We start from the raw sequence: 114,709 nt of genomic DNA, 5'->3' as shown, positions 1-114,709 counted from the left end.
TTTTTTAAAGCCCTTTCTTACAAAATAGGTATAAGTACTGAAACAGAGTGCAACGCATAAGGAATGCCTAACTTCGAGTGAATACAATTAGCAGAGACTTACCTGTTTAAAGCCATATTTTCAGAAAACAGCCCTGAAAAAAGTGATCCTGCAGAAGCTCATTCCGCATCCAAATCTTTCTTAGTTAAGTTTTAGTAAAAGCACGTATAAAACAGAAGTTGAAACCAGACAGAATGCTTCACTCTGCGTTATACTCCATGGAAAGCTTCTGATAAATAGAAATGCATTCAACTTTCTGCGTATGAACAGTTTCTCTCTCAACCGAGTCAATTCTATTCTTCTTTTTGGGATACTGTCTGTGGTGGCCCTGTATTACGGGAAAGTCTTTCTGATTCCCCTCGCCTTTGCCATAGTGTTTGCCATGCTGATGACCCCGGTGAGCCGATGGTTTGAAAACAGAGGAATAAGCCGGATTCCTGCTACCCTTTTATGTATCTTCATCATTCTGCTGTTCGTGGGCCTGATCTTTCTGGTGATTTCCCTGCAGGCGGCTAGCTTCTCAAAGGATTTACCCCAAATCCAGAGCAAACTACAGGAAACGGTGACTGTGGCGCAGCAGTGGATACAGCAACGGTTTGGCGTGGCTCCGCAGGAGCAGATTTCGTTTGTGCAGGAGCAGATCTCCAAGTTATCGCAGTCGGCTAACAAGTTCCTGACCGGTTTGGTGGGAGGCGCGGTGGGCATCATCACCTCGTTTGCGCTTATCATTCTGTACCTGTTCTTCCTGATGTGGAAGCGGGAAAAATATGAAGCATTTTTCCTGAAGATTTTCTCGGGTGACGAGAAACCAGTGACCGTAGAAACCTTACAGGAGATCACCAAAGTTTCGGCTCAGTACCTGGTGGGGCGGCTTATTTCTATGCTCTTTCTGGCCATCTGTTACGGCATTGGGTTCTCCATCATCGGGATGAAGAATGCGATTCTCATCAGTTTGGTGGCGGTGCTGCCAACCATTATTCCGTATGTGGGGTCCATCATTGGAGGGGCCTTCCCTATCCTGATGGCATTTGTCAGCGGTTCTACCGGCATGGTGGTTCCGGTGGTGATTGTCCTGGTGGTGGCCCAGGTCATCGATAACAACCTCATTGAACCGCTGGTCATGGGCTCCAAGTTGAACATCAGCCCCATCATGACCATTTTTGCCATTGTCTTAGGAGAACTGATCTGGGGAATACCGGGCATGATTCTGTTTGAGCCGCTTTTCGCCATCATCCGGATCATCTGCGACCACATCCCTAAACTGCATCCGTACGGGTATTTGCTGGAAGACGACGTTGCCGAGCCCAACTGGTTTGGGAAAATCAGGCACGTCTTCTCCAAAGAGTAATATTTCGGAAAACAGGGCCGAAAACAGGTTTTCCTTGCCGAATTAACTGTTCAGTGCTATTCTTTGAATCTGCTTAGGCTAACCCAATCTGGGCATCCAGGTACACGTCCTGCACCAGATGGAGCAACTCAACCCCTTCTTTCATGGGGCGCTGAAAGGCTCTCCGACCCAAAATTAGACCCGTGCCGCCCGCTCTTTTGTTGATCACCGCCGTACGCACCGATTGCTGCAGATCATTGGCTCCCTGCGACTCGCCTCCTGAGTTGATGAGGCCGGCCCTGCCCATATAGCAGTTCATCACCTGGTATCGGCAAAGGTCAATTGGGTGGTCAGAAGATAGCTTGTTGTACATATCAGGGTGCCACTTGGAGAAGTTGATGGTCTTGAACCCGCCGTTGTTTTCGGGCAGTTTCTGTTTGATGATGTCTGCCTGAATGGTAACCCCCAGGTGGTTGGCCTGCCCCGTAATATCGGCGGAGACATGGTAGTCGGTTTCCTTTGTTTTGAAGGCCGAGTTTCGGGTATAGCACCACAGGATGGTAGCCATGCCCAGTTGGTGCGCTCTTTCAAACGCCTCTGCCACTTCAATGATTTGCCGGTTAGATTCCTCAGACCCGAAATATATGGTGGCACCCACCGCCACCGCTCCCAGATTCCAGGCTTCCTCCACGGAGCCGAACATGATCTGGTCATACTTAGTGGGATAGGTAAGCAGTTCATTGTGGTTTATCTTAACAATGAACGGGATCTTATGGGCGTATTTACGGGCCACCATGCCCAGGTTCCCGAACGTAGTAGCCACGGCATTGCAGCCACCTTCAAGCGCCAATTGGATAATGTTCTCGGGATCAAAGTAAATGGGATTAGGCGCGAAAGAGAACCCTGCGGTATGCTCAATACCCTGATCTATGGGTAAAATGGAGAGATAACCGGTACCCGCCAACCGACCATGGTTAAAGAGCGTGGCCAAACTCCTAAGTACCGGAATAGAGCGGTTGGTCTGCAGGAAAACCCGGTCTATAAAGTCAGGACCCGGAACATGGAGCTGCTCTTTTGAGATGGTGGATGACGAGTAGTTCAACAAGTCATCGGCGGTATCGCCAAGTACATCTAAGATTCTTTGTCCTGCCATAGCCAAGAAGAAAAAGTGTAAAGCTTTCTTTCTTACGGATAATAGATAAATCAGGAGGCTAAGCTTGGCGTTTATCTTTCCTGCGTTTGCAATTGTAATCAATTAGATACTAGTAAGCAGGAGAAGAGTAAAGCCCAAATTGCGGCAGATTGCAAGTTATTAATCGTTAAATATTTATCCCCCACACCTTTATTGGTTTGATGATTAACTACTCTAAAACGACCGCGTAATAAGAATTAGCATTCAAGCACTGGAAGAAGACACCTAACCAAAAGCCTTTACCTATGAGAAAGAATAGAATGAATAGAGCAGTTCTGCTATGCGGAATTTCGCTGTTTTTCTGGTTTTGTAACCAAAACGGGGCAAAAACAGAAACCGGTAACACCGCAAAAACAGAAGAACATTCTGGCAGCGGGATGGCTGCTGAGGGTAACAACAGCAACAAGATGATGGAGCTGATGCACGAGAACATGACCACCATCCAGGAAGCTGATATCAACGGAGACCCCGACCACGATTTCGCCTTACTCATGGCCAAGCACCACGAAGGCGCCATTAAAATGGCAGAGGAAGAAGCTGCAAACGGTACCGATAGCACGCTGGTGAACCTGGCAAAGCAAACCATCACCAAACAAAAAGAGGAACAACAGGTCCTGCAGGCATTTGCTGACAACCAGAGAGAGGCTCCCAAGGACACCGCAAATACCCAGGTTCTGTTACAACCCATGAAAAACATGATGGCCAAGATGGGTCAGAACACCAACGCGAGCACAGACCATCACTTCGCCTCCTTAATGAGCATGCACCACCAAAGCGGTATTGAGATGGCCAGAGCCTATATACCGGTGGCAAAGGTCCCTGAAATAAGATCCAGGGCCCAGAAAATCATCAATGACCAACAGCAAGAGAAAGCAATGCTGGATAAATGGCTGCAAAATAATAAGCAATAACTACCAATGCAGTTCTTTAATTAGATGAAAAAGGATACTCTTAGTGCAAAGAGCATCCTTTTTTTATCTGCTTACCTGACTGCTCCATTATTTAATAATAGCTTATAGCGATGATTCTGGGGTGATTTCTCTAAAACAAGCAGGAACTATAAGAATCAAACTGCAAGCTGTTAGCCGCGTTTAGTGGATATCTGGAGAAAAGAGGCTGAAAACAAAAAAGCACTTACCAGAAAACCAGTAAGTGCTTTTTTAAGGGAGCCCCCTGCCGGAATCGAACCAGCGACCTACTGATTACAAGTCAGTTGCTCTACCAGCTGAGCTAAGGAGGCTTTTGCTTTCAGAAGAAAGCAGTTGTTAAGTTAAATGGAGCAGTACTATTTACTGTTCTGAAGAGCCCCCTGCCGGAATCGAACCAGCGACCTACTGATTACAAGTCAGTTGCTCTACCAGCTGAGCTAAGGAGGCTTTTGCTTTCAGAACCGTGGTGGTTTCTGAAAGCGATACAAAAGTAGAGGTCTAAATTTATTTTGCAAACTCAATAAGCAACTTATTTGCTGCCCTCTGAACAACCTCTTGAAAGTCAATCAGAAAATTTTAGGAGCGCAAGGCTTTTAACTGCCGTTTTAAGTGCTGAATGCGTTTTTGCGCCTCGTCAATTTTAGACTGGTATTCTTCCCGCAGTTTCTCAGCGTTCTTAGAGCGGGCAAAGAACTCAATATTGGTTCTTAAAGTAGAGATATCGTTCTCCAACGAAGTGATATCCCTTCTCAGATGCTGCTCTTTCTGGTAAATCTTCTGATCCCCGTCTGGGCTGGACTTTATATGCTCCAGTTGCAGTCTGAACAAGGTTTGCTCCCGCTCATCTGAACTTAAGGTAGGCACCTTGTCCAGGTACTTAGCCAACAACTGCTGGAATCTATCCTCTAGCTTAGGATTGCGTTTTCCTTCAGGTGATAGGGTATCCCATTCCTGGTGAATCTGGTTGAATTCCTCCACCGTGCCCACAAAGGTAGGATCAGCAATTTTAGTGGCCAGCTGCTCACAGTACGCCTGCTTTTTGGCGGCCAACTGGTTTTGCTGCGCCTCTTTGTTGTGCGCCTCCTGGTGCAACCTGTCAAAGAAGGCGTTACAGGCCATTCTGAACCGGTTCCAGATCTTGTCTGAGTATTTATCTGGCACGCGGCCAATGGTCTTCCACTTCTTCTGCAGTTGAATGAGCTTTTCCTTGGTGCTATCCCATTCCTCGCTGTTCTGCAGGCTCTCGGCTTCTTCGCAAAGGGATACCTTCTGGCGGTAGTTCTGCATTTTCTCCTCGTCCAGAGCCTTGAAGAAGGTGTTTTTGTGGTGGAAGAAAGCCTTGTAGCTGCTCCAGAAGGCTTTGTTTACCTCCTCGGCGTTTTCCTTGGGTACCAGGCCAGCCGCATCCCACTGCTCTTTCAACTGCTGAATCTGGTCGGTTTTATCACGCCAGTCGTTAATGCGGTCAGAGTTGAAATGCTGGAACTGCTCTATCTGGGCCAGCAAAGCCCGTTTCTTCTCCAGGTTAGCCAGCTCTTCTGACCTACGGGACTCAAAGAAGGCCTTTTTCTTGTCATGCACCCGCTCTGAAGCCTGGATGAACCGGTTCCAGATCTGGTCTCTGGCATCATTAGGAACCGGACCGATGTGCTTCCATTCATCATGCAAATGCCGCAATTCCTGCAAGGCCTTGTTGATGTTTTCTTCCTGCACTAACGCCTCTGCACGCTCACAAAGGGCAACCTTGGCATCCAAGTTCCGTTTCCGGTCCAGTTCTTTCAGTTCATAGAAAATGCTGCGGTTGTTGTAGTACATGTCCAGCAAGGCATGGTAGGAGTTCCATAGCTGCTGGGCTTCGGAGGTAGGAACAGGCCCAATCGCCTTCCACTCGGCCTGAAGTTCTTTGATAGTATTGCCGCTGGCCTGGTTTTCAGAAGACTCAATGAACACCCGGATGCGCTCCAGCAATTCCCGCTTTCTCTGCAGGTTCTGCTGTTTCTGTTCTTCTTCCTGGCGTTGCTCTCTGAACCTTGCCTCTCTGAAACGCTGCATGGCTTGCTCCACCTCACGGTGCGCTTGGGGAGCGTTGTATTCAAAATCATCCGGTGAACCGCCCTCAGAAATGAACCGGTTCAGGGCTTCCTGCTTTTCTACCTGGAAATGCTGGTCATACACCCGGTACAGATTGCTTAAGGTTCTGCCCACTTTGCGCACGTTTCCTTCCTTAGACAGAGATAAGATTCTGGTTCTTATTTCCTCCACTGATAAATGGGAGAAATCTTCTTCCTGGTGTAACTCCTCTTCCTCGGCGTGCGGCTCGTCTGGCATGGCAGGTTGGCTGGTCGGCTCAGCAATACCTTCGGGTGAAGGAACGTCTGAAGCCTCCACCAGGGGCTGACCCACGGGAGCAGAACCTGCGTCTGTTACCTGAGCGGAAGGGGTTTCATCAACTGGAGCGGAAGTGGTGCCCGGGGTTGCCTCTGGGGTGATGGCAGGGCTGGGGTTTTCTGTGGCCAGCACAGATGATTGGGTTCTATCTGGCTCCACTTGCGGAGCAGCCACTTCTGTTGCATCTTGTGCAACCGGGCTTTCAGTGACGTTGGCTTGTTCCTCCACGGCAGGAGTTTCTTCCAGGGGGGCCGCTGCACTGCCCTCCGCCTGTGAACGAGCATTGATTTCGGCTAAACGCTCTTCCAATATTCTGCGCTGATCCTGCGCCTGATCTTGGTTTGATTGTTCATCCGTATTACCGATGTGCTGATTTTCCAGATTTTGGTTCATTATTCACGTGGGGCTTAGCGCCGTTGGATTAGTTTAAGCTTGGGTCTGCGGGATAGTTGGCGTACATCTTGTACTTACCCCCCATCTCTTTTAAAATATCGCGCCACAAGGAATCTATATTCAAAGTAAGCAATTTATTTGCAGCATTGTTATTAACAAACCAAACATTTTTCTCAATTTCTTCCTCTAACTGCCCGGGGCTCCACCCGGAATAACCCACAAAAAACCTGATTTTATCCTGTGAAACCAGTCCCTGGTTGATCCATTGAGTCAATTCTTCAAAATCTCCGCCCCAATAAAGATTAGAAGAAATGGCCTGAGCATCAGTTAAATCCGGTAATTGATGGATATAGTGCAATGTATTGGGCTGCATTGGCCCCCCTACTGCCAAGGGTATGTCAAAAATTTCTTCGTTAATGTCAACCACATCAGACAAATGCAGTGTGGAGATTCTATTCAATACTAATCCTACGGTACCGTCTTTGTCATGCTGACAAATCACCACCACGCTTCTTTCAAAGTTCGGGTCCCCTAGGAAAGGTTCTGAAATCAATATGCTACCGTTCTGGATCTCTTTCGCCATCTTTCTTGTCATCTGTTCCGCGAATTTTGCTCTCTAATACGTACTGTATGCAGACCTAATTGGTTTGCAAGAGCTTACATTTTGCTTATTATAAACGATTAAAAAAACCTTGTCGTATTTAAAAATGGCAAGTAGAAAAGGCTTTTTTTGCCTAATCTACCGCTTTTGAGCAGAAAGCTCTACTTTTGGTTCCTTTAACCTGCACTTGATTTGCCATGGAAACACCTTTGTCTCTCGCAGATATCCGGATAAACTACTCATTAAAAGAACTTTCCATTGACGCGGTGGCTTCAGACCCCTTCCGCCAGTTTGAGACCTGGATGCAGGAGGCGCTCTCGGCCAAAGTGGACGAACCCACGGCTATGACGCTGAGCACAGCCGATGCCCACGGAAAACCTACTGCGCGCATAGTGTTGCTGAAGGCTTTGGAAAAGAACGGGTTTGTTTTCTACACCAACTACGAGAGCCGCAAAGGGCAGCAACTCCTGGCCAATCCGTATGCCGCTCTCACTTTTTTCTGGCCGGCGCTGGAAAGGCAGGTGCGCGTGGAAGGCAGCGTGGAGCGGGTGCCCGCCGAGGCATCAGACAACTACTTCCATAGCCGGCCCCGGGGCAGCCAGATTGGCGCTTGGTCTTCTCCGCAGAGCCAACCCATCCAGGGCCGGGAAATTCTGGAGAACCTGGTACAGGAGTACAGCAGCAAGTTCAACAACCTGGAAGTGATTCCCAGGCCTGAGCATTGGGGCGGATACGTGGTAAAACCCGAACGGATAGAGTTCTGGCAAGGGCGGCAAAACCGTTTGCATGACCGCCTTTTGTATGAACTGGAAAGCAGTGGAAACTGGCACATCCAACGGTTAGCCCCCTGACCGTTTACCGCCTTTTTTTCTAAAAACTGCTTTAAAACACGTAAATGGTCCAAATACTCCCCATCAAAGGTTTTCGCTACAACCCTAAGCTGCCTTTCTCCATAGATGCGCTCACGTCTCCCCTTTTTGACGTGGTTTCTTTAAAACAGCGGCAAGCCTTGTACCGCAATTCCTATAACAGCATCCATGTCTCAGTGCCGCCGGGTCCCGATCCGGCCGATAGCGCCCGCCGCACAGTAGAACATTGGAAAAGGGCCGGAATCCTGCTGCAGGACCCTTTGCCCGGCATCTATGTCTATTACCAGTATTTCAAGCTGCCGGGGTCCAGCAGAGAGTACTGCCGCAAAGGGTTCATGTGCCATATCAAAGCCTACCACTGGGAGGAACAGGTGATCCTGAGACACGAGAACACCATCCCGGCATCGGTGAATGACCGGGTAGAATTGCTGGAGCAAACCAAAATGCACACCAGCGCCACCCACGGACTTTTCACCGATTCCTCTTTTACCCTGGAGCGATACATGGATGAAAGCATCACCTCTCCTATTTATGAATCTGAGGATTACCAGGGCGTGCGCGATGTGCTTTCGGTGATCCATGATGCCGAGGTGATCCAGAAATTTGTGGATTTGCTCAAAGATCAGCAGGTGATTCTGGCCGATGGGCACCACCGCTACGAAGGTTCGCTCCTGTACCGGAAGAAAATGCAGCAACTGCACCCCGATGCCGCAGAAGATGCCTCGTTCAACTACCACCTCATGTATTTGACCAATGCCGCCTCAGATGACCTCCGGATTCTTCCCACCCACCGGCTTTTGGAAACCCTGCCCATCGCTCCGGAGGTTTTCTTGGAGAAAATGCAGGAGTATTTTACCTTAAAGCCCATTGAAGAAGCCTATGAACTGAACGATGTCATAGTGGGTAAGCAGTGGGCTTTTGGCGTGTACCTGAATGGAGAAGCGTATAAAGCCCGGTTAAAGCCAGAGGTGCACATGCGGTTAGCTTGGGATATTCCGCAGGAAGTGAAAGACCTGGATTTAACGGTCATGCATTACTTCATTTTGGAAAAGGTGCTGGGCATATCACAGGAAGACCAGCGTAAATACCCGGGGTTGTCTTACGTGCGCTCCTTCACTGAATGTGTCGCCAAAGTGGACGCCGGTAAAGCGCAGTTGGCCCTCATAACCAATGAAGTGAAAATGGAAGAAGTGCAGCGGGTGTGCCGGTCTGGGGCGGTGATGCCGCAGAAGTCTACCTTCTTCTACCCTAAAGTGATTTGTGGTTACTTATTCAGCTCAATAGACGAAAATGAATTTTACTAACAGAAAATACATTCTGGCCTCCAACTCTCCCCGCCGGAAAGAACTCCTGACCAACCTTGGGTTACCGTTTGAAAGCCGCGTAAAGGAGATTGACGAAACGTATCCGCCTGAACTGGAAAGAGCCGACGTAGCCGAATACCTGGCGGCCCACAAAGCAAGCGCCTACCAATCTGACCTGCAGCCAGACGAAGTAATTATCACCGCAGACACCATTGTGTGCCTGGATGAAAAGGTCTTGAACAAACCCATTGACCATGCCCAGGCCACCCGCATGTTGTCCATGCTCTCGGGCCGCAGCCATGAAGTGTACACCGGGGTTTGTCTCTTGAGCCAGGAGAAAAGCATCGTTTTCCATGATGTGACCACTGTGCATTTCCGCGATCTAACCCGTGACGAGATAGACTTCTACATCAACAACTACAAACCCTTTGACAAAGCCGGAAGCTACGGGGCGCAGGACTGGTTAGGCTTGGTGGGCATTGAACGGATTGAAGGTTCTTACTTCAACGTGATGGGATTGCCAGTGCACAGACTCTACGAGGAGCTGCTGGTGTTTTAAGCTTCTTTCTCATAAATTACCCTAAAAACAGAAAACCCGCTCTATAACCAGGAGCGGGTTTTCTGTTTTTGCTTTGGTTTCTGGAATCCAGGCAAAAATCCTACTTGAACTTATTCTTCAGGATTTCAATCTCCACGCCCGGCGAAATACGCTCATACAGGATGTTGTAGACCGCGTTGGTGATAGGCATGTCTACCTTCAGGCGTCTGTTCAGTTGGTGAATGCTTTTCACAGCGTAATACCCTTCAGCCACCATGTTCATCTCAAATTGGGCAGATTTCACCGTGTAGCCGCGGCCGATCATGTTCCCGAACGTACGGTTGCGGCTGAACTGGGAATAGGCCGTTACCAATAGATCTCCCAGGTAAGCGCTTCCTTTCAGATCACGGTGCAAGGGCATGATAGCATCCAGAAACCGCTCAATTTCTTCCATGGAGTTGGAGACCATCACCGCCTGGAAATTATCGCCGTAGTTCAACCCGTGGGCAATACCGCAGGCTAAGGCAATAATGTTCTTGATCACGGCGCAATACTCCACCCCATCAATGTCATCCAGCGGATTGGCTTTTACATAGCGGTTGCGCAAAAGAGCACAGAAACGCTCTGCCCGGGCAATGTCATGCGACCCGATGGTGAGGTAAGACTGCTTTTCAAGGGCAACTTCCTCGGCGTGGCAGGGACCCGCAATCACGCATTGGCGGTCGGCGGGTACGCCGTAGTGCTGCTCCAGGAAATCGGTGATGAGCAGGTTTTCAGAAGGAATCATGCCTTTCACCGCAGAAACCACGGTTTTCTCTTTCAGGGCATCGGGCGAAAGCGGAGAAAGGGCTTGCTGCACAAAGGCTGCCGGTACGGCCAGAATCACCCACTCGGCATTGGCGACAGTCTCTACAATGTCATTGGAGGGATGTACATACTCCAGGTCAAAACGCACCCCGCTGAGGTACCTGGGATTGTGGGCGTATTGCTGTAGGTGCTGAACATCTTCCTTGTTCCTTAGCCACCAGCTTACATCTGTTTTGTTTTCTGAAAGGATCTTGACCAGCGCGGTTGCCCAGCTGCCTCCTCCTAAAACGGCAATTCTTTCTCTTTCCTGCAAAGCTTATTCCTCTTCTTCTTCTTCTGACGTATCTTCTTTCTTACTTAGTGATTTCTCGTCTATTATTTTCACCAAATCACCATCCTTCAACTGCTTGGAAACAGCTCTGAACGGACCGGAAACCACTTCCTGTCCCGGCTTTAAGCCAGACAGGATCTCAATGTTATCAAAATCGCTGATGCCGGTTTTCACCTTCACCATTTTAACCTTACCGCCTTCGTGCACAAACACCACCTCATCAGGTCTGTCTTCGGCTCTCACCGGTTTCTGGTCTTCCTGGAAACTATCGGTACCAGCCGGCTTGCTGCCCGCCTTTTCCTTGGCCCGGGTAGTTACCGCCGCCAAAGGTACAGACATTACGTTATTTTTCTGCTCTGTGATAACATCTACCGATGCCGTCATGCCCGGTCTGAACGGCGTGCGGCCTTTATCCAGCAGGTCTTTGTATGACTCGTTCAGCAACCTGATTCTTACCTCAAACTCGGTTACCGCCTCCAGCGAAGCCGCATCCTTTGCCGTGTTGGCGATGGAAGTTACAATGCCTCTGAATTTACGGTTAGTATTGGTGTAGGAATCCACTTCAATGATAGCAGAGTCATTCAGGCGCACGCGCACGATGTCATTCTCGTTCACGTCTACCCTTACCTCCATGTTGTTGAGGTTAGCGATCCGCATGATTTCTGTACCCGCCATTTGAGAGGTACCCACCACGCGCTCGCCTTTTTCTACGTTCAATTTAGAAACCGTTCCGCTTACCGGGGCATAGATGGTAGTTTTATCCAGGTTCCGTCTGGATTCCTCCAAAGAGGCGCTGGCACTGCGCACCGTGGACTCAGCGGCTCTCACCGCCTGACGGGCGGCGTCTACCTCGGCTTTGTTTGCCTCAAACTGGGAGCGGGCAGCATCAAACTCAGATTGGGAGATCACCTTCTGCTCAAACAGCTTTCTGTTGCGTTCATATGACTGCTGAACGTTTTTGCTGTTGGCCAAAGCCTGGTTCAAGCGGGCCCTGGCCTGGGAAAGGTTGGCACGCTGGGTATTCACCGATGCCGATTGCATCTCTACCATCGCCTGGTAATTGTCAGGGCGAATGCGCAGCAGTAATTGACCGGCTACCACGGAGTCGCCCTCCTTCACGTACAGTTCCGTGATCTCCCCGGAAACGTCAGGGCTGATTTTTACTTCAATTTCGGGTTGCACCTTTCCGGAGGCGCTTACCTTTTCTACTATATTGGCTGGCTTCACTTTAGCCACTGCCACTTCAACCCCTTCTTCCTTCCCAATTAATCCACTCTTCTTTGCTACCAGAAGCCCTGCGATGAGTAAAATGAGCAGGCCTCCCAGGATGTAGATCAGTTTGTTTGATTTGCGTTTTGCCATGAGCTGTTAAAGAGTGATTGTTTTACCCTGGTAGAACTCCAGGAACTTGAGACGGAAAATGTAATCGTACTTGGCTTGGATAATGTCTGACTGGGCTTTTACAAAGTTGTTGCGGGCCACGTTGTAATCCACGCTGTTGATGAGGCCATTGTTGAGGCGAATCTCCGCATTTTTAAAGGCTTGTTCAAAAGCCTCCAGCTGTTTTTTTGCAGCTGTAAATCTTTTTTGGGCATTAACCGCATCTGTATAAGCCTGGGCAATGGTTTGCTTCAATTCGTTACGGGCGATATCTGAATTGATTTCTGCGTTTTTCAGGCCGATCTTAGACAACTGCACATTATTCCTAATTCTGAAAGAATTCAAAATTGGAACGCTTAAGTTAATCCCTATAAACTGGCCTATATTGTCTTGTAGTTGGTTGAGATATGGGTACTTTCTTTCGCTTTGTTCAGGACTATAAAGAATTAATGGCTGGCTTAAGCTTGGATCCAGGAACCCCACTTGTTGTGAAACCGAGGTTTCTCCGAAAGAAATCAAAGAACTCCCGCTTGAGTAACGGGTACTGATACTTCCCACTAAACTCAAGGAAGGGTGATATCCTCCCTTGGCGATGGCAATGCTTTTTTCAGCACTTTGGATGCGAAGTCTGGCTCTTAATATCTCAGGCATTCGGTTAGAAGCCGTGGTATATACCTCTTCGGCGTTGAAAGCAATAACCGTCTGGTCTGGGTCAGGAATCTGTGGAACAACAATGGAGAAATTTGCCGGATTAGCTTCAGTAAGGTTCAGCATCTGAATCAACTGCAACTCAAACAGATCAATATTATTCTGAGCAGTTATGATATTTAACTCATCACTAGCAATTTGTGCATTCAGATCTAATACATTACTTTCAGGTACACTTCCTGCTCTGAACAGCTTTTGGGTACGCTCCAGCTGGCTACTGGTTAAATTTAACCGTTCCTGGTTTGTTTTAAGAATCTCCTGGTTCAGCAGTACGTTCATATAGGCAGTTACCACATTAAGGGTAATGTCATTCTGTACTTTCTGCTGGTCTAACTGGCTGGCTTGATAATCCAGTTTGTTGCGTTTAATGGTATTCTGGACCTGTAGGCCGCTGTATAGATTAACAGAGCCATTCACGCCCACGTTGCCCGACCAGATTTGCGTGTTCTGAATTTGGTTTCTCACCGGATCCAGGAAGAAACCATTGTTAAATCCATGTGAGCCACTTCCGTTGATGGACGGCAGCTGATCTGCCCGGGCTTGTTTTACATCAATTGCCGCCTGTTCTACAGAGAGGCCAGACTGCCTGATCAGTAGGTTGTTTTTGATGGCATGGTCCACGCATTGCTGCAAAGACCAGACAGTTTCTGTAGGAGCCGCAGTTTGTGCCAGGGCCATGGTGGCACTGCCAACGGCCAGCCCCAGCGTAGACAGGAATTTTGAAGTAAAACGTCGCATTTATAAGTCAATATTAGGGATATAGATCACATTCTTAACCCAACTCAGGTGCCGGAGGTATTCCAGCGAGATAGGTCGCAGCCCAGAGTCCATTTCAATGAACTGCCGGGCTAAGTCATGGCGGCCTTTGCGGGACACGTTCATGGTGGCAATGTTGCAGTCATCATGCGCAATAATGTCACTGATGAAGGCGATGCTGCCTTTCACGTCATCAGCGTCAATGATGAGCGTGTGCAGGTTGGCCGAAAAGTTGGAAGGGAAGCCGTCTACTTCCACTATGCTGATCACGCCTCCGCCCCGACTCTGGCCTATCACTTCGGTTTCCCGCCCATCGGCCGCTTTCAGGTGGAGCTTAATGGTGTTGGGGTGCATGGTAGAGGCATTCCCTATGGACTTGAAGGTATATTTCAGCCCACTCTCTTTTGCGTGCTCAAACGATTCTTTGATGCGGGTATCATCGGTACTAAAATCCAGTAAACCTGCTAATATAGCTCTGTCGCTGCCGTGGCCTTCATAAGTGCGGGCGAAAGAGTTATAAAAAGTTATGGTTGCTTCTACCGGCACCGCCCCCAAAATTCTGATAGCGGCCCGGGCTATCCGCACCACGCCTGCCGTATGAGAACTGGACGGACCAATCATCACTGGCCCTATCATGTCAAAAATGCTGCTCTTCTCTGCCATTCGTTTGTTTCTATCTTTCAGAACCAAAGATAAAGAAATTGCGCACCTGGAGGCAGCAGCGTTGTGCTTTCAGTTTCCAGCCCTTTCTGCCGATTGGATGCTAAAATAGCTTTGAAGGTTGCCTGAGAGGGCATTTCTTACGTATAGCAAGTCTCCGATCCAAATACTTTTACTTTCTTTGTCGCAAGTAAGGAAAGATAATTACAACATTCAGAAAATAATATATGCCAGACCCAACCTTCTCCCCGCAGGTGCTGGAATTGCTGGAACGCCTCCAACAGAAATACAGCCCACTGGGCCAGGACCTAGCTTCTTACCTGGAAGGGTTACTTTACTCAGACTTCCTTAACTACTGGGATTACATCCACTTAGACACGCTCCTGAGCTTACAGACGCCGCGCACCCGCATCCCGGATGAGGAGATTTTCATCATGTACCACCAGATCACGGAGCTTTACTTCAAGCTGAGCCTGCACGAGTACAAACAGATTGCCGAAGACCCTTCTCCTACCGCCCAAATGCTGATAACCCGGGTGGGCCGCGTGAACCGATACTTTGAAAACCTGATTGACTCCTTTGAGGTAATGGTCTCAGGTATGGACCAGAAGGAGTTCCTGAAGTTCAGGATGGCATTGATGCCGGCCAGTGGGTTCCAATCGGTGCAGTACCGTAAGATTGAAATCTGCTCCACTGATCTGCATAACCTCACTGATAAAGCCAAGCGGCAGGCTTTGGGCCAGCAGAGCACCCATGAAGAGATGTTTGGCTGTATTTACTGGAAAGAAGGAGCCACTGAGGCGGCCACCGGAGCCAAAACCTTAACGCTTTTACAGTTTGAGGAAAAATACTCAGCCGAGTTGCTCCTGCACGCTAAAGAATACCAAAACAAAAACGTGTGGGCTGTTTTTAAACGACTTTCGGCAGAAGAGCAGCAAAACCAAAAGTTACTCAATCACCTCAAAGAACTGGACAGCAATGTCAATGTAAACTGGCCCCTGATGCATTATAAATCTGCTGTGCGGTACCTGCAGCGGGACCCGGAGGTGATTGCGGCCACCGGAGGCACCAACTGGCAGAAGTATCTTCCGCCCAGGTTCCAGAAGCGTATTTTCTACCCTGAAATCTGGACTCAGGAAGAAAAGGACAACTGGGGAAAAGGCTGGGTGAACGATATCATTGGAGAGGTTGATTAAGTTCAACCTTTTCTTTTACTCCTCTTCTTTATTCTGTTTGATAACAGCTACCGGAGCTTACTTAAAGCTTGATCAGTTTCTTCACTACCTGGGCTTTCTCCACTTTGATATGCAGGTAGTAATGACCTTCAGGTAACGAACTGATATCTAACCGAACAGAACCATCCTCATCCGAGATAAAGAGTCTTTCTGAGGCAACTACGTACCCAATGGCATTCTTCACCTGAATGGAAGCCTCGGTGTTTTTGGTGAAACCCTTGATGTAGACCTCACTCCCGTAGTTAGGATTAGGGTAAAGCTTCAGCAGTTTGCTTACAACCAACTCCGGGGTACCCGAGGCCGGAGCCATGAACATGCCTGGTTCAACTGGCTCAGGTTTAGCCATGCCTAAAGCGAAACTAGTTTGGGAGGCAACAAGCAAGATTGATACTAGTACCGCGGAGAACAAGCTTTTTATGGGGGTAGAAAATGTCATAGGGAGGTTGATTTATAAGGTTACTAAGTGATTTACTTCTGTCTGGCTTAGTTCTCATCAAAACCGTACCACTCTTCTTTGGCCTGTTCTCCCCGCGGGTTTGAAGTAACTATTCTAAAGATATAGCGGACACTTGCTGACCGAAAGTCTTAGTTGATGAAACCGGTTAATAAATGGGGTGAAGCAGGATATCATTCCGACGAAGTGATCAAGAGGTATAGCGAAAACACTATGTTTAAAAAAGAAGCATTGAGCAAAGATTAAGCCCTTACTATCAACCGTTTGGCTCCCAGTTTCTTGTTGTTGCTTTAAGCTTTCCTATATGCTATGACACGAATCGAACTTCAACCTTGGTCTACAGCTTAAGTGGAAGTGCATCGGTTTTTAAGCTCGTTTTCCTGAAAAGAAGCTTAAAACGAGTACGCCCCTTCTAAACCAAAGACCTGCTTACTTGATGGTCATTGGGAAATAAAAAAAGGCTGCTCTCAACAGAGCAGCCTTTTTATTACGTTGAAGTCCAAGATTATGGGTTCTGAGGACCGAAGTTAGGGTTGTTGATGGTTTCCAGTTGCGGGAACATGTAGATAAACAGGTCGCTGTTTGCCGGGGTTACCCCCAACACCGCAGTATGGTTACCTTCCCGTACCAGAGGTTTCTGCAGACGTTTGATGTCCATCAGTCCGAAACCTTCACCGTACAGCTCTTTTCTTCTTTCTACCCAGATTTCGTCGATCAGGTCAGCACCGGTTGTGGTTGGTTTCACCGCAGCGGCCGGATTGGTGAATCGCTTCTGACGCAACTCATATACCAGTTGCTGGGCCGCATCGTCCTGACCTAAACGGGCTTTCGCCTCGGCTTCAATCAGGTACATTTCTGCAGCACGCATCAGCACGAAGTCTCCGCTCAGGTCTGACAAGTCCTTGAACTTGGTTACGGTGTACCGGTCTGAGTTGGTCTCTCCGGCCTCTTCCTGGAATTCCCGACGGGCATCAGCGGGGTCAAACAGCTCCACAAACTTGTCGTTTGCCCGGATGTTGTTATACCCTCTGCGCACGTAGGTTCTGTTACCCGCCTCATCTACGGTGTAACGGCCATCCATGGTAGAGAAGAACGACGCGAAGGCAACTTGCTGATCAGCAGACTGGGCTAAGCCCCAGATCCATTCGCCGTTGGCATAGTTGTTAAAGCCTTCTTTCCACTCAATTGGTGACATTAAAGGATGGCCTTGTCTGGCTTTCACCGCGAAATCAGCGGCTTGTTCCCATTGTCCCATCTCCAGGTACACGCGGGCCAGTAAGCCCTGGGCTACGTTTTTGTTCACGCGGCTTTTGGCAACTCTGGACACCGGCAGATCGCGCTCTGCAATGTTCAGGTCCTCCAGAATCTGGGTGTACACCTCCTGCAAAGTAGCTCTTGGCTTGCCTTCTGTATCAATGGTGGTTTGTTCCAGCACCAAAGGAACCGCTAACGCATTTGGATCCTTCAGATAGGTATGCTGGTACGTTCTGGCCAGATTGAAATACCCGAAAGCCCGCAGAGCCCTTGCTTCTGCTTCAAATTGCGCGCGCTGGGTTTCTGTGATACCCGGCACTTTGGCGGCATTGGCAATTACGTTGTTGGCGTTGGTAATGATGTTGTAGTTAGATGCCCACAACATATACGTACCACGGTAAGTTGGCAATTTGTTGTCCAACTCATATTGGTACACAAACCAACCTGTGTTTGCCATAAGGTCCTGCCCCATCACATCCCACGTCTCGTTGAAGTGAGGGATTCCGTAGCTGTCATGGCCTGGAGTGGAGCCAGAGTTCACCGGAGCGTCACGCATCAACCGGTAAATACCGGTCAAGGCCGCTTCTACGGCAGCTGGTGAGCTGAAGGCCTGCTCATAGGAAGCTGCGTTGGAAGGAACTGTTTCTAGGAAGTCTTCCTGGCAAGAACCTAACGCAAGAGTTGCTCCCAGCAGAACAGTGTATATTTTAGCTTTATTGATTTTCATTTACTAAAGTAGTTTGTCTGTTATTAGAATGAAGCGCGTACCCCAACGGAGTAGGTTTTCATGGTTGGGAAGCTGTTCGTAGTGATACCGTCAAGTGACTGCTCAGGATCCATGCCTTCCACGCCTTTAGACCATGTCCACAGGTTGTCGCCTTGTACAAACACGCGCAGGCCTTTCATCTTCAGACGCTCCTGGATAGCAGAAGGCAAGGTGTAACCCAGCGTAATGTTCCGCATGCGTACATAAGAAGCATCAGTCAGGAAGCGGGAAGAACGAGCGTTGGCATTCAGAGACTGGCCAGTTCCTAAGCGAGGCACATCGGTCACGTCGCCTGGGTTCTGCCATCTGTCCAGAATGTCGGTGCTCCAGTTGTAACCGGCAGAAGAACCTCCGCCCATCAGACCGCTGTAGTCAGTGTTCAGGATTTTACCGCCAAAGCTGTAGTTGAACAACAGATTCAGGTCAAATCCTTTGTAGCGCAGGCTGTTGGAGAACCCACCGGTAACGTCTGGTAGAGCGTTCCCTACATAGTAACGGGTAGCCAAAGCGTAGTTGGTGGTAGTTTGTCTTTCTACTACCCCTTCGGCGTTCTTCACATCACGGTACCACATGCTTAAGCCTGTCTGCGGATCTACCCCGGCGAAATCTTCAATGAAGAAATCATAGATAGACTGACCCACTTTGTACTGCTTGGATCCTGCCAGAATGGTAGGTTGCGGCAACTGCGTGAATTCATTGGTGTTGTGCGAAGCATTCAGGTTAGCAGTCCAACCGAAGTTCTCAGTATCAATGATTCTGGCAGTAATGTTTGCTTCAACCCCTCTGTTGCGCATGGCACCCAGGTTAGCAGAAACTCCCACGAAACCGGTAGATGGAGCCATTGGCTTGTTCAACAGCAGGTCTTTTGACTCTCTGTCATAGTAGTCCAAAGAAACATCCAGTCGGTTGAACAGGGTTGCGTCTAAACCAACGTTGAAGATGGCTTGCTTCTCCCAGGTCAGGTATGGGTTCTCCAGGGTGGTTACAATCATGCCTGGCTCAGACAGATCTGGATACACGGTATTATATAGACCTCTGTAGGCATAGTAAGAACCTAGGTTCTCATTACCAGAAGTACCGTAGCTGGCTCTCAGTTTGGCATTGTTCACCCACAGCAGATCTTTCATGAAGTTCTCTTCAGACAATCTCCAGGATGCACCCACTGAATAGAAGTTACCCCAACGTTTGTCTTCTCTGAATCTGGTAGACCCATCTCGGCGGAATGAAGCTGACAGGTAATATTTATCTGCCAGGCCATAGTTCACCTGACCCAGGAAGCTTTGCAGCGCACGTCTGTCTCTTTGTGAGTTTGAGCTCACAATAGTGGCAGCGTTGTCTAATTCGGTCATACCCTCAATCGGAATGAAACCGGTTTTCTGGGTAGAAACAGAGTTAGAAGATAAATTGAATACCTCAAAACCACCTAGCGCGTCAAACGTGTGCTTACCAAAGGTTTTGTTCCAGCTCAGGATGTGGTTGAAAGTGTATTCTGTGAACGAAGTTCTGGTCTGCGTACCACGTCCGCCAATAGAACCGGATGCATCACCGTATTCTGGGTTGTAGAACGTCTCGCCACGGTAGTTGTCACCGTTCAAAGCCAGAGTAGTTCTGTACTTGAAGTCTTTCAGGAAGCTGATTTCAGCAAATCCGTTCCAACCCCAGGTCAGGTTATTACCCCGGATGATGTCCAGCACGGTAGTACCTACCGGGTTGCTGTTTCCGCCGTACGGACGAGAGGTATTGAAGTCAAACTCCTGCGGACCGGTGAATGGAGTACCATCTGCGTTCTTTCTGCGGTAGATTGGATAGATGCTGGAGATATATCTTCCCCAAGACACCACGTTCCGGAACGAAGTACCGCTGGAAGTTGGCGCATTCTGGTCTGTGTAAGAAAGGTTGGCGCTCAAACCAACTTTAATGTTGTCACGCACTTGTGAGTTCAGGCGCAGACGGGTTGAGTAACGTTTGAACCCAGAAGTGATAAAGGCACCTTGCTGATCTAAGTAATTACCAGAGAAATAGTAATTGCTCTTGTCATTTCCACCTTGTACACTTAGGTCATATTCCTGACGAACTGCTTTTCTGTATAAAGCATCTCTCCAGTTTTCATCCCAGGCTGGGGTTAAACCAGGCTTGATTTTGCCATCCAAGCCAACTGGCTCAGGGTCAGTTACACCATTAGCATTGTTGAAGGGGTTGTACTGCTGCCCGTTACCGGCACCTGCCAAACGACCTACTACCAGTTTAGAAGCATACTCCTCCGGAGAGGCGTATTTTCCTTCCCACAGTTTAGCATTAGCTCTTGCATCGTTGCGCAGGGCTTCCCAGGTAAGCTCATACATCTGGTTTGCGTTAACGGTTTTGTAATCATCTACCGCGAAGTCAGAAACCCCAACGGTAGCCCCGAAGGTGATGGTTGCGTCTTTGGGAGCAGAACCGCCTTTGGTGGTGATTACAATAACTCCGTTAGCCGCGCGAGAACCGTAAAGAGAGGCCGCAGTTGCGTCTTTCAATACGGTCATGGACTCAATGTCATGCGGGTTGATGGCATTGATATCGCCGGAATAAGGCGCACCGTCCACTACGTACAAAGGAGCACTGGAAGCGTTTACGGAGCCTACCCCCCGGATACGAACGTTGCTGGTGGTACCCGGCTGTCCGCTGGAAGAAGTCACCTGCACGCCTGGCGCTAAACCTGAAAGGGCTTTGGTTACATCGTTGGCCTGCATTTTTTCAATGGCTTCAGATTTCACGGCAGTCACAGAACCAGTGTAGGATTTCTCCTCGGCGGTACCGTACGCCACTACCAGAACTTCGTCCAGTTGGGTTTGATCAGCAGCCAGAGCTACGTTTATGGTAGTCTGTTCGCCAATGGCTACTTCTTTGTTTGTATAGCCAATGAAGGTAAAAACCAGCGTTCCGTCAGCGGTTGGAACGGAGATCTCATACCCTCCATTTACATCAGTAGGAGCCGCATTGCTGGTTCCTTTTAATTGAACGGTAACCCCGGGCATTCCTTCGCCCGTTTGTGCATCGGTTACGCGTCCTTTGATAGTCCGATTTTGCGCCCACGCATGGCTAACCAGCATCAGCAGCAAAACGAAGCTGAACAAAAAAACTTTCTTCATTAAGGTTTTGGATTGTAATAGGGTGAGAGTACGCACTACCATGTCCTGTTCTTTAGGACCATGAGGATAATAGTACAATTTTCAACTCCCTTTTGTAAGTAAACTTCTTCTATTGGATCAACGCTTTTGTAAGAGACAGTATTTGTTCCTTGTGTTTATTCTCTTGGTTAAATGAGCGTTGTTTCTGTTTAGGCAATATTATTCTTCTTCTTTCGCTAACACCAACCTCCTCTCTTCCTTCAAATTATACCATACCAGATTATTCCGGTTTACATAATCAACGCGCTACTTCTTGCTATATTTTATAATTTTTCCTGTTTTCGCATTTTATTCAAAACGTTATAGAACACCTTAGCTCTGTTTCATTTTTCATACAATAAACCATTGGTATTCAGTAACTTTCACTTTTCTAATACAAAGTTAAAACGCTGAAGATTAGTTATTTACAAGACTTAGCGTGGGCTTAATGTTTTACCGGTCAAAAAAGTTTACTGGGAGAACAATTTTTTTGCTGGTTCTGGAAAATCAGGGTTAAAACGAATTTTCCTGAGCAGGTTTTCGTTTCTAAAGAGTACCTATCTTTGCAGCTATAATAAAAGACAGGTGTCACAAACCTAAACTTTAAGGCTAACTACCTTACACCAGTACATGAAAAAAGAACTTGATTTGGTCTTGGCACCCGAGATTGCCTATGACCCTGCCCTTCTGGAGCGTGAGCTCCTGCAACAAGCTGGCCTTCTAAACCCTGCAGATGCCGCTTTTATCCATAAGATTAAGAGATCCATTGACGCCCGCGGCCGCCAGGTGAAAGTAAAGGTGCGTGCCGATGTGTACACCCAGGCCCCAGATCTTTCATCTATTGCTCCTTCTTATGTATATCCAGAAGTGAAGCCTGAGGCAGAGAAGGTGCTGATTGTAGGAGCCGGACCCGCCGGATTGTTTGCTGCCCTCCGCTGCCTGGAACTAGGCCTGAAGCCCGTGGTGCTGGAACGCGGGAAAGACGTGCGGAGCCGCCGCAGAGACCTGGCCGCCATTAACAAAGAGCATGTGGTGAACCCAGACTCCAACTACTGCTTCGGGGAAGGCGGGGCCGGCACCTATTCAGACGGGAAACTGTACACCCGCTCCAAAAAGCGCGGCGATGTGCAACGCATTCTCCAGATTATGGTGCAGCACGGGGCAACGCCGGACATCCTGTTCGATGCCCACCCGCATATCGGGACCAATAAACTGCCGGTGCTCATTGCCGAGATCAGAGAAACTATTCTGGCCCGTGGCGGAGAGATTCACTTCAATACCCGGGTAACGGATTTCATCCTGGAGAACCAGGAAGTGAAAGGCGTAGTGACCGCTTCCGGAGAGACCTTTGAAGGCGATGCGTTGATTCTGGCCACTGGTCACTCGGCCCGTGATATTTATGAATTGTTGCACGCCAAAAACATCCTTATTGAAGCCAAGCCCTTTGCCATGGGCGTGCGCGTAGAGCACCAGCAAAAACTGATAGATGGCATCCAGTACCACTGCGAGAACGGTGACCGGGGCCAGCACTTGCCCGCCGCCAGCTATGCCCTGGTGCAACAGGTGAAATATAAAGGCCAGGAAAGAGGCGTGTTCTCGTTCTGTATGTGCCCCGGCGGGTTCATTGTACCGGCCGCAACGGCTCCCGGCGAGGTGGTGGTAAACGGTATGTCGCCCAGCCGCCGAGATTCCAAGTATGCCAACTCCGGCATTGTGGTGGCCATCTACCTGGAAGACATGGACCTGAAACGCCACGGGGCCCTGGCTGGGCTGCGCATGCAGCAGGAACTGGAACGCAACGCCTGCCTAGCCGCGGGCGGAACCCAGGTGGCTCCAGCCCAGCGCTTGCACGATTTTGTGAAAGGGAAAGTTTCTACGTCTTTGTTGGAGACTTCTTACCAACCTGGCTTGGCCAGCGTAGACATGCGCAAGGTGCTGCCTCCTATTATAGGGGAAAGGCTTCGGGGCGGATTTCAGGAATTCGGCTATAAAATGCGCGGGTATCTGACCAATGAGGCTCAGATTGTTGGCGTGGAAAGCCGCACTTCTTCCCCGGTTCGTATCCCTCGGGATAAAGAGACGTTGCAGCACCCGCAAATCAAGAACCTCTTCCCGTGTGCCGAAGGAGCCGGATACGCCGGTGGAATCGTGTCGGCGGCTATGGATGGGGAGCGTTGCGCCGAGCAGGTAGCCTTGCTGATTAAGCGTTAACCCGCACCCCTGTTTATGAGTATAATTACGTAGGCGTTTTTTGCCTGTTTTTCTAAAAATACCTGCAAAGCCATGAAAAAGACGATAGTGATTGGCGCCTCAGACAACCCTGGACGCTATAGTTATAAAGCGGTGCATCAATTGAAACGCTCGGGCCACGAGGTAGTGCCCGTTGGTATCCGGAAGGGCCAGGTGGCCGGTCTGCCTATTGAAACTGAAAAGCCCCAGGTAGATGGCGTAGATACCGTGACCCTGTATGTTGGCCCGCAAAACCAACCCAGCTGGTACGACTATATTTTGTCTCTCCACCCCAAACGGATCATCTTCAACCCCGGCACTGAGAACTACGAGTTTGAGAAGAAAGCCCAGGAACAGAACATCCAGACCTTGCATGCCTGTACCTTGGTGATGCTTTCCATCGGGAATTATTGATTTGTAAGAACATTGTTAAGATTACCTGAAAAGCGTTTTGGAGCTATTTATCAGCAAGCAGCTCCAAAACGCTTTTGCTTTGTGGCCTAAGCCATTACAAGCAATCCGGCTCCTTTAACCCCTCTCCTTCTTTCTGCAAACCCTATTGATTCTTCTGGTTTTCACTCCCTGCTTTTCTGCCTGTAACTGGTAATCTGCAAAGTTTGTAACCATTGGCGTTTTGTTCGGTTATGCATCAAGTACTATTTTTGAACTGAACGATACCAGATTACATGGAGAAGAAGATTCTTGTGGTGGAAGACGAAGCCCGCCTGGCCGAAATGTTACAGCGTGGTTTGAAGGAGGAAGGCTACTCCGTTAGCGTGGCCATGAGCGGTACCATGGGCTTGAAAATGGCCATGGATTTTCCCTTTCACCTCATCATCCTGGATCTGATGCTCCCTGAGATCAGCGGGTTGGAAGTCTGCAAAAAGCTGCGGGAAAACCAGGTAGAAACGCCCATTCTCATGCTTACCGCCCTGGACTCGCCTGAAAACATTGTTACCGGGCTGGATAGCGGGGCCGATGATTACCTGGTAAAGCCGTTCAACTTTTCTGAGCTGAACGCGCGCATCAGAACCCTTACCCGCCGGTCGCAGAACGGAATAGTGCCGCAGAACAAAATCAGGATCGCGGATCTGGAAGTTGACCTGATAGAAAAACAGGTGACCCGTAGCGGCAACAAGATTCCCCTTACCGCCACTGAGTTCCGCCTGTTGGAGTTCCTGACGCAGAACCAGAAGCGGGTTTTATCCCGGATTGAGATTCTGGAGAACGTCTGGAACATAGATTTCAACCTGGGCACCAACGTGGTGGATGTCTACATCAACTACCTCCGGAAAAAGGTAGACAAAGACTATGAGCCAAAACTCATTCATACTATTATCGGGATGGGTTATGTTCTCAAGGAGGATGAAGTATGAACATCCAAACCCGGGCTACCCTTCTATTCTCCATTTTAACTTCCCTGGTGATTCTGCTATTCAGCGTTTTCATCTATTTCTTCACTAACCATTACGCCTTTGAGGATTTCTACAAACGCCTGGAAACGCGCGTAAACCTGGCTTCGGCCATTCACCTGAACATCAATGCCACCGCTGAGCCCCATGAAATAAAGATGCTGCGGCAAGCGTACCTGGAGAAACTCCCCGAAGAAAGAGAGTACCTGCTGGAGGTCCCAGAGGTGAACCCACTGGCCAAGCTGCGGAAAGCAGGAATTCCGGTGGCTTTTCTGGCCGAGGTGATCCAGGACAAAACGGGCAGGTACCGCACCCAGCATACTTTCTTTGCCGGAAGTTTGCAGGAAAGTAAGGGCAAGAGGTACCTGGTGATTGTATCGGCGAAGAACCCGTATGGCCTGGAAGAAGTGGCGCACCTCTCCCGCATACTTCTCCTGGGCTTTTTGTTTTCGGTGGTGTTGGTGTTCTTTTTAGGGAAGCGGTTCACCCGGCATACATTCAAGCCCGTGCGCGACATCATCAAGAATGTGCAGGGCATTACCGCCGAGAACCTGAACCAGCGCCTGGAAGTGGGCACGAACAAAGACGAACTCGCGGAACTGACCCAGACCTTCAACGACATGCTCACCCGGCTGGAAACAGCCTTTGAGACCCAGAACAACTTTGTGAGCAATGCCTCGCATGAGCTGCGCACGCCGCTCACTATTATCAAAGGGGAAGCTGAGCTGGCTTTGTCTAAACCAGGGTTGTTGCCGGAGCACCAGAAAGCCGTGGAGAAAATTCTGGATGAGTCTGATAAGCTCAAGGACATCCTGACCAGCCTGTTGGGAATTGCCCAAAGCGGGTTTGACGGCAAAAAGCAGAACTGGGAGCTGGTGCGCATTGATGAACTGCTCTGGCTGGTGAAAGAAACCGCCGACCAACTGTATCCTGAGAACAACATCCAGATAGACTTCAGCCAGCTGCCCCAGGACGAGAGCCACCTGCAGGTAAGCGGGAACGTGAACCTGCTAAAATTAGCCGTCAGCAATATTGTGCTGAATGCCTGCAAGTATTCCCATAACCAGGCGGTGCGGGTGCAGATTGCCACCGAGAACGGCCAACTAACCATCTCGGTGCAGGACAAAGGCATTGGCATCCCCGAGGAGGAACTGCCCTACATCTTCGTGCCTTTCTTCAGGGCCTCCAACACCACCGATTTTGAAGGCCACGGCGTTGGGCTGCCGCTTTCCCTTAACATCATTCGCCTGCACAAAGGCAGCATTGGGATTCTCACCCAGGAAGGCTCCGGCACCGAAATCAGGGTACACCTGCCCCTGGCCGATACCTTCTAGGCCCATCCTGTTTTAAATACGTTTTAGTAAAATCAGCCTTAAAACAAGAGGGAACCTCTACGGTATTCCCTTTTATTTTGACTTAATCAAAATAAATATCGCTGATTTTCAAAGACTTATCTTTCTAATCTCAATTCTAATAACATTCTAATCCCGCTCTAAAAGAGGCTTAATACCACTCGCGTAGGTTTGTTTAAAGTTTTAGTCACCAAACCTGACGAGCTATGACTACTGTATTGATGCCCTCAAATTTCAAGAAAGACTCCTTAGCGTGTATTCCTGAACTGTTGGAAACTTTTCCGGGAATGCCGCTGAAGGTGTTGCTTTTCCATCCGTTCGGGTTATCCAGTTCTATCACTGATTTGCTGATGCTGGCCCGCAGAAGCCGCGAGGAAGAAACGCTTATTTCCCTGGACTTCTACGGCGAATGCGTGGAGTTGCAGCAGGAGTATCCGGAACTGGAAGGAGTGAACTGGACCTGCTTCTACGGTACTACCCTGGTGGCTTTTAAGAACTTTCTGAAGGCCAACTCCATAGACTTTATAGCCTCCCCTACTACTTACAAGTTCCAGGCTTTGAGCAAACAAAGCCTGAACCCTAACCTCTTCCTGGAGAAATGCGGTTTGCCTGTCATTTCTATCACTCCGCAAGAATGCACCTTTGCCCACAGAACCGAACAGGCTTCTTAAGGCATCCTATCTTTTCTATCCATTTAACTTTTGACTTATGTTGTTGAAGAATAATATTCCCAGCAGGTATGTATTTGGGAAAATCAAAAAAGAAGTCTTGATCGTGACGGCCTATGCGGTCTTCGTGGCGGTCATATACATCAATTTCCACTTTACCCGTATTTCCATTCCTATTGCGGTGCCTACCATGCTGGGTACCATCTTGTCTTTGCTGCTGGCATTTAGGTCTAACCAGGCCTATGACCGGTGGTGGGAAGCCCGTACGCTGTGGGGAGCTATTGTGAATGATTCTCGCACGCTTACCCGCCAGGTTCTAAACTTCGTGGACACGCCTTACAACTCCGTGGAGGCTTTGTATTTCAAGGAAAGGTTTGTGAAACGGCAGATTGCCTGGTGCTACAGCCTGGGCCAGTCCCTCAGAAGACTGGAGCCCCTGGAGGGAGCCGATAAACTGATGTCGAAGGAGCAGCTGGCTTACCTACGGGACTACACCAACAAACCCGTGGGATTGCTGCAGCTGCACGGGGAGGATTTGCGCCGGGCTTACAAAGAAGGCTGGATCAATAAGTACCAGCAGATTGAAATTGACGGCACACTGACCCGCCTTTGTAACTCCATGGGTGGTTGTGAGCGCATCAAGAATACCGTATTCCCGGCTACGTACAGCCTGTACACGCACCTGGCCTTGATCCTCTTTATCCTGATGCTGCCGTTCGGAGTGATAGACGTGTTCGGGATCATGATGGTGCCGCTGGTAGTGGCAATTGCCTCCTCCTTCCTACTGATCGAGAAAATGGCCATTCATCTGCAAGACCCCTTTGAGAATAAACCCACCGATACCCCAATGAGCACCATCGCGCAGACCATTGACCGCGACTTGAAACAGATGCTCCGCGAATACAAAGAACCCGAAGAAGCTCCTAAAAAAGAGCAGAAAGTAGCTTTCTATATCTTATAATAGGATAAGCTACTAACCAAAAGTGCCTTTGCCAGGTCTTCTGTTTAACCCAGAATTCTTAGGCAAAGGCACTTTTTTTTAATGGTTGAAAGTCAGAGATTTTCACATCAGTTTTAGGGCTGTTTTCTCTAAATCAATCTAAAAACGAGGAAAACCTAATTTTACTGGTTAGCCTTTTTACTGGCCGTTGCTTTTTTAACGGGTAAGCCTGCGGCCTGCAGGTCTTTATAGCCTCCTATATTATAGACGTGCTCAAAACCTGCCTCCTTCATGAGCTGCAGCGCTTTTCCGCTTCTGTTCCCCGAGGCGCAGTACAGGTAATAGGTTTTAGATTTATCCAGCGTTTCCAGTTCCTTCGCGAAAGCTCCTCCCCTGTAGTCTGAGTTTCTGGCTTTCTTCAGGTGCCCCTGTGCAAATTCCTCGGGGGTACGCACATCAATTAAAACTCCCTTTTCCTGCTTTACTACTTCCTTGTATTGGTCCGGAGTAAGGGTGCTGGCGGGTTTGTCTTGCGCAAAAACAACTTGGGTGCAGCTTAACGCCAAGGCTATCAGAAACGATTTCATAGGTCTATTTAAAATTTTTTGGATCGATCTATACAGTAATCTATTCAAAGGTAAGCGAATAACTTCTTGATGTACAATAATTTGGCACAAACAGGCTGAAAACCTGCCTTAACTTCAAGCCAAAATCTTATTTTTACTTAAAATTTTTTCAAGATCCCAGGCAACCGAAATTTAAGGTGGTGCATCTATCATTACAAACAGGCAAAAAGTATAGCTTAAACTTCTACAACCCGTGAACGAGACAGATCTGGTAAAAGCACTGCAGGAAGGCGATGCCAAAGCCCAGCGATTCTTGTACGACCGTTACGCCGGCCCCATGATGGGGGTTTGCCTACGGTACCTCAAGAACGAGATGGATGCCGAGGAAGTCCTGATCAACGGGTTCATGAAGGTGTTCCAGCATGTGAACCGGTTTGAGCAAAAAGGAAGCTTTGAAGGCTGGGTTCGCAGGATCATGGTAAATGAAGCCCTGCAACAGTTACGCAAACAGGAACCCATGCACCTGGCCATAGACAAAGAGCACATCCATCTGGCCTCTGAGGACGCCTCCGCTGACAGCGACATGAGCGCCGAGGAGATGATGGATATGCTGAAAGAGCTTCCGGCCGGCTACCGGGCAGTCTTCAACTTGTACGCCATTGAAGGCTACTCACACAAGGAAATTGCGGAGATGCTCAACATCACTGAGGGCACTTCCAAATCACAGTTAAGCAAAGCCAGAGCCATGCTGCAGCGCATGCTGGCCCAACAAGGAGTAATGATCGCCATCTAACGGACAAAGACATGAGCGCAGAAGACTTAGATAAATTATTCAGAGACAAGCTTCAGAACCGACCGGTTACCCCAGGCAATGATGTGTGGGAACGCATGCAGGCCCGTATGCAAGCCAACGGTCAGCAACAGGTGCCTAATCCTTTCCTGGCTCCCACTCCGGTAGAGGAGAAAGAGGAACGCAAGCCCATCAGGATGTGGTATTACTCGGCGGCTGCCGCGGTAACCATGCTGCTGAGCGTAGGTCTTTGGGTAAACAGAGAAAACATAGATCCGTTGCAGCCCTCTGGCAGCGTGGCTACCGTAGAGCAACAGAGAACAGTAACTCCTGCTGCCCAGGCACCCGCTACAGAAGTAACACCTGCTCCTGCGCAAACAGTTGAGCCAAGCTTCAATAGCGCTACTCCTGCCGCTCCTGCTGAGGCAGCCCAGGCGCAGGCTCTGGCTTCTGCCTCTACAAAAGAACGCCAGCAGGTAACCTCGGTGACCAGAAAGGCTACGGGTACAACTTCAGCTCAAACCCGCACCACTGAGCCTACAACCGTGAAAATGGTGTCTGAGCCTGTTCTGATGGCCGCCACTACTCCGGTGAAAAAGCAGGAAGAAACAAAAACCAGCTCAGAACCAGCGTCTTTAGAAATAATTGTAAAACTTGACAATGCACAGGCAACCACCACCCTCGCCTCTGCATCTACTAAAGTAGATCACACACCGCAAGAGGAGGAAACCCCAACAGGTTCTGGACGCGTCCTGAAAGGAATCCTGAAACAAGTGAAAAACCTCAAAGAAGGTGAAAAGGTTGATCTGCAAGAATTAGGTATCACCAAACACACGTACGCTCTTGAAACCCACATTGGGAACAAGAAAATCACAAAGACCATAGAACTTTAAAATCCTACTTCCATGAAACGTATGTACGCCTTGCTAACGGCCACCATGGTGGCTGCAGCTATCGCCTTGCCTTCTCGCGCCAGTTCACTTGCCCCAAAATTGGCTGCCCCTCAAGATACCCTCATTTTAAAGCTTAAAAGTGATGCCCGTCTCCTGGTGGTGGTGAAAGATGTGAAAGATTTGAAAAATCTAAAAAACGAGAAGATTGACTCTCTCATGCTGCTGCTGGATAAATACGCCAACCAGATAGAAGCGGCCGGCAAAAACGGCGAAGAAGTAACCGTCACCATAGACAAGGCATCGGCCAATACTTCTGAAGACGTGAACATCACCATTACCCAGAACGGTCCCGGCGGCACTGAGGTAACCATCAAAGAAAAGAACCGCATCCGGATCACCGACAAAGTGGGCGTTGACATAGAAAAAGACGAAGACGGCAACAGCACTAAAGTAAAAGTGAATGTTGGCTCCTCAGACTCCACTGAAACCGCTGAGAAAGACGAGAAACGTTACAAAAACCGCAACCCCAGAAAAGAGTTTGATTTCCAGATAGACCTGGGTGTTTCTCACTGGATGAACAAAGAGGCCCTGGCCGGCAGCGAAGTAACAGACATAGAGCTAAGACCGCTTGCCTCGCGCTACATCAGCCTGAACAGCAAATGGATCTACCGCATAGGCGGTGAAGCCAGCCCGCTGCGCCTGATGACCGGGTTCAACTTTGACTTCCACAACTACATGTTTGACAACAACATTATGATAGTGAACAACGAAGGCAGAACCGATTTTGTGAACGCCGCTCCCCTTGACCTGGAGAAAAGCAAACTGGCTACCTCTTCAGTGAACATTCCGCTGGAAGTTGGCTTTGACTTCAAAAACAGAAAAGGCAAAACCGCTTTCAAAATTGGCGGCGGGGGCTTTGTAGGCTACATGCTCAGCAGCCACTCCAAAGTTAAGTACTCACAGGACGGAGACAACTTCAAAAACAAAACCAAAGATGATTTCTACCTGAACGATTTCCTTTACGGGGTATCTGGTTTCGTGGGAATCAGAAGCCTGGAGTTCTTCGGGAAGTATAACCTGAATGACATGTTTGAAGACAACAAAGGACCTCAGGCCAATGCCTTAGCCGTAGGGTTGAGAATCAAAATCTAAGTCAGAAAGCATTCAAAATGAAAAAGAGGAGCCGCAAGCTCCTCTTTTTTTATTCAGGTTCTAGACTAATTCTGTTTTGGGCAGTTTTTCAGGAAATAAGGCTTAAAACATGTAAAGCCGCAGAACTCCTGAATAAATCTACTTAGATGTTTCTGAAGAAATTATCTAACAAGATGGCTGTGGCTGTTCCCACGTTGAGCGACTCAGCACCGCCTCTGCCGGGAATGTGCAGCGGCTGGGTTACCTTCTCCATGATCTCGGGCCTGATGCCGTGCGATTCATTCCCCATGATGAGCACCCCCTGTGGTTGCAGCGATAGTCTGTGCACGTTTTTGCCTTCCAGCGCCGCTCCGTACACAGGTATGTTTTGGGGCCGGTTTTCCAGAAACACGCCTAAATCAACGTAGTGCGGCGTGATGCGGGTGAAAGAGCCCATGGTAGCGGCAATCACTTTCTGGTTGTAGAAATCGGCGCTGTTTTCTGAGAGTACAATGGAGGTGAGCCCGTACCAGTCAGCAATCCGGATGATGGTGCCCAGGTTGCCGGGGTCGCGTACCTCGTCCAGGGCCAGTACAAACGGGTTCTGTTGCCAGGAAAAATCGGTACCCGGCTTCATTTTTGCTATAGCTAAGGCAGCGTTGTTGGTTTCCATTGAACCGGCTTTGCCTAACTCTTCCTCACTTACCGGCACTACCTCAAAACCTTTCCTGAGAAGACCGGTATGCTTCTGTAAAAATTTTTGGGTGGCATAGACCGTTTGCAGTTCAAAGTCTGATTGCAGCAGTTCTGCCACGCTCTTTTCACCTTCCACCGTGAAAGCTTGGTGAAGCAATCTATATTTCTTTATTTGCAGTGACCTAATGTACTTCAAAGCCCCTTTTGAGATCATACCTTTCCTACGTTTGAAGCTACGATGTTACGTATTCGGCGCGGTATTCACAATGCTGTGCCTGTTCATGAGTTGTACCCCTACCCGCCACTTGGCCGAAAACGAGCGGCTGCTCTGGCGCATAAAGCTGGAAGGAGTCAAACAAAATAACAAGTCTGAAATTTCGGCTTTGTACCAGCAGAAACCTAACCGCCGGGTGCTGGGCGCTCCTATTTACCTGAACCTCTACTATTTAGGCAAAAGCTTTTACAACCCAGAGCGCATTCAGGCTAACATTGAAGAAGAAACCGCAGACTATAACCGACGCATCCAGCGAGCCGGCAGTGACTCGGTGAAGGTTGACAAGCTCATTGAAAGCAAAGAAAACAAATTAGCCAAGCTCCAGAACAAAAAAGAAAACGGCAACTGGCTTATGCGTACGGTTGGGGAGCCACCGGCCATCTTTGATTCCACCAAACTGGCGCAAACCGAGGAACAGGTTCGTATTTACCTTAACTCCAAAGGCTATTTCCGGAACCACGTTGCCTCCACGGTTCAAACCCGCAAAAAGAAGGTGTTTGTGTCGCTGCAGGTGCAGGAAGACAAGCCCTACGTGCTTACCCAGCATACTTACCAGGTACCAGACACCGCTATCCTGCGCCTGTTACACCAGAACCAAACAGCTAGCCACATCCGGTTGCAGCAGCCCTATGATGAAAACATTCTCTCCCAGGAACGAATCCGGATAGAGCAGCTCCTGAAAAACAACGGGTACTATGACCTGCGGCAGCAATTCATCACCTTTGAAGCTGATACCAGCTTTGAGGACTACACCGTGCGGCTCAGTACCCTGGTGGCCAATCCTTCAGACTCCACGCTGCACCGAGTCTATAGAATCAACCACGTCTATTTTACTTCCGATGCCGGCCTGAACCGCTTTGCCCGCTCCCGCGATACGGTAGAGCTGAATACCGTTCACTTTCTGGCTTACCAGCACCGCATTAAACCGAAGATTCTGGCCAGGAAAGTCATTATCAGACCCGGGCAGACCTACTCCGCCACCAGAACCTTAAACAACCAGCGCATCATCAGCAACCTGGATGTATTCAAGTACACTACCATCAACTACACCAAGGTGGAAGATTCTCTGGGAACTTTAGCCCCGAACCAGGGTTTACTGGATGCCCAGATTAATACCTCTCTTCTGCCGCGATTCCAGGAAACCTCTGAAGTAGGTGGTACTTTCACCGAGCAGGTGCCGGGCCCGTACGCCAGTTTCCGGTTCAGGATCAGGAACATCTTTGGCGGGGCCGAGATCTTTGACATTGGGATACGGGCCGGGGTGGAAGGACAATTACAACGGAACGTGGCCACCGTGGGCCGCAGAACCGAGGTGGGTGCCGACATGGGGGTTACTTTCCCGCAGATTCTGGTGCCTTTCCGGACCAATGACCTGTTGATCAAATTCAACCCGCGCACCAGGTTCAGTACCGGTTACACCTATGTAGACCGCAATGAGTACACCAGAACCAACGTAGACTTCTCCTTTGACTACATCTGGCAGCGCTTGAACATCCACCAGTTCAGTTTCTCGCCGCTAGACATCAACGTGATCAGCACGCCTCGCATAGACTCCACCTTCAATGCCTACCTGCAGACGCTGGAACAATCGGGGAACCCGCTGAATGAAAGCTTTAAGAACGCGTTTGTTTCTTCCATTAACTTCACCAGCCTCTACAATACCGCTAACTTTAACCAGTCAAACGATGCCAAGCTGGTCAGAATTTTTGTGGAGAGCGGCGGCTTGCTTTGGAATTATGTGGCCGAGCGGTTTAAGGACATGAACACCTACCGGTTTGCCAAAGTGAACGTGGACTATCGCCGTTACCATACCTTGGGCAACAACATGATGTTTGTGTATCGTGCCAACGGAGGTATTGCCAAGCCTTTGGGTGAATCAAGAGCCTTGCCCTATGACAAATACTTCTTTGCGGGAGGTTCTTCCAGCGTAAGGGCCTGGCTGCCCCGCCGGTTAGGGCCGGGTTCCAGCGCGCTCATCAACAAAACCACCGGCGAGGTAGATTACCTGTTTGAACAAACCGGCGAGATTTTACTGGAACTGAACTCGGAGTTCCGCTTTCGGATGTTCCGGTTTGGGAATGCGAACGTGAACGGAGCCCTCTTCCTGGATGCCGGAAATATCTGGTTGTTCAATGAGCGAAACACCAACCCTAATCCAGAGCAATACCTGACCCAACCAGGGGCTAAGTTTGAATTCAACCGGTTCTACAAAGAGCTGGCGGTGGGCACCGGTTTTGGGGTTCGCCTGGATTTCACTTTCGCCATTCTGCGTTTCGATATTGCCACCAAGGTCTACGATCCAGCCATGCCGCAGGGAAGCCGGTTTGTCATCAACCAATTCAGAAGCGACCGCATTTTTGGTAACAACACGCAAGCCACCTTCAACCTGGGTATCGGGTATCCCTTCTAAGTACCGAGAAGTTTAATAATAGATAGTAAACTTTCTTGCCAAACCAAAGCCCCCGCTTTTAAGCTGTTTTTCTGAAAACAGCTTAAAAGCGGGGGCTTCGTTATTACGCTAAAAACGAATTTAGCGGCTAGCATCTAGTAAGCCAGCAACTCTTTAATAGCTTCCAATACCTTCTCCGCATTAGGCAGCATCATGCGCTCCAAATCTACATTCAGAGGAACGGCCGGAAGGTTCTCAGCGCCTAGGGTAAACACGGGTGCATCCAGGTAGGGGAAGCAGGTTCTACTGATTCTTCCAGCCAGCGACTCGGCGAAGGAATTCATTAAAGGTTCCTCGGTCAAAACCAGGGCTTTGCCGTGCCGCTTCACGGAGGCTTGCACCGTATCAAAGTCCAGCGGATTCAAGGTACGCAGATCTACAATCTCCACCTCGCCGGCTAACTGTTTACTGGCTGTTTTGGCCCAATACACGCCCATCCCGTAGGTGATGACCGTAAGGCTGTTGCCCATTTTCACCTGCTCCTCTGAAGCCGTTTGCACCACATTCGCTTTGCCCAAAGGCAGGATGTAGTCAGCATCTGGCTCTATGGTTTTGGCGTCTTCGGTGCCGGGTACTTTAGACCAATACAGGCCTTTGTGCTCCAGCATCACTACCGGATTTGGGTCCAGGAAAGCGGCTTTCATCAAGCCCTTCATGTCTGCGGCATTGGAGGGGTAGACCACTTTTATTCCCCTGATGTTCAGCAGCGTGGATTCAATGCTGCCGGAGTGGTAAGGTCCGCCCCCGCCATATGCTCCAATGGGCACTCTAATCAAAGACTGGATCGGGAATTTGCCCATGCTCAGGTAACAGCTCTTGGAAAGTTCCTCCACCAGTTGGTTAATGCCGGGCCAGATGTAATCGGCGAACTGGATCTCCACGATAGGCTTCGCTCCCACCGCCGACATACCCGCAGTTGACCCCACAATGTATGCTTCCTGGATTGGCGTATTGAACACCCGGTTATCGCCGTATTTTTTGGCCAACAAGGCCGCTTCGCGAAACACACCACCCAGTTCCCCGCCTACGTCTTGTCCGTAGAACAAAGCCTCCGGGTACTGGCGCAGGATGTCGTCTACAGCATGCAGAGCGGCGTCTACCATGGTCACTTTCTCGGCATTGGCGGGTTGGCGCCTGCCGGTTTCCTCTTTCACATGCAGTTCAGAAAACTCATGCAGGTTGAACTTGGCAGGATGAGGATCTGGTGCAGCCAGGGCTTTCTCATAATGAGCCTGCACCTCGGCTTTGACTTCGTCGGCTATTGAGGTAAGTTCGGCCTCGCTCAAGCCTTGCTCCAGTAGGTAATTGCCCAACTTAGGAATTGGGTCCAGTACCGTGTGTTGCGCCAGATTATCGCCCCGGTACCATTCCCGCCGAACGCCGGAAGTATGATGCCCCAGCAACGGGCACTTGGCATGGACCAGCACTGGTCTCCGCTCCTGGCGGGCTATCCTGAAGGCCTCCTTCATTCCGGTATAGGAATTCAGGAAATCGGACCCGTCTACGCGCAGCCGCTCCATTCCTTTGAAACCGGCTGCGTAATCATAGGCATCCATGGCCCGCATCTCAGAACCCTTCGCGGAGATGCCCCAATCGTTGTCCTGCACTAGGTAAATGATGGGTAATTTCTTCAAGACCGCCATCTGGAATGCCTCGGCCACTTCGCCTTCGGTTACAGAACCATCGCCCAGAGAGCAAAGCACCACTCGGCCATCCTGCGAGTCCATCAGGTTCTGGGACTCCAAATAAGACAAGGCGTGCGCCATACCAGTAGCCGGAATGGCCTGCATGCCGGTGGCCGAGCTTTGGTGCGGTATGACCGGGAACCCTTCCCTTCTGAGTGAGGGATGCCCATAATAGGTTCTGCCCCCGCTGAAGGGATCATCGCGCTTGGCCATCAACTGCAGCATGAGTTCATACGGCGTCAGGCCCAGGCCCAGCAGGATGGATTCATCGCGGTAGTACACCGATAAAAAATCTTTCTCTGTGAGCTGAAAAGCGGTAGCCAACTGAATGGCTTCGTGCCCACGCGAGGTGCTGTGGACGTATTTACTGCAAACCGATTTATTTTCTTCGTACGTGTCGGCCATGGCCTTGGCGGTGAGCATCAGGCGATAAGCTTTCAGCAGCAGATCAAAGTCTACCTGCGGAGGGGCCTCAACAGAAGTCTGATTCATAAACTAACAATTGTTTGTTTTGAAAATAACGGTTATTCCTGAAGAAAGCAAAACCGGTAAATTGCGGGGCTCTCCTATTTATCGCCTATTTTTGTCAGAACGGCTCTAAAACGGCCCGATACTTTTACATGAGAGATACGATACAAAGCTGGTTTAAGTCATTTCAGGAGCGTCTTTGTGCTGATTTAGAAGCCTGCGATGGTACGGCCAAATTCCAGGAAGACCAATGGGAGCGTCCGGGTGGCGGCGGCGGGGCAGCCCGCGTGATCCAGAACGGCGCTGTTTTTGAAAAAGGAGGCGTAAATTTCTCAGCCGTGGAAGGAATTCTGCCCGAGAAAGCGGCCAACGCCCTGCTTTTACCAGATCCGCATTTCTTTGCAACGGGCGTATCGGTGGTGATTCACCCCAGGAACCCCCACGTGCCAATCACCCACATGAACGTGCGCTACTTTGAGGCAGGCAACGGCGATGCCTGGTTTGGCGGAGGCATAGACCTTACGCCTATTTACGTGAACAAAGAGCAGGTAAGGTTCTTCCACCAGCAACTCAAAAATACCTGTGACCGTTTTCGGCCCGAATATTACACAGAGTTCAAAAAGTGGGCCGATGAATACTTCTACATTCCGCACCGCGAAGAAACCCGCGGCGTAGGCGGCATCTTCTTCGATCGGCTCACCCCTACTGAAGAAGTCTCTATTGAAGACAGGTTCGCGTTTGTGCAGGCCGTGGCAGATACCTTCTCGCCTACGTATACTTCCATCGTAAACCAGAACAAGGAACTGCCCTTTACGGAGGAGGAAAAGAGCTGGCAGTTGATCAGAAGGGGCCGTTACGTGGAGTTTAATCTGGTAAACGATCGAGGAACCAAATTCGGGCTGGAAACGAACGGCCGCACTGAGTCGATCCTGATGAGTTTGCCTCCCTTGGCCAGCTGGCACTACAGCCATTCGCCGGAGGAAGGCTCACCCGAGGCGGAGGCCTTGGCTTGTTTTAAACCGGGTATTGACTGGGTAAACCTGTAACCGCATGGACGAACTCATTGCCTTAGACCAATCTTTGTTTCTGGAGCTGAACAGCCACCATTCGCCGTTTTGGGATGGCGTGATGGTCTTTATCTCCAACAAATACGTGTGGTTCCCTTTCTACGCGATCTTGGCAGGCTTATTCTTTTACTTTTACAAACGAAGAGGTGTGCTTATGGTGCTGTGCCTGGGTGCCAGCGTGGGCATAGCCGATTTTGTGTCATCGGGTATATTCAAACCTTTTTTTGCCCGATTGCGCCCTTGTCATGATCCAGTTTTAGGTGCCGTGAACGCCATAGATGGCTGCGGAGGTAAATATGGCTTCGTTTCTTCCCATGCCGCCAATGCCTTTGCAGTGGCCATATTTGTGATTCTGCTGTTGCCTAAAAACCAGTGGGCTTTTAAAGTGCTGTTGTTGATTTGGGCAGCGGCCATTTCTTACAGCCGCGTTTACCTAGGAGTTCATTACCCCGGAGACATCACCGGCGGAGCGCTCATTGGCATTGCCGCTGCCTGGCTGGGAATGTACTTCTTCCGCAAGGCGTCCCAGAAATTCCCTTATTGGCAACAATAGCAACCAACTAAACAAAGAAGTGTGTCTGTTTCAAACTTGGTTTCTGATAATCCGGCTTAAAACAGACACACTTGTTCTTATTTATTGAGTAAACGGGCCACGTACTTCCCGATAATGTCAAACTCAAGGTTTACCTGATCGCCGGGTTTTACCGCATGCAGGTTGGTGAACTCATAGGTATACGGAATGATGGCCACCGAGAAGAAATCCTCGCCAGACTCCACCACCGTAAGACTGATCCCATTCACGCAGATGGACCCTTTCTCCACGGTGACATTTCCCGCCGCCTGGGGCTGATACCGGAACCGGAACAACCAACTTCCTTGCTGGTCTTTCACCTCTTCGCAGATACCAACCTGGTCTACGTGCCCTTGTACAATATGCCCATCGTAGCGGCTATTTGCCAGCAGGCAGCGCTCCAGGTTTACTTTGTCGCCTTGTTGTAATTGCCCCAGGTTGGTTCTGGAAAGCGTCTCGGCAATGGCCGTCACGGTGTAGGTATTCTCTTCAATAGCCACCACCGTGAGGCAAACCCCATTGTGCGCCACACTCTGGTCTATTTTAAGCTCCTGCGTAAACGGGCAGGTAAGGGTAAAATGCCGGTTAGACTGTTCGTCTCTGATTGCTACTACCTCGGCCTGCGCTTCTATGATTCCTGTGAACATGGTTGAATTTGCTAATTGTTTAATGTGCTGATGTGCTAATGGTTCAGGAATGTACTAAGGATTCTTTCATCACCTTAGCACATTCCTTCAGTAGCACATTACTTCCCTCTGCCCTGCACAATGATTTTGACGGTATACAACATCACCCTGAAATCCATAGCAAGGGACATGTTTTCAATGTAAAGAATGTCGTATTTCAGGCGCCGCACCATTTCCTGAACGTTCTGGGCGTACCCAAATTTCACCTGGCCCAACGAAGTAATACCGGGCCGTACCCGTTGCAGGTGCTTGTAATGGGGGGCCTGTGCGGTGATCAAATCAATGAAGTATTGTCTTTCGGGCCGGGGCCCTACCAGACTCATCTCTCCTATCAATACATTATAAAACTGCGGAAGTTCATCTAACCTTACTTTCCGCATAAATCTGCCAAACTTTGTCACCCGGGGGTCATCGTCGGAAGAGAGCGCGGGCCCCATCTTCTCCGCGTCTAAGTACATGCTTCGGAATTTGAAGATGTTGAAGGGTTTTCCCTGAAGACCAATCCGCTCCTGTTTGAAGAAGATAGGGCCTGGGGAAGAAGCTTTTACCAAAATGGCTACCAGGGCGTAAAGCGGCGATAAACCTATCAGGATCACCACTGCCGCAACCAGATCTATCACCCTTTTCAGAATCTGTTGCCAGAAAGGCATCAGGTCGCGCTTTACCTCAATCAAGGGTGTGCCAAAGAGGTGGGCTACTTTCACCGACCCCAGCAGAATCTGGTACACATCGGGGAGAATACTGATCCTGACAGATTCGCCTTCCAGCGAGCTTAGAATTTGCTCTATAAGCTTGTGCTCGGAAGGCTCAATAGCAATGATTACTTCCTGGATTTCCAGCTCCCGGATCACCGATGGAAGTTTATGGAAAGACCCCAGCAAGGGAATTTGCTCCTGGAAAGAATGCGGCAACGTGAGTTCACTCTGCACAAACCCCACAATCCTGAACCCCAGATGCTTGTTGTTGCTCTCCAGCTCGTCATACACTTCGCGGGCGTTGCTGCTGGAGCCTACCACAACCGTGTTAAAGTAAATGTCTCCGTTCAGCACCAACTTCTTCAAGTGGTTCAAAACCGACACCTTAACGATCACCGAGAAAATGAAATGCAGAAGAAAGTAATACCCAATGGGCTCATAGTACACCTGAAACCCTTGCGCATTGGGGTCTTCAAACAGCAACGCCAAAAAGATGGCCACCGCCCCGCCAAGCGACATTCCTGCCAGCAGCACCACCTCCTTGAACCTGGATACCCGGTAAATGTCCCGGTAACGCCCCAACAAAGCGTACAGCACTACCCAGGAAGAGGCCACCATGAAGGATCTGCCCAGAAAAGCAAGATCCAACGCATCGGTTAGTTCTACAAAAAGATAATTAGTAGAGAGATAAAATACGATCCAGGCCAGAAAGGCTGAAAAGAAATCCCCGAGAACAACTTTATAGATATGTAGATTGCGGCTTACTGGCATGGATTATTCAAATGCGACACTGCAGACTTCAACTCCGCCTAACCACAAAACTACACTCTAATTCCAAATCATAGTCAAAATTTATTCCGGCAGGTTTTAAAACCCTATTTGCTATTTTAGCGCCGCAATTACTTCCTGTAAGGTTTAAAAACGTATAAAGTTTAATATCTGGCTCATTTATGCTCACAGACAGTTACCGTCATAAAGGTATGCGCAAAAGCTTGGTGCGTATTGTTCAGGAAAAAGGAATCAAAGACAAGCGGGTACTGGAGGCAATGGAACAGGTGCCCAGACACTTCTTCTTTGAGAAAGCCTTTCTGGAGCAAGCCTACCAGGACAAAGCATTCCCTATTGGCGAAGGGCAGACCATTTCACAGCCTTATACTGTGGCTTACCAGACCGAACTCCTGGAAGTACAACCCACCGATAAGATCCTGGAAATTGGGACTGGCTCTGGCTACCAGTGCAGCATCTTACTGAAACTTACGCCTAAGGTATATACCATTGAGTATAACGAGGTTTTGTACCACAAGGCAAACCGTCAGTTTCAGTTGATGGGGCTTACGCCGCATACTTTTCTAGGCGACGGCTCTGAAGGTCTTCCGCAGCATGCTCCCTTCAATAAAATCATAGTTACGGCCGGAGCTCCCATCATTCCTAAAACCTTACTGCGCCAGTTAACCATCGGCGGCAAATTGGTAATTCCGGTGGGTGATACCGCTACGCAGAAAATGCTGCGCATCACCCGCCTTGGCGAAGATGAGTTCGCTAAAGAAGAATTTGACAACTTTAAGTTTGTGCCACTTTTAGGAAAACAAGGCTGGAAATAATTGCCTATCTTCTTTCTTAAAAGGTCTATATCAGGATTGAAGAGAAATTTCACCTAACAACCATTAGCCTAAAGGAGACAGCTTTGCGGTTTACCGTGTATCTTTACAGGCTCATACTATCCTTTTATTTATGCGTAAGCAAAGATCTGTCAAAGATTCCTATGTGCGGATGACCGAGCTTGTTCTGCCCAATGACACCAACACCCTGAACAACCTGATGGGTGGTAAAATGATGCACTGGATGGACATTGTTTCTGCAATTGCGGCCCAAAAACACTCTAACCGCATTGTGGTTACCGCCTCGGTAGATAATGTGTCTTTTAAAGAAAGCATCAAGTTAGGTAACGTGATCACGCTGGAGGCCCAAGTAACGCGTGCGTTTAGTTCCTCCATGGAGGTGCACATCAATGTGTGGTCAGAGGACATTCCATCGGGCACCAAGGTGAAATCAAACGAAGCCTTCTTTACGTTTGTAGCGGTTGATCAGTCTGGCAACCCCATTGATGTGCCAGAGGCCATTCCAGAGTCTGAGGAAGAAATAAAGTTATACGAAGGTGCACTCCGCAGACGCCAGTTGCGTTTGATTTTGGCGGGCCGGATGAAACCGCATGACGCTAATGAGCTTAAATCTATCTTTGACTTAGATAATTGATTTAGGCCTATTTTCTAAAATACAGATTAAAAATTGCCATGTCAGCCTTTCAACCTGATCTCTCTTTTTTACAACAGCTTTTTGGGCAGGATACGCTCTATGTGATTCCTGAGCAGGAAAGTCATGGCGTGGTACCCGCCCAGGCAAAGGTGGTTTCTGTTCCCGCTCCGGAACAACCCAAGGCTGAGCCAATGGTAGCTCCCATAGCTGAAACAAAAACGCCACGTTTGCCAGAAATGCCACAGAAAGCACCTGCTCCGATTGTTCCGGAACCTGCTCCAGAGATAGAATGGTTGGGCGAAGCCGTGAAAGGAACCTATCTTCTGTTCCAGGTGAACGGGGCTGTATTCCAGCAACTCCCGCAGCACGCTTTCCTGCAAAAGGTGTTAGCCGCCGTGGGCCTGGCCACCAATCAGGTGAAGTTTGGGAATCTGGCCCCGTCTTTGACGCATGACGTGAAACAAATTGCCGCTAAATACCAGGCAAAGGCCATTTTGCTTTTCGGGCAAGGACTACCCGTGGCCAATCTCTCAAAAATGGAGTTTTACCGGATGTACAGGTCTGAGAACTCCAGGTTTGTGCTGGTAGATTCCCTGGAAGACATTGAGAAAAGCGTTGAACTGAAAAAGAAGCTGTGGGAGGTGCTTCAGAAGATCTTCCTTCAGCAGAATTAATCTAAAAGAAAAAAGGGCTGCCATTCTAATGTGGCAGCCCTTTTTCATCTGAACTAGGGGAAATAGTTATGGCAGCAAAGAAGCAAGCTTAGCCTCCAGCGCAGCACCGCGCAGGTTTTTGGCGATGATTTTTCCTTCTTTGTCTAAAAGCACCGTTTGCGGAATGGCCGTTACCCCGTACAGGGAAGCAGCACTGCTTTCCCAGCCTTTCAGGTCAGATACGTGCGGCCAGGTGAGTTTATCTTTTTCAATGGCATTCAACCACTTGGTTCTGTCCTGGTCCAGGCTTACCCCAAAGATCTCAAATCCTTTGTCTTTGTACTTGTTGTACATGCGTACCACGTTCGGGTTTTCCTGACGGCACGGACCGCACCAGCTGGCCCAGAAATCAATCAGGACGTACTTGCCCCGCAAAGAAGCCAACGAAATCTCTGGTCCTTGTGGCGAAGGAAGGGTGATGTTTGGGGCTGCGCTTCCCAGCGCGGTGCTCCGTATTCTGGTAAGGCGCTCATCCAGGGCTTTGGTGTATTTGGAGTTAGGCAGCGACTGCTTGAACGCAGTGGACATACTGTCTACAAAGGTGAAGTGCTCATCCAGGTTCAGGATATTGCCAGCCGTATACACCGATACCACAGAAGCCGGGTTCGCTTTCACAAACGCCTTCAGTTTGGTCTGGTTGTCCTGCTGGGCAGCCATGAACTGCTCCTGCAGCCGTTTCATCTCCTCCTGGTTTCCCTGGGTGGCAGCCTGCTGGAATTGCTGGTTTAAGGCAGTAACGTTCTGCTGCATGCCCTGCATGATTCCGTTCAGTTCCTTGATCAGCTCAGAGTCTTTGGAGCCTTTCACGGTGTAACTTTGGGCCACTTTTCCAGAATCGGCGGTGATTTCAATGGGTTGGTTGTCCACCACAAGCATGATGCCTTCCTGGTTATCAAACGCCAGTTTGTAGATGGCAGGCTCGTTCACGGTGCCTTCCATCACAAAGGTACCGTCTTTGTTGATGGTAGCAGTATCTACGGGCACGAAGGCCTGCTCGCCCAATTCGTCCAGGTACACGTTGCCACGAGTCATGTTGGTGATCTTGCCCGTGATGCGGTAGCTTTTATCGGTGTCAGCGGTGGCTACTCCCTTTTTCTGACAGGCTCCCAGCACTGCCAGGGCGGCGGCTGCCAGTATGATTTGTTTTTTCATCTTCTTCTGTAAGTAGTCCTACTTTTCTAAGCTCTCTTTCAGCAACTTATTGGCCAGTTTTGGATCGGCTTTCCCTTTGGTTTGTTTCATGAGATCGCCCATGAACATGCCCAACAGAGAAGCTTTCCCGGCTTTGTATTCGGCCACTTTTTGCGGATTCGCCGCTAAAACGCCATCGATGATGGACTGCAGTGCCCCTTCGTCTGATTCCTGCACCAGGTTATGCTCAGTGGCCACTTGCTCAGCGGTTTTTCCGGGGTTTTCCAGTAAATACGGGAAGATCTGCTTGGAAGCTACGCTGTGGCTTACTTTGTTGCTGTCTACCAACGCAATGAGACCTGAAATCTGCTCCGGAGTAAGCGGGAACTGGCTCATGTGCAGCGTCAGCTCGTTCAGGTATGATTTCACCGGACCGCTCATCCAGTTGGCCGCGGCTTTGTAGTTTTTGGTGTGCTGGCAAAGCGCGTCAAAGTACAGGGCGATGTCTTTGTCATCGGTCAACACGCCGGCATCGTAATCAGACAGGCCATATTCCTTCGTAAAACGGTCATAAAGCTCCTGCGGCAGGGCTGGCATGCTTTCTTTTACAGATTGCAACCATTCATCTGAAATGATCACGGCCGGAAGGTCCGGCTCCGGGAAGTACCGGTAGTCGTTCATGGTTTCCTTGGAGCGCATGCCCGTGGTGGTGCCGGTGTTGGCATCAAAGTTCCGGGTCTCAGCATCCACGGTTCCGCCCGCTTCCAGCACCTCAATCTGACGATCAATCTCGTGTTCAATGGCGCGCTGCACGTTCCGGAAGGAGTTCATATTCTTCACCTCCACCTTGGTACCCCACTTGCTGGCGCCTTTCTTCATCACCGAGATGTTGGCATCGCAGCGCAGAGAACCTTCTTCCATGTTCCCGTCGCAGATCTCCAGGTACTGCACCAGCTTCTTGATCTGGGTCAGATAGGCATAGGCCTCCTCTGAGTCCCGAATGTCTGGTTCCGATACGATCTCAATCAGCGGCGTTCCGGCGCGGTTCAGGTCCACCAGGGTTTCGGTCTCCCCGGCCAAGTGCATGGATTTCCCGGCGTCTTCCTCCATGTGGATGCGGGTGATCCCGATGCGCTTCTCCTGGCCGTCTTTGGTTTTGATGTCCAGGTGCCCTTTGGTACAAATTGGCGTTTTGTCCTGCGTGATCTGGTAGCCCTTGGGAAGATCTGGATAGAAGTAGTTCTTACGGGCGTAGTAGTTGTGGCGCGTGATTTGGCTGCCGGTGGCTAAGCCCATTTTCATGGCCATTTCTACTACTTTCTTGTTCACCCGCGGCAGCGTACCAGGATGCGCCAGGGTAATCACACTCAGGTTGGTGTTCGGCAGCATGCCGTACTCCGTGGAATCTGAAGAATACGCCTTGCTCTCCGTAAGTAACTGCGCGTGTACCTCCAGACCGATGATGGCTTGGTATTGGGAACGGATCTCTTCGTTCATGTTTCGTTAGTAGCACGTATCACGTAGCACGTAACACGATTTCTGTTTTGGGTCTATTTTCTGAAAACAACCGGTAAACCGCTATTGTTTCCATTTCATTTTATCTGAAACTGGCGCGATTCTCCAGACTCGCGCCTCTGGATAGCGGTAGTCTCCAGACTACCTAAACTATTCCTGCCAATTAGCGAGTCTGGAGACTCGCCTCATCTTTTGTCACGAGTCTGGAGACTCGCGCCAGAAAGTGTCTGACAGGTAAATTATGTTTCGGGGCTGATTCCAAGAAAGCAGCCCCGAAACATAATTTACTTTGCTAATTCCTGCTGGATCAAACCTTCGGCTTTGGCAAGGGCGGCATCTAAGCCAGCCACTTCTTTTCCGCCGGCAGTGGCGTAGAACGGCTGTCCGCCGCCGCCGCCTTTGATCTCTTTGGCTAGTTCCTTCACCATTTGCACGGCGTTCAGGCCTTTGCCGGAAACCACTTCGTCTGACAGCATCACGGCCAGTTGCGGTTTTCCGTCTACATCGGCAGCCAGTACCAGCACCAGGTTATCTACTACGTTGCGCAGGTCGAAGGCCAGTTTCTTCAGGTAATCGGCTGAGCTTACTTCAACACGGGCTGCCAGGAAGTTCACGCCGTCGCGGCTCTGTACCTGAGACGCCAGTTTCTCTTTCTGCGCAGTTACCTGCTTCAGTTCAAACGCTTCCAGTTGCTTGCGCAGTGCGTTGTTCTCGTCCTGCAGTTTTTCAATGGCTTTGCCGAAGTCTTTCTGCACGCCCAGCAACTGCTTTACTTCCTCAAACTGGGAAATCTGCTCGTCTACGAACTGCTCGGCCACATCGGCGGTGATGGCTTCAATTCTTCTTACGCCGGCAGCCACGGAGCTTTCGCTCACGATCTTGAAGAAACCGATGTTCCCCGTGTTCTGCACGTGAATACCGCCACAAAGCTCAATGGAGAAATCTTTGTTGAAAGTAATCACCCGCACGAAGTCACCGTATTTCTCACCGAACAAAGCCATAGCGCCCATGTTCTTCGCTTCTTCAATAGGCACGTTGCGGCGCTCGTCTTTCTCAATAGACTCCCGGATGCGCTCGTTCACGATGTGCTCCACCTCGCGCAACTGCTCCTCGGTCACTTTGGTGAAGTGCGAGAAGTCAAAGCGCAGCAGTTTATCGCTCACCAAAGAACCTTTCTGGTTCACGTGATCGCCTAAAACCTGCTTCAAAGCGGCGTGCAGCAAGTGCGTGGCCGAGTGGTTTTTCTTGATCAGAGCCCGACGCTTGCTGTCAACCTTGGCTTTCAGCGGAGCTTCCAGGTCTTTGGGCAGATCAGCTGTGATGTGCAGGATCAGGTCGTTTTCCTTTTTGGTGTCCAGCACTTTCACGGTGCCCGCTTCTGACTGAAGTACGCCGGTATCGCCTACCTGTCCGCCGCTCTCGGCGTAGAAAGGCGTGCGGTCCAGCACTACGTGGAATTCCTTCTTGTTTTTGGCGGTCACCTGGCGGTAGCGAACCACGCGGGCTTCCACCTCTTCGGCGTCATAGGCTACCCACTCCGTTTCCACTTCTGGTTGCAAAATCACCCAGTCGCCCTGCTCCGTGGCAGCGGCGTTGCGGGAACGGTTCTTCTGCTGCTCCATCTCGGCGGTGAAGCCCGCCTCATCAATGGTGAAGCCGTTTTCCTTGGCAATCAGAGCGGTCAGATCCAGCGGGAACCCGAAGGTATCGTACAGTTCAAAGGCGGTTTTACCGTCAATGGTATTGCCGTTCGCCTTGAAAGTATCGTTCAGTGACTCCAGGCGCTTAAGACCGTTTTCCAGCGTGCGCAGGAACGCGTTCTCTTCTTCCTCAATCACGCGCTGCACAAAGGCTTGCTGAGCCTTCAGTTCAGGGAACACATTGGCCAGTTGATCAGCCAGCACCGGAACAATGGTGTTCAGGAACGGCTTCTTGAAGTTCAGGTAGGTGAAGGAATACCGCACTGCACGCCGCAGAATTCTTCTGATCACGTAACCAGCCTTGTTGTTGCTCGGCAACTGCCCATCAGCAATAGTGAAGGAAATCGCCCGGATGTGGTCGGCAATCACGCGGATGGCAATATCGGTCTTCTCGTTCTCACCGTATGTTACACCGGCCTCAGCAGCAATGAACTGGATAAGCGGCTGGAAAACGTCGGTGTCATAGTTGGACTGTTTGCCCTGGATGGCCATGCACAAACGCTCGAAGCCCATGCCCGTATCTACGTGTTGCGCAGGAAGTTTCACCAAAGAGCCATCGGCCAGACGGTTGAACTCCATAAACACGTTATTCCAGATTTCCACTACCTGAGGATGGTCATTATTCACTAGGTCTTTGCCGGGAATCTTGGCTACTTCTTCCTCTGAACGCAGGTCTACGTGGATCTCAGAGCAAGGGCCGCACGGACCCGTATCGCCCATCTCCCAGAAGTTGTCTTTCTTATTGCCCATCAGAATGCGGTCTTCCGCAATCATGGTCTTCCAGATATCAAACGCCTCCTGGTCCATAGGCAGATTCTCAGTAGCATCGCCCTGGAACACAGACACGTAAAGCCTGTCCTTGGGCAGCTTGTACACCTCAGTAAGCAATTCCCATGACCATTTGAGTGCGTCCTGCTTAAAGTAATCGCCAAAAGACCAGTTGCCCAGCATCTCAAACATGGTGTGATGGTAGGTGTCGTAGCCTACTTCCTCCAGGTCATTGTGCTTACCAGACACGCGAAGGCATTTCTGGGTATCGGCCACGCGGGCGTAAGGCGCGGGTTTGTTGCCCAGGAAATAATCCTTGAACGGCGCCATGCCGGAGTTGATGAACATGAGCGTGGGGTCGTCTTTCACCACGATGGGCGCCGACGGAACAATCTGGTGGCCTTTGGAGGCGAAGAAATCTAGGAACTTCTGACGGATCTCAGCGGAGGTCATGTATCTAAATAATTGCTTTCTAATCTATGGCGCAAGGTCTTGTAAATGCGAAAGAAAAAGCCAATTTTTGCCGTTCCAGTGCGCCTTGCGTCTCCTGCAAAAGTAAGCTTTTTTGGCAAATTGCGGAGGCTGGCGGCAGGTTTTACGCCTGTTTTTCAGAAAACAAGCTAAAAAGAGTCCTGTGTTCTGATTCTTGAGTCCTGAGTCGGCTTGAGATACTTTCAGACTCAGCACTCATAACTCCAGACTCAGAACTCTCAAGAAAGTGCCTTATAAAGAACGCGATATAGAAAAACAATATTACAGCATTGGGGAAGTGGCCGCCATGTTTGAAGTGGCCCCCTCGCTGATCAGGTTCTGGGAAACCGAATTCGATATTCTGAAGCCCAAAAAGAACAAGAAAGGAAACCGCCTCTTTTCGCCAAAAGACATTGAAAACCTACGGTTTGTGTACCATTTGGTAAAGGAGCGCGGCTACACCATCCAGGGCGCCCGTGAGATGCTGAAAAACCGCGGCGTGCAGGCCCGCGAAAAATTTGAAATGATCCAGAGCCTGGAGAAAGTGAAGGAGTTTTTGCTCAGCATCAAATCACAGCTTCCCTAGCGGGAAGCAAGTTCTGAGTTCTGAGTCTTGAGTTCTGAGTTGATAACTTGGTGAGCTTTAAACGTATATACCCACTCAGGACTCAGGACTATTGACTCAGAACTCCCTACCATGCTCCACGAAGTTGCTTTGCCCTTAATTCCCGGAATTGGCGGCGGAAACGCACGGCTACTGGTCAGTTATTGCGGATCGGCGAAAGATGTTTTCTCCGTGCCCAAAGAGCGGCTGACGAAGATTCCGGGAGTGGGTGATGTGCTGGCCGGAAGGATTGCTACTCACCAGAAGGAAGTACTGCGGCAAGCGGAACAGATTCTAGCCCGCGCCGAGAGGGAAAAGGTTAAAATCCTGTTCTATACCTCGCCGGAATACCCCAACCGCTTACGCAACCTGCCAGATTCCCCGCTCCTGCTGTATTACAAAGGCACAGCAGACCTGAACGCCTCCAAGGTGATCAGCATTGTGGGGACCCGTAAAAGCACGGAGTACGGCCGCATGGTAACGGAGCAACTGGTGCAGGGCCTGGTAAAACACGGGGCGCTGGTGGTAAGCGGCCTGGCCTATGGCATTGACATTGCTGCCCACAAAGCTGCGCTGCGGGCTGGACTGCCCACCGTGGGTGTAATGGCAACCGGGATTGATGCAGTGTACCCCAGCGTGCACAAGAGTGTGGCCGAGAAAATGCTCTTCCAAGGCGGCCTGTTAACCGAGAACCCCTTTGAGACCAAACCCGATGCTCCTCGCTTTCCCGCCCGTAACCGAATCATCGCTGGCCTGGCAGATTGTACCATTGTAGTGGAATCTACCCAGAAGGGCGGTTCGCTCATCTCCGCTGACATTGCCCACAGCTATGACCGCGAGGTGATGGCCGTGCCGGGCCCTATTCTTTCAGAAACGTCCCAAGGCTGCAACCAACTCATCAAGTCCCTGAAGGCGGTTCCTTATACCCAGTTCAAAGACCTGGAAGAACTGCTCAATTGGGACAAAGCCTTGGCTCCTCCGGCAGTACCTGCTACGGAGGAATGGGACCTGAAGGAGTTCACTGCCGAGGAACGGCAAGTGCTCAGAACGCTCAAAGAAGCCGGCCCTTCCCATATTGACGTGATTAGCCGGCACACCAATCTTTCTATGAATCAGCTGTCATCGGTTCTGCTCACTTTGGAGTTCAGCGGAAGGGTTAAAAGCCTCCCAGGCAAGCAGTTTGCTTTAGTTTGATTCACTTCCAGTTGAACAAAGTTCTAATCCTTTATACCTGATTTTAAAGCGTGTACCTTCTCTACAACGGACAATTCATCTCAGAAGAAGAATTTCGGCTGCCCTTCTCTAACCGGGCTTTTCAATACAGCGATGGCTTCTTTGAAACCATGATCATGCAGAATGGCAAAGTCCGGTTTTGGCAAGACCATCTGGACCGGGTACTGGAAGCAGCCGCTGTTCTGAAGATGGAAATACCTTCTTTCTTTAATAAACCTGCTTTAAGTGACCAACTGGAAGAACTGGCCCGTAAAAACCACTGCGCTGAGTTGGGAAGATTGAAATGGAAAATTTGGCGGACGGGTGCAGGCTTATACACCCCACAAACAGACGCCGTAGAATGGATAGTAACCGCAGCACCCTCTCAGAGTCCTGCTCAAGAGTTTGTTCATGCACAGACCTGCACCTCGGTCCAAACATACTTCTCTCCTTTCTCGGGCTTTAAGGGTGTCCACTCTCCCATATATGTGCTCGCGAGCCGGGAGAAAAAAGAGAAAGCTGCAGATGACCTGCTCTTATTGGATGGCCAGGGGCATGTAGCAGAATTAACGGCTTCCTCTATCTTCTGGATCAAGGAAAACACCCTCTTTAATCCTTCCTTGCAAACCGGATGCCTAAACGGAATTGCCAGAAGAAACCTGATGAGGCTAGCCCTTCAGCTTGGTTATTCCGTGGCTGAAGGACTGTACAAGCCGGAGTTGCTACAAGAGGCCGAAGTTGTATTTGCAGCCAATGTCACGGGTATAAAGCAACTCAGCGGGCTTGACCAGCTTTCGTTTCCGGTTACAATTCATCCCTTTCTAATTGCGGCCGAAACTTTGTTTTAGTAATGTTTTAGGAAAAAGAGCACCAAAACAGTACACAGTAAAAAGCCTCCTTTCTATGAAAAGAGGCTTTTGTTTTTTAGCTCTTTTTGGCGTTAGCTTCCCAGATTCTAAGGAAATTACCGCCTAAGATCTTCTCTATCTCCTTTTTCTTGTACCCTCGCTCTAACAAAGCCTTGGTGATTACAGGATAAGTACTTACATCATCCAGGCTGACCGGGGTGGAACTTATGCCGTCGTAATCAGAGCCCAGGCCAACGTGGTCTATGCCGGCTAGCTTCACAATATGGTCTATGTGGTCAATGAGCAAAGAAAGCGGCGGATTGATGGTGCCAGACTCATTAGGGTATTGCTGGAAAATAGCGTCTCTAAGCGCCATGCCAGATAAACCTTTTTGCCGTAGGGCTTTAATCTCAGCATCATGTTTGGCCATAAAGGCACTCATCCGGTTGGTGTAGGCGCTGTCCAGAAACTCTGAGAAGAAGTTCAGGTGAATCACTCCGCCGTTTTTGCCCACGGCTTTGATCTGGTCATCGGTAAGGTTTCGGTGGTGCGGACTGAAGGTAGCGGCACAGCTATGCGAAACTAACACCGGCTTGGAAGTGGTATTGATCACGTCCCAGAAGGTCTGCTCTCCCACGTGCGATAGGTCTACTAACATGCCCAACTCATTCATCCGCTTTACTACTTGCTTCCCGAAGTCGTTCAGGCCTTTTTTGTTGTGGTAGCCACTTCCCTTCTTCTCATCAGCGGCGGAAGAAGCCCAGGCAACACTGTTGTTCCAGGTAAGCGTGAGGTATCTAACGCCCCGGTTGTACAGGTGGGTAAGATTATCCAGGTTATCCTCAATCATGTGGCCTCCCTCTACTCCGCTTAAGGCCGCAGTTTTGTGGTTCTTGACCGCCTGCCGGGCTTCTGCGGGAGTGTACACCAACTGCAATTTGTCGGGGTTTCGCTTCACGATGGCCTCTAGCGAATCGATCTGCTGGTTCGCGAACCTGAATGCTCTGCCTGTCCCGTAAGTCTCATCGCAGAAAATGGCGAACACCTGTACGTCAACGCCTCCTTTTCGCAACCGGGCCAAATCTGTATGAGCAATTCCGGTGAGGTCCTTTTCCATGGAGTGGCCTTCCATTACTACCTGTGAAAGCACATCGTTGTGGGTGTCTACCAGTATTGACTTCTGGTGCAGGGTTTGGTATGAACTGGAACAGGAGGCCAGAAGACCGATTGCCGCGGCCAGCGACAAGGAGGATTTAATATTCATGGGTGAGCCAAAGTGATGGATGTAGGCACCCCAGTTTACGCAAAAACCGGCATATCCCAAAATTGATGCGGCCAACTCGCACCTCCGTGTAAGGAACCTATAATGGAAAAGAGCTAGTTAAGGTATTGTCCCTCTATGTTCTGGACGTATTTCTGACCGGCACCCGTGTTGAGCAACAGGACTTTCTCCTGGGCCTGAATCCATCCTTGGCTTAGCAGTTGACGGGCTGCCATCCAAACGGCGGCACCTTCGGGGGCCACGAAAAGACCCTCCTTTTTGCCAATTTCCCGTATTCCTTCCACCATTTCCTCCTCAGAGATGGCAATGGCAGTACCTTTTGATTCAGCCAAGACCTGCAGCATCAGGGGCTCACCCAAAGGTCTGGGAACGGCTAGTCCATTGGCAATAGTGGGCTTTCCGTTATACTGCTGGGAATTTTGTTGCAACCCCAGGAAAGTATCTACCAACGGACGGCAATTCTGGGCCTGTACCGCTACCATGCGGGGCAACCGCACGTCTTTGTCCAGCCAACCCAGGGCGATCATTTCCTGGAAAGCTTTCCAGATGCCTATCAACCCGGTGCCGCCACCTGCTGGGTACAGAATCACGTCAGGAAGATTCCATTGCAACTGTTCAGCTAGTTCGTAGCCCATGGTTTTCTTTCCTTCCAGGCGGTACGGCTCTTTGAGGGTGGAGACATCCAGCAATTGCCCATGGTGATTCATTTTTCTAACCTCGGCGGCACAGTCATGAATGAGGCCATCCAACAGGTGCACCTCGGCCCCGTACCAGTAACACTCCTCTTTGAAGGCTTTGGGCGTATGACGTGGCATGACCACTATTGCCGGCAGATTTGCTTTGGCGCAGTAAGCGGCCATGGCTACTCCGGCGTTCCCGGCTGTGGGAATGATACACCCTTCTACCCCAAGTTCCAGAGCTTTGGAAATGGCCATGCTCAGGCCCCGGGCCTTGAACGATCCGGTGGGGTTTTGTCCTTCGTCTTTTAGCAAGAGGTTCTCAAAGCCATAGGAGCTACCCAGGTTTTTCAATGAAAGAATTGGGGTGAAGCCTTCGCCTAAGGAGACTTTATTCTCGGGTTTGATCACCGGCAGCATTTCCTGGTAGCGCCACATGGTACCCTCTTTGTTTTGGAGGACTTTCTGGGAAAAGGGAGCTGAAACAGCATACCGGGCTAGCAGAGGCATTCCGCAGCAGGCAGAAACCCTCTGCAAAGATTCATGGGAATACTCTTGCTGGCATTTTGAGCAAACCAGGTGAGAAATGTTACTAACGCTAGTTAAGAGAGAGGTTGACATAGTTTCGGCTTTTACCCCGGCAAAATGGGCAAAGGGTATAACCATATCAAATAGCTTTTGGAGATAGGCTATTCCGTTTAGGAATACTGCCGGGTCATGAACTGCAGAAAGTGTTTGTAAGGCGCGTTGTTTTCGGTCCCTTTTCGCTGAATAAAGCTGAAAGTCCTTTTTACCTGGAGATCTTTGATTTTTACCTCCACCAGTTCTCCGGAGTCGAGCTCATGCAGCACGGCCTGCCGGGGCAGGAAAGCCATACAGGTATCTACCCGCACAAAGTTCTTCAGGGCCTCGGTGCCGCCTAGCCTCACCCGCACCGGTAGTTGGGAAAGCTTCACCCCACGCTGCACCAGTGCCTCCTCCAGCACCGCCAACGTGCCGGACCCCGATTCCCGTAGCGCCAGCGGGATCTGGTACAAGTCACTTACCTCCAGTTCATGCTTTTGCAGCGGGTTCCGGTGCGAGCAGACGGCAATCACGTCATCGGTGAGGAAGGGCGTGTAGGTCACCTGGCTTATCTTCCTGATTCCCTCAATAATGCCCAGGTCAATGTCATGGTCCAGCAACGCCTTGAGTATGTTTTCGCTGTTCCGGTTTTTGAGGGTTAAGTTCACCTGCGGGTAACGGGTAAGGTACTCAGACAACACCGGGGGCAGAATGTAGAGCGACACGGTTGTACTGGCCCCCAGCACCAACGTGGTGTTGGGCTGGAAGTCTTTGCTGATAAGGGGAAGTTCCTGGTGAAGCTCGTTTTGGATGAGTTGCACCGCCTCCAGCTTCTGGTAAAGCAGTTTTCCTGCGGGCGTAAGGCTGATGCTGTTCCCGTATCTTTCAAACAAACCCGTTTTGTAATGCTCCTCCAGCGCTTTGATCTGTTTACTGATGGCAGATTGGCTGATGTACAGAATCTGGCTGGCTTTTGTAAAACTGAGCTGCCGCGCCACTTCCAGGAAGACAACGTGTTTATGCGAAATCACAGGACCAGGTATTTAAAACAATCAAAAGCCAATTTCTACAACCGGTCCAGGACCTCACGGGTGCGTTCGCTGTCCCGCTGGTTCCCGGTATTTAATGTAGAGGCCGGTTCAAACAGCATGACACTCACTTCTTCAGGAGCCACGGGCCGGTGCTCCACGCCTCTGGGCACAATCAGGAACTCGCCTTCGTGCAGGTCTACCGTATGGTCTCTGAACTCCATCTTGAAACTCCCCTTCACCACCAGAAACATTTCATCTTCATGGTCGTGGTGGTGCCAAACAAACTCGCCTTTGAACTTTGCCAGTTTTACCTGCTGTCCGTTCAGCTCGCCTACAATCCTGGGGTTCCAGTAATCAGAGAACAGCTGTAGTTTCTCGTCTATATTAACTTTTTGCATCTTTTTAAACACTTAAAGGGTGAAGGTACAAAAGGAAGAGTACTTGTTGGTGGTTCTATGGCTTTTCCTGAAGCCGATGAATAAAAAAAGCCTCTCCTAGAGGAAGAGGCTTTTTTGAGGAGTAAATCAGTAATTCTTTTTATATCATTATCCCAAAGGAGGTTAAGCAGGTTCACCGGTGATGGTGTCAATATGCCGGATTTTGCGTTGTTTTTTGAGTTTGTCAGCCATTATGTAAATGTCTCCATATTCCTGGGAGAACTTCTGGGCGTCTGACAGAACTGAATTTATTTTGCTGGGATCATGCTCCTGGTGGTGGGCCTTGAAGAGCTTGTCCCAAAAAATAGCAATGAGCGTGAGGAAACAGCCGATTGCCAGGTAGGCTAATACCCGCATAGCGGCAATATCGCTGTCATTGGAAGTGAACGCTATTACAAATGTACCAGCGAAGAAACCAACGGCAATCAGGGTGGATAACTGGTCTTTTTTCATGATTTCCTGTTTTTAGGGGCCCTAATGCAACTCAGTAAAAATTCACATCATCTTTTACAATGTTTAAAGGTAAATACGGACTTAACTTTACTAAAGTTACATAAAAATCTTTTTATATTCCAACTTTAATTCATCTTTTTAAAAATTTCCGGTTCCAAATTTCATTTTTTTCAAAGCATTGATCTTTGATGATTTATGTGGGTAGCTTCAAAAGATGACCAGCCAAACCGTACAGGCATCAAAAAAGAGCAAACCACCCCAAAGTTTTATATCATTGTTGCGTAGAGAGGCAAACGGCGGAGAAGGGAATCGCTTTTCGGCCTGTTTTCTCCAAAAAGAACCCAAACCAGCAACATGAACATCACCCAACGTTACCAGCTTTCGCTCGCGCTTCTTACCGATATGTACCAGCTGACCATGGCCCAGGGATACTGGAAAAAAGGGATGGAAGAGCAGGAAGCGGTTTTTCACCTGTATTTCAGAAAGAACCCATTCCAGGGAGGTTACACCATTGCGGCCGGCTTAGCCGATGCCATTGACCTGCTGCAGCACCTGAAGTTTACCGAGCAGGATCTCTCCTACCTGAGAAGCATCAAGAGCAGCACAGGGCAGCAGTTATTTGAAGACGGGTTCCTGGACCACCTCCGCCAATTACAATTTTCCTGCGATGTAGACGCCATTGAAGAAGGAACTGTGGTTTTCCCGAACGAGCCCTTGTTGCGCATCAAAGGCCCCATTCTGCAATGCCAGCTTCTGGAAACCCCCTTGCTCACCATCCTCAACTTCCAGACCCTGATCGCTACCAAGGCTGCCCGCATTGTGGATGCCGCCCAGGGCGACCGCGTGATTGAGTTTGGGATGCGCCGCGCCCAAGGTCCGGATGGGGCCTTATCCGCCGCGCGGGCGGCTTTCATTGGCGGTGTGGGAGCTACCTCCAATATGCTGGCTGGTCAGTTGTTCAACATTCCGGTAAAAGGCACGCACGCGCACAGTTGGGTTATGTCATTTGACGAGGAGCAGGAAGCCTTCGCGGCTTACGCCGATGTGTTCCCCGATGATTCTGTGTTCCTGGTCGACACGTACAACACCCTGGACGGCATCAAGAAAGCCATTGAGGTAGCCCGGCAACTGCGGGAGAAAGGCAGCGAACTGAAAGGCATCCGGCTTGATTCCGGTGACCTGGCATATCTGAGCATAGAAGGGCGCAGAATGCTGGATGAGGCGGATTTCCCCGATGTTTCTATCCTGGCCAGCAATGACCTGGACGAAAACCTGATCCAGAGCCTCAAACTGCAGGGAGCCCGCATTGATACTTGGGGAATCGGCACGAAACTGGTGACCGCCTATGACCAACCGGCTCTGGGAGGCGTGTACAAACTGGCCGCTTTGCGCCAGAAAAACGGAGACTGGGATTATAAACTGAAGCTTTCTGAGCAGCTCATCAAAGTCTCTACCCCTGGTATTTTACAGGTGCGGCGGTTCTACCGCAATGACTCCTTAGTAGGCGATATGATCTATTCTGAGCCACTTCAGGTGAATGCCTCCGCCACCATGGTACACCCCAATGATCCCACCCAGCGCAAAAGCTTCGCGAAGGATTGCAACCACCAGGACCTGCTGGTTCCTGTTTTCCGCGACGGGAAACAAGTGTACACCTCCCCTGAGCTATCGGCTATTCAGGAACGTACTAAACAGCAGCTAAGCCTTCTGCACGAGACCTACCGCCGGTTCCTGAACCCGCACATTTACAAGGTAGGTTTGGAAGAGCAGTTGCATGAAAAGAAATTCAAGCTCATTCTTCAACTGCGGGAGTCACAAACCACCTAACCTGTTAAACACAAACAAAGAACCCGTTTTAAGACCTTTTATGTAAAACAGGCTTAAAACGGGTTCTTTGTTTTTGAGTAATTACTGCAAGTATCAGTAGCTACCTATCTGCTATTTAGCTCAAGGCCAGACTCAGTGCATGTTCTTTCTCTGTTTCGTCAAAGGTTGCTTTGGGTAGTTGCACCAGAAACGTACTTCCTGCCTTGGGTTCACTTTGTACAGAGATGGTGCCGTTCATGCTGTCCAGCAATTCCTTGCAAAGCATTAAGCCAATGCCGGTTCCTTTTTCGTTGGAAGTTCCTCTTCTGGAGTAGCGTTCTTCGGTAAAGAGTTTTGATTGGGCCTCTAGCGGAATTCCAGTTCCGTTATCCTTCACCGCTATCTGAACCTCCTGGTCAGAACCAATTGCCGATACTTCAATGGTGCCTGCTTCCGGGGTGAACTTGATGGCATTGGAGATCAGGTTTCTGATCACAAACTTCAATCGTTCTTTATCGGCTAGTACCTGCACCTCCTCTGTTCCTTTCTGCAACAGCAGGATGCCTTTAAGAGTGGCATTATGCTGTAAAAGCTCGATTGTTTCTGAAATCAAAGGCTTTAAGGGTAGTTTTTCCAGCTTTACAGAAGCTCCACTCATCTGGCTCTTAGACCAGACAAGAATGTTATTAAGCAGGTTTGTAGCGTTATCGTAGTCCTTCCCTAATTGATAGAACAGTCGCTTGAAGTCTTGGTCGCTAACGGCATTCTTGTCAGCCAGATAAAACAAGGACTGCACTGAGGTAAACGGGCTGCGTAGATCGTGCGAAACAATAGAGAAAAGCTTCTTCTGGAAGGTGTTTAATTTCTCTAGTTCATCGCGCTGGGTTTGCAGGACGTTAGACTGGGACACCAAGGTTTCCTGCTTCTGGGAGATGTCACGGTTTTTTTCCTCAATCTCCTGATTAATTGCCTTAACTCTGGCATTGCTTTTCTTTACCCGGCGCCATCCAATGAAAAGAAGTCCGGCTAGGGTTAAAAGGGAAAACCCTACGCCTATGGCAATTTGTTTTACCAGCTTTTCATATTGGATTTCCTGCTGGTATTTTTCTTTCTCCAGTTTCAGCTTCTGGTTTTCCAGGTCTTTTTTCTCTACCTCAAACTTGACTTCGGCCTCTGCCATCAGGTTACGGCGCTGTTTGGCAAAGAGGGTGTCTGTGGCATGGGTGCGAGTCAGCAAAGATTGGTACGCCTTGGGGTACTGCTTTTTTGCCGCGTAGAGTTTATGCAGGAACCCACTTGCCAGCCCAACATGAAGCGTGGCCCCCATTTTCTTAGCCAGTTCAAGACTTTCCTCGGCGAACTTTATGGCATTAGGGTAATCTTCCAACGCATCATAGGCGTAGGCAATCTCTCTCAGGGTAATGATTCTATCTGAATCGTTTCCTCCCCTTTTCTGTACCTCATTCGCCTGCAACAAGAACGTGAGTCCTTTGGCATGGTCTTCCATGGCAACGCTCAGGGAGCCCATGTGCGACAACGTGGCAGCCAAAGAGAGGGTATCTTTCTGTTCTCTTTTCAGCTTGGCAGCCTTCTGAAGATAAACCAGGGCTTTGGGGAGCTGATTTGAATTCTCATAGACCGCTCCCATATTGTTGTAGAGCCGGGCCATGCCCTTCTTATCCCCTGTTTTTTCGGCTAACTTTAAAGCCTCTGCATAGATGGGCAAAGATTTAAGAAGCTCATTATTTCTCACATGCACGTTGCCTATGTTGGTGAGGGAGCTCACGATACCCGCTGTGTCACGTAACTGTTGGCGCAGCTTCAGGGCCTGATGATGAAATGACAAGGATTTACCTAATTCGCTCGTGAGCAAGTAGGTGACACCAATGATATTGAGGGCCGCAGCTTGTCCTTTAGCATTGTCAGATTTAGAGGCTAATTGCTCTGCTTCCAGACTTAAGGTTCTAGCTTTTACCGGATCTGTATTGATGTACTTGGACGCGGCAAGATTCAGGAGCCTCACCTTGGCTGAATCTACTTTTGTACGACTTATCTGCGCCTGTAAGCTGTCAATACTTATTTGTTGAGCCTGCACCTGACCAGCGACGAGTAGCAAGAGACAAACTGCTCTCTTCATAAAAAATATAAAATTGTGGAGTAAGTACTTGTATTCAGGTATAATCTTGTACTAAAGGTAACAGAAGTTTTGTATTATAAGATTAGTTCCTGAACCGCCTTATTACTATTCCATTGCAAAGGATTATAGGTGATAGACAATGCCTAAAAATATAAATGCGAGCACTCCGGGGTTAGCCCGGAATACTCGCATGTGGTCACGTGCTTGAGTGTAACTAAGAAAGAAGCTGGGCGCTCTGAATCACCTGCCCGCCTTTCCTGATCATATCGGCTTTGGCTTTCTCGAATCCTTCGGCGCTGATGGCCCGGGTGGCATCTTCAATAAAGTAAGTGGGAAACCCTTCCTTTAAAGCGTCAAGCGCAGTGAAGTACACGCAGAAATCGGCGGCTAATCCTACCAGATACACTTCATTCACTCCTTTTCCGCGCAGGTATTCGGCCAGGGCCGTAGATTTCAGGTGTCCGTTGTCATAGAAGCCGCTGTAGGAATCAATCTCAGGATCGGTACCTTTCCGGAAGATGGCTTCTACCCGACTCATCTCCAGCTCCGGGGAAAACTCCGCTCCTGCGGTGCCTTGCACGCAATGATCGGGCCATAAGACCTGATCCAGGCCCTGCAGTTGCGTTGTTTCAAACAGCTTCTTACCCTCGTGCTGGGAGGCAAAGCTTTTGTGGTTGCTGGGGTGCCAGTCCTGGGTGGCTACCACCAGATCAAACTGGGGCTGCAAGGCATTGGCAATAGGAACTACGGCATCGCCCTCGGGCACCGCCAGGGCACCACCGGGAATAAAATCGTTTTGTATGTCTATGAGCAGAAGCGCTTCCATGTGGTAATGAGTGATTGAGTGGTTGAATGATTGAGTGAATACGGGAAAAGGAGAAAACGGGACAAAACCTACTGGCCGAGGCTCCTCGGGTTTAGGTCTGTTTTGCCAGAATTAAGCTAGAACTGCCCTTCAGATACTGCCTCTGTTAATCATCTCCCGAAGCTGGGGCAGTAATTGGTACAGGTCCTCCCCGGGGCAAGCGGTAGTAGCATTGTCTTTGTGGCCTGAGATGTTGTCTCCGGAAATCTTCCAGCGTTTGGCAACAGCCAGCGAAAGGCTCTTTAAACTTTGAAGTTGCGCCTCTGAGACTTTCTCGTTCTGGAAATTCCCTTCCAGCACAATCAGCACGTGACCGGTGGGGTCATAGGGCGTGTTTGAATCGCCCACGTATTGCAGCTGCCGGCCTTCGCCAATGGTACCATCCACCGCGATGTAAAAATGGTACGGCACATCGGCCCAGGGTTCTTTGATGCGACCATCTGAAAGAGGGCTCCGCTCCATCGAAAACTTCTGAAGCGACTTCAGTTTCTCCTGCACCGTACGGGAGGCATTTTGCTTAGTGGCCGTGTGGTGGATGGTGATTTTCTGCGGCACGTGGGTTTTCATGGGCAGCAACGGGTTCATAGCTCCCCACTGCGCTCTGGTGACTACCGGAATTCCTTTGGGCAAGGAAACCGTTTTGGCTGATTGACACGCCCCAAACAGGAGCAATCCGAGGGAAAGGCAGAGTACTTGTTTTTTCTTAGACATTCAGGTGAAGGGGTTTGGCTCCCGCCATTTCATAGTTTAATTGAAGTTTTGTTTCAAGGGTGTTTGCGCTAAACAGACCAAAAAGAGATAAAATCAGCCTCGCACCTGCCCATCTCCCCGCACCACCCATTTATAGCTGGTCAGTTCCTCCAGGCCCATTGGCCCTCGGGCGTGCAGTTTCTGGGTGCTGATGCCAATTTCGGCTCCCAAACCAAACTGTGCGCCATCTGTGAAGGCGGTAGAGGTATTGGCATACACGGCGGCGGCATCTACGGCATTCAGAAATCTTTCAATGGCGGCAGGGTCTTCAGACAAGATGGCTTCGCTGTGTTTGGAGCTGTAACGGGCAATGTGCTCCAGGGCTGCATTTACATCTGGCACCGTTTTCACGGCCATTTTCATAGAAAGAAACTCCGACCCGAAATGCTCTTCCTGGGCCTGGTGCAGCAGGTTAGCCGGGTAATAATTCTTTAAGACCTCATGAGCCGGAGCATCCGCAAAAACCTCTACCTGAGACTCAGCGAGGGAAGAAAGCAGAGCAGGCAAATCAGGCAAACGGCTCTGGTGCACCAGCAGACAGTCTAAGGCATTGCAGACGCTCACGCGGCGGGTTTTGGCGTTGTGAATGACTTTCCGGCCTTTCTCCAGATCAGCGGAGGCATCAAAATAGGTATGCACAATTCCGGCCCCGGTTTCGATCACGGGTACTTTGGCGTTCTGCCGCACAAAATCTATCAACGATTGGCTGCCCCGGGGAATGAGCACATCCACGTACCCGATGGCGTTCAGCAAAGCCTCGGTGGCGGCGCGCTCGGCAGGAAGCAAGATAGCCACGGAGGCATCCAGCCCATGTTTTTCCAGCACCTGATGTATGACGGAAATAATGGCTCTGTTAGAAAAATCAGCATCGCTGCCGCCTTTCAACAAACAAGCGTTTCCGGTTTTAAAACAGAGGGAAAAGACATCAAACGTTACATTGGGTCGGGCCTCGTAGATCACGCCCACTACTCCCAAAGGCACCCGTACCTTTTTGATTGATAAACCATTAGGTAGCTCTTTCTGCAGCAGAACTTGATTCAAAGGGGAATCCAGATCAGCCACATTCTCTATGTCTCTGGCAATATCCTGCAGGCGACCAGGCGTCAGTTTCAGACGGTCATACTTGGGATCAGCCGTGTCCATGCGGTCCAAATCCTTTTCGTTCTCCGCTATAATATAATCGGTTTGGCTCAGAGCAGCGGCGGCAACCTCGCGCAGCACTTCGTTCACCTTTTCGGCAGAAAGAAGTCCCAGCGTACGGCTGGCGGTTTGGGTACGTTTAAATAGGTCTTGGTATTCCACCTTCTATGCGTTGAATGGGTGATGGGAATTGAATTGGCCGTAACGGTTTTAGCCGCGTTTCCCAAAAAACTGGTCAAAAACAGGGCTGCGATTCTAAACTGTTTCGGGGTTCAGAAAGAGGTAATCATAGTGCACCAGCGGCTTCTGTTTCTGCGCGCCCAGCCGTTCCAGGGCTTTGTCTGAGCCATACTCGGCAATTCCAAACCCCACCTGTTGGTTCTGCTCATCCACCAGCTTCACGATGTCGCCTTTCTGGAACTCGCCCTGAATCTGCAGCACGCCCACCGGCAGCAGGCTGATGGCTTTCTCAGATCGACAAAGGGCCACTTTGGCGCCTTCGTTGATCTGGACCACGCCCTTGGCGAAGGTGCCGGAATGCGCAATCCATTTCTTCTTGCCCGAAGCGGTTTTATCAGGAATGAACCGGGTGTGTTCCAGTTCCTGGTTGAGTTGCTTCAGCAGCACGTTCTCCGTTTTGCCATTGGCAATGTGCACCGCAATGCCCAGTTGCGCCACTTTGCGGGCCATGTGGCATTTGGTGATCATTCCACCGCGCCCGAACTGTGAACGCTGGGTGGTGACAAACGAAGAGAAACCAGTGGTAGAGGAATCGATCTCGGGAATGACCTGGCTGGCGGGATCTTTGGGGTCGCCGTTGTAGATGCCGTTCACGTTGCTCAGAATCAGCAGGGCATCGGCGTTCAGCATGGAGGCGATTAGCCCGGCCAGTTCGTCGTTATCGGTGAACATGAGTTCGGTGACCGAGATCACGTCGTTCTCGTTCACGATGGGAATGACGTTGTTCTGCAGCAGCACCTGGAAACAGTTCTTCATGTTCAGGTAATGGCCCCGGTCCCGGAAATCTTCTTTGGTGACCAACACCTGCGCGCACACCAGTTGGTGCTGACTGAACAAAGCAGAATAGCTGTTGATCAGTTTCACCTGCCCCACCGAGGCCAATAACTGGCGGGCACTCACGGCATCGGTTTTGTCAGGTATGCGAATGAGACTTCGGCCCGAAGCCACCGCCCCGGAAGACACCACAATAACCTCCTTGCCCTGCTTTTTAAGGGATGAAATCTGGTCAACCAAATGCTGCAAGCGGGCTTCATCGGGCAGGCCGTTTTCCTGCGTGAGCACATTGGAGCCAATCTTAACTATGATTCTGTTGTAAAGGAACGCCATACTCTTTCCTGCATCTGAAAGGGTAATTTTAAAGGATTCTGCTCATTTCCCCTACAGTTTTGAAAAGATTTCGTCTTTTTAGCTTGAAAGCAGCAAAACACCAGCCGATAGACAAGATACGTTTGGGTAGGATTTCCGCTCAGAGCAGCAGATCATACCGCTGCTGACGCAAGGTTTTCCCAAAGTCAGATGATTCCCTTTCCTCGCTTAACACAAACCCGAAACGCTGGTACATCTTAATGGCCGTGGTCTGTTCATGGGTGGTCCAGAGGTAGGCCTTTTGGTAGCCTGCCTCCGTCAGGAAGTCCATGGCATGACCCATGAGTTTTCTTCCTAACCCCATGCCGCGGAAGCCGGGAGTAAGAATGAAATACCGCAGCTGCGCCCACTCACCCCGGTCCATCAGCAACAGAAACCCAATCATTTTACCATTGTGTTCTGCCACCCAAACCCGGTTGCGGTCATCTGTGTACTGCTGATGAAATTCATGCAGCCCCATTGCCACGTACGCTTCAAAGGCAAGGCTATACCCAAATTCCTGCCGGTACAACAGGCCATGCAGGTAGATCACATAACCTAAGTCTCCCGACTGCAAATAGGTACGGATGCTGATATCATCAAGAGAAACGCCGGAGGATGCCATTGACTGAAATGAGATGAGAGTTGATCGATATTCAAAAGGAGGTGTAAATAATTGAGTACAACCTTTATTACACCTTTTTCTTAAAGCTTTGGATGAAAGTACGCGTAAAGTCAGACAACACCAACGTACCGCTGATGCCAGCCCGTTCTACCAGCAATTGATCCCAATGTTCGGTACCTTGCCAGAACACTTCTTTGAGAGCTTTCAGGGCATCTGGGTTGTAAGAAGCCAGCTTTAAGGAAAACGCTTCTACGGCGGCATCCATTTCCTCCACGGTTTCAAACACCTCGGCATAAAGTCCTTTCTCCTTCGCCCATTCCGCCGACCTGAATTCAGTGGCATCCAAAGCCAATTGGGAGAAAGCCGATAGCCCTATTTTACGCTCCACCGCCGGACCCACCACAAACGGACCTATGCCCACGGCAATCTCGCTCAGCTTCACCGAGGCAAACTGCGTGGCGAAACAGTAATCCGTTGCCGCGGTTACGCCCACGCCCCCGCCAATGGCTTTGCCCTGCACCCGGCTTATAATTATCTTAGGGCACGTACGGCAGGCATTGATCACCTTCGCGAAGCCGGAGAAAAACTCCAGTCCCTGTTCTTTGTCCTGAATGGCGATAAGCTCGTCAAAACTGGCTCCCGCGCAAAACGTACGCTCGCCCTCACTCCTGAGCACAATTACTTTTACCTGGTCATGGGTTCCAGCTTGCGTGATGGTAGAAGCAAGTTGCTGTAAAAGTGCACCCGGCAAGGAGTTATGCGACGGATGGAAAAATGATATGGTGCCTACTCCGGCTTCGTTCACGGTAAACTCAACTTTACCTGTCTCAGTCATAGTTTTACTTGGGTTAGCGGGATTCATTTACAGAAGCAGCGTTTATGGGTAGCTTCTGGTATTCTGTTTTAAAGCTGTTTTCAGGAAAACACCCCTTAAACAGACTTGTACTTTTTCTAGGCTACTATGGCCTGCTATGGCTCCTATGGCGCGGAAGTTACTTCCGCGCCATAGAGGGTACTTAAGTTATAGTGCTTAATATCAGAAAACAGTGCAAAAATAGTTTCAACATGATAATACTACCCTCTCTACTCTGTCATCCTGAAAGGATCTTGGTGCAACCGGTAGTGAGGCTTGCTAAACGGTTTTCTAGTTCGCTCACAAGATCCTTTCAGGATGACAAAGAGGGAGTAGACATCAAAATTTGTTTTAGAGGATAGTTTTAAAAGTTGATTCAAGGACGTGTTTTAAAAGATGGCTATATGCCAAGAAAGTCACGGAAGTAACTTCCGCGCCATAGTGGCTTTACCTGAAAGCAAATAACAATAAGCAATTCAGCAATTAACTATCCTGGTTCAGCTTCTTCACCATGGTCATGATGGTGGCAATAGCCACAGTCTCGCCGGTTTCATCATAGACGTCTACCAGCCATTTCACGATGCCTTTGGCTATGTCTTCTTCGCTGCGTTTCTCCTGCCCAATCTTCTCTTTCACCGTCAGCTTCACCCCAATGGTCATGCCGGGGTACACGGGTTTGGTGAAGCGGCAACTTTCCAGCCCGTAGTTCAGCAGCACGGGCCCTTTCTTTGGGTCCACGAACATACCAGCGGCTTTGGAAAGGATGTAATAGCCGTGCACCACCCGACCAGTGAAAAGCGTTCCTTCCAGCGAGGTAGCGTCTACGTGGGCGTAGAAATGGTCCCCGGAAACATTGGCGAAGTTGGCAATATCAGCCTCGGTAACGGTGTGCTTGTGCGTGACCCAGGTTTCGGAGATCTCCAATTCCTCAAAGTGCTTCCGGAAAGGATGCACATCTTTCTCAATCTGCTTAGCGCCTTGCTGATAAACGCCGGTGATGGCCGTGATCATGGTGGGCGAACCCTGGATAGCTACCCGTTGCATGAAGTGTTTTACGCCGCGTACGCCGCCCATTTCTTCGCCGCCGCCTGCCCTACCCGGACCACCGTGGATGAGCATAGGCATGGGTGACCCGTGGCCGGTGCTTTCACGGGCACAGTCGTTGTTCAGGACCAAAATACGGCCGTGGTGCGTGGCAGCCCCAATTGCAAATTCCTGGGCAATGGCGGCATCAGCGGTGGCGATGGAAGACACCAAAGAACCCTTGCCCATTTTGGTCAATTCAATGGCTTCATCCAAGGTTTTATAAGGTATGATCGTGGCCACCGGCCCGAAGGCTTCCACCTCGTGGGTATCGGTGTAGCGGAACGGATCCTGGTTCAGCATCACGATGGGTGAGATAAACGCGCCTTTCTGCGCATCGGCTCCTACCAGTTCCACTTTGTCCAGATCTCCGTAAATGATAGGCGTTTGCCGCGCCAGTTGCGCCACTTGGTCTTTCAGTTTTTGGAGTTGCTCCCGTCCCACCAAAGAACCCATTCGCACGCCTTCGGCAAGAGGATTCCCGATGGTGGTTTTGGCTAATTCCCTTCCCAAGGCAATCTGCACGTCTTCCACCAGCTTTTCCGGCACCAGCGCCCGACGAATAGCGGTACATTTCTGCCCGGCCTTGGAGGTGATTTCCTTCCGGATTTCCTTGATGAACAGATCGAACTCCGGGGTGCCGGGCACCGCATCTTCGCCCAATACCGCGCTGTTCAGGGAATCGGCTTCCATGGTGAACGGCACGGCTTCTTCAATGAGTCTGGGATGCGACTTGAGCATGCGCCCGGTTTTAGCCGAGCCGGTGAACGTCACCACATCCTGATACGTCACGTGGTCCAGAATGCCTTCGCCGGTACCGGTAACCAGTTGCAGAGCCCCCTCGGGCAGCAAGCCGGAGTTGATGATTTCCCGCACCACGGCCTCGGTGAGGAACGCCGTGATGGTGGCAGGCTTCACAATGGCGGGCATCCCGGCCAGTAAATTCACGGCAATCTTTTCCAGCATGCCCCATACCGGGAAGTTGTAGGCGTTAATGTGCACCGCCACGCCCTCTTTGGGCACCAGCAGGTGATGCCCAATGAACGTACCGCCCTTCGACAAGCCCACCGGTTCATCCTCCACATAGTACGGCTTATCGGGGAACTGCCGGCGCAAAGAGGCATAAGCAAACAAATTCCCGATGCCGCCTTCAATGTCCACCCAACTGTCGGCGCGGGTCGCTCCGGTGCGATAGCTGAGTTTATAGAAATCTTCTTTGCGCTCGGTGAGGTACAGCGCCAGGGCTTTGAGCATGCGACCCCGCTCCTGGAACGTCATTTTGCGCAGGGCTTTGTTCCCCTTGCTGCGGGCGTACTGCATCATGCCCTCAAAATCCATCCCACCCGGGTGCGCCAGGCAGATCAGTTCCCCGGTTACCGCGTCCAGGATCTCAGTTTCCGGCCCAGAGCCGGGCGTCCACTGCCCCATGGCGAAGTTCTGCAGTTTAGCGGTCATATGTGTAGTTGTTAGTTACTGGTTGTTAGTTGTTTGTGTTTGGTAGTTAGGTGCAATAAACCTTTTCCTGCATTCATACTTTCTTACCCTGTTGTCATCCTGAAAGGATCTTGTGGCAAACTGTAGAAACAGATGATCAAGGTCATTTAAGGTGCCGAACCAAGAACCGTGTCATTCCATTTTAGCTCAATTTTCAGGAAAACAGGCCTGAAACACCAGCTTAGTGTTACTGTGCTTTCGTCTCGTTCCAAGTCTTGTAGCTAACCGCCTGCTTCTTTCTATTCTCAGGAACTTCGCGGAGCGGTTCACAAGGCTTCAGGGTGGCGTGCAGGTCAGCGGGCAGTTGCATGTAGACCTGGGTGCCTTCGGTTTTCCAGGCCAACATTTCGTCAGTTACCTCTTTCACGATCTTGTGCGGATTGCCCACTACCACGCTGCGAGGCGGAATCTTCTCATCGGCCCGGATAAAACAGAGGGCTCCTACCACGCTTTCATCGCCTACTTCTACCCTGTCCATAATCACGGCGTTCATGCCCACCAGCACATTGCGGCCGATGGTTGCGCCGTGGATGATGGCACCGTGCCCGATGTGCGCCATTTCCTTCAGGTGCACCGTGGTGCCGGGGAACATGTGCAGGGTGCAGTTCTCCTGTACGTTGCAGTTGTCTTCAATGATGATCTCTCCCCAATCTCCGCGGATGGCGGCTCCCGGCCCGATGTACACGTTCTTCCCGATGATGACGTTGCCCGTCACTGCGGCTTGCGGGTGCACAAAGGCGGTCTCATGCACCACCGGAATATAGCCGTTGAACTCGTAGATCATACCCGTTCAATAATGGCGGCATAGCCCTGTCCCACACCCACGCACATGGTGACCAAGGCATAGCGTTTGTTCTGTTTATGCAGCTCAATTGTCGCCGAGTTCAGGATTCTGGCTCCACTCATGCCCAGTGGGTGGCCCAAGGCAATGGCGCCACCGTTCGGGTTGATGCGAGGGTCCTGGTCCTCTAAGCCCAACCCACGGGTGCAGGCCAGCACCTGCGAGGCAAAGGCTTCGTTGATTTCAATCAGGTCGATGTCGTTCAAGGTAAGTCCGGCTCTTTTGAGGGCCTGTTGAGTGGCGGGTACCGGACCGAAGCCCATGAACTTAGGTTCTACACCAGACACTCCCATAGACACATAGCGGGCTTTCGGAATCAGGTTGTACTTCTTAAGGCCTTCCTCGGAGGAAAGCAACAGCGCCGCGGCCCCGTCGTTCAATCCCGAGGCGTTGCCTGCCGTCACCGTGCCCTCTTTGTGGAACGCCGGTTTCAGCTTGGCCAATCCTTCCAGGGATGTGGCGGGTTTCAGGAATTCGTCCTGAGAAACTACGTTAGGATCTCCCTTCTTCTGGGGAATTGTAACCGGTATGATTTCTTCGGCTAACCGACCGGATTGCTGTGCCTGGTATGCTTTTTGTTGCGACCAAACAGCAAAAGCGTCCTGGTCTTCGCGGGTGATTCCCTCGCGGCGGGCCAGGTTCTCAGCGGTCTCGCCCATGCCATCAGTGCCGAACAGTTCGTGCAGCTTGGGGTTCACAAACCGCCACCCAAAGCTGGAATCAAACATCTGCGCATCTCGCCCGAAGGGGGTGCTGGCCTTGGAAATCACCCAGGGCGCACGCGTCATACTCTCTACGCCACCAGCCACAAACAAGTCTCCATCGCCGCACTGAATGGCTCTGGCTGCAGCAACTGCTGCCGTTAAGCCCGAAGCGCAAAGACGGTTCACTGTCTCTCCGGGTACTTCAAAGGGCAACCCGGCTAATAACAGCGACATACGGGCTACATTGCGATTGTCTTCGCCAGCTTGGTTCGCGCAACCCAGAAGCACGTCGGCCACTGCAGCAGGATCAGCAGAGGGGTTCCGGCGCATCAATTCCCTGATCACCTGGGCTGCCATGTCATCGGGACGCACCGGCGCCAAAGCACCTCCCAGATTCCCGATGGGGGTGCGGATACCGTCAACTATATAGGCTTGGTTCATTTATTCTATATATGTTTACACCTACTTTAAAGTTGATGAATTAAAGTACGGCTTTAAGTTATTTTATGCTCTGTTCAAGGGACCAGAAGTAACATCTAGACCTTACTAAATGCGGGTACTTCCTATATAAACCCTCGCTCGCCTCTGGCGAGTGTGCGTTAAGGTGCGGCGTCCCGCCGCTTTTATTTCTTCCCTTGTATTTAGCAAAGCGGCCAGAGGCCGCCCTATTACGCACACTCGCCGGAGGCGAGCGAGGGAAGCATATGATTCAACCCTAATTTCTGGAAAGTAGCCTTAAATCGCTCACCAGCTCTAAATTAGCTTAATCCCAATTACCTAAAGAAATGCTTTCCCTCCCGCACCATTTTCCGAAGCAAGGGGCTGGCACGGTAGCGGTCTTCGTGGTACTCGTGGTAGAGGCCGTCTAAGGTAGAAAGCACTTTTTCTAAGCCAAATTCATCGGCCCAGGCCAAGAGTCCTTTGGGGTAGTTCACGCCTTTGGTCATGGCTAGTTCCAGGTCTTCTTTGGAAGCCACGTTCAGTGCCAATGCATCAACGGCTTCGTTGATGAGCATGACCAGAATTCGGTTGAGGATGTATTGGCCTAGTTTTTCGTCTCTGAACGGTTCAGGTGCCAGAGCACCTTCGCGGTAATCATAGAAGCCTCTGCTTGACTTCCGGCCGAAGAACCCGGCTTCAAACAGGCGCTTTTGCGTGAAGGACGGTTTATACCTCGGATCAAAAAAGAAGGCAGTAAACACCGATTCGGTTACCCGGTAATTAACGTCGTGCCCAATAAAATCCATAAGGGTGAAAGGTCCCATTTTGAAGCCGCCCAGTTCAGTCATGGCCCAGTCAATGGTTGCAACATCTGCCACTCCCTCTTCCAGCAACCGGATGGCCTCTCCGTAGAAGGGCCGCGCTACCCGGTTCACGATAAACCCGGGCGTGTCTTTCACCAACACGGGCACTTTGCCCCAGGATTTCACCAGTTGTTTGATTTCCTCGGCCAATCCAGTACGGCTCTGTACCGCCGGAATAATCTCCACCAACGGCATAAGCGGGGCTGGGTTAAAGAAGTGAATCCCAATGAACCGTTCAGGCCTTTCACACGCCGAGGCAATAGCGGCTATTGAAAGGGACGAGGTATTGGTTGCCAGGATACATTCCTGTTTTACAATCATTTCTACTTCCCGGAACAAGTTCTGCTTTACCTCCAGGTCCTCCACCACGGCCTCCAGCACCAAGTCACAATCGCCGAAATCCTGGTATACCTCCGTAAAATTGATGCTCCCGAAAATGCGTTGGGCCTGCTCTTCCGTTAACTTTCCTTTGGAAGCAAGTTTCTCTAAACCCGTTTGGATGCCCTGTTTCGCGCGCTCCAAGGCCTTGCTGTTCTTGTCCAGCAAATGCACCTGGTGCCCCGCCGTGGCAACAACCTGGGCAATACCCGCTCCCATGGCTCCGCTCCCGATGATTCCTATTCTCATTGGCCGGTGAAATTTGGGGTGCGTTTCTGAATGAATGCCTCCACGCCTTCTTTGAAGTCAGCGGTTTGGCCGGCTTTCTGCTGGTACACGGCTTCCTGCTCCAGTTGCTCCTCCAGGCTATTCTGGAACGTCTGGTTCAGCAGTGCTTTAGTATAGGCAAAACCTTTGGTAGGCATCTGGGCCAGTTTCTGCACCAGTTGGGTTACTTCTGCATCAAAAGATTCATCAGAAAGAGCTTTGTAGATCATGCCCATTGTGGCTGCTTCAGGGGCACTAACCTTTTCGCCGGTCATCATGAGGGCAGTAGCACGCTGTAGCCCGATAAGCCGGGGCAGAAAGAAGGTACCGGCGCTGTCGGGGATCAAACCGATTTTACTGAAGGCCTGGATAAACGAGGCAGATTCCTTGGCCACCACAATGTCACAGGCCAAGGCGAGGTTGGCTCCGGCCCCGGCGGCCACTCCGTTTACGGCCGCTACTACCGGCTTCTGGAGCTCGCGGATCAACAGCACAATGGGGTTGTAGTGCTGCACCACAATCTGGGAGATTTCCAAGCTCTCGGGGCCGCTGGCTTCGGCCAGGTCCTGCCCGGCGCAGAAAGCTTTGCCGGCTCCGGTCAAAAGCACCGCCCGCACCTCATCGTTTTGCTGGCACTCCCGCAAACAATCCTGCAGGGCCAGGGCCATTTCCCGGTTGAAGCTGTTGTAAACGCTTGGCCGGTTGAGGGTGATGGTGGCTACTCCGTTCTCCAGACGGTACTGGATAGTATCTGTGTTGTTCATAGTTTTATTTGAGGCACTTAAAGTAGTCGAACGGCTCCAGGCATTCCTGGCACTGGTACATGGCTTTACAAGCCGTGGAGCTAAACTGACTCACCAGTCTGGTATTTTCTGATTGACATAGCGGGCACCGCACCGTGGTATCTCGCCCGAACAGCGCATGAATGTCGCCGTTGGGTTCTACCGGGGGCGCTATGCCGTAAGCTTCCAGTCTCTGTTTCCCTTCCTCGGAGAGCCAATCGGTGGTCCAGGCGGGGCTCAACTGCAAGTCAACCTGTACATTTGGGTACCCTTCTGCAAGCAGTTTCAGCTTTACATCGGCCGCAATAGTATTCATGGCGGGGCAACCCGAGTACGTGGGCGTGATGGTTACCTGCACCTGCCCGTCTTCCCGCACCTGTACATGCCGCAGCACGCCCAAGTCCAGGATGCTGAGCACCGGAATCTCAGGGTCGCAGACCTCTTCCAGCAAACGCCAGATGTTTTCTTCTTGGGTTGTCACTTTAGGTAGCACGTATCAGGTATCAAGACACAAGACTTTTCTAGTTTAGATTTAAGGCAGTTTTCAGAAAAATAGGCCTAAAGCCCCTTTTGCTTGATTTCATATTCCTCGCTCGCCTCTGGCGAGTGTGGGTTATGGGGCGGCGTCCCGCCGCTTTAGTATCAAGATGATACGCAACGCGGCCAGAGGCCGCAAGGTAACACACACTCGCCGGAGGCGAGCGAGGGAAAAGCTTACCATTCCAAGCCCGGGTAGGCGCGTTGCAGATACTGCAGTTCAGCCAACAAATAGCCCAGATGTTCAGTGTGCAGGCCGGTTTTTCCGCCTAGTTGCATGAACACGTTCTTAGGCACTTCCAGGGTAGCTTCGGCAAAGACCTTGGCCACGTGCTCATCCCATTGCTGCTTGAGCTGAGCGTAATCTGGAATGAAGCCGGCTTTGTGCAGTTCCTGCTCTACCGGTGTCATTTGGAACAACTCCCCGGAATACCGCCAGAGATGGTCTAAGGCTTTCTCTATGCGGTGCTTGCTTTCTTCGGTGCCGTCGCCCAAGCGGATGACCCATTCTGAGCTCCATTTGAGATGGTAACTGGCTTCCTTGAACGACTTAGTGGCAATGGCCGCAAGCCGTTTGTCAGGGCAGTTTTGGAGCTGTTTCAGCAAAAGGTAGTGAAAACCGTCAAACAGGAACTGGCGCAGGATGGTATCGGCGAAGTCGCCGTTGGGTTGCTCTACCAGTAGCGGGTTCCGGTATTCCACCGCCTCGCGGAGGAAGGCCAGATCATCCTCGGTGCGGCCCTGTCCTTCCAGTTCGGCGGCGTACTGGTATAGGCTGCGAGTCTCGCCCAATAAATCCAGCGCGATGTTGGCCATGGCAAGGTCCTGCTCCAGAATGGGGCCGTGACCGCACCACTCAGACAAACGGTGTCCCAAAATGAGGCTGGTATCGGCTAACTGCAGCGTGTACTGGAACAGCAGTTCCCGGAGTTCAGGTGAATAGCTTTGCGCCGCGGTATTGGTGGTATGTGCTAATTCCATGCGGCTTACATGTTTTTGATTTCCGCGGGCACCTCATAAAACGTTGGGTGACGGTATACTTTGTCGTTGGCGGGGTCAAAGAACGCCTCGGCCTCGTCCGGGTTGGAGGCGTGGATGTGCTTTGACTCCACCACCCAGATGCTCACCCCTTCCATGCGGCGGGTGTACACGTCGCGGGCATTCTGGATGGCCATCTCGGCATCGGCGGCGTGGAGGCTGCCTACGTGTTTATGGTCAAGGCCCTGTTTGCTCCGGATGAAGACTTCCCAGAGGGGCCATTCTTTCTGCATGTTCATTGAGTGAATGTGTGATTGAGTGAATGAGAGAATGTAAGCCTCTCTTAGTTATTTCTCCTGCTTCTGGGCTTCGCGTTGGGCGCGTTTCTGGGCGTGGGCCAAGGCGGCTTCGCGCACCCAGGCCCCTTCCTCGTGGGCTTTCACGCGGGTCTGGATGCGGTCTTTGTTGCAGGGGCCGTTGCCTTTCACCACGTTCCAGAACTCCTCCCAGTTAACCTCGCCGAAGTCGTAACCATTTTTGGTTTCGTTCCACTTCAGGTCAGGGTCTGGTACGGTGAGGCCCAGGAACTCGGCCTGAGGCACCATCATGTCTACGAAGCGTTGGCGAAGCTCATCATTGGTGAACCGCTTGATTTTCCAGCGCATGGACTGCTCGGTGTTGGGCGATTCCTCGTCCTTCGGTCCGAACATCATGAGCGTAGGCCACCACCACCGGTTGAAGGCCTCCTGCGCCATTTTCTTCTGAGCCGGCGCGCCGTTGCACAGGGTCATCATGATCTCGAAACCCTGGCGTTGGTGAAAGCTTTCTTCTTTGCACACGCGCACCATGGCCCGGGCGTACGGTCCGTACGAGGTACGGCACAGCGGCACCTGGTTCATGATGGCCGCCCCATCTACCAACCATCCAATCGCCCCAATATCGGCCCAGGAAAGAGTTGGGTAGTTGAAGATGCTGGAGTACTTGGCCTTGCCCGAGTGCAAATCAGCGATCATCTGGTCGCGGGAGGCGCCCAGCGTCTCGGCGGCGCTGTAGAGGTACAGTCCGTGTCCGGCCTCGTCCTGCACCTTGGAGAGCAGGATGGCTTTGCGCTTGAGCGAAGGGGCGCGGGTGATCCAGTTTCCTTCGGGCAGCATCCCCACTATCTCGGAGTGGGCGTGCTGCGAGATCTGACGGATCAGGGTTTTGCGGTACTGATCGGGCATCCAGTCTTTGGGCTCAATGCGGATCTCGTTCGCGATCTTCTCCTCAAACTGCTCTTCCAGTGATTTTTCAACGATGGTTTCCATACGCAATGGTTCTTTCTCCTTCTTTCATCGGTTTTGAAGCTGATTTTAAAAATTCAGGCCCAAAACCGTTTTCTCCTTAGTATATCCTTAGTATATACGTGCTACCGGCCTTTGAAGAGGCAGCAGCTATAACTCTTCTTTATTGGTCAAAATCTACCACTACCCTTTCGGTTAAGGGCCGGGCCTGACAGGTGAGTACGTAGCCGGCGGCGATTTCCTCGGGTTCCAGGGAATAGTTCACGTCCATCTCTACCTGGCCCTCCAGCACTTTGGCCCTGCAGGTGCTGCACACGCCGCCTTTGCACGAATAAGGCACATCGGCCCCGGTTTCGGCGGCGGCATCCAGGATGGTGTTCCCGTAATACGACATCTCCAGGTTGATGTAGTGGCCGTCCAGCTTGATCTGGACCTTGCTCAGCTTGTCTTCCTCCCCGGCCGGGCGCTCTTTGCGCTGTGCAGCGGCTTTGTCGCTTTCACCAGTGGTGAACAGCTCAAAATGGATGTGTTCTCTGGCCACACCTGCTTCCTCCAGGGCTTCCTTCGCCCCGAAGATCATTTCCTCGGGTCCGCAGATAAAGCACTCGTCAATTTCCTCGGGTCTGATGATCTTCTGCAGGAACAGCTGGGTTTTGGGTTTGTCAATGCGACCGAACAGCAGCTCAGTATCGCCGTGCTCCCGGCTGAGGATGTGGTACAGACTGAACCGGTCCAGGAACTTGTTCTTCAGCCCTTCAATCTCCTCTTTGAACATGATAGTGTTGCGGCCGCGGTTGCCGTAGAGCAACAGCACCTGACTTTTCGGCTCGGCGAGCAGCACGGTTTTGATGATGGAGAGTATGGGCGTGATGCCGCTGCCGGCCGCTACCATCAGGTATTGCTTCTGTTGCTCTGGGTGCAAGGGAGTAAAGAACTTGCCCATGGGGGGCATCACCTCCAGTTCCTCGCCGGGCTGCAGCGCCTCGTTGGCAAAGGAAGAGAAACGCCCCTCGGGCACTTTCTTGATGGCCACTTTCCATTCGTTCTCAAGCGGACTGGAGCAGATAGAGTACGAACGCCGAAGCTCTTCGCCGTTGTGGTGCCGCCGAAACGTGAGGTACTGCCCTTGCGTGTACCGGAAGGTGTCTTTCAACTCCTCGGGCACGTCTAAGGTAACGGTCACGCTGTCGTGCGTTTCCCGGTGGATGTTCTTTATTCTTACTTTATGAAATCTGCTCATTTACTGAAAACAAGGACTAAACGCTGGATTAGGGACTGCCTATTTTCTCTCCAGCCCCTGGAATAAGATGGTTAAGATGGAGTTTTCAAGTTCTTCGGTGGCGATGCCCCTGTCTGGTTTCCACCAAAGCTCCACCCACCTGATGGCTGAAAGCAGCGTAAACAAGGCTACGGAGGTGTTCACCTGCTGGAACTCCCCAGCCTCTGCGCCTGCTTCAATGAGTGCGGCCAATCTTTTCTCGTACTGGCTCCTCAGGCTTTTAAATTCCGTTAAGGCATCCGCAGACAAAGACTTCCATTCATTGTTCGCCACCGATACTTCAGGTCCTTTGGTGGTCATCAGATGAATATGCAGCCGCACCAAGGCCTTTAGCTTCTGGGAATAACTCTGGGTTGCATTCTCAATCTCGGTGAGTTGAGACACATAGGTGTTGGCGATGTCAAAACAGATGCCCTGCAGAATCTCGTCTTTGGACTTTATGTAATGGTACATGCTGGCGGCATCAAGGCCCACCTGCTCGGCCAGGTCCCGCATAGAGGTTCCGCCGTAGCCTTTTTGCTTGAAAAGCTTGGCTGCTTCCCCAATAATGAACTCCCGGCGTATGTCTTTCTTTTTCTTGATCATTCCCGAAAATCAGCCCCAAAACAGGTTCAGGTTGTGTTACACTCCCCGCACCCATTTAAGGCTTGCTTAAACAAGTATACGGAAACGCGGCAAATAAATCAAATGTTCGTTTGAATTTTTATGTGTGATATTGCTCTAAACGGATCACTATCTTTATTAGGTGTGGGTTATAAGGCTTGTTTCAGAAATGGGGGATCATTTCACAATCCTTAACTATGAAGGATTTAAGGCTCTAAAACAAAGAATCCCTCCGGTATTAATTACCAGAGGGATTCTGAAAGAGAACTATGTTGCTATTTATCAGATTAATCGTTTTTCACCAGAAACTCGTAGCGCTTGTTTTCTTTCTCATCCAACACAAACACGGAATCACCTGTTTTCAGGGGCGTATCTAAAACCAACTGGCCTGAGGTCTTGTATGCTGAAACTCCCGCTACAATAGTAGAGGCTACCACGGCATTGTTGATTTTGGTTCTCATTTTTTCCTGGCCAGTAGCATCCAACACCAAAATGGTGAAAAGTTTAGCATCTACTGCCGCCAGGTTATAACGGGCAATATCTACCTGTAAGATGCCCCCTACGGGCACTTTAGCCAACTCTACTTTCTTTGCCGCTTCGTTCCACTTCTTAAGCCTGGCCTCTTTCTGGATTTTGGCCTGCAATTCTTTCGGTGTTTCGTAGACAACGGCAGTGGTTTTGTTAGCGGTTACGTCAAATATGTTTACATCTTTCGTAGGCTGAGGCTGTGGGTGCTTTTTCACCTCCTGAGCGGCTACAAACAAGGGAGCGAGGAACAGAGCAGAGAGTAAAAATTTCTTCATATTAAATCTTCTATGGGTTTGTGAGGCTAAACTATAATATAGATTCAAAATCTACAAAAAATTTCATTCTGTTCCCACAAACCATTCTTGTGCAAAATTTTAGTTTGTTTTAGTGGTTTTTGCCCCATTTTCCCGAAAATGGCTTCAAAGAATTGGATCAGGTTTGCTATAGGGACTAACCTACTAGAGAAGAACAAATATCAGGATGGCCATTGAGGCCGCAGTAATCCTTGAAAGATTCAATTAGAACTACCCAGAGCTTTCCAACCCTACTTACTTCTTACTCACGCACCTTAAAGGACATCGTAGCATAAGAGGATTTCTACCGCTAACCCTAAATGGAACATCTGTTTTCAGCCTCCTTTTCACTTGGTGTAGGTTTTTCCTTTTTCTTCAACCTCTAAGATTGAAGTCCATCCATATTAGATATGTCATTCCAGCACCTATGTTCCTTCTAAGGGTGTTCAACAAAATATTCTAAGTTCTTAGGTGATTTTCTGATCCTGCACAGCTCAACATCTGAGCAATAACACCTTGTCTAGGTTCAATCAAGGAGTCAAATTTTATCAACTCTGCCTCCACTCCCTCTTATAACTAGCTTTTAATGTTAAAATGAACCTTAGCAAAATCCTAGTTATTGATTAACATAATCTTTCCATAACCTATTTTACATAACATAGGTAGAGAGTAAATCTCAACAAATACAAGACTAACCTTTCACTTCTGTTGCTTACAACCAGCTATTTAGGCCATCAGGCCCATGTAGCAATTGACAATTGGAATCTGCATGATCTATGTTCTTCAGCTTCTAGGAAAATGCCATTTCTATTTTTCACCTAATTCCACTTTATGTCAAACTACTACAAACACCTTATGAAAAGAATCCTAAGTGTTTTCGCTCTTGCTTTCCTGGTAGGAAGCAGTGTCTTTGGGCAGGCAATTATGGATAAGCAGTTGCTGCAGGTTTTACAGTCAGCCACTACGCCTGTGCAGGTGGTGGTAACTTTCAATGGAGAGGGTGCCCCTTCCGGACTGCATTTGCAGCTCCTTCAATCTATGGGGCTCACCAAAGGCCTCACCTTCAAACAACTGCCTATTGCGGGTTTACTGGCTACCCAAGGGCAAATTAATGCTTTGGCCAAAAGCCCATACGTGAAGTCTATTTACCTGAACAAGCGGCTTACCTATTTTAATAACAATGATACCCATATTACCGGGGTGCAGCGGCTCCGCAAAGACCCTACCTTTATTTCGCGCAACAAAGGGGTGCCCGTGTCTGGAAAAGGCGTGGGCGTGATGATCAACGACAGCGGTGTAGATGGTACCCATGAAGACATCAAATTAGGAACCCACCTGGTGCAGAATGTAATGGGATCTACCAACCTGAACGCTCTTTCTACCCTCCTGCCCGTTACTTACCTGGAGAACGTTCCCAATACCGATACTAACTCCGGGCACGGAACCCATTGCGCTGGTACTGTAGGCGGAAACGGGGCAAAATCAAATGGCCTGTATGCCGGTGCCGCGCCGGGTGCCACTTTGATTGGCTATGGATCTGGGGCTGCCTTGTTCATCCTGGATGCACTGGGCGGCTATGATTATGCCCTCACCCATCAATACCAGTATGGCATCAGAGTGATCAGTAATTCCTGGGGTACCAGCGGCGACTTTGATCCGGCTGATCCGGTAAACATCGCCTCTAAGAAAGCCTATGATTTAGGAATTGTGTCTGTCTTTGCCGCCGGCAACGAAGGTCCAGGTTCTGACACGCATAACCCGTACGCCATCGCCCCTTGGGTAATCTCGGTTGGGGCCGGTGATAAATTCGGGAAGCTAGCCGATTTCTCCTCCCGGGGAGTGAAAGGAGAAGGCGGTACGTTTACCTTAGGCGACGAAACCTGGAAGTATGAAAACAGACCCACCATTGTGGCTCCGGGTGTTGATGTTGTGTCTACCCGCGCCATCGCTCCGGTGGCTTCTCTTTCCGCCCAGATGGATGCCGAATTGTTGGAGCCCGCCCATCTCCCGTTCTACACCCACATGAGCGGTACTTCCATGGCTACTCCGCACATAGCGGGCGTGGTGGCCTTAATGCTGGAAGCCAATCCTACTTTAACGCCTGCTCAGGTGAAGGATATTTTACAGAAAACCGCTACCAACATGCCAGGTCATGAATCCTGGGAAGTGGGCGCCGGGTACGTGAATGCCTATGCCGCCATTGATCATATTTATAGAAGCACTGCCTTTGGAGCGTACCTGAACTATACCAGAAAATTCAACGCTACGGTAAATACCGCTACTGAGACTGAAAGCTTCTCCATCAGCTACAATCCCATCCTCACCGCGGGCAACCAGATCACCTTCAACGTGGCGGCGGGTACCAACAGCATTGAAGCTAAATTCAACGCCACTGGTTTGCTAGGCCAGACCGGCAATCCGGTAAACCTGATTCTGGTATCTCCCAGCGGACAAGAATACCGCTCTGGCATTCCGTTAGCCTTCGCGCTGTACTATGACCGGGGCATGGCGGTGGCCTCCCCGGAACCAGGCACCTGGACCTTGAAAGCCGAAGGGCTGAATGGACTGGCTTTCCCCGAAACCATCCTTGGCACCCTCATCCGCAACCAGACAACCGGTACATCTGGTTTAGGAGATATTGCGGGGCACCCGGCTGAGGCTTCCATTAAAATGGCCGTAGCTTCCCGCCTGGTAGATGCCTTGAGTACGGGCTATAAACCCAATGAGACCCTGAAGCGAATCCAACTGGCCGATTACCTGCTCATGGGGCAAGCCATCAGGCAGTATGTGCCAACCTCAGGAACAGCCTCTTTCTCTGATGTTAGCGGTGCTCAGTTATTGTTGGCCGAATCTGTAGTAGCAAAAGGAGCAGCCCTCAGAGACCGGACCCATTCCTTTGAGGGAGTCATGAAACCGGCCTCAACCGGCAAGTTCAACCCTACCGGCAATGTAAACCGCGCGCAATTAGCTTACTCCCTGGTGCAGGCGTTGGGCTATCAGGAGTATGCCCTGGCCCGCAATGGCAAACCCGTGGTAGTAACCGTTGATGGAAAATCTTACCCGATTGAGGACGCTGGCTCCATTCCGGCCGGGTTGGAAGGTTACGTTAGCCTGGCTCTTGACCTGAACCTGATCAATGCCTTCTATTCCGTTACCCAAGGCCCTTTTGACCTATTCCCTACCCTCAAAGCTACTTTCAAACCCTTGCAGGATGTTACCCGGGCAGAATTTGCGGTGATCATTACCCGCACGCACACGAACTGGAATGCGGCCACCGTTCCTGCAGGGTCTGTGACGGCTACAGCCGTAGGGCTAAACCCGGGTGAAAAGGCTAAGAATTACTCCTACCCTAACCCCTTCAGCGGTACCACCACTATTTCTTATTCACTGGAAGAGGCTGGGTTTGTCACGGTAGAGGTGTACAACCTGAAAGGCGGAAAAGTAAGAACGCTGGTAGCAGAGGAAAAAGCACCTGGCACTTACACTGTCCCTTTCCATGCGGAGAGCCTGCCTACGGGCACGTACCTGTACAAGGTAAGTACCAAAGGAAAAGAGATCAGTAATAAAATGGTGTTAACCAAGTAATTGCAGCACCAGACCTAAGAAAAAAGGCTAGTTGATCCCAACTAGCCTTTTTTCTCTTCAACTCCGTAAACTTGTTAAGGTTTTTATACGGCTTTTTCTAGGGTTTATACGTATAAGGAGAAAGTTTTTACTATTTTTAGGTACAATTGAACGATTTTTTTACTTTCTTGGTAGTACCTTTTATAATTTAAATATCATGAACAACGGTAAAGTAAAATTCTTTAATACTGAAAAAGGTTTCGGTTTCATTAAAGACAGCAATTCAAATCAAGAGTACTTTGTACACGTGACTGGTTTGGTTGATGAGGTCAGAGAGAACGATGAAGTTACTTTTGAGCTCAAAGAAGGCAGAAAAGGGCTAAACGCAGTAAACGTTAAACTCGCTTAGTCTTTATATAAAGACATTGATTGGATTAAAGCCTTGCCACATGGCAAGGCTTTTTTTTGCCCATTCTTATCCAAAATGCCTGCAAACCATAACTCTTGCCCAGCATTGGCATCCTTCCTGCTCCTTTTCAAACTTCCACAGTGTGTTGAAGATTTAAGGCTATTTTCAGAAAATCAGCCCTAAAACAACCATCCAGGTGGATTCTTAGTACCTTGCTTAGGCAAACTTCCCCACCAAGGGCCTTTTTTCTTACAGGCTCTGCAAGGAAGTTCTGCCGGAACAGAGTAACGGAACTTACAATAGAATTACCAAAGTGCCACATACCAAAGACAAAGAAGCCCTACTGCACCTGTACAACAAGATTTTACCGCAACTGGCGGAGCGCATCTACGGCCAACTCACCGACGTAACCCCGCTGTTTGATGATTTTGGATTGGAGAAAATTGTAGATACCTGGAGCCGAGATCGGAACGCAACCTCAGACAAGGAAATCAGCCTGGAAAACGGGAACGTACCCCAGATGGGATTACGGCTGCGGCTGAATGGCTTCCAGGCCGGGGGCATGCATACCTTTGACATCAGCAAAGACCTGGTCTTCAAACTTGAATACACCTTTTATGAGGTTGGCCCAGACAAGGACACCAAATGGCTGGAGAAATCTTACCTGGAGGAGTGGTCAGCTAAAGAGCTGGATGAAACCGCCGAGCGCTGGACCGGCGAGGTCATTGAGGAAATCACCCAGAAGGTTCAGGGCTTAAAATAAATAAACTCATGTTCTGTTTCGGGCAAGGGGCAAAAGGCAAGCCGATCAGCCAAAATCTCTACAAAAACCAGAAAATCAGCAGGATCAGCATAGAACTAAAGGGGTAAACAATAGTATTCCTCTGATTTCTTTTGTAGATTTAAGAAAAGCCTTTGCCCATGCTGCCACCACATGACAACGAAGACTTCACCGTGCCTGAACAACTTCTGCTTTACCAAAAAGGAAGGGAGATCCTGGGCATTTCTGAAACCATTGGGGAACTGATTGAGGAAGAAGACGAGATTCTGTTTGCCTTAAAGCAAGACATGTTGCTGGATGCCGCTCAGCTAACCGTAAAGGTAGCCAGTGCCGAGGCCGCCGAACTCTATGACCTGCGCATGGAAAATGCCGCCCTCATCCGGAAAGCGGCCCGCGACCTCATATCCCATTGTGTTAGCCTGGAGATGTTCGGGTTCAAGGACGTTTATTACTTTGAGCTCCTCAGGGAGGCGGTGGAGGAATATCGACTGCTTTTCATAGAATGGGTGCAAAGCTTTGACCCCTGGAACTACACCGTTGACCGGTGGGGCTTGTTCAATCCTCCCGGTATTATCCCGCAGGACGAAGACGAGGATCTGTAGCCTTGCCTTTTGTTCAGCTTCCTCCCTCCAGCTGTTTTCAGCCTCTTTTCCAGAAAAGAACCTCTAAACGCCTTTCAAGCATTGCTTAAAGGAGCAGGTTTGTAGAAGCTGGTGGTGGCGGGTGAGATTCCTTTTCGTAGATTTAGCGCTTCACCTAAGATCTACTTTTCCTGTATGCCAAGCGCCATATTTGAGCAAGTGTACCAGCACGTAGTGGAGAAGCTCCGTACCGGGCTTTCACCGCAGCTTACCTATCATTCCCTCAGCCATACCCTGGATGTTCTGAAACAGGCCCAACTGATCGCTGAAAAAGAAGGCATACAAGATTCTCAGGAAGTACTGCTGCTGAAGGTCAGCGCCCTGTACCATGATACCGGCTTCCTGTTCACCTATAGCCAGCACGAAGAAAGAGGCTGCGAACTGGCAAGGGAGGAGCTGCCCGGTTTTGGGTTTACCACTGAGGAGATAGACACCATCTGCGGCCTCATCATGGCTACCAAAGTGCCGCAGGCTCCTCAAACCAGACTGCAGGAGATTATCTGCGATGCAGATTTAGACTACCTGGGCCGCCCTGATTTCTACTCCATCGGGGAAACGCTTTTCCAGGAGTTTCTGTGCTACGGCATTGTGCAGGAGGAAGCGCAGTGGAACAAAGTGCAGTTGAAGTTCTTGGAAAGCCACGGGTTTTTCACCTCTTATTCCAAAAACAACAGAGAAACTGTTAAAAAGCAGCACCTGGAGGTGATCAGGCAAAAAGTTACTTCCCAATCTTAGGGGCTGTGTTTTCAACCAATTTGATGTCCATTTGGCGTAAACGGCGGCAAAGTGTCTTCAGGATTCCTTTCAATACCTCGGCGTTAGAGATCATGATCTCGTAGAACGGCTCCTGTTCCAGTTTAAGCAGAATGGTTTCTTCCAGGGCCGTAGCACTGGCCGACCGGGGTTCCCCATCCAGAATAGAAAGCTCTCCCAAGATCTCGTTTTCCTCCAGCACCGCAAAGGTGTGGTCTTCGTCATGAACCCTGATTTTGCCTTTGTACACAAAATACATGCTATCGCCGTGGTCCCCTTTGGCGAAAATCTGTACCCCGGCCTCTACATGTTGCTCCTCCATGACGCCGGCCAATTCCACCAGATCGGCTTCGGGGGTGTCATGGAAAATCTTGGAGGCATGCAGGGTAAGTACTTTTTCAATTAGTAACATGTGCGGTTGGGGTAAGCTGAGATAAAACAAAGCCTCTGGTTTCCTCAAAGAGGTAATCACCAGTGGCAGGGGGAGCGGAAGCCAGGAGACCGGTCAGGTTAGCGGAAGGTACCTCCAGAACACTATAGCAGGCCACCGATTTGGTCCAGTTGGTGCAATTAGCAGTATTTTCAGTAACTATTTCCCTGATCACCTGCGTTGCCTCCTGTCGTTTCTTTTCTCCTAGAGGTAACAGGCTCTTGTCTTTGTCTAGTTGAAAATCTATCTGCAGTTCCAGGGGCAGAAAGTACTTCTTAGGAATGAGTTGCTCCAGCATTTCAATGGCGTTGGCCACCTTATCGGCGGAGCCCAGGGCTAGCAGGTCCATTACCCGGGTAATCTGTTGCCGGTCATACAGCAGCGCCAGGCTTTTCAGGACTTTCTGCACATCGTGCTTCAGCTCTGAGGCAAGGGAGGAAGCCAGCAAAGGCAGTTCATGGTTTTGCAGAAGGCTCTGGCAATACAATGCCTTCTGGCGGCTCTGCTCCAGTTTTTGTTTCAGCCAGTCCTGTACTTGCTGCTGACCCGAGGTATCCAAAGTGGCCTTTTTGCTCCACAAAGATTCAATGATGTTGTCCTGGTAGGCAGGTCTTTTCTCCATTCCCTGCACCAGGAACTGGCTAGAATTCTCCCCTTTCACTTTTCCGGCTGTTTTCACCAGCTGCAGAAATAAATTCTCTGGCAAAGAAGGAGAAAACAACGCCTGGTTTTGGTAGAAGGCATCTCCAAAAGCCAGAACGGATTTCTGCAACGAATACGTGGCTTGCTTGGCCTGTACAACCCCCAGCATGGGAGCAATAAGCGATGCCTCCCGCACCTTCCCTACGGTTTCAATGGCCTGTTTGTACACCGGTTCTGAGGTGTCAAAAAGCAGGGATTTCAGAAGGGGCGCGTACAAGGACCGGGGCGCTTTGGAGATGATGTCCAGAGTTACCAGTTTATCCTGCAGATGGGCGCTTTTAGTTAATGCTTCCAGGTGCTGCAAAACCTGTTGCTGCGCTTCAGATTCCTCCCGCAGGGAAAGGCCTATTAACGCTGCTTTCTGCATCTCCAAAGGGTCCTGGGGTGAAATGCTTTGAAGCGTAGGGCTTAAAAAGTAGTAGGCTTGCACAAAATCAGCTCTAGCATTGCCTAGTGCATCGGTTCTTAACGCCTTTTCAATTAAGGGGAAAGCGTTGGTCAGTTTTAGGCCTATGATTCTGAAAAGAACGTATCTCCTGATCACCTCAGACCGGCTATCCAGCAAGGGCAAAAGTCGTTTTTCCAGGTTCCGGTAACCAGAACGCTCCAGCAGTTCCAGGGCCAGAATAACCTCTTTGGGGTTCTGGCTTTCCAGTTTCCCGATCAAGACATTGCGTACGGGCTCATCGTTCAGGAACAACTCAGACCCGGTAAAGTAGCCTTTCTTGAGGGCATTGATGAGGGTGTGCAGGTATTCTTTCTTGATGAGGAACACCGAAGTGATCCAACCCGCCAGTAAAACCACTAGAATCTGGCAAACCGTTACTATGGAAATGCCCCCGTTGAAATACTTGAAAATTGCCAGAAACACCCCCGTGATCAACAAGGCCACCGGCATGGTGTAACCTTTGGAAATAAGGTGGCCCTTTAACCTGGAATGAGGGTCTAAGGGCTGAAAGAGCACAAAGAAAGCCGGCTCCTGCACCGCCGATTTCAAAACCTCAGACAGCAACACCATTACTCCAAAGGTATACAGAATCATCTTCTCGCTCTCACCTGGTAACAGCAGCAAACCCGAGATCAGCAGCAGTACCACCGGGGCAATAAGTAATGAGTTCGCCAGGCCCAAGCGGCTGATCATCCGGCTACTGAACAGTAACTTGATAAACAAAGCCATAATCCGGCCCACGGCAAAGAAAACCCCGATGAACGTGGCCAAAGCGGGGCTGCTGGTGAACTTAGATTTTACTTCTGCCAGCAGGGTGTAATCAATTAAGGAATAGACGGTAAACGCCAGCAACGAAAACAGCGTGATAAAGAAAATCAGCCGGTTCTGGAAGTACTTTGAAATGAACGACTGATGTTCTGCGTGCTCTGCTCCGTGCCCGTGGCCTGTGGCATGCCCGTGCTCAGCATGGTGGTGGCCGGTGATGGCGGCATGGTTGAATCTTTTCAGGAAATAATAGGCCAGCACAAAAGCCCCGATGGAAAACCACAGCAGGTTCTCTACCCCTAAGAACGGCGCCAGCACCGATACCGCGGTGTAACCCATCAGTTTAGCGGGGATATCTCCGGATCCTACCACCGAGAAAAGGCGCTTGCTTTCCCGCACATTGAATATGATGGCGGCCATTCCCCAGAAGGCATACCCCACCAGCATGTACACTACCAGGTTCCAGGCCGACAGCACAAACGGCACCCACCTGGCCGCCAGGAAGGAAACCCCGCCCCAGGTAAACAGAATGGAGAAACCGGAAAAGATGATGATGGTCTGCAGCAGTTTCTTAGCCGAAAGACTAGCCTCCAATTTGCCGTAAAAGGCATTGGCCACCAACAGCAAACCCGCCGAGACGATGTACACTTTGGGAATATCCTTGGCCTCAAAGGTGTGCAGGAACATGGCCAGGGTACTGGTAAACAGAAAAGCAGTGGCAATTCCTAAGAAGAACTGTACTAAAAACAACTGCTTTACCACCCGGGCCTCGGCAGGTTTGATATTCAACAGCAAATGGAGTTTGCTATTCATAAGAAGCTATTAATCTGTTACTTTTATCAACCACTCCTACCCCTTCCCACAAGCTTATTGCACCCAAGAGAACTGTTCTGTTCAGTAGCTGACCACCCCGTTCAGAGCACCTCCCGTGACGCTTGCCTTTGGCAGACTAAATATAAGAAGACCTACTGAGACCTGCTTACCCCAAAGCCAATTTTCCTCTTTTCTGTTTAGCGCCTGTTTTCTGGAAAAGGAGCCGAAATTGAATTAAGTTTCTGACGATGAGTTTGCAATCCATTGAAATGTTCAACCATCAAGAAAACACCAGTAACACAAAGAAGCCATTCCGGTGCAGAATGGCTTCTTTGCGTCAGATATACTGAAATAGGAAATCCTGTTTCAAGGCTATTTTCCTGAAAACAGCCCCGAAACGCTATTCCAAAACCTCATAGATGGTCACCGGGTTGGCTTTATTCTTCAGGGAGGTCTCTCCTATTTTCTGACAGTGGAAAGACTCTTTCACTTTCTGGTACATCTGCTCAGAAATGATAATCTGGTTGGGCTGCGCCACCGATTGTAACCTCTGGGCCAGGTTCACCGCATCACCAATAACGGTGTAATCCAGGCGCTTCAGAGAAACCGAACCGATGTTGCCGGAAATCATCTCGCCGGAGTTAATGCCTATGGAGATTTGCGGCTTAAACTCGGCTTCTTCGGTAGAGATCTTGTCGGTGTTCTTGATCTTTTCGCGTACGGCAAGGGCAGCATCTATGGCGCGGTCCATGTGGTAATCGCCCCGGAAAACGGCCATCACGGCGTCTCCCATGAACTTATCAATGAGGCCTCCCTGGTCAATAATCTCCTTCACCATCAGGTCAAAGAACTTGTTGATGAGTTTCACCACTGAATCGGCCGAGACGTGCTCGGTGATAGCGGTGAAGCCGCAGATGTCAATGAACATGACGGTTCCGTCAATGGCCTCGTTCTTCATGAGGCTTTGCTCAAACTCCTGGTGGGTCATGAAATTGAGCACGTTCTCATCCACGTACATCTTCAGGATGTTGTTCTCTTTGATGGCTTTCACCGTTTCACGCAGTTGGGTTACGTGCTGCACGGTTTTGTCCATGGTCAGTTCCAGGTCCTCAAAGTTGACGGGCTTGCAGACAAAGTCAAAGGCCCCCCGGTTCATCGCCATGCGGATGTTCTCCATATCGCCGTAGGCCGAGACTATCACCGCTTTGAGAATGGGATTCACATCCGGGAGTTTGCTGAGCAGGGTAAGTCCATCCATCACGGGCATGTTAATGTCTGACAGGATCACATCCAGATCCGGATGTTCCTGCACTTTCTGCAAAGCCTCGGCACCGTTCTGGGCGAACACAAACTCATAGCGGTTCTCCCTGATCTTCCGCCGGAACTTCTGCTTGATGAGCAACTCTAAATCCACCTCATCGTCCACTACTAAAATCTTGGCCATTACTCTACTACGGTTTTGAGTTTCTCTTTCAGAACAGAAAAGTCAAGCGGCTTGGTCAGGAAATCATTGGCTCCCTGCTGCATGGCTTGCTGGTAATTATCTTCGTCATTGTAAGCGGTCACCATCATGACTACCGGCGGAGGTGTGTTGTAGTCCTGCCGGATGTAATGCAACAACTCAATCCCGCTCATACCCGGCATGTTGATGTCTGACAATATCAAAACCACTTTGGAGGGGTGCTGCGCCAGGTAAGCCAGTGCCTCCTCGCCTGACAAAGCAAAGGAAAACACGATCTCACCACTTCTGATTTCTTTTCTGAATCGCTGCTGAAACAAGGGTTGAACATCTGCCTCGTCGTCTACCACTAAAATATGCATGCGCGGGGAATTTAATTTGAGATAGAAAATTATAGCTTTCTAGCTGTTTTTTAAAGGAAGGTGGATAATAAATTCGGCATACTGGCCTTCTTCTGAGTTTACCTTCAGTTCGCCGCCGTGCCCTTTGGTAATGATGTCGTAGCTCAGAGAAAGGCCCAGACCGGTTCCTTCGCCGGTGGGTTTGGTAGTGAAGAAGGGCTGATAGATCTTGTCCATCACCTGCTGCGGCACGCCCAAGCCGTTATCGCGCACAATGATCTCCACCGTGTCTTCCTGCCGGCGCGTAATCACCTGCACGGTTGGCTCAAAGGTGCCATTCAGGTTTTTCTTTTTCTGCGCGACTGAGTAGAAAGCATTGTTGAACATGTTCAGGAAAACCCGGCCTATGTCCTGCGGGATTACGGTTACTTTCTCAATACCGGTGTCAAATTCGGTTTTCAGCGAGGCGTTGAACGTCTTGTCCTTCGCCCGCAAGCCGTGGTAGGATAAGCGAAGGTATTCATCGGCGAGGGCATTGAGGTCGGTGGGTTCTTTCTGGCCCGTGCTGGCGCGGGAGTGCATGAGCATGCCTTTCACAATGGAATCGGCGCGCTTGCCGTGGTAGGTGATCTTCTCCAGGTTCTGGGTCAGGTCGCCCAGGATTTCGGCGGCGTAGTCCTGTTCCTCGGCGGGCAGGTGCTTCAGCGGACCTTCCTTGAGTTCATCCAGCAATTCAATGCTTACCTCAGAGAAGTTATTGACAAAGTTGAGCGGGTTCTGGATCTCGTGGGCAATACCGGCGGTGAGTTCTCCCAGCGAGGCCAGTTTTTCCTGCTGAATCAACTGCGCCTGGGTAGACTGCAGTTCTCTCACGGTCTGCTGCAGTTCCTCTTTCTGAATGGTGAGCTCGGCGGTGCGGGAGGCCACCAGAATCTCCAGTTCCGATTTCCGGATGGAGATCATCTTCTTCTGCTCTTCTTCCTGAAGCCGTTTCTGGCGTTCTTTTTCAATTTCTTTCTGCCCTTTGTTGTAAGTGCCCCAGGCCGCGAAGATGTAGATAAACGCTGCCAGCGTAGCCATGCTGTAGTAGTCTTCCCACTCGTCATAATAGGTCCGGGCGAAGAGCTGCATCAGGGAAAGTAACCCAACTACAAACAAAAAGGGATAAAACACCTGTTGCAATGGGCGGGTAGGTGTGAAATCCTCGTGCCGGTAGGCTGCCACCAGAATCCCACCCAGGTAAAGAAAGCCAATCAGGTCAGAAACGGTGTCCTTGAAGGTGCTGGTCACAAACATGATAAGGCCTAAGGTGACCCAACTGGCAATATTCAGGGGAGAGGCCCACTTTTCTGCTAATGGGGTGTTCAAGATAGATTTCCGTAGCTGCCTTAGCAGAAAAAAGGCGGCCATGAAAGTAAAGAATTGCATAGCTCTGTAAGATTTTATCCCGAACTAAAGGTAAGATTTTAGAACAAGCGTCACACAGGTTTTGGCTATTTTATTAAAAGTAGCCTATATTCTTGATCTTCTATATTAGCTTTTCTCTGGCGGGATGCCATTGATGCAGTACCAGGCAGGCCCGGTGTCCCTCTATCCTTTTCCTTTCCGCTACCACCTTAATTTAAGAAGAAAAGAGATAACCGGCTACTCTCTCCAGGGATCTAAAACTTTGGTTTCCGTTCTTTCTCTTGTAAGTTGGAGCCTCTTTTCAGGAGGAGGTCTAAAAGAAGCCTGATCCGATGGGGTTGCTCACCCCGGAAACCAAAAAGAAGCTCAGTAGTAGAACACCTGAAGACCTCGCAATTCTGCTTTATGAAGGAAATACAGGAAATAGTGGCCGTTTATGCAAAACACCAGCAAAACGGCCTGAAAACGGCCCTGGCAACGGTGGTGCACGTAGAAGGCTCCTCTTACCGCCGACCCGGCGCCCGCATGCTGGTGTCTGAGGAAGGACATCTGACCGGAGCCATCAGCGGCGGCTGCCTGGAAGGCGATGCCCTGCGCAAAGCCCGCCTGGCCATGGTGCAAGGCACCCCCAGTTTGGTGAAATATGACACAATGGACGATGATGACTCCAAACTGGGAGTGGGCTTAGGCTGCAACGGTATCATCCATATCTTGATTGAACCCATAGACCCGCAGGACCCCAATAATCCGATGGTTTTCCTGCAGCACCTGGTTTCCCAGAGAAGAAGCGGCGTGCTAATAACCCTTTTCTCGATGGAAAACCGACGGGGGCACCAGCCCGGCACCTGCCTGTTCTTAACCGAGGATGGTTCGCAAATGGGCAGCGCCCCTTCGGTTGAGTTAAACTCAGAGATGCTGCAACATGCCCGGGCGGCGCTGGAGCAGGGCGCTTCCTCTTTCCAGACCTTCCCCGCTGAGCATGAATTGACAGGTTTCATTGAATATCTTCCTCCTTCTATCTCGCTGGTAGTGTGCGGGGCGGGCAATGATGTGATGCCCCTGGTGCACATGGCGCAAGCCTTGGGCTGGCATACCACCGTGGTAGACGGCAGAGCCAATTACGCTACCCCGGATCGCTTCCCCTCCGCGCAAAAGGTACTTATTTCCAAACCAGATCAGGTACTGGAGCAGGTTCAGGTTGACCATAGAACCGCCTTTCTGCTTATGACGCATAACTACAACTATGACTTAGCTATGCTCCGGAACCTGCTTCCGCTGCAGCCTTCCTACATAGGAGTGCTGGGCCCTAAAAAGAAACTGGAACGATTGGTAGACGAACTACAGGAAACAGGCACTCCGCTTACAGAAGAGCAAAGGAAGATCCTCTACGGCCCTACCGGACTGGACCTTGGGGCGGAAACCTCAGAAGAAATTGCCTTATCTGTGCTGGCCGAGATCAAAGCCGTGTTCAGTAACCGAAATGGAGGTTATTTGCGGGAAAGACAGCAAAGCATTCACTCCGGCTCTGTTCCTGATAAACCCGCTGCCCTCCTCTCCTAGTTTATGGCAAAAACCGGTATAATCATCTTAGCCGCAGGCTCTTCCTCCAGGTTAGGTCAAGCAAAGCAGCAACTTACCTTTCAGGGCCAGACCTTGTTGCAGCGGACCATCAAAGCAGCCGTTGATGCTAAACAGTGCCTGGTAGTTGTGGTGTTAGGAGCTAATGCAGAACAGATAAGACCTACCTTGGAACCGTTTGAGGTTCTTTTCCTACATAATCCAGGTTGGGCCGAAGGCATGGCTTCCTCAATCCGGGTGGGCTTAACCGAGGTACTCAGAATTGAGCCTGAACTGGAAGCAGTCGTCTTCCTGCTGTCTGACCAGCCGTTTGTGGAGGCAGCCCTCCTGAAGAAGATGATACAGGTGCAGGAAGAGACCGGCAAGTCAATAGTGGCTTGTTCTTACCAGGATACCCTGGGAGCACCGGTGCTCTTTACAAAAGAATTCTTTCCCGAGCTTCAGCAGCTTAAAGGCCAGGAAGGAGCCAAGAAACTTCTCGCCCAACACCCCGAAAAAGTCGCTTCCATTCCCTTCCTCAAAGGAGCAATTGACATAGACACCCCTTCAGATTATGCTGCCCTGCAGCAGATGGAGGAAAACGAGTAAAACCTGGTTTCTCCTGGTTTCCCTTGAATGAACCCGTTTAGAGCCTGTTTTCAGCAAAACAGGCTCTAAACGGGTTCTTCCTGTTTGGCCTATCGTATAAATACGCACCGCTCTCTAACTTAAATTCAATGGCACCCGTACCATTAGGATTGGAAGCAGGCATCTTCCTGCTGGTGAAGTTGGAGCAGCGTTAATTCGTTCGTGGGGTTTATCTATCAATCAGCCAAGCGGTTGGCTACAAAAAGGAAGTTTTACCTGTTCAACCAGAAGCTCCATGAACAAAGAAAATGCGGTGGGCACCGCGGAAGTCACCCGGCCTACCCTCCCCCAAACCCGTACGGTCACCCTTACGGTGAACGGCACCGAACACCAACTACAACTGGCTCCCTGGACCTCCGTGCTGGATGCCTTGCGCGAATACCTTCACCTTACCGGTACCAAAAAAGGCTGCGACCATGGCCAGTGCGGCGCCTGCACCATCTTGCTGGACGGCAAACGCATTAATTCCTGCCTTACCCTGGCCGTAATGCAGGAAGGCAAGGAAATCACCACCGTGGAGGGGCTTGCCAAAGACGGAGAGTTGCACCCGGTACAGCAAGCCTTCATTGAACATGATGCGTTCCAGTGTGGCTACTGCACTCCGGGCCAGATCTGTTCAGTCATTGGTTTGGTGAACGAAGGCAAAGCCAAAACCCTGGACGACATCAAAGACCTGATGAGCGGAAATATCTGCAGATGCGGGGCTTACGCCAACATTGTTCAAGTGGCGCAGGAAGCGCTGGAAAGGAGAACCGGACTATGAGACCATTCACCTTTACCCAGGTACAGGACGTGGACAGCGCCGTGCAGGAAGTTTCCGCCGAAGGGGCCAAATTCATAGCCGGCGGCACCAACCTGCTGGACTTGATGAAGATTGATGTCATGAGCCCGAGCCACTTGGTAGACATCACCAAAATAGCCCTCAATACCATTGAAGAAACCGAAGAGGGTGGTATACGCTTAGGCGCCCTGGTCACCAATGCCGATACCGCCTACCATGAACTGGTAGAAACCCGGTACCCGCTGCTGTCGCACGCTATTCTGGCGGGGGCCACCGCTCAGTTGCGCAACATGGCTACCAATGGCGGCAATCTGCTGCAGCGCACCCGCTGCTACTACTTTTATGATACCCAGACCCCGTGCAACAAGCGGGAGCCTGGCTCGGGCTGCTCGGCCATTGAAGGCTATAACCGCGATTTAGCCATTCTGGGTACCAGTGAGCACTGCATTGCCACCCACCCATCGGATATGTGCGTTGCCCTGGCGGCGCTGGAAGCTACCGTACGGGTGAAAGGGCCACAGGGCGAAAGACCCATTCCTTTTGCGGAGTTCCATCGCCTGCCTGGTGATAACCCGCACCTGGACTCCAATCTGCAGCCCGACGAGATCATCACCGCCATTGACCTTCCCGCCCAAGGGTTTGCCCAGCACTATACTTACCTGAAACTGAGAGACCGCGCATCTTACGCCTTTGCTTTGGTATCGGTAGCGGCGGCGCTGGACCTGGAGGGTTCTATCATCAAAGAAGCCCGCATTGCCTTGGGCGGAGTGGCGCACAAACCGTGGCGAGTGCCCGAAGCCGAAGCCTTCCTGCGGGGCAAGGAAGCGACAACAGAAAACTTCCGGCGGGTAGCCGAGGCCTACCTACTGGGAGCCAAAGGCTACGGCGACAACACCTTTAAAGTAGAATTAGCCAAGCGCGCCATTGTGCGGGCCCTGGAACAAGCTACCAAAATGGAACCGACATCATGAAAGAGAATTATACAGGCAAACCCGCCAACCGGGTAGACGGCCACGCCAAAGTAACGGGCACCGCCAAGTACGCCGCCGAGTTTGACGCCCCCAATCTCGTGCACGGGGTGGTGGTGAACAGCGCCATTGCCAAAGGCAGAATTAAAAGCATAGACACCTCTGAGGCGCTGGCTTTGGAGGGGGTGCTGGAGGTATTTACCCATGAAAACCGGCCCGGGTACACCTGGCTGGACAAACACTACCAGGACGAAGACTCGCCGCCGGGCTCCCCTTTCCGGCCACTTAACAGTGACAAGATTCTGTTCAGCATGCAGCCCATTGCGCTGGTGGTGGCAGAAACTTTTGAACTGGCCCGTTACGCCGCCCTGCTGGTGAAAGTGGAATACGAACGTGAGCCTCATTCCACGGATTTTGAGGCGAACATATCCAATGCCTATAAACCTAAAAAGTATAAATCCACGCCCCCACCAGACCCGCGGGGCGATGCCGAGCAGGCGTTTGCCGCGGCAGAGCTACAACTGGAGGAAGTCTACTCGCATACAGCGCAGCACCATAACCCCATTGAAATGCACGCTTCCATTGCTATCTGGCAGGAAGACGGCTCCCTCATCATCTATGACAAAATACAGGGAGTGCAGAACAGCCAGGAATACATCTCCAATGCTTTTGGAGTACCTAAGGAAAAGGTGCAGGTCTATTCTCCGTTCGTAGGCGGCGCATTCGGTTCGGGGCTTCGGCCACAGTACCAGCTTTTTTTGGCGGTGTTGGCTGCTCGGGAACTGAAAAGACCGGTCAAAGTGGTGCTCACCCGGCAACAGATGTTTTCGTTTGGGCATCGGCCTACCACCGCGCAGCGCATCGCCATGGGAGCCTCTCCAGACGGAAAGCTGCAGGCTATTCAGCACAATGCCTTCGGGGAGACGTCCACGTTTGAGGATTACAACGAAGACGTGGTCATTTGGCCCGGCGTGCTTTACCACTGCGACAACGTGCAGGTAAGCCACCAACTGGTGAGCCTGGATGTGTACACTCCCTTAGACATGCGGGCTCCCGGTGGTACCACCGGCACCTTTGCCCTGGAGATTGCCATAGACGAAATGGCCTACAAAGCTGGCCTGGATCCCTTGGAGTTCCGGTTGAAAAACTACACTGACACTGATTATAACGAAGGCAAGCCCTTCTCCAGCAAGGAACTGAAAGAGTGCTACCGCCAGGGTGCGGAGCGGTTTGGGTGGGCCAACCGGAAAATGGCGCCTCGATCAATGAAGAAAGGGCATCAGCTCATAGGCTGGGGAATGGCCCACGGGGGTTGGGAAGCCAAGCAGAAGGAAGCCGCCGCCAAGGCAGTGCTTTCGCCAGAGGGAAAACTAGAGGTAAGCTGCGCCACCGCCGACATCGGCACCGGAACCTACACCGTCATGACCCAGATTGCCGCTGAAACCATGGGTTTACCCATTGAGGATGTCTCCTTTAAATTAGGTGATTCTTCGTTACCTAAATCTCCGCTGGAAGGCGGTTCCTGGACTGTTTCCTCGGTAGGATCAGCGGTGAAGCAGGTATGCGAGAAACTACAGGAAGAACTCCTGAAAGTGGCACAGAAAAATGGGCATGAGATCTTCAAAGACGCCAAACCAGAAGAGATTTCTTTTGCGAACGGACGGATGTTCTTGTCCGAGGCTCCAGCTCAGTCTGTCCCGCTTCTGGAGGTTTTGGCACTGAATGAAGGAAAACCATTAGAAGCGGAAGTGTCTGCCAAACCCGCCAAAGAGCAACAGAAATACTCCAGCTACTCTCATTCAGCTACCTTTGCCGAAGTGCAGGTAGACGAAGATCTGGGAACCGTGAAGGTTACCCGGCTGGTGAGTGCCATTGCGGGAGGTAAAATCATCAACCCCAAAACGGCCCGAAGTCAGATTCTGGGCGGTACCGTCTGGGGCATTGGGTGCGCTTTAGAGGAACACACGGTCATGGACAACCACCTGGGCCGCTTCATCAACCATGACCTGGACAAATACCACCTGCCCGTGAACGCCGACATTCCTGAGACCGATGTCATCTTTGTGGAGGAGAAGGACGAAATAGTGAATCCCCTGGGCGCTAAAGGATTAGGTGAAATCGGGATTGTGAGCGTGGCCCCGGCCATTGCCAATGCGGTCTTTCATGCTACCGGCAAACGGATCAGAAGACTTCCCATCACCTTGGACATGCTTATGTAACTCTTTACCCGTTTCTCTGCTGTTTTATAAAAAGCAGCAGAGAAACGGGTTCTTTCCCTTTCAGATGCTTGTAAGTTGAATAAGAAAACATTAAATGATAACTAATTAGCCTTTATCAATTTACCTGAATCTAAGCATACTAAAGCTTCATCTAACCAAGTAACCCTAAAGCAACACCAACCCTGCTTTTCCGTAGGTGCATGAACCAGGCTTCCGGTGCTAATTTTCTCAATTCTTTATATAATCCGTAAATTCAATTGACCTTACTTCTACAGAGTTGTTCATTCAATTGACCTTACTTTTGGTTCAAGGGAAAAAGAGAAGTAGTTTTAGCACCGGACTGCCTGCATGAGCGGCTTGGCCGGAACATTTTAGAGTATTGAATATGGAAATCCTGCTGTTTGGGATCACAAGAGAGATAGTGGGGAGCGGCACCTTGAAAATAAAACCTGAGGAAACAATCCAGACGGTGGGCCAACTGAAAGCTTGGCTGGCGGGCCAATACCCGGCAATGGGTAAACTTAGTTCGCTGGCCGTTGCCGTAGACAGCGAGTATGCCGATGATGATCAACCCTTACAACCCGGGCAGGAAGTGGCGCTGATTCCGCCCGTGAGTGGAGGTTAATTTTTACACCATGCTGATTAAACTAGTTGAAGAGGTTGATGTCACAGAAGCCTACCATTACCTGCAATCTCCCAGCGCTGGCGGCATTGATATTTTCATCGGTACCGTCCGGGACCACGCCCAGGGCAAGGAAGTAACGAAACTGGTCTTTGAGGCCTACGCGCCCATGGCCCTGAAGGAAATGCAGAAAATAGCCGAGGCGGCCCAACAACAGTGGCCCATTGAGAAACTGGTGATGCTGCACGCCGTGGGCGAGAAACTGGTGGGCGAGCCGGTGGTGATCATTGGCGTGGCCTCAGCGCACCGTGATGCCGCATTTACCGCCTGCCGGTTCCTGATTGACGAGCTGAAGAAAACCGTTCCCATCTGGAAGAAAGAATATTACCAGGACAACAGCGTTTGGGTTAATGCCCACCCCTAATTCCAACCATGAGCAAACCCTTGTTGATAGATAAATACGGCCGGCAATTGACGTACCTGCGGCTCTCGGTCACTGACCGGTGCAACTTCCGGTGCTATTACTGCATGCCAGAGGAAGGAATGGATTTTGCCGCGCGCCAGGAACTGTTGTCGTTTGAGGAACTGTACCAGCTCTCGGCGCTCTTTTGCAGCCTTGGCGTGAACAAGATCAGGATTACGGGCGGCGAGCCGTTTGTACGGGCCGGGATTATCCCTTTTTTACGAAAACTAAGCCAGATACCGGGGCTGGAGGAAATCACCATTACCACCAACGGCACGCTGTCAAAGAAGCACATACAGGCGCTGAAGGAAATCGGCATCCGGAAAATCAACATCAGCCTTGATTCGCTGGACCGCGAGCGATTCCACCAGATCACCCGCCGCGACAGCTTTGAGGCGGTGTACGCCTGTATTTTCCAGTTGCTGGAAAGCGGGTTTGAGGTGAAACTCAACTGTGTGGTGGCCGAGGGCAAGAACATCCAGGACCTGGTGCCCTTTGTGGAGCTTACCAAGGAATACCCTTTGGCCGTACGCTTCCTGGAGGAAATGCCTTTCAACGGCACCGAGAACTTCCAGAGGCCGCAGTGGAGCTACCGTGAGATTTACGCGCACCTTAACGCCCATTACCCCGTGCTGGAGCAACTGCCCAGTGCCCCTTCCTCTACCTCGGTGAACTACCGGGTGCCGGGCTATGAAGGCACGTTCGGGATCATTCCATCGTTCAGCAGGACCTTCTGCGGTACCTGTAACCGCATCCGGTTGGGGGCCACCGGCGAGTTGCGCACCTGTCTGTACGGACCTCCGGCTACCAACCTGCGCGATCTGCTGCGGCTGGGCTTTACCCAGGAACAACTAGAGCAGGAAATCCTGGACGCGGTAAGCCAGCGCGAGAAAGACGGTTTCGCGGCCGAAGCCAGCCATGCCCGGCACGCCTCCATGTCACTGCTGGGCGGCTGATCTGAAGAGTAACCAAAATTTGTTTTAGGCCTGGTTTCCCAAAACTACGCTATAAACACCTTGCATTTACGTAATTACATGAGTTCACTTTCACATATAGATGAAAACGGGCTGCCAGGCATGGTAGATGTGTCTCCTAAAAAGGTGACCGTGCGCACGGCGGTGGCTGAGGGCAAAGTTCGTTTTCCGGAGGTGGTGTTTGAGCAGCTATCCGGGCAGAATTTCCTGACCAAAAAAGGCGGCGTGATCCAGACGGCCATCATTGCCGGTGTGATGGCGGCCAAGAAAACTTCTGATATCATTCCGCTTTGCCACCCATTGGCTTTGTCTACCTGTAAAGTGGAGATTGAACCAGCAGAAAACTACTCCTTGAAGGTTACCTGCCTGGTGCGCTGCGAAGGCAAAACCGGCGTGGAAATGGAAGCTTTGACCGGCGTCTCGGCCGCGGCGCTGTGCGTGTACGATATGTGCAAAGCCCTGAGCCATGACATCCAGCTCACCGATATCAGGCTGATTCAGAAAACCGGCGGTAAATCAGACATCCATGCAGCCTGATCAGGAAATATTCGGGTTGGTACTGAGCGGGGGCCAGAGCTCGCGCATGGGGAAGGACAAAGGCCTCATTCCCTATTACGGCATCTCGCAGCGGCAGCACCTGTACCAGTTGCTTCAACCATTTTGCTCCAGGGTGTACCTGAGCGTTAGACCGGGCCAGGAAAACGAAGTGGAGAAGGACATCAATTACCTGGTAGATACTCATGACCTGCGCGGCCCCATGAACGGGATCTTAAGTGCCCTGCGGCAACACCCCACCGCTGCCTGGCTGGTAGTAGCCTGCGATTTGCCGCTGGTAACCCCAAATACCCTGGAAAAGCTGGTCACAGAACGAGATCCCTGCAAAGTTGCCACCGCCTACGCCCAGAACGGCTCTGACCTGCCGGAACCGCTGCTGGCCATCTGGGAGCCTCAGGCCTATGAACCGGCGCTGGCCTTTACCCAAACCGGTAAAACCTGTCCGCGCAAGTTCCTGCTGAATACAAACATCAAACTCATTCACCCGGCGGATGACGAGGAGCTCTACAATGCCAACAGCCCCGACGAATACGCCTACATCACCCAAAAACTTCGCCATGGACAACCGCTATAGCCGGCAACTTCAGCTTTCTAGTTTCGGGCCAGAATCCCAAAAGAAGCTCCAAAACGCCAAAGTGCTGGTGGTAGGTGCCGGCGGCCTGGGGGTGCCTGTTTTGCAGTACCTGGCCGGAATGGGCGTGGGTACGTTGGGTTTGGTGGACGGCGACCTGATCAGCCTCACCAACCTGCACCGGCAGGTGCTCTACAGTACCCCGGAAGTGGGCAAACCTAAGGTGGAAGTGGCAACCCAGAAGCTCGCGCAGCTAAATCCGGCCATTCAACTGGTACCCTATCAAACCCATTTAACCCTGCAGAACGCACTGGAGATCATCAAGGAATATGACCTGGTGGTAGATGCCACCGATAATTTTGAAGCCCGGTACCTGATCAATGATGCGTGTGTTTTACTGGGCAAACCTTTCGTATATGGGGCCCTGCACCAGTACGAAGGGCAGGTAAGCGTCTTCAATTTTGAAGATGGGCCTACCTACCGCTGCCTGTACCCCAACCCACCCTCAGCAGAGGAAATCCCGGATTGCAACACTGCCGGCGTACTGGGCGTGGTGCCAGGTTTGGTGGGCTGCCAGCAAGCCCTGGAAGCCGTGAAGGTGATTACCGGCGTAGGCAAATCGCTGTCAGGTTACCTGCTCATGCTGGATTTCCTGAACCAGTCCCAACACAAAATCAAACTGAAAGCCAAACCAGAAAACCAGCGCATTCAGCGCCTGCAAGCTTCTTACGCGGTAGCGTCCTGCACCACCGTGCCCGAAATTGACCCTTCTGAGTTGATGGAATGGATGAACCAGGGCAAAAAGCTTTTGCTGCTGGATGTGCGGGAAGAAAACGAATACGTAGCGGGGCATTTACAAAAAGCCTTGCTGACGCCCCTGTCCATGTTTGAGCACCAGGTAGACCAGATGCCCACGCATTTACCCATTGTCACCATTTGCCAGAAAGGAGGCCGTAGCCTGAAAGTTGCGCAGATGCTGCTGGACAAAGACGCTGGGGCCGAGGTTTACAGCATGAAAGGCGGCATGGACGCCTGGCAGGAGCAACTACATAACCATTTAGTAGTTAGTTAACCATGGCCTGGGACCTCAACCTTCTGTTGCTGATCTTCAGTTTCTTTGTCATCGCTACCCTGTACTCCTCGGTAGGTTTTGGGGGCGGCTCCAGCTACCTGGCTTTACTGGCTCTTTTCCTGCCCAATTTTCTGGAAATCAAGTCCACGGCGCTGCTGTGCAACCTTGTGGTGGTGTCGGGCAGTACGTACCTGTTCATCAAGGAAGGCATCTTTGATTTGAAGAAATTTTTGCCCCTGGCCATTTGTAGCGTACCGGCGGCTTTCCTGGGGGCTACCTTTTCCTTAACGCAATCGGTGTTCTTTATCTGTTTAGGGAGTGTGTTAGCCTTGTCAGGGGCCTTGCTCATCCTTCAGTTCTTCACGCAGCCGGTTTCCCAGAAGATGGAATACGCCCAGCATTCGGGTTTGTTCAACCTGGGATTGGGAGCCGGTTCGGGCTTTATCTCGGGGTTGGTGGGCATTGGAGGAGGAATTCTGTTGTCGCCCATCCTGCACTTGCTGCGGTGGGCCGATGCCCGCACCATTGCCGCACTTGCTTCCTTCTTCATCCTGGTGAACTCCATTGCAGGTTTAATGGGTCAACTGGTCAGCGGCAACTTCAAGGCAGCGCCTTCTTTGCTGGTGCCGCTGCTGCTGGCGGTTTTCCTGGGCGGGCAACTGGGTACCCGGGTTAGTTTGCGCAAGATCAAACCTCAGGCGGTGAAAGGCCTTACCGGCGTGTTTATCCTGTACATCGGCCTGAAGCTTGTGTTGGAATACAGCTAGAATCCTGATCTTTGCGCCATGATCTCCGTTGATGAAGCCTTACAACTGGTACTGCAGCATACCATACCGTTACATATCCAGGAAGTAGACTTACTGCAATCCGTGGGCCGGGTTTTGGCGCAGGAAGTCCTTGCCGACCGCGACTTCCCTCCTTTTCACCGGGTAACCATGGACGGCTTTGCCATCAACTCCCAAACCTTTGCGGCCGGTAAAAGAACCTTCCAGATAGAGCAAACCCAGGCCGCCGGTTCTCCCCAAGTTTCCTTGAAAGACCCCGAAAACTGCATTGAGGTGATGACCGGTGCCATGCTGCCCCAAAACACCGATGCGGTAATTCCTTACGAGGTCTGCTCACTACAAGCATCTGTGGCTACTATTGAAGCGGAACAGGTCGTGAGCGGACAGAACATCCACACCCAGGGCGCAGACGGCAAAGCCGGAGAGGTCTTGCTTACCCCCGGAAGGAAGATCACCCCAGCCATGGTGGGAACCCTGGCCTCGGTAGGATTAGCCAGGGTGGAAGTGTACCAACTTCCCCGGGTAGCCATCTGTTCTACCGGCGATGAGTTGGTAGAGGTAGACCAGACTCCGCTCCCGCACCAGATCCGGCGTTCTAATGCCTACATGCTGGCGGCGGCTTTGCAGCAGGAGAACATTCCCGCGGCTTTGTTCCACCTGCCCGATGAGCCAGAGACCATGAAGCAGGAACTAACTTCTATCCTGGCGCGGCATGAAGTGCTTCTACTTTCCGGGGCGGTTTCCAAGGGCAAATTCGATTACCTGCCACAGGTATTGGAAGGATTGGGTTTACGGCAGATTTTCCATAAAATAGCCCAAAAACCCGGCAAGCCTATGCTGTTCGGTACTATGCCTGACCAGAAGGTGGTATTTGGCTTTCCCGGCAACCCGGTGTCTACGTTTGTCTGCTATCAACTGTATTTCAAACCCTGGCTGCACCAGTCCCTGAGTTTAAGAAAGACTGCTCCCTATTTCGCGCAACTAACCCAGGCTCTTACGTTTAAGCCCACGCTCACCTACCACGTGCCGGTGACGCTGTCAAACGAAAACGGCGTTCTGAAAGCCACGCCCGTGGATACCACTGGCTCCGGTGACTTGACCAGCCTCCTGAAAGCCGATGCTTTGCTGAGCCTTCCGGCCTCCCAACAGGATTTCAAGGCCGGAGAAGCATTTCCGTTGACCAGGCTGTAGATTTTGCCTCGTAGTAACCAATTATTGCCCCAACATAGCTTTTGTTTACGGCTCAATTTCCAGGAAACACCCGAAAAACAGAAATCTGCCTCCTCCGGGACCTATCTGCCAGAGAATTTTCCGTACAAAGCCTAGAAGCAAGGAAACGCGAGTATGAACCAGAATGAAAGAACCGAATGGGATGCCGAGCGGTACCGGGAACTGAATAGCTATTTCCGGGAGCGCATCAACCAACTTTTGACCTCAGATCCGCACCTGGTGAACCAGGTTGCCCAGGGCAAAGGCCTGCAGCTGGAGGAAATTGTGGAGAGCATGACCCTCAATGACCAGGTACTCTGGAAGGAGTTCCTGGAACTGGACCACATGAAGATGCAGATTGATATCCAGGACCATCTGGAAGGGAAAGGTACGCCGCTGGACAGCCAGAAAGGCTTTTACCGGCAGCACCATGATCCTGACGAAGACGAGGATGCGCTTTGGTAAAAAGTGCATCCCTTTTAAGATCTACTTCAAGGCATCAAAGCTGTACTTGGCATCGCTCCAGAATTCATCCAGGGCAATGATGCGCGGCTTGAAAAACGAGATGAGGGCGGGCCAATCTTCGCGGTTGAAGACACTCACAGGGCTGATCTCTTTGTAGATGCGGCTGATGGTTTCGCCGTACTCGTTGGTGGTGTGCAGGTCCCACTCCCACTCCTCGCCCAGTGTCTCGTGCAGGTAGGTCTTCAACTCCAGAAACTGGTCAAAGTAAAGCTCCTGGATCTCGGGGTCTGGGTGCGTCAACTCAATGGCAATGGAAGCTACTTTCTTTTCGGCCTTCATCCGGAAGTACACGTGCTTGAGCCCGGTCTTGTAGTTAGACCAGTTGATCTTTAACCCCTCGGCTGAGGGATGGGGCGCAATGTACTGGCCAAAGGTGGTCCAGAAAGCTTGTCTGAGTTGCGAGGCTTGTTCCCGGGTGTACATGTGATGTGATTCAATAAAGGTTTAGGGAAAATAAGGGTTAGCGGCGGGTGTCTGAAGGAGACCGGCGCAAAGCGTAGGGGGCCGCTATAATCCTATTCCCCCAGAAAAATTCAATTCAACGGATAGGCCAAAAGCCAGATGGTTCATAAATACCTACTTTTAGGTATTTATTTCGATGTACAAACATCTGTACTTTGCTGACAGATGGAATTGATTAATGCATTCTCCATTACAGGGTTTTTATTTTTGTTTGTGAAGAGGGGGCATCGGGGGACGCCCCCTCTTTGTTTTTACCCTGTTTTGAAAAATCTGCCGATAAACCCTTCTGCCCCACTTCTTTCAATAGTACCAAAACAGAAGCTATTTACCTATGACAGAACAGCTTACCAAAGCTGATGCACGGTAGGCTTGATGTATTTCTCATACACTGCCTGTACACCGGCCATTTGCTCTTGACTTAAGGCCGGCAACTCTGCCGCGTGCAGGTTTGCTGATACCTGCTCGGGCCGCGAGGCACCCGGAATGACGGTGCTTACCTCTGGGAACATCAAGACCCAGCGCAAAGCCCAGGCCGCCAAGGACTCCTGCCCGGGGAACAGTTTCTTCAGTTCTTCCACTGCGTCCAGACCCAGGTCAAAATCTACGCCTGAGAAAGTTTCGCCTTTGTCAAACGCTTCGCCGTTGCGGTTGAAGGTGCGGTGATCCTCGGGACCGAAGGACGTCTGGTGGCTCATCTTTCCGCTGAGCAAACCGCTGGCCAGGGGCACGCGCACAATAATGCCCACGTTGTTTTCCCGGGCGGCCGCAAATAACTGCTCACTGGGCTTCAGGCGGAACATGTTAAAGATTACCTGGATGGTGGTTACGTTGGGGTACCGCATGGCCATGAGCGCCTCGTCCACTAACTCCACGCTCACGCCCAGGTTCCTGATTTTGCCTTGCTCTTTGAGGCGGTCAAAGGTCTCGAAGATTTCGGGGCGGGTGTACACATCGGTGGGCGGGCAGTGCAGTTGAATCAGATCCAGCGTTTCCAGGCCGGTGTTGCGGAGGCTCTGCTCCACGTAGCCAATCAGCTTCTCCGGGGTGTAGCCTTCCGGTACGTGCGGCTGAATCTGACGTCCGCATTTGGTGGCCACAAAGATCTCTTCTGAGCGGCTTTTCACCACTCTGGCCACGGCGGCTTCGCTCAGGCCATCGCTGTAAACATCGGCGGTGTCAATGAAGTTTACCCCGGCATCAATGGCCGAGTTGATGATGCGCTCGGCGTTCTGATCATTGAAGGGATCGCCCCAGCGGCCCCCTACCTGCCAGGTACCCAGCGCGATTTCTGATACGTTGAATCCCGTTTTGCCTAGTGTTCTGTAGTTCATGTTCCTGTTGTTATAGGTATGGTTACGTTTTGTGAGTGAGCTGCTGTTTACGGCTTACCTTTCTGTTTTTAGCTCAATCTTATGAAAAAGCCCCTATTCTACCGGTGCTGTTCATACAAAGCAAGCGAAATCTGCTCCCGCAAAGAAAGGAATTTTTCCTGGGTAAGGTCAGCGGAATGGGCAGCAGCCAGGGCATCCTGCAGTTGTTCCGGGGTTCTGATGCCCAGCACCGCCGTGGTTACCGCCGGATGGTGCAATACGTACCGCACGGCTGTTTCCATGGCTTGTTCTTCTGACTGAGCTACGGACCGCAAAACTTTGGCGGCGTGGGCCACTTCATCGGCGGTATGGCCCAGGTACGTATTGGGAGCTTTACCCAATAACAAGCCCTGAGCCAGACTACCGCGGGCCAACACGCCAATCTGGTGCTGCTGCAACAAGTCCAGCATCTGCTCTTCGGGGCGGCGGTCCAACAAGCTAAACTGCATCATGACACTCACCATGGAAGACCGCTTTACGTACTCCCTGATCACGTTAGGCCTTATGGAAGAGATGCCGTAGTGCCTGATTTTGCCCTGTTGTTTCAGGAGTTCAAAGGCTTCGATGGTCTCGTCAATGGGGTCCTCAATGGTGCCGCCGTGCAGTTGGTATAGATCAATATAATCAGTCTGCAGGCGACGAAGGCTTTTTTCAACCGCCTCCAGGATGTAAGCTTTGGTGGGGTTCCAGTCCCAGCCGCTGCCATCGGGTCGCCATTGGTTGCCTACCTTGGTGGCGATGATCACCTGGTCTCGCTTTCCCTGGAAAGCTTTGCCCACCAGTTCCTCGTTCTGGCCTTTGTCGTACAGGTCGGCGGTGTCAAAGAAGTTGATGCCTTGTTCCAGCGCCTGGTGCAGCAACCGGATATTAAGGGGCTCCTCTCCTTTCAGAGACATACACCCGAAACTCACCTCGCTTACCTGTAAGTCTGAGGTGCCTAGCTTTTTATACTTCATACAGTAAAGTTCTACGTTAACTTAGCCCTGAGCCTGAAAACCAAAGGTAGCAGGAAACCGGTTTTGGGGCTGGTTTCCTAAAAGAAACCCTAAAACAGAGAAGCCATCCCTTACAAACGCGGATACGCGCAAGAAGATACCTGCCCTACCCAATTGGTGTAACAAAATAAGCTCCGCTCCTAGGTTTTTCTCCTTTCCCGTTTAGCCCATGGTTTAGCTGAAACAGCCTAAAAACAGCCTACCCCAAATCTTAACTAGTAGCCCTGTAGGCATCCCCAATATCCTGACACACCCCTTACCGTATAAACCCGGAGACAAGAACCAGCAGCTACGCGCGGCAGGAGAAACCACCCTCCTGTTCAAGACCTATGAAACTATGGAAAAAACAAAACAGCACCTGTGGTGGCAGGAAGGCATCATCTACCAGATTTACCCCAGATCATTTCAGGACAGCAACCAGGACGGCGTAGGCGATCTGCCGGGCATTACCCAACGCTTAGATTACCTGCAGTGGCTAGGCGTTGACGCCATCTGGATTTCGCCCATCTATGATTCGCCCATGGCCGATTTTGGGTACGATATCTCCAACTACACCGGCATTCACCCACTCTTCGGGAACATGGAAGAATTTGACACGCTGTTGCAGGAAGCGCACGCCCGCCATATCAGAGTATTGCTGGACCTGGTGCCCAACCATACCTCAGACCAGCACCCCTGGTTTCTGGAATCGCGCTCATCCCGCGACAACCCCAAACGCGACTGGTACATCTGGAAAGATCCGCTCCCCGATGGCTCGCCGCCCAACAACTGGCTGGCCATGTTTGGCGGCACCGCCTGGGAATGGGACGAGCATACGCAGCAATATTACTACCACGGTTTCCTGAAAGAGCAGCCCGACCTGAACTGGCGCAACCCTGAGGTACAGAAGGCCATGCTGGACGTGATGCGGTTCTGGTTTGACAAAGGCATTGACGGATTCCGGATTGACGTGATCTTCCACATGATCAAAGACGCGCAGTTCCGGAACAACCCGGTCAACCCTAATTACGCCCCGCACCAGGCCACCTATGACCAGTTGCTGCCCGTGTACTCCACAGACCAGCCCGAGGTGCACGACATAGTGCGGATGATGCGCCAGGTAGCGGATGAATATGAGGGAAAGGTTCTGATTGGCGAGATTTACCTGCCCATCAACAAGCTAATGGCCTACTACGGCACCAATCACTCGGGCGTACATTTGCCTTTTAACTTTCAGTTGCTCACGCTGCCCTGGGATGCTCAACTGCTTTCCACTACCATTGACCAGTACGAGGGAGCCTTACCCCTAGACGGCTGGCCCAATTGGGTACTCAGCAACCATGACCAACCGCGTATCACCAGCCGGGTGGGCATTGCCCAGGCCCGCGTAGCGGCCATGCTTTTGCTCACTTTGCGCGGAACGCCCACCGTTTACTACGGCGATGAGATTGGCATGCGCGATGTTCCCATTCCGTTTGAAGAAGTGCAGGACCCCCAGGGCCTGAACATGCCCGATAAGAACCTGAGCCGTGACCCCGCCCGTACGCCTATGCAGTGGGATTCCAGCCAGAACGCCGGGTTTACTACTGGCAAGCCCTGGCTCAGACTGGCCCCCAACTTTCACCGGGAGAACGTGCTGGCCCAGAAAGACGATGCCTACTCTATGCTTTCGCTCTACCGGCGGTTAATACAACTAAGGCGGCAGGAACCCGCCCTTTCTGTTGGCAGCTACATCCCGGTGTATTCTGATAACCAGATGATTTCCTATATCCGGCAGGCCGAAGGGCATGACTCCTTTTTGGTGCTGCTCAACCTAACCCACCGACCCTGCTATTTCAAAGCCAAAAACCTGGAGATCAAAGGGACAATAGAGCTGGCCACCGTGCCTGAACTGGAAGGCACTACCGTGGATACTACCATCAACCTAGGCGGTGATGAAGCCATCATCGTTCGGCTTTCCTCTTAGGAAAAGAAGCGTTTTCTAGTCCCCAATAGCACGCCTGCTCCATCACCTAAGACATTTTCAAACTTGTCTTGGGCAGGCATGCTATTGGGGACTTTTTAAGTCTTTCCAGAAGTAAATTCTTAAAGCATCTGAATTCAAGACCTGCTCGGTTCTTTGTTTTGGAACTTCCTTTCGGTTTAGGTATAATCTTTTTCATTTAAGTACTTACTGCTCAACCTTATCTGAATATTCAAGTATATCGCTTGGAATTTATACTTATAAATAAATACGTATGAAATGGGTTGGAGCAAACTATTTAGGGAATGGCAGATGTGTATTCAGAGTATGGGCCCCAGAGAAAAAAAGCATGGCCCTGCACTTGATGCACCCCGAAAAACAAAAGCTTGAAATGCAGAAAGATGGTGAAGGGTACTTCACCTTGGAATTGAACCATATCCAACCCGGTTATCGGTATTATTTTGCGCCGGAGGGCGAACAGGAGTTCCCGGATCCAGCCTCGTATTACCAGCCCGAAGGGGTCCACGGCCCTTCTGAGATAGTTGACCCAGAAGCGTACCTTTGGCAGGATGCCTCCTGGCGCGGTCTTCCCTTTGAGGACCTTATCCTGTACGAACTGCACGTGGGCACCTTTACCCCGGAGGGAACCTTTAAAGCCATCATCCCGCTGCTGCCCGATCTGGCCGCCACTGGCATCAATGCCTTAGAGATTATGCCCGTGGCGCAGTTCCCCGGCTCCCGAAATTGGGGTTATGACGGCGTGTACCCTTACGCGGTGCAAAACTCGTACGGAGGTCCGCTGGGCCTGAAAACGCTGGTAGATGCCTGTCACGCGCACGGGATTGCCGTGTTCCTGGATGTAGTGTACAACCACTTAGGACCAGAAGGGAATTACCTGGCCAATTTCGGGCCTTATTTCACGCACAAATACGAAACGCCCTGGGGCGATGCCCTTAACTATGACGGGGACTGGTCCGACGGCGTTCGCGACTACTTTTCAGATAACGCCTTGTTTCTGCTGGAAGAGTACCACCTAGACGGCCTTCGCCTGGACGCCATCCACATGGCTTTTGACACCGGCGCTGTTCATTTTTGGGAGTACACCAACCTAAAGGTGCAGCAGTTGAGCCAGAAACTGGGCCGACCACTGCACATGGTAGCCGAGAGTGACTTAAACAGCCCCAGGGTCATCAATGCGCCAGAACTGGGCGGCTACGGCTTTAAAGCGCAGTGGCTAGACGATTTCCACCATGCCCTTTACGTGCTACTGGACCAGAAAGGCAAAGATCGGTACAAAGACTTCGGGAAGCTGGAGCAGCTGGCCAAAGCCTACACCGATGGGTTCGTGCACAGCGGCGATTATGTGTCTTTCCGGAAACGGAAGTACGGCGCTTCTTCGGCAGGCATTCCTGGGAACAAATTCGTGATCTTCAACCTGAACCATGACCAGGTGGGCAACCGCGTCAAAGGCGAACGCCTATGCGTGCTGGTAAACCAAGAGCGCCTGAAAATTGCCGCCGCCGCCATTCTGCTGGCCCCGTACGTGCCCCTGCTGTTCATGGGCGAGGAATATGCCGATGAAGCTCCTTTTTACTACTTCGTGAGCCATTCAGACCCTGACCTGATCAAAGCCGTACAGAAAGGCCGCAAAGAAGAATTCTCTGATTTTGGGTTTGAGGTGGAGCCGCCCGATCCGCAAGAGGAGAAAACCTTCCAGGATTCTAAACTGGACTGGAGCAAGCGGAATAAGGGACAACACAAACAGATCCTGGACTGGCACCGCTTCCTTATTCAGTTGCGCAAAAGCGAGCCCATTCTGAAAAACTACGTCAAAAACGACGTGCGGGTAGAAGTGATCCAGCAAGCTGGTTTTGTGCTACACCGCCAGGCACCCGGAGGCAACCAACACCTGTTCTGTCTCTTCAACCTCACTGAGGAAGGGATTACCTATACGTTCCCGAATTGGGCTCACCAATGGATTAAAGTCTTGGACTCTAAAGAACCGCACTGGATGGATTCTAAAGATGTAGTACCCGATTATCAACTGCCCACCCAGATTGCTTCGGCTAGTTCGCTTACGCTGCCCCCGCTGAGCGTAACGGTGTACAAAGGAATTGAGGATTGATAGTTTTAGAACTCAGGAAATCTATACCGAAAGAAGCTTCCATTTTAAGGCAGATTCATTGAAAACAGGCTAAAAATGGAAGCTATACCTTTCCATGTTCTCCCATTCATTGCCTAACTACAACCGCAAATGTGGGTGGCAAGATTACACGCGTTTCCAGGGGTTAATCCCTTCGGCTTTGGCCTTGGAATACAGCAGAAAGAAGTACACCAGATCCAACGTAAAAATCCCGAGGTAAAGGAGAATCAACAGGTAAGATTTAGGGAAGTACAGGTAAAACAGAACGGAAGGAAATATGGTGCCTATCCACTTGCTTAAGGCGATGTAGATGGATTGACCCGCTACACTATTCCGCTTCAGGAACATTCTTACAAACAGCACCGACATCATCAGGTTCTGGGCAAAGGCGGCGTAGATGCCAATGTAATCCTCAAATTCATGGGCCATGGCGGCAATCATGCAGGCGCAGTACACCAAGGTAAACAGGAACGTGAGCAGGAACAAATTCTTTGGCAAATGCTCGGGAAACTCCTTTCGGCCGTAGCGCAGGTACTGCACCAATATGCCCACATCAAACAAAAGCCACAGGTAATCAATGGAAAGCTGGGGTTGCGGGTGCGGATACACAAAGGAGAAAATAAACTCCCAGGAAAGGTTTGCGCACAAAGCCACCATGGGCATTCCGTAGATATTGTCTTTGTAGCCGCGCCGCAGAATAAGAAGGTACGTCAACGTCCAGAACACGCCGCTCCCCACCATCAGAAAAGAGCTTAGTGTTGCATCAAGGTGTACAGGGTCCTTTAACATAGTGTTCGCTTACCTCTAAACCACAATTTAGTTTAGGTAAGATATTGGGTTAGATTTTTGTTTAGGCAAACTGTGTAATTTTAAGCCTCAACAGAGCAATAGGCGCCACAGCCTACCGATGAAGCACGAATACACAAAACAAGGGATTTGCATCTGGTGTTTGAAAGGGAAAGAAAAAGGAAAAACCTTTAAGAACCAACCGCACACCATTTCCAGGAAAATAGGCAACACCCCCGTGGGGTTTGATATCTGCGATGAATGCAATACCTACTTTGGCACCATCGGCAGGACAGATCTTTTTACGGTTTCCCCCGAGGTGGCTTTGATTGAAACCTACGGAGTCCTTCAGTTTCTCTCTAACGCTGTTCTTGATTCCTCCCTCAAGCTGAAATCCAGGTTCTTCCAGTACCATCTTTCAACGTCAGCTGTTCAGCCCAAAGGCGATTATGAACTTAAACCAAAGTTTTTGAAGAACTTCACAAGGCAGTTTAAAAGAGGTATTTATGAAGTCTTTCTACAGGAATACCACCGATGCACCCAGAATGGGCTTGACCAACGGTTTGATCATATCAGGAGCTTCGCGCGGGCAGACTTGGGAGACCTACCACTGTACTTTCTAGAAGAAAAAGATGCCCCTCAAATGGAAGCAGCCGACACCACCTCTTCGCTTTCCTTTCCTGAAAACGCCCTTCTGCTTCTAGACGAATTTGGGTTTTATTCCTTGCGGCTGATGGGGCGGGTTTTCTTTTTGGAGGTGACTCCCAAAGCCAAGGGAGGCAAGGAAACGTACTTCAGAAAGGAACATCATGCCTGGCATAAAAAAGGGTCCCTCCTGAGCAAACTGGTCAAGCTGGAATTGATCACCGATCTTGATTTCACCTTAAGAAGTACTGCAACAGACCAGGGCTTTTAGTCTAGTTCAGAGCGTATCTGTTTTTTGTTCGTATTGACGTACAAAAACGTTATGCAAGAAACCTCACCGGAACCAAATCCCTTGATCCTGACCCTTTCTTTAGAGAATGAGGCTTCTGAATACTTCACAGCGCTGCGCAATCAGTACTTCCCGCCCCATCGCAATTACCTGAAAGCCCATTTAACGCTCTTCCATAAATTACCGCCACAGGAAGAAAGAATTGAAGCCGATTTACTTGAACTAAGCCAAAAACAGCAACAACTGCCACTGCACGTTTCAGGGCTCATCAGTTTAGGCAGAGGCGTGGCTTTTAAGATTGAAAGTCCAGAGCTGCAGCAAATTCATAGAGTCCTGCAATTGCAATGGGAACCTTTTCTTTCCCCGCAGGACAAACAAAAACTCCGGCCCCACATCACCATCCAGAACAAGGTTGACCCTGAAATTGCCCGAGAACTCAAGGAAAAGTTAGAGCAGGGTTTCACTTCTTTTACCATTGCCGGTACTGGCTTTTCCCTTTGGGAGTATGCGGGCGCCCCCTGGAAATTCATCAGGGAGTTTCCGTTTTCTAACAGGAGCTAATAGCATCAGAGTCCAGGAAGGACACGTTCTGGCAGAATCTTTTTCTACCTGTACAGAGGGTTTGAACATCCAACCTACTTCAGCGCAACGGACAACCCTGTAATCTAACGACAGCCCTTACCAGCCCACGAATTCACCTATTGGTTCAAATCCATGTTTTGCAGGAAGAGCTGCATTTTGTCAAAATGGGAGCCTTTCCAGTACACCCGTTGGCAGTGGGTGCACTGGTAAAAGACCTCAAAATACTGTTTAGTCTTGGGCGGCAAGAGGTGTGTCACAGATTCTTTGCTCACCTCTCCGATTTCTCCGTTACAGGCCATGCACCGGGTGAAAGGTGCTATTTGCTGCCTCAACCCAAATCTGGTAATTACTTCCTGCAGTTGCTCCTCCAGGTGCTGTGACCGGAGCCAATACCCTACCAACACGTGCTTTTGCTTCAAGAGCCCTATGTCACGGGTCAGGACAATTCGTTTCTCCTGTGCGGCTAGGTCGGCAATGGCTTTGTCATCCCAGTGGGTCTCATAGAGCGTATCAAACCCAAGTAGCCGAAGGTAGCGCGCCAATTTACCAAGGTGCACGTCCAGGATGAACCGGGGGGGACTGGGCGCTGGAACCTGCAAAGAAGGCAAGAGTAAACTGTCACCTTCTGGTACCACCGGAAACACCTCCATCTGGGTGGAGGGTCTTATTAAGTCAGAAAAGCTTCCCTCCTGGCCATCCACTAAAATCCTGCCTATTTCCGGGTGGGGCACTCCAAGCGCTTCCACCACATCCTTGAGGGTAGAAGAATTCAGAAAGGAATAGCGCACCCATTTACCCCGCTGTCTTTTCAGGAGAAAATCGTTTAAACTGCTATGAAACAGAATATGGGCTTCGTTTTCCATTTCTATTGGGTACTACAGTTAGAACAGAAAGTTTAAGGGAGGAGGCTGAACCTTTGTGCAGGTAAAAACAGCCTTCCAGCATTGGTAATTGGAAACATTTGCCTGGGGCTGTTGTTACGTATCAAATCATCTAACCCCACTCCTTTTGCAAGTTCCACTGGTTCTATTCTGGTTTAGGCGCGATCTTAGGTTCACAGACAACGCTGGCCTGTATCACGCCCTCACCTCGGGTTACCCGGTACTCCCCCTTTTCATCTTTGACCAGCATATTCTTGAACAGCTGCCCTCGGCTAAGGACCGAAGGGTGACCTTCATTTACCAGGCACTTTCCGGATTGAAGGCAGAAAGCGAGGCCCTGGGATCTTCTGTTCTGGTGCGGTACGGCAAACCCCTGGAGGTCTTGGGTGAATTGCTGCAAACTTACCAGGTCAAGGCCGTGTACGCCAACCATGATTATGAACCAGCAGCCATGGACCGTGACCAGGAGGTAGCCGCATTTCTGGCCGCTAAGGGAGTTTCCTTTAATACCTATAAAGACCAGGTGATCTTTGAGAAAGCCGAGATTGTGAAAGACGATGGTTCTCCGTACCGCGTTTTTGGGGCATTTAAGCGAAAATGGCTCCAAAACGTAACAGCATCAGCCCTGGAGCCTTTTCCCTCTCAGCATAACCTGCAACACCTGTACAAGACTGCACCGCTGCCCATGTTTTCTCTGGAGAGCATGGGGTTTGAGTTGGCGGAAGAAACGGCTTTCCCCGCGTCGGTTTTGCCCGAGAACCTGATCAGGACCTATGAGCAAACCCGCGATTTACCTTCCTTGCCCGGCACCTCGCGGCTTGGCGTACACCTGCGCTTTGGAACAATCAGTGTGCGGGAAATGGTGAAGCAAGCCCTGCAACTCAATGCCACCTGGCTGGGTGAACTGATCTGGCGGGAGTTTTTCATGATGATCCTGTTCCACTTTCCGCACGTGGTTTCCCGGCCTTTCAACCTGGAGTATGAGCACATGCAATGGCACAACAACGAGGAACTGTTTGCCAGATGGTGCGCCGGCACCACCGGCTACCCCATTGTAGATGCCGGCATGCGGGAACTCAAGGCCACGGGATTCATGCACAACCGCGTGCGGATGATCGCCGCCAGTTTCCTGGTGAAGCACCTGCTCATTGATTACCGCTGGGGCGAAGCCTACTTTGCCGAAAACCTGCTGGACTTTGAGCTGGCCTCCAACAACGGCAACTGGCAATGGTGCGCCGGTACCGGTTGCGATGCCGCTCCGTACTTCAGGGTATTTAACCCCGAGACCCAGGCCAAAAAGTTTGACAAACAGCAGGAATACATCAGGAAATGGGTTCCTGATGTAGGCACCTCGGCTTACCCGGCCCCGATGGTGGAGCACGCTTTTGCCCGGGAGAGAGCTCTTGCCACTTACAAACAAGCACTAACCCAGGCCCGGAACCGGTAACAGGTTAACCTTTCCGCATCAGGTGGCTCAGGTTGCCCGCCCTGAACCAACGGTAGCCGTAGGCCTCCAGCATAATGTGGTGGCAGCCGTCTTCATCGGCCAGGCTTTCTTCGTTGGCCAGTAAGTCAATGATTTTTTCTTCGGCGGCTTGCTGCAGGGCAAGAGTTACCTCATGGGCTTTCTCAGCGAAGTTATGGATGACCAGCAGGGAGCTTCCTTTCCAGCAATAGTGCATGGCCAGAACGGCATCCAGGTTGGTGGGAAGGATTTGCCAATCGCCCCAGCCTATCTCTGGGCACTCCTGCCGAAGCCGGATGAGCGTGGTCATCCAGTTGAGCAGCGAATCTGGCGTACGGCGCTGTTTTTCTACGTTCACGTACTGGTACGAGTACGGTCCTTTGTCAATCACCGGATGCACCAGTTTCTCAACTTTGGAGAAACCGGCCTGTTGGTTCGCAGTCCATTGCATGGGCGTACGCACGGCTTCCCGCTCGGGTAGCTC

General features: G+C 50.7%; 102 protein-coding genes and 2 tRNA genes (1 of these 104 cut by a window edge). 49 read left to right on the top strand and 55 right to left on the bottom strand.

From position 1 onward, the window contains the following. The first annotated feature begins 301 nt into the window (after positions 1–301). Entirely contained in the window at positions 302–1,387 is a 1,086-nt protein-coding gene (locus JT719_RS01450; protein WP_207430370.1) for an AI-2E family transporter, read from the top strand. A gap of 73 nt (positions 1,388–1,460) precedes the next feature. Here the strand turns inward: JT719_RS01450 and JT719_RS01445 are convergent, their stop codons facing one another. Further along, positions 1,461–2,519 (bottom strand): class I fructose-bisphosphate aldolase, encoded by a 1,059-nt coding sequence (locus JT719_RS01445; RefSeq protein ID WP_207430368.1) that lies wholly within the window; start codon positions 2,517–2,519, stop codon positions 1,461–1,463. 284 nt (positions 2,520–2,803) lie between these two features. Here JT719_RS01445 and JT719_RS01440 point away from each other — a divergent pair, with 284 nt between their 5' ends. Beyond that, positions 2,804–3,469, top strand: a complete 666-nt coding sequence (locus JT719_RS01440; RefSeq protein WP_341350728.1) for a DUF305 domain-containing protein — start codon at positions 2,804–2,806, stop codon at positions 3,467–3,469. Positions 3,470–3,725: 256 nt separating this feature from the next. Here JT719_RS01440 and JT719_RS01435 read toward each other — a convergent pair. The 4 genes from JT719_RS01435 to JT719_RS01420 form a co-directional block, all read right to left on the bottom strand. Then, positions 3,726–3,798, bottom strand: a tRNA-Thr gene (locus JT719_RS01435). Positions 3,799–3,861: 63 nt separating this feature from the next. Next, positions 3,862–3,934, bottom strand: a tRNA-Thr gene (locus tag JT719_RS01430). A gap of 129 nt (positions 3,935–4,063) precedes the next feature. Next, positions 4,064–6,268, bottom strand: a complete 2,205-nt coding sequence (locus JT719_RS01425) for a DUF349 domain-containing protein (protein ID WP_207430364.1) — start codon at positions 6,266–6,268, stop codon at positions 4,064–4,066. Between the two features lie 28 nt (positions 6,269–6,296). Then, a complete protein-coding gene (locus tag JT719_RS01420) occupies positions 6,297–6,851 on the bottom strand; it encodes a YqgE/AlgH family protein (RefSeq protein ID WP_207430362.1) in 555 nt (184 codons plus the stop codon). 215 nt (positions 6,852–7,066) lie between these two features. Between JT719_RS01420 and pdxH the strand changes: the two genes are divergently transcribed. The 3 genes from pdxH to JT719_RS01405 are packed head-to-tail and all read left to right on the top strand — an operon-like array spanning position 7,067 to position 9,601. Beyond that, positions 7,067–7,720: a pyridoxamine 5'-phosphate oxidase gene (gene pdxH, locus JT719_RS01415; protein ID WP_207430361.1), complete on the top strand. Its 654-nt coding sequence runs from the start codon at positions 7,067–7,069 to the stop codon at positions 7,718–7,720. Between the two features lie 44 nt (positions 7,721–7,764). After that, the gene (locus tag JT719_RS01410) at positions 7,765–9,042 is read left to right on the top strand and encodes a DUF1015 domain-containing protein (protein WP_207430360.1); all 1,278 of its coding nucleotides are present in this window, start codon (positions 7,765–7,767) and stop codon (positions 9,040–9,042) included. Then, the gene (locus JT719_RS01405) at positions 9,029–9,601 is read left to right on the top strand and encodes a Maf family nucleotide pyrophosphatase (RefSeq protein WP_207430359.1); all 573 of its coding nucleotides are present in this window, start codon (positions 9,029–9,031) and stop codon (positions 9,599–9,601) included. Before JT719_RS01410 ends, JT719_RS01405 begins: the two co-directional genes overlap by 14 nt. 100 nt (positions 9,602–9,701) lie before the next feature. Here JT719_RS01405 and JT719_RS01400 read toward each other — a convergent pair whose 3' ends face one another. From JT719_RS01400 to sdaAB, 4 genes are read right to left on the bottom strand one after another with little or no spacing between them, the layout of a single operon-like run. Then, on the bottom strand, positions 9,702–10,700 hold the full coding sequence (locus JT719_RS01400; RefSeq protein WP_207430357.1) for an NAD(P)H-dependent glycerol-3-phosphate dehydrogenase: 999 nt from the start codon (positions 10,698–10,700) through the stop codon (positions 9,702–9,704). Positions 10,701–10,703: 3 nt separating this feature from the next. Continuing rightward, positions 10,704–12,080, bottom strand: coding sequence for an efflux RND transporter periplasmic adaptor subunit (locus JT719_RS01395; protein ID WP_207430355.1), 1,377 nt, complete (start codon positions 12,078–12,080; stop codon positions 10,704–10,706). Positions 12,081–12,086: 6 nt separating this feature from the next. Next, positions 12,087–13,484, bottom strand: coding sequence for a TolC family protein (locus tag JT719_RS01390; protein WP_207430353.1), 1,398 nt, complete (start codon positions 13,482–13,484; stop codon positions 12,087–12,089). Positions 13,485–13,544: 60 nt separating this feature from the next. After that, positions 13,545–14,225, bottom strand: a complete 681-nt coding sequence (gene sdaAB, locus JT719_RS01385; protein ID WP_207430351.1) for an L-serine ammonia-lyase, iron-sulfur-dependent subunit beta — start codon at positions 14,223–14,225, stop codon at positions 13,545–13,547. Positions 14,226–14,449: 224 nt separating this feature from the next. On the opposite strand from sdaAB, the gene JT719_RS01380 reads away from it, so the two are divergent. After that, positions 14,450–15,418, top strand: coding sequence for a tryptophan 2,3-dioxygenase family protein (locus JT719_RS01380; RefSeq protein WP_207430349.1), 969 nt, complete (start codon positions 14,450–14,452; stop codon positions 15,416–15,418). Between the two features lie 61 nt (positions 15,419–15,479). Here JT719_RS01380 and JT719_RS01375 read toward each other — a convergent pair whose 3' ends face one another. The 3 genes from JT719_RS01375 to JT719_RS01365 form a co-directional block, all read right to left on the bottom strand. Continuing rightward, positions 15,480–15,803: a T9SS type A sorting domain-containing protein gene (locus JT719_RS01375; protein ID WP_207430347.1), complete on the bottom strand. Its 324-nt coding sequence runs from the start codon at positions 15,801–15,803 to the stop codon at positions 15,480–15,482. Positions 15,804–16,416: 613 nt separating this feature from the next. Next, a complete protein-coding gene (locus JT719_RS01370) occupies positions 16,417–17,892 on the bottom strand; it encodes a RagB/SusD family nutrient uptake outer membrane protein (protein ID WP_207430345.1) in 1,476 nt (491 codons plus the stop codon). A gap of 23 nt (positions 17,893–17,915) precedes the next feature. Next, positions 17,916–21,059, bottom strand: coding sequence for a SusC/RagA family TonB-linked outer membrane protein (locus JT719_RS01365; RefSeq protein WP_207430344.1), 3,144 nt, complete (start codon positions 21,057–21,059; stop codon positions 17,916–17,918). Between the two features lie 648 nt (positions 21,060–21,707). Between JT719_RS01365 and JT719_RS01360 the strand changes: the two genes are divergently transcribed. The 6 genes from JT719_RS01360 to JT719_RS01335 all read left to right on the top strand — a co-directional run bounded on the left by JT719_RS01360 (position 21,708) and on the right by JT719_RS01335 (position 27,699). After that, on the top strand, positions 21,708–23,288 hold the full coding sequence (locus JT719_RS01360; RefSeq protein WP_207430342.1) for an NAD(P)/FAD-dependent oxidoreductase: 1,581 nt from the start codon (positions 21,708–21,710) through the stop codon (positions 23,286–23,288). 72 nt (positions 23,289–23,360) lie between these two features. Beyond that, on the top strand, positions 23,361–23,720 hold the full coding sequence (locus JT719_RS01355; protein WP_207430341.1) for a CoA-binding protein: 360 nt from the start codon (positions 23,361–23,363) through the stop codon (positions 23,718–23,720). Positions 23,721–23,992: 272 nt separating this feature from the next. Next, positions 23,993–24,682 (top strand): response regulator transcription factor, encoded by a 690-nt coding sequence (locus tag JT719_RS01350; RefSeq protein ID WP_207430339.1) that lies wholly within the window; start codon positions 23,993–23,995, stop codon positions 24,680–24,682. Then, positions 24,679–26,052 carry a sensor histidine kinase gene (locus tag JT719_RS01345; RefSeq protein ID WP_207430338.1) on the top strand — a complete coding sequence of 458 codons (1,374 nt, stop codon included), beginning with the start codon at positions 24,679–24,681 and terminating at the stop codon, positions 26,050–26,052. Before JT719_RS01350 ends, JT719_RS01345 begins: the two co-directional genes overlap by 4 nt. A gap of 224 nt (positions 26,053–26,276) precedes the next feature. After that, complete coding sequence (locus JT719_RS01340; protein ID WP_207430336.1) at positions 26,277–26,741, top strand: hypothetical protein; 465 nt, start codon at positions 26,277–26,279, stop codon at positions 26,739–26,741. A 37-nt stretch (positions 26,742–26,778) separates the two neighbouring features. Further along, entirely contained in the window at positions 26,779–27,699 is a 921-nt protein-coding gene (locus tag JT719_RS01335) for a bestrophin family protein (RefSeq protein ID WP_207430335.1), read from the top strand. Positions 27,700–27,860: 161 nt separating this feature from the next. Here the strand turns inward: JT719_RS01335 and JT719_RS01330 are convergent, their stop codons facing one another. After that, complete coding sequence (locus JT719_RS01330) at positions 27,861–28,265, bottom strand: rhodanese-like domain-containing protein (RefSeq protein WP_207430333.1); 405 nt, start codon at positions 28,263–28,265, stop codon at positions 27,861–27,863. Positions 28,266–28,497: 232 nt separating this feature from the next. On the opposite strand from JT719_RS01330, the gene JT719_RS01325 reads away from it, so the two are divergent. Genes JT719_RS01325 through JT719_RS01315 form a run of 3 tightly spaced genes read left to right on the top strand, consistent with a single transcriptional unit; the run spans position 28,498 to position 31,079 of the window. Next, a complete protein-coding gene (locus JT719_RS01325) occupies positions 28,498–29,037 on the top strand; it encodes a sigma-70 family RNA polymerase sigma factor (RefSeq protein ID WP_207430331.1) in 540 nt (179 codons plus the stop codon). Between the two features lie 11 nt (positions 29,038–29,048). Beyond that, positions 29,049–29,927 (top strand): hypothetical protein, encoded by an 879-nt coding sequence (locus tag JT719_RS01320; RefSeq protein WP_207430329.1) that lies wholly within the window; start codon positions 29,049–29,051, stop codon positions 29,925–29,927. A 12-nt stretch (positions 29,928–29,939) separates the two neighbouring features. Continuing rightward, positions 29,940–31,079, top strand: a complete 1,140-nt coding sequence (locus tag JT719_RS01315) for an outer membrane beta-barrel protein (protein WP_207430327.1) — start codon at positions 29,940–29,942, stop codon at positions 31,077–31,079. A 142-nt stretch (positions 31,080–31,221) separates the two neighbouring features. On the opposite strand, the gene JT719_RS01310 is transcribed toward JT719_RS01315, so the two are convergent. After that, positions 31,222–31,968, bottom strand: a complete 747-nt coding sequence (locus JT719_RS01310) for an RNA methyltransferase (protein WP_207430325.1) — start codon at positions 31,966–31,968, stop codon at positions 31,222–31,224. On the opposite strand from JT719_RS01310, the gene tamL reads away from it, so the two are divergent. Beyond that, positions 31,940–34,438 (top strand): translocation and assembly module lipoprotein TamL, encoded by a 2,499-nt coding sequence (gene tamL / locus JT719_RS01305; RefSeq protein WP_479725261.1) that lies wholly within the window; start codon positions 31,940–31,942, stop codon positions 34,436–34,438. The two genes, JT719_RS01310 and tamL, sit on opposite strands and share 29 nt — an antisense overlap. 134 nt (positions 34,439–34,572) lie before the next feature. Here tamL and JT719_RS01300 read toward each other — a convergent pair whose 3' ends face one another. Further along, on the bottom strand, positions 34,573–36,654 hold the full coding sequence (locus tag JT719_RS01300) for an alpha-ketoacid dehydrogenase subunit alpha/beta (RefSeq protein WP_207430321.1): 2,082 nt from the start codon (positions 36,652–36,654) through the stop codon (positions 34,573–34,575). 128 nt (positions 36,655–36,782) lie between these two features. Here JT719_RS01300 and hemF point away from each other — a divergent pair, with 128 nt between their 5' ends. Further along, a complete protein-coding gene (gene hemF, locus JT719_RS01295; protein WP_207430319.1) occupies positions 36,783–37,676 on the top strand; it encodes an oxygen-dependent coproporphyrinogen oxidase in 894 nt (297 codons plus the stop codon). A 4-nt stretch (positions 37,677–37,680) separates the two neighbouring features. Then, complete coding sequence (locus JT719_RS01290; protein ID WP_207430317.1) at positions 37,681–38,250, top strand: phosphatase PAP2 family protein; 570 nt, start codon at positions 37,681–37,683, stop codon at positions 38,248–38,250. 77 nt (positions 38,251–38,327) lie between these two features. Here JT719_RS01290 and JT719_RS01285 read toward each other — a convergent pair whose 3' ends face one another. Together JT719_RS01285 and JT719_RS01280 are read right to left on the bottom strand one after the other, a co-directional pair. After that, a complete protein-coding gene (locus tag JT719_RS01285) occupies positions 38,328–38,915 on the bottom strand; it encodes a riboflavin synthase (RefSeq protein WP_207430315.1) in 588 nt (195 codons plus the stop codon). Positions 38,916–39,013: 98 nt separating this feature from the next. Next, on the bottom strand, positions 39,014–40,420 hold the full coding sequence (locus tag JT719_RS01280; protein WP_207430314.1) for a sugar transferase: 1,407 nt from the start codon (positions 40,418–40,420) through the stop codon (positions 39,014–39,016). A 209-nt stretch (positions 40,421–40,629) separates the two neighbouring features. Between JT719_RS01280 and JT719_RS01275 the strand changes: the two genes are divergently transcribed. The 3 genes from JT719_RS01275 (at position 40,630) to JT719_RS01265 (ending at position 42,576) form a co-directional block, all read left to right on the top strand. Further along, positions 40,630–41,250, top strand: coding sequence for a protein-L-isoaspartate(D-aspartate) O-methyltransferase (locus tag JT719_RS01275; RefSeq protein WP_242693041.1), 621 nt, complete (start codon positions 40,630–40,632; stop codon positions 41,248–41,250). 130 nt (positions 41,251–41,380) lie between these two features. Beyond that, entirely contained in the window at positions 41,381–41,902 is a 522-nt protein-coding gene (locus JT719_RS01270) for an acyl-CoA thioesterase (protein ID WP_207430310.1), read from the top strand. 38 nt (positions 41,903–41,940) lie between these two features. Continuing rightward, entirely contained in the window at positions 41,941–42,576 is a 636-nt protein-coding gene (locus tag JT719_RS01265) for a hypothetical protein (protein ID WP_207430308.1), read from the top strand. Between the two features lie 66 nt (positions 42,577–42,642). Here JT719_RS01265 and JT719_RS01260 read toward each other — a convergent pair whose 3' ends face one another. From JT719_RS01260 to alaS, 3 genes are all read right to left on the bottom strand, one after another. Then, entirely contained in the window at positions 42,643–43,767 is a 1,125-nt protein-coding gene (locus JT719_RS01260) for a TlpA disulfide reductase family protein (protein WP_207430306.1), read from the bottom strand. An 18-nt stretch (positions 43,768–43,785) separates the two neighbouring features. Next, positions 43,786–45,243 carry an Asp-tRNA(Asn)/Glu-tRNA(Gln) amidotransferase subunit GatB gene (gatB, locus tag JT719_RS01255; RefSeq protein WP_207430304.1) on the bottom strand — a complete coding sequence of 486 codons (1,458 nt, stop codon included), beginning with the start codon at positions 45,241–45,243 and terminating at the stop codon, positions 43,786–43,788. Positions 45,244–45,545: 302 nt separating this feature from the next. After that, the gene (alaS, locus tag JT719_RS01250; RefSeq protein WP_207430302.1) at positions 45,546–48,182 is read right to left on the bottom strand and encodes an alanine--tRNA ligase; all 2,637 of its coding nucleotides are present in this window, start codon (positions 48,180–48,182) and stop codon (positions 45,546–45,548) included. A gap of 265 nt (positions 48,183–48,447) precedes the next feature. Here alaS and JT719_RS01245 point away from each other — a divergent pair, with 265 nt between their 5' ends. The 3 genes from JT719_RS01245 (at position 48,448) to JT719_RS01235 (ending at position 50,864) form a co-directional block, all read left to right on the top strand. Continuing rightward, positions 48,448–48,786, top strand: a complete 339-nt coding sequence (locus JT719_RS01245) for a MerR family transcriptional regulator (RefSeq protein WP_207430301.1) — start codon at positions 48,448–48,450, stop codon at positions 48,784–48,786. A 111-nt stretch (positions 48,787–48,897) separates the two neighbouring features. Continuing rightward, the gene (gene dprA, locus JT719_RS01240; protein WP_207430299.1) at positions 48,898–49,998 is read left to right on the top strand and encodes a DNA-processing protein DprA; all 1,101 of its coding nucleotides are present in this window, start codon (positions 48,898–48,900) and stop codon (positions 49,996–49,998) included. A 50-nt stretch (positions 49,999–50,048) separates the two neighbouring features. Then, positions 50,049–50,864 carry an aminotransferase class IV gene (locus JT719_RS01235; RefSeq protein WP_341350726.1) on the top strand — a complete coding sequence of 272 codons (816 nt, stop codon included), beginning with the start codon at positions 50,049–50,051 and terminating at the stop codon, positions 50,862–50,864. Positions 50,865–50,940: 76 nt separating this feature from the next. Here the strand turns inward: JT719_RS01235 and JT719_RS01230 are convergent, their stop codons facing one another. The 5 genes from JT719_RS01230 to JT719_RS01210 all read right to left on the bottom strand — a co-directional run bounded on the left by JT719_RS01230 (position 50,941) and on the right by JT719_RS01210 (position 55,308). Beyond that, positions 50,941–52,128 (bottom strand): dipeptidase, encoded by a 1,188-nt coding sequence (locus JT719_RS01230; RefSeq protein WP_207430295.1) that lies wholly within the window; start codon positions 52,126–52,128, stop codon positions 50,941–50,943. A 113-nt stretch (positions 52,129–52,241) separates the two neighbouring features. Next, a complete protein-coding gene (locus JT719_RS01225; protein ID WP_207430294.1) occupies positions 52,242–53,444 on the bottom strand; it encodes a threonine synthase in 1,203 nt (400 codons plus the stop codon). Positions 53,445–53,521: 77 nt separating this feature from the next. Next, a complete protein-coding gene (locus JT719_RS01220) occupies positions 53,522–54,418 on the bottom strand; it encodes a LysR substrate-binding domain-containing protein (RefSeq protein ID WP_207430292.1) in 897 nt (298 codons plus the stop codon). A 35-nt stretch (positions 54,419–54,453) separates the two neighbouring features. Continuing rightward, a complete protein-coding gene (locus JT719_RS01215; protein WP_207430291.1) occupies positions 54,454–54,816 on the bottom strand; it encodes a cupin domain-containing protein in 363 nt (120 codons plus the stop codon). Positions 54,817–54,978: 162 nt separating this feature from the next. Beyond that, positions 54,979–55,308: a hypothetical protein gene (locus JT719_RS01210; RefSeq protein ID WP_207430290.1), complete on the bottom strand. Its 330-nt coding sequence runs from the start codon at positions 55,306–55,308 to the stop codon at positions 54,979–54,981. A 354-nt stretch (positions 55,309–55,662) separates the two neighbouring features. On the opposite strand from JT719_RS01210, the gene JT719_RS01205 reads away from it, so the two are divergent. Next, positions 55,663–57,135, top strand: a complete 1,473-nt coding sequence (locus JT719_RS01205; RefSeq protein ID WP_207430289.1) for a nicotinate phosphoribosyltransferase — start codon at positions 55,663–55,665, stop codon at positions 57,133–57,135. A gap of 115 nt (positions 57,136–57,250) precedes the next feature. Here the strand turns inward: JT719_RS01205 and JT719_RS01200 are convergent, their stop codons facing one another. The 19 genes from JT719_RS01200 to JT719_RS01110 all read right to left on the bottom strand — a co-directional run bounded on the left by JT719_RS01200 (position 57,251) and on the right by JT719_RS01110 (position 77,185). Further along, complete coding sequence (locus JT719_RS01200; protein WP_207430287.1) at positions 57,251–59,251, bottom strand: tetratricopeptide repeat-containing sensor histidine kinase; 2,001 nt, start codon at positions 59,249–59,251, stop codon at positions 57,251–57,253. A 214-nt stretch (positions 59,252–59,465) separates the two neighbouring features. After that, positions 59,466–60,077, bottom strand: coding sequence for a bifunctional nicotinamidase/pyrazinamidase (gene pncA, locus JT719_RS01195; protein WP_207430286.1), 612 nt, complete (start codon positions 60,075–60,077; stop codon positions 59,466–59,468). Positions 60,078–60,206: 129 nt separating this feature from the next. After that, the gene (locus JT719_RS01190; RefSeq protein WP_242693040.1) at positions 60,207–60,827 is read right to left on the bottom strand and encodes a peptidoglycan recognition protein family protein; all 621 of its coding nucleotides are present in this window, start codon (positions 60,825–60,827) and stop codon (positions 60,207–60,209) included. Positions 60,828–60,920: 93 nt separating this feature from the next. Then, positions 60,921–62,168: a glutamate-5-semialdehyde dehydrogenase gene (locus tag JT719_RS01185; RefSeq protein ID WP_207430284.1), complete on the bottom strand. Its 1,248-nt coding sequence runs from the start codon at positions 62,166–62,168 to the stop codon at positions 60,921–60,923. Positions 62,169–62,261: 93 nt separating this feature from the next. Then, on the bottom strand, positions 62,262–63,353 hold the full coding sequence (gene proB, locus JT719_RS01180) for a glutamate 5-kinase (RefSeq protein WP_207430283.1): 1,092 nt from the start codon (positions 63,351–63,353) through the stop codon (positions 62,262–62,264). Between the two features lie 139 nt (positions 63,354–63,492). After that, complete coding sequence (locus tag JT719_RS01175) at positions 63,493–63,996, bottom strand: GNAT family N-acetyltransferase (RefSeq protein ID WP_207430281.1); 504 nt, start codon at positions 63,994–63,996, stop codon at positions 63,493–63,495. A gap of 67 nt (positions 63,997–64,063) precedes the next feature. Next, positions 64,064–64,831: an enoyl-CoA hydratase/isomerase family protein gene (locus JT719_RS01170; protein ID WP_242693039.1), complete on the bottom strand. Its 768-nt coding sequence runs from the start codon at positions 64,829–64,831 to the stop codon at positions 64,064–64,066. 501 nt (positions 64,832–65,332) lie between these two features. Then, positions 65,333–67,387, bottom strand: a complete 2,055-nt coding sequence (paaZ, locus tag JT719_RS01165) for a phenylacetic acid degradation bifunctional protein PaaZ (RefSeq protein ID WP_207430277.1) — start codon at positions 67,385–67,387, stop codon at positions 65,333–65,335. Between the two features lie 226 nt (positions 67,388–67,613). Next, a complete protein-coding gene (locus tag JT719_RS01160; RefSeq protein WP_207430275.1) occupies positions 67,614–68,210 on the bottom strand; it encodes an acyltransferase in 597 nt (198 codons plus the stop codon). Next, on the bottom strand, positions 68,207–69,412 hold the full coding sequence (gene pcaF / locus JT719_RS01155) for a 3-oxoadipyl-CoA thiolase (RefSeq protein WP_207430274.1): 1,206 nt from the start codon (positions 69,410–69,412) through the stop codon (positions 68,207–68,209). The genes JT719_RS01160 and pcaF overlap by 4 nt, the downstream gene beginning before the upstream one ends. 332 nt (positions 69,413–69,744) lie before the next feature. After that, positions 69,745–70,902 carry a 3-hydroxyacyl-CoA dehydrogenase NAD-binding domain-containing protein gene (locus JT719_RS01150; protein ID WP_207430272.1) on the bottom strand — a complete coding sequence of 386 codons (1,158 nt, stop codon included), beginning with the start codon at positions 70,900–70,902 and terminating at the stop codon, positions 69,745–69,747. After that, positions 70,899–71,684 (bottom strand): enoyl-CoA hydratase-related protein, encoded by a 786-nt coding sequence (locus JT719_RS01145; protein ID WP_207430270.1) that lies wholly within the window; start codon positions 71,682–71,684, stop codon positions 70,899–70,901. The genes JT719_RS01150 and JT719_RS01145 overlap by 4 nt, the downstream gene beginning before the upstream one ends. Positions 71,685–71,688: 4 nt before the next feature. Further along, a complete protein-coding gene (paaD, locus tag JT719_RS01140; protein ID WP_341350725.1) occupies positions 71,689–72,183 on the bottom strand; it encodes a 1,2-phenylacetyl-CoA epoxidase subunit PaaD in 495 nt (164 codons plus the stop codon). A gap of 233 nt (positions 72,184–72,416) precedes the next feature. Further along, positions 72,417–73,220, bottom strand: coding sequence for a 1,2-phenylacetyl-CoA epoxidase subunit PaaC (gene paaC, locus JT719_RS01135; protein ID WP_207430265.1), 804 nt, complete (start codon positions 73,218–73,220; stop codon positions 72,417–72,419). A gap of 5 nt (positions 73,221–73,225) precedes the next feature. Further along, a complete protein-coding gene (paaB, locus tag JT719_RS01130) occupies positions 73,226–73,510 on the bottom strand; it encodes a 1,2-phenylacetyl-CoA epoxidase subunit PaaB (RefSeq protein ID WP_242693038.1) in 285 nt (94 codons plus the stop codon). A gap of 54 nt (positions 73,511–73,564) precedes the next feature. Then, on the bottom strand, positions 73,565–74,524 hold the full coding sequence (paaA, locus tag JT719_RS01125; RefSeq protein WP_207430261.1) for a 1,2-phenylacetyl-CoA epoxidase subunit PaaA: 960 nt from the start codon (positions 74,522–74,524) through the stop codon (positions 73,565–73,567). A gap of 139 nt (positions 74,525–74,663) precedes the next feature. Beyond that, complete coding sequence (gene paaE, locus JT719_RS01120) at positions 74,664–75,740, bottom strand: 1,2-phenylacetyl-CoA epoxidase subunit PaaE (RefSeq protein WP_207430259.1); 1,077 nt, start codon at positions 75,738–75,740, stop codon at positions 74,664–74,666. Between the two features lie 39 nt (positions 75,741–75,779). Further along, the gene (locus JT719_RS01115; RefSeq protein ID WP_207430257.1) at positions 75,780–76,364 is read right to left on the bottom strand and encodes a TetR/AcrR family transcriptional regulator; all 585 of its coding nucleotides are present in this window, start codon (positions 76,362–76,364) and stop codon (positions 75,780–75,782) included. A 305-nt stretch (positions 76,365–76,669) separates the two neighbouring features. Next, a complete protein-coding gene (locus tag JT719_RS01110; RefSeq protein WP_207430255.1) occupies positions 76,670–77,185 on the bottom strand; it encodes a hypothetical protein in 516 nt (171 codons plus the stop codon). Positions 77,186–78,058: 873 nt separating this feature from the next. Here JT719_RS01110 and JT719_RS01105 point away from each other — a divergent pair. The 5 genes from JT719_RS01105 (at position 78,059) to JT719_RS01085 (ending at position 83,333) form a co-directional block, all read left to right on the top strand. After that, entirely contained in the window at positions 78,059–80,788 is a 2,730-nt protein-coding gene (locus tag JT719_RS01105) for a S8 family serine peptidase (protein WP_207430253.1), read from the top strand. Between the two features lie 196 nt (positions 80,789–80,984). Beyond that, positions 80,985–81,176 (top strand): cold-shock protein, encoded by a 192-nt coding sequence (locus JT719_RS01100; RefSeq protein ID WP_207430251.1) that lies wholly within the window; start codon positions 80,985–80,987, stop codon positions 81,174–81,176. 313 nt (positions 81,177–81,489) lie between these two features. Continuing rightward, on the top strand, positions 81,490–81,939 hold the full coding sequence (locus JT719_RS01095; protein ID WP_207430250.1) for a hypothetical protein: 450 nt from the start codon (positions 81,490–81,492) through the stop codon (positions 81,937–81,939). A 158-nt stretch (positions 81,940–82,097) separates the two neighbouring features. Next, positions 82,098–82,559 carry a hypothetical protein gene (locus JT719_RS01090; protein ID WP_207430248.1) on the top strand — a complete coding sequence of 154 codons (462 nt, stop codon included), beginning with the start codon at positions 82,098–82,100 and terminating at the stop codon, positions 82,557–82,559. Positions 82,560–82,733: 174 nt separating this feature from the next. After that, positions 82,734–83,333 carry an HD domain-containing protein gene (locus JT719_RS01085; RefSeq protein WP_207430246.1) on the top strand — a complete coding sequence of 200 codons (600 nt, stop codon included), beginning with the start codon at positions 82,734–82,736 and terminating at the stop codon, positions 83,331–83,333. Here the strand turns inward: JT719_RS01085 and JT719_RS01080 are convergent. From JT719_RS01080 to JT719_RS01060, 5 genes are all read right to left on the bottom strand, one after another. After that, positions 83,317–83,763, bottom strand: a complete 447-nt coding sequence (locus JT719_RS01080; protein ID WP_207430243.1) for a Crp/Fnr family transcriptional regulator — start codon at positions 83,761–83,763, stop codon at positions 83,317–83,319. The two genes, JT719_RS01085 and JT719_RS01080, sit on opposite strands and share 17 nt — an antisense overlap. Next, positions 83,750–86,509, bottom strand: coding sequence for an NTP/NDP exchange transporter (locus JT719_RS01075; protein ID WP_207430241.1), 2,760 nt, complete (start codon positions 86,507–86,509; stop codon positions 83,750–83,752). The genes JT719_RS01080 and JT719_RS01075 overlap by 14 nt, the downstream gene beginning before the upstream one ends. A gap of 400 nt (positions 86,510–86,909) precedes the next feature. Then, positions 86,910–87,953: an adenylate/guanylate cyclase domain-containing protein gene (locus JT719_RS01070; protein WP_207430239.1), complete on the bottom strand. Its 1,044-nt coding sequence runs from the start codon at positions 87,951–87,953 to the stop codon at positions 86,910–86,912. Further along, complete coding sequence (locus JT719_RS01065) at positions 87,953–88,330, bottom strand: response regulator (RefSeq protein WP_207430237.1); 378 nt, start codon at positions 88,328–88,330, stop codon at positions 87,953–87,955. Before JT719_RS01065 ends, JT719_RS01070 begins: the two co-directional genes overlap by 1 nt. Before the next feature lie 39 nt (positions 88,331–88,369). After that, the gene (locus JT719_RS01060) at positions 88,370–89,737 is read right to left on the bottom strand and encodes a sensor histidine kinase (RefSeq protein ID WP_207430235.1); all 1,368 of its coding nucleotides are present in this window, start codon (positions 89,735–89,737) and stop codon (positions 88,370–88,372) included. 384 nt (positions 89,738–90,121) lie between these two features. Here JT719_RS01060 and JT719_RS01055 point away from each other — a divergent pair, with 384 nt between their 5' ends. From JT719_RS01055 to JT719_RS00990, 14 genes are all read left to right on the top strand, one after another. After that, positions 90,122–91,276, top strand: coding sequence for an XdhC family protein (locus JT719_RS01055; RefSeq protein WP_207430233.1), 1,155 nt, complete (start codon positions 90,122–90,124; stop codon positions 91,274–91,276). A 3-nt stretch (positions 91,277–91,279) separates the two neighbouring features. Then, complete coding sequence (locus JT719_RS01050; protein WP_207430231.1) at positions 91,280–91,882, top strand: nucleotidyltransferase family protein; 603 nt, start codon at positions 91,280–91,282, stop codon at positions 91,880–91,882. A gap of 274 nt (positions 91,883–92,156) precedes the next feature. Next, the gene (locus JT719_RS01045) at positions 92,157–92,684 is read left to right on the top strand and encodes a (2Fe-2S)-binding protein (protein ID WP_207430229.1); all 528 of its coding nucleotides are present in this window, start codon (positions 92,157–92,159) and stop codon (positions 92,682–92,684) included. Beyond that, entirely contained in the window at positions 92,681–93,673 is a 993-nt protein-coding gene (locus JT719_RS01040; RefSeq protein ID WP_207430227.1) for an FAD binding domain-containing protein, read from the top strand. Before JT719_RS01045 ends, JT719_RS01040 begins: the two co-directional genes overlap by 4 nt. Further along, positions 93,670–95,889: a xanthine dehydrogenase family protein molybdopterin-binding subunit gene (locus JT719_RS01035; RefSeq protein WP_207430225.1), complete on the top strand. Its 2,220-nt coding sequence runs from the start codon at positions 93,670–93,672 to the stop codon at positions 95,887–95,889. Before JT719_RS01040 ends, JT719_RS01035 begins: the two co-directional genes overlap by 4 nt. A 385-nt stretch (positions 95,890–96,274) precedes the next feature. Continuing rightward, a complete protein-coding gene (gene moaD / locus JT719_RS01030; protein WP_207430223.1) occupies positions 96,275–96,514 on the top strand; it encodes a molybdopterin converting factor subunit 1 in 240 nt (79 codons plus the stop codon). Between the two features lie 10 nt (positions 96,515–96,524). Further along, positions 96,525–96,935 carry a molybdenum cofactor biosynthesis protein MoaE gene (locus JT719_RS01025; RefSeq protein ID WP_207430221.1) on the top strand — a complete coding sequence of 137 codons (411 nt, stop codon included), beginning with the start codon at positions 96,525–96,527 and terminating at the stop codon, positions 96,933–96,935. A gap of 8 nt (positions 96,936–96,943) precedes the next feature. Continuing rightward, the gene (gene moaA / locus JT719_RS01020) at positions 96,944–97,930 is read left to right on the top strand and encodes a GTP 3',8-cyclase MoaA (RefSeq protein WP_207430220.1); all 987 of its coding nucleotides are present in this window, start codon (positions 96,944–96,946) and stop codon (positions 97,928–97,930) included. A gap of 78 nt (positions 97,931–98,008) precedes the next feature. Then, positions 98,009–98,485, top strand: a complete 477-nt coding sequence (gene moaC, locus JT719_RS01015) for a cyclic pyranopterin monophosphate synthase MoaC (RefSeq protein ID WP_207430218.1) — start codon at positions 98,009–98,011, stop codon at positions 98,483–98,485. Then, on the top strand, positions 98,475–99,077 hold the full coding sequence (locus tag JT719_RS01010; RefSeq protein WP_207430216.1) for an NTP transferase domain-containing protein: 603 nt from the start codon (positions 98,475–98,477) through the stop codon (positions 99,075–99,077). Before moaC ends, JT719_RS01010 begins: the two co-directional genes overlap by 11 nt. Further along, on the top strand, positions 99,061–100,146 hold the full coding sequence (locus JT719_RS01005) for a HesA/MoeB/ThiF family protein (protein WP_207430214.1): 1,086 nt from the start codon (positions 99,061–99,063) through the stop codon (positions 100,144–100,146). The genes JT719_RS01010 and JT719_RS01005 overlap by 17 nt, the downstream gene beginning before the upstream one ends. Before the next feature lie 2 nt (positions 100,147–100,148). Further along, positions 100,149–100,913 (top strand): sulfite exporter TauE/SafE family protein, encoded by a 765-nt coding sequence (locus JT719_RS01000; protein ID WP_207430213.1) that lies wholly within the window; start codon positions 100,149–100,151, stop codon positions 100,911–100,913. A gap of 18 nt (positions 100,914–100,931) precedes the next feature. Continuing rightward, on the top strand, positions 100,932–102,122 hold the full coding sequence (locus JT719_RS00995; protein ID WP_207430211.1) for a molybdopterin molybdotransferase MoeA: 1,191 nt from the start codon (positions 100,932–100,934) through the stop codon (positions 102,120–102,122). 153 nt (positions 102,123–102,275) lie between these two features. Next, positions 102,276–102,605, top strand: coding sequence for a hypothetical protein (locus JT719_RS00990; protein WP_207430210.1), 330 nt, complete (start codon positions 102,276–102,278; stop codon positions 102,603–102,605). Between the two features lie 21 nt (positions 102,606–102,626). On the opposite strand, the gene JT719_RS00985 is transcribed toward JT719_RS00990, so the two are convergent. The 3 genes from JT719_RS00985 to JT719_RS00975 form a co-directional block, all read right to left on the bottom strand. Then, positions 102,627–103,088 (bottom strand): DUF4268 domain-containing protein, encoded by a 462-nt coding sequence (locus JT719_RS00985; RefSeq protein WP_207430208.1) that lies wholly within the window; start codon positions 103,086–103,088, stop codon positions 102,627–102,629. A gap of 383 nt (positions 103,089–103,471) precedes the next feature. After that, on the bottom strand, positions 103,472–104,458 hold the full coding sequence (locus tag JT719_RS00980; protein WP_207430206.1) for an aldo/keto reductase: 987 nt from the start codon (positions 104,456–104,458) through the stop codon (positions 103,472–103,474). A 98-nt stretch (positions 104,459–104,556) separates the two neighbouring features. Beyond that, positions 104,557–105,453 carry an aldo/keto reductase gene (locus tag JT719_RS00975; RefSeq protein WP_207430204.1) on the bottom strand — a complete coding sequence of 299 codons (897 nt, stop codon included), beginning with the start codon at positions 105,451–105,453 and terminating at the stop codon, positions 104,557–104,559. Between the two features lie 376 nt (positions 105,454–105,829). Here JT719_RS00975 and JT719_RS00970 point away from each other — a divergent pair, with 376 nt between their 5' ends. Together JT719_RS00970 and treZ are read left to right on the top strand one after the other, a co-directional pair. Beyond that, positions 105,830–107,437: an alpha-amylase family glycosyl hydrolase gene (locus JT719_RS00970; protein WP_207430202.1), complete on the top strand. Its 1,608-nt coding sequence runs from the start codon at positions 105,830–105,832 to the stop codon at positions 107,435–107,437. Positions 107,438–107,708: 271 nt separating this feature from the next. Beyond that, positions 107,709–109,559 (top strand): malto-oligosyltrehalose trehalohydrolase, encoded by a 1,851-nt coding sequence (gene treZ, locus JT719_RS00965; RefSeq protein WP_207430200.1) that lies wholly within the window; start codon positions 107,709–107,711, stop codon positions 109,557–109,559. A 144-nt stretch (positions 109,560–109,703) separates the two neighbouring features. Here treZ and JT719_RS00960 read toward each other — a convergent pair whose 3' ends face one another. Beyond that, the gene (locus JT719_RS00960) at positions 109,704–110,366 is read right to left on the bottom strand and encodes a transmembrane-type terpene cyclase (protein WP_207430198.1); all 663 of its coding nucleotides are present in this window, start codon (positions 110,364–110,366) and stop codon (positions 109,704–109,706) included. A gap of 160 nt (positions 110,367–110,526) precedes the next feature. On the opposite strand from JT719_RS00960, the gene JT719_RS00955 reads away from it, so the two are divergent. Next, the gene (locus JT719_RS00955) at positions 110,527–111,279 is read left to right on the top strand and encodes a hypothetical protein (protein WP_207430196.1); all 753 of its coding nucleotides are present in this window, start codon (positions 110,527–110,529) and stop codon (positions 111,277–111,279) included. A 51-nt stretch (positions 111,280–111,330) separates the two neighbouring features. Continuing rightward, positions 111,331–111,858, top strand: coding sequence for a 2'-5' RNA ligase family protein (locus JT719_RS00950; protein ID WP_207430194.1), 528 nt, complete (start codon positions 111,331–111,333; stop codon positions 111,856–111,858). Positions 111,859–111,995: 137 nt separating this feature from the next. On the opposite strand, the gene JT719_RS00945 is transcribed toward JT719_RS00950, so the two are convergent. Then, positions 111,996–112,742: a Mut7-C RNAse domain-containing protein gene (locus JT719_RS00945; protein ID WP_207430193.1), complete on the bottom strand. Its 747-nt coding sequence runs from the start codon at positions 112,740–112,742 to the stop codon at positions 111,996–111,998. Between the two features lie 145 nt (positions 112,743–112,887). On the opposite strand from JT719_RS00945, the gene JT719_RS00940 reads away from it, so the two are divergent. Continuing rightward, positions 112,888–114,207 (top strand): cryptochrome/photolyase family protein, encoded by a 1,320-nt coding sequence (locus JT719_RS00940; protein ID WP_207430191.1) that lies wholly within the window; start codon positions 112,888–112,890, stop codon positions 114,205–114,207. 4 nt (positions 114,208–114,211) lie between these two features. On the opposite strand, the gene JT719_RS00935 is transcribed toward JT719_RS00940, so the two are convergent. Continuing rightward, positions 114,212–114,709, bottom strand: partial view of an alpha-amylase family protein gene (locus tag JT719_RS00935; protein ID WP_207430189.1) — the final stretch only. The gene runs 1,152 nt beyond the window's last position; only the last 498 of its 1,650 coding nucleotides appear in the window; the start codon falls outside the window, past its right edge — the gene reads right to left on this strand; its stop codon occupies positions 114,212–114,214.

The sequence above is a fragment of the Sabulibacter ruber genome, assembly GCF_017355955.1.
Taxonomy (GTDB): Bacteria; Bacteroidota; Bacteroidia; order Cytophagales; family Hymenobacteraceae; genus Nibribacter; species Nibribacter ruber_A.
The sequence above is the reverse complement of the archived record's forward strand: the minus strand, read 5'-3'. Positions and strand labels throughout refer to the sequence as shown.

What these genes read in the sequence shown, in the direction of transcription:
- JT719_RS01225 (WP_207430294.1), bottom strand. Translation starts at nt 53,444, where the DNA reads ATGTCAACCTCTCTCTTAACTAGCGTTAGTAACATTTCTCACCTGGTT.
- JT719_RS01330 (WP_207430333.1), bottom strand. Translation starts at nt 28,265, where the DNA reads ATGAAATCGTTTCTGATAGCCTTGGCGTTAAGCTGCACCCAAGTTGTT.
- JT719_RS01085 (WP_207430246.1), top strand. Translation starts at nt 82,734, where the DNA reads ATGCCAAGCGCCATATTTGAGCAAGTGTACCAGCACGTAGTGGAGAAG.
- JT719_RS01340 (WP_207430336.1), top strand. Translation starts at nt 26,277, where the DNA reads ATGACTACTGTATTGATGCCCTCAAATTTCAAGAAAGACTCCTTAGCG.
- JT719_RS01110 (WP_207430255.1), bottom strand. Translation starts at nt 77,185, where the DNA reads ATGAAGAAATTTTTACTCTCTGCTCTGTTCCTCGCTCCCTTGTTTGTA.
- hemF (WP_207430319.1), top strand. Translation starts at nt 36,783, where the DNA reads ATGAGAGATACGATACAAAGCTGGTTTAAGTCATTTCAGGAGCGTCTT.
- JT719_RS01425 (WP_207430364.1), bottom strand. Translation starts at nt 6,268, where the DNA reads ATGAACCAAAATCTGGAAAATCAGCACATCGGTAATACGGATGAACAA.
- JT719_RS01170 (WP_242693039.1), bottom strand. Translation starts at nt 64,831, where the DNA reads ATGACTGAGACAGGTAAAGTTGAGTTTACCGTGAACGAAGCCGGAGTA.
- treZ (WP_207430200.1), top strand. Translation starts at nt 107,709, where the DNA reads ATGAAATGGGTTGGAGCAAACTATTTAGGGAATGGCAGATGTGTATTC.
- JT719_RS01390 (WP_207430353.1), bottom strand. Translation starts at nt 13,484, where the DNA reads ATGGCCCTGGCACAAACTGCGGCTCCTACAGAAACTGTCTGGTCTTTG.
- JT719_RS01210 (WP_207430290.1), bottom strand. Translation starts at nt 55,308, where the DNA reads ATGAAAAAAGACCAGTTATCCACCCTGATTGCCGTTGGTTTCTTCGCT.
- JT719_RS01205 (WP_207430289.1), top strand. Translation starts at nt 55,663, where the DNA reads ATGAACATCACCCAACGTTACCAGCTTTCGCTCGCGCTTCTTACCGAT.
- JT719_RS01065 (WP_207430237.1), bottom strand. Translation starts at nt 88,330, where the DNA reads ATGCATATTTTAGTGGTAGACGACGAGGCAGATGTTCAACCCTTGTTT.
- JT719_RS01285 (WP_207430315.1), bottom strand. Translation starts at nt 38,915, where the DNA reads ATGTTCACAGGAATCATAGAAGCGCAGGCCGAGGTAGTAGCAATCAGA.
- JT719_RS01450 (WP_207430370.1), top strand. Translation starts at nt 302, where the DNA reads ATGAACAGTTTCTCTCTCAACCGAGTCAATTCTATTCTTCTTTTTGGG.
- JT719_RS01350 (WP_207430339.1), top strand. Translation starts at nt 23,993, where the DNA reads ATGGAGAAGAAGATTCTTGTGGTGGAAGACGAAGCCCGCCTGGCCGAA.
- paaB (WP_242693038.1), bottom strand. Translation starts at nt 73,510, where the DNA reads ATGCAGAAAGAATGGCCCCTCTGGGAAGTCTTCATCCGGAGCAAACAG.
- pdxH (WP_207430361.1), top strand. Translation starts at nt 7,067, where the DNA reads ATGGAAACACCTTTGTCTCTCGCAGATATCCGGATAAACTACTCATTA.
- JT719_RS01290 (WP_207430317.1), top strand. Translation starts at nt 37,681, where the DNA reads ATGGACGAACTCATTGCCTTAGACCAATCTTTGTTTCTGGAGCTGAAC.
- JT719_RS01050 (WP_207430231.1), top strand. Translation starts at nt 91,280, where the DNA reads ATGGCAAAAACCGGTATAATCATCTTAGCCGCAGGCTCTTCCTCCAGG.
- JT719_RS01100 (WP_207430251.1), top strand. Translation starts at nt 80,985, where the DNA reads ATGAACAACGGTAAAGTAAAATTCTTTAATACTGAAAAAGGTTTCGGT.
- JT719_RS01355 (WP_207430341.1), top strand. Translation starts at nt 23,361, where the DNA reads ATGAAAAAGACGATAGTGATTGGCGCCTCAGACAACCCTGGACGCTAT.
- pncA (WP_207430286.1), bottom strand. Translation starts at nt 60,077, where the DNA reads ATGGAAGCGCTTCTGCTCATAGACATACAAAACGATTTTATTCCCGGT.
- paaC (WP_207430265.1), bottom strand. Translation starts at nt 73,220, where the DNA reads ATGGAATTAGCACATACCACCAATACCGCGGCGCAAAGCTATTCACCT.
- paaE (WP_207430259.1), bottom strand. Translation starts at nt 75,740, where the DNA reads ATGAGCAGATTTCATAAAGTAAGAATAAAGAACATCCACCGGGAAACG.
- JT719_RS01010 (WP_207430216.1), top strand. Translation starts at nt 98,475, where the DNA reads ATGCAGCCTGATCAGGAAATATTCGGGTTGGTACTGAGCGGGGGCCAG.
- JT719_RS01405 (WP_207430359.1), top strand. Translation starts at nt 9,029, where the DNA reads ATGAATTTTACTAACAGAAAATACATTCTGGCCTCCAACTCTCCCCGC.
- JT719_RS01060 (WP_207430235.1), bottom strand. Translation starts at nt 89,737, where the DNA reads ATGCAATTCTTTACTTTCATGGCCGCCTTTTTTCTGCTAAGGCAGCTA.
- JT719_RS01190 (WP_242693040.1), bottom strand. Translation starts at nt 60,827, where the DNA reads ATGTCTAAGAAAAAACAAGTACTCTGCCTTTCCCTCGGATTGCTCCTG.
- JT719_RS01335 (WP_207430335.1), top strand. Translation starts at nt 26,779, where the DNA reads ATGTTGTTGAAGAATAATATTCCCAGCAGGTATGTATTTGGGAAAATC.
- JT719_RS00975 (WP_207430204.1), bottom strand. Translation starts at nt 105,453, where the DNA reads ATGAAGTATAAAAAGCTAGGCACCTCAGACTTACAGGTAAGCGAGGTG.
- JT719_RS00990 (WP_207430210.1), top strand. Translation starts at nt 102,276, where the DNA reads ATGAACCAGAATGAAAGAACCGAATGGGATGCCGAGCGGTACCGGGAA.
- JT719_RS00980 (WP_207430206.1), bottom strand. Translation starts at nt 104,458, where the DNA reads ATGAACTACAGAACACTAGGCAAAACGGGATTCAACGTATCAGAAATC.
- JT719_RS01310 (WP_207430325.1), bottom strand. Translation starts at nt 31,968, where the DNA reads ATGATCTCAAAAGGGGCTTTGAAGTACATTAGGTCACTGCAAATAAAG.
- proB (WP_207430283.1), bottom strand. Translation starts at nt 63,353, where the DNA reads ATGGCGTTCCTTTACAACAGAATCATAGTTAAGATTGGCTCCAATGTG.
- JT719_RS01150 (WP_207430272.1), bottom strand. Translation starts at nt 70,902, where the DNA reads ATGAGAATAGGAATCATCGGGAGCGGAGCCATGGGAGCGGGTATTGCC.
- JT719_RS01320 (WP_207430329.1), top strand. Translation starts at nt 29,049, where the DNA reads ATGAGCGCAGAAGACTTAGATAAATTATTCAGAGACAAGCTTCAGAAC.
- JT719_RS01105 (WP_207430253.1), top strand. Translation starts at nt 78,059, where the DNA reads ATGAAAAGAATCCTAAGTGTTTTCGCTCTTGCTTTCCTGGTAGGAAGC.
- moaD (WP_207430223.1), top strand. Translation starts at nt 96,275, where the DNA reads ATGGAAATCCTGCTGTTTGGGATCACAAGAGAGATAGTGGGGAGCGGC.
- JT719_RS01045 (WP_207430229.1), top strand. Translation starts at nt 92,157, where the DNA reads ATGAACAAAGAAAATGCGGTGGGCACCGCGGAAGTCACCCGGCCTACC.
- JT719_RS01055 (WP_207430233.1), top strand. Translation starts at nt 90,122, where the DNA reads ATGAAGGAAATACAGGAAATAGTGGCCGTTTATGCAAAACACCAGCAA.
- JT719_RS01035 (WP_207430225.1), top strand. Translation starts at nt 93,670, where the DNA reads ATGAAAGAGAATTATACAGGCAAACCCGCCAACCGGGTAGACGGCCAC.
- JT719_RS00985 (WP_207430208.1), bottom strand. Translation starts at nt 103,088, where the DNA reads ATGTACACCCGGGAACAAGCCTCGCAACTCAGACAAGCTTTCTGGACC.
- JT719_RS00970 (WP_207430202.1), top strand. Translation starts at nt 105,830, where the DNA reads ATGGAAAAAACAAAACAGCACCTGTGGTGGCAGGAAGGCATCATCTAC.
- JT719_RS01445 (WP_207430368.1), bottom strand. Translation starts at nt 2,519, where the DNA reads ATGGCAGGACAAAGAATCTTAGATGTACTTGGCGATACCGCCGATGAC.
- JT719_RS01215 (WP_207430291.1), bottom strand. Translation starts at nt 54,816, where the DNA reads ATGCAAAAAGTTAATATAGACGAGAAACTACAGCTGTTCTCTGATTAC.
- JT719_RS01380 (WP_207430349.1), top strand. Translation starts at nt 14,450, where the DNA reads ATGCCAGACCCAACCTTCTCCCCGCAGGTGCTGGAATTGCTGGAACGC.
- paaZ (WP_207430277.1), bottom strand. Translation starts at nt 67,387, where the DNA reads ATGACCGCTAAACTGCAGAACTTCGCCATGGGGCAGTGGACGCCCGGC.
- JT719_RS00995 (WP_207430211.1), top strand. Translation starts at nt 100,932, where the DNA reads ATGATCTCCGTTGATGAAGCCTTACAACTGGTACTGCAGCATACCATA.
- sdaAB (WP_207430351.1), bottom strand. Translation starts at nt 14,225, where the DNA reads ATGGCAGAGAAGAGCAGCATTTTTGACATGATAGGGCCAGTGATGATT.
- JT719_RS01145 (WP_207430270.1), bottom strand. Translation starts at nt 71,684, where the DNA reads ATGAACAACACAGATACTATCCAGTACCGTCTGGAGAACGGAGTAGCC.
- JT719_RS01370 (WP_207430345.1), bottom strand. Translation starts at nt 17,892, where the DNA reads ATGAAAATCAATAAAGCTAAAATATACACTGTTCTGCTGGGAGCAACT.
- moaC (WP_207430218.1), top strand. Translation starts at nt 98,009, where the DNA reads ATGAGTTCACTTTCACATATAGATGAAAACGGGCTGCCAGGCATGGTA.
- alaS (WP_207430302.1), bottom strand. Translation starts at nt 48,182, where the DNA reads ATGACCTCCGCTGAGATCCGTCAGAAGTTCCTAGATTTCTTCGCCTCC.
- pcaF (WP_207430274.1), bottom strand. Translation starts at nt 69,412, where the DNA reads ATGAACCAAGCCTATATAGTTGACGGTATCCGCACCCCCATCGGGAAT.
- JT719_RS01315 (WP_207430327.1), top strand. Translation starts at nt 29,940, where the DNA reads ATGAAACGTATGTACGCCTTGCTAACGGCCACCATGGTGGCTGCAGCT.
- JT719_RS01175 (WP_207430281.1), bottom strand. Translation starts at nt 63,996, where the DNA reads ATGGCATCCTCCGGCGTTTCTCTTGATGATATCAGCATCCGTACCTAT.
- JT719_RS00960 (WP_207430198.1), bottom strand. Translation starts at nt 110,366, where the DNA reads ATGTTAAAGGACCCTGTACACCTTGATGCAACACTAAGCTCTTTTCTG.
- JT719_RS01375 (WP_207430347.1), bottom strand. Translation starts at nt 15,803, where the DNA reads ATGGCTAAACCTGAGCCAGTTGAACCAGGCATGTTCATGGCTCCGGCC.
- JT719_RS01275 (WP_242693041.1), top strand. Translation starts at nt 40,630, where the DNA reads ATGCGCAAAAGCTTGGTGCGTATTGTTCAGGAAAAAGGAATCAAAGAC.
- JT719_RS01300 (WP_207430321.1), bottom strand. Translation starts at nt 36,654, where the DNA reads ATGAATCAGACTTCTGTTGAGGCCCCTCCGCAGGTAGACTTTGATCTG.
- JT719_RS01000 (WP_207430213.1), top strand. Translation starts at nt 100,149, where the DNA reads ATGGCCTGGGACCTCAACCTTCTGTTGCTGATCTTCAGTTTCTTTGTC.
- JT719_RS01410 (WP_207430360.1), top strand. Translation starts at nt 7,765, where the DNA reads ATGGTCCAAATACTCCCCATCAAAGGTTTTCGCTACAACCCTAAGCTG.
- JT719_RS01005 (WP_207430214.1), top strand. Translation starts at nt 99,061, where the DNA reads ATGGACAACCGCTATAGCCGGCAACTTCAGCTTTCTAGTTTCGGGCCA.
- JT719_RS01080 (WP_207430243.1), bottom strand. Translation starts at nt 83,763, where the DNA reads ATGTTACTAATTGAAAAAGTACTTACCCTGCATGCCTCCAAGATTTTC.
- JT719_RS01040 (WP_207430227.1), top strand. Translation starts at nt 92,681, where the DNA reads ATGAGACCATTCACCTTTACCCAGGTACAGGACGTGGACAGCGCCGTG.
- JT719_RS01025 (WP_207430221.1), top strand. Translation starts at nt 96,525, where the DNA reads ATGCTGATTAAACTAGTTGAAGAGGTTGATGTCACAGAAGCCTACCAT.
- JT719_RS00945 (WP_207430193.1), bottom strand. Translation starts at nt 112,742, where the DNA reads ATGGAAAACGAAGCCCATATTCTGTTTCATAGCAGTTTAAACGATTTT.
- JT719_RS00950 (WP_207430194.1), top strand. Translation starts at nt 111,331, where the DNA reads ATGCAAGAAACCTCACCGGAACCAAATCCCTTGATCCTGACCCTTTCT.
- JT719_RS01260 (WP_207430306.1), bottom strand. Translation starts at nt 43,767, where the DNA reads ATGAAAAAACAAATCATACTGGCAGCCGCCGCCCTGGCAGTGCTGGGA.
- JT719_RS01440 (WP_341350728.1), top strand. Translation starts at nt 2,804, where the DNA reads ATGAGAAAGAATAGAATGAATAGAGCAGTTCTGCTATGCGGAATTTCG.
- JT719_RS01115 (WP_207430257.1), bottom strand. Translation starts at nt 76,364, where the DNA reads ATGATCAAGAAAAAGAAAGACATACGCCGGGAGTTCATTATTGGGGAA.
- JT719_RS01200 (WP_207430287.1), bottom strand. Translation starts at nt 59,251, where the DNA reads ATGAAGAGAGCAGTTTGTCTCTTGCTACTCGTCGCTGGTCAGGTGCAG.
- JT719_RS01090 (WP_207430248.1), top strand. Translation starts at nt 82,098, where the DNA reads ATGCTGCCACCACATGACAACGAAGACTTCACCGTGCCTGAACAACTT.
- JT719_RS01230 (WP_207430295.1), bottom strand. Translation starts at nt 52,128, where the DNA reads ATGAATATTAAATCCTCCTTGTCGCTGGCCGCGGCAATCGGTCTTCTG.
- paaA (WP_207430261.1), bottom strand. Translation starts at nt 74,524, where the DNA reads ATGGAAACCATCGTTGAAAAATCACTGGAAGAGCAGTTTGAGGAGAAG.
- JT719_RS01420 (WP_207430362.1), bottom strand. Translation starts at nt 6,851, where the DNA reads ATGGCGAAAGAGATCCAGAACGGTAGCATATTGATTTCAGAACCTTTC.
- JT719_RS01270 (WP_207430310.1), top strand. Translation starts at nt 41,381, where the DNA reads ATGCGTAAGCAAAGATCTGTCAAAGATTCCTATGTGCGGATGACCGAG.
- JT719_RS01280 (WP_207430314.1), bottom strand. Translation starts at nt 40,420, where the DNA reads ATGCCAGTAAGCCGCAATCTACATATCTATAAAGTTGTTCTCGGGGAT.
- JT719_RS01365 (WP_207430344.1), bottom strand. Translation starts at nt 21,059, where the DNA reads ATGAAGAAAGTTTTTTTGTTCAGCTTCGTTTTGCTGCTGATGCTGGTT.
- JT719_RS01345 (WP_207430338.1), top strand. Translation starts at nt 24,679, where the DNA reads ATGAACATCCAAACCCGGGCTACCCTTCTATTCTCCATTTTAACTTCC.
- JT719_RS01395 (WP_207430355.1), bottom strand. Translation starts at nt 12,080, where the DNA reads ATGGCAAAACGCAAATCAAACAAACTGATCTACATCCTGGGAGGCCTG.
- JT719_RS01075 (WP_207430241.1), bottom strand. Translation starts at nt 86,509, where the DNA reads ATGAATAGCAAACTCCATTTGCTGTTGAATATCAAACCTGCCGAGGCC.
- dprA (WP_207430299.1), top strand. Translation starts at nt 48,898, where the DNA reads ATGCTCCACGAAGTTGCTTTGCCCTTAATTCCCGGAATTGGCGGCGGA.
- JT719_RS01360 (WP_207430342.1), top strand. Translation starts at nt 21,708, where the DNA reads ATGAAAAAAGAACTTGATTTGGTCTTGGCACCCGAGATTGCCTATGAC.
- gatB (WP_207430304.1), bottom strand. Translation starts at nt 45,243, where the DNA reads ATGAACGAAGAGATCCGTTCCCAATACCAAGCCATCATCGGTCTGGAG.
- JT719_RS01070 (WP_207430239.1), bottom strand. Translation starts at nt 87,953, where the DNA reads ATGGCCAAGATTTTAGTAGTGGACGATGAGGTGGATTTAGAGTTGCTC.
- moaA (WP_207430220.1), top strand. Translation starts at nt 96,944, where the DNA reads ATGAGCAAACCCTTGTTGATAGATAAATACGGCCGGCAATTGACGTAC.
- JT719_RS01265 (WP_207430308.1), top strand. Translation starts at nt 41,941, where the DNA reads ATGTCAGCCTTTCAACCTGATCTCTCTTTTTTACAACAGCTTTTTGGG.
- tamL (WP_479725261.1), top strand. Translation starts at nt 31,940, where the DNA reads ATGTACTTCAAAGCCCCTTTTGAGATCATACCTTTCCTACGTTTGAAG.
- JT719_RS01160 (WP_207430275.1), bottom strand. Translation starts at nt 68,210, where the DNA reads ATGATCTACGAGTTCAACGGCTATATTCCGGTGGTGCATGAGACCGCC.